The organism is Massilia sp. IC2-278, from assembly GCF_020708045.1.
Classification (GTDB): domain Bacteria; phylum Pseudomonadota; class Gammaproteobacteria; order Burkholderiales; family Burkholderiaceae_D; genus Telluria.
Map to the genome: position 1 here is coordinate 113202 of NZ_JAJFES010000001.1, position 115343 is coordinate 228544.

Sequence of the window (115343 nt, forward strand, 5' to 3'; positions counted from 1 at the left end):
AGCATCGGCGCCGACGCCATGCGCCGCGCCCTCGATTGCCTGGGGCGCTTTCGCGCGGTGCTGGCGCTGTGGGCGCCGCGTGCGGTGCGCGTGGTGGCCACCGCCGCGCTGCGCAGGGCGCGCAACGCAGCGGCCTTCGTGCCGGCGGCGGCGGCCGCGGTCGGCCATCCGGTCGACGTCATCGGCCCCGAGGAGGAAGGGCGCCTGGTCTACCTCGGCGTCGCGGCCGCGCTGGGGAACGGGCTGGAAGGCGCGCACGAAGATCCCGGCCAGCGGCGCCTGGTCCTCGACATCGGCAGCGGCTCGACCGAACTGGTGCTGGGGCAGGGCGAGCGCATCGAGCGCGTCTACTCGTTCGGCGTGGGCGCGCTGCGCCATGGCCTGACCTTTTTCGGCGACGGCATCGATCCCGGCGCCTTCGATGCGGCGCTGGAGTCCTCGCGCAGCCGCTTCGCCGATGCCGGCGCGGCGCCCGGCATGCGCGGCTGGCGACGCGCCCATGGCGCCTCGGGCAGCGTGCGTGCGCTGGCGGAACTGGCGGACGCCCTGCTGGGACAGGCGCCCAGCCTCGATGCCGGACGCCTGTACGCGCTGCGCCGGGCGGCGATCGAGGAGGGCGGCCTGGCGCGCGTGGCGGCGCAGTGGCCGCAGGGAGGACGGGCGGCGCAGGTGGCCGGCGCGCTGGCGATGCTGGTGGCGCTGGTCGAGGAACTCGGCATCGACGAAGTGGCGCCGGCGCAGGCCGGGCTGCGCGCGGGCGTGATCCGTACGCTGCACCGGCGCTGCGAAGAGCAGGAAGGGGAAGCAACCGGCAGGACGCCCTACCGGGAATGCGTGTGATCGACTATATTGTTTACCTTGTTAAGCAGTGGAATACCCAATGAGCAGAAAAACGGTTCCCGACGCGGCTGAATCCAGGCCGTCGGCACGAACAAAACAGGGCGCGGCAGCCAAGCCGGCGCCGAAAACCGCCAAGGCCCTGAAGGCGGCTGCGGCCGACGTGGCGGTGGCCAAGGCCGGCGCGAGAAAAACCAAAGGCGAAGCCAAGGGCGAAGGGAAGGCCGTACCGAAGGCCGCGGCCCCTGAGCCGGCAAAGCGCAGCACCAGGGCGGCGCCGAAAGCCGCCGACAAGGCACAGGCGAAAGCGGTCAAGCCGGCGCCAAAGGCTGGCAAGAGCGTGACGGCAAAGGCGCCCGCCAAGCCGGCCGACAAGCCGTCCGACAAGCCGTCCGCACCCGCCAAGGCAGGCACGAGGGCCGCCGCAAAACCAGCTGCAACGCCGGCCGCAAAGCCGGCCACCAGGGCGCCCGCCCGCAGTGCAGCCCGCAGTACTGCCGCTGCGCCCGCCACGGCGGCCAAGACCGCGGCCAAGGCCCTGGTCAAGGCAAGCGGCAAGGCCAGCGTACGCACCGTGCAGGCGCCGGCCGCCGAATCGGCGCGTCCTGCGCTGGTGCGCGACAGCTTCACCATGCCGGAGCAGGAATACGGGGTGCTGGCCGACGTCAAGCAGGCCTGCCTGAAGGCGGGCTTCGAGGTCAAGAAGAGCGAGCTGCTGCGCATCGGCGTGGCGCTGGTCGGCCGCCTCGACATGGCGACCCTGCGCCAGGTGCTCGACGGCCTGCCCCAGCTGAAGACCGGGCGCCCGCCCAGCCAGTAAGCATGCTTGAGCGGTAAGCCAGCTTATTGGCTGGCTTACTTGTTGGCTCCCTGGCTCGCTCCCTGACTCTTTCCCGCTAGTGGATCGAAGCGCTGGTCAGCTCCTTCAGTTCGCGGATCGGAATGTTCGACTTTTCGTGCATGCGCAGCAGGATCGTGGCGCCGACGTTCAGCTTGCGGTGGCGGATCTTGCTGATGATCGGGGGCTGGACTTCCAGCACCCGGCACAGTTCGGCGTCATTCTTCAGATGCAGCTTTTCGATGAGGGTGTCGAGCAGCTTGTTGGGGACGAAGCTCGACGGCTCGAGGGCGCGCGCGCGGTGCATCGCGGCCAGCATTTCCTGTTTTTTTTGGCGTACGTTCATGTACTCCTCCAAATACTGAATCTGGTTGAGGGGACAGGACCGTCTTGGATGCGCCCGATGTTGTGTTAGCTTATGCGTGCGGGTCGTTGTGATATTACTACGCCTCTGCGCAGTACGACGCACTTTTCGCACGTAACGTGCGGCATCATCGTTCTTTCTGCCAGGAACTTGCGATCAGAGGCTCAGGCGGCTTGCAGCCCGGAACGGGTCAGCAGCAAGACCTGGTCCGCCATCTCGGCGGCGGCATGCGAGTGGGTGACCATGATGGCGCCGGCGCCGGTCGCCTTGATTTCGCTGCGCAGCAGGCGCAGGATGCCTTCGGCCGTTTCCGGGTCGAGGTTCCCGGTCGGCTCGTCGGCCAGCAGCAGGGCGGGCCGGTGCACCAGGGCGCGCGCAATCGCCACCCGCTGCAGTTCGCCACCCGAGAGCTGGCGCGGGAAGTCGCTGCCGCGCCCTCCCAGTCCCACCGCCGCCAGCATGTCGTCCGCACGTGCGCCCGAATCGCGGTTTAAGAGCAGCGGCAGCGCCACGTTCTGGCGCAGCGTCAGGTGCGGCAGCACGTGAAAGGCCTGGAAGATGAAGCCCATGCGCGTGCGCCGCAGGCGGGTGGCGGCATCGTCGTCGAGCGCCGCCATCGGCTGGCCGTCGACCAGCACCTCGCCGCTGTCCGGCGCATCGAGTCCCGCGATCAGGTTCAGCAAGGTCGACTTGCCCACACCCGATTCGCCCATGATGGCAATGAACTGCCCGGATTCGAAACGGTGCGACAGCTTGGCCAGGACGGTGCGTCCGCCATAGGTCTTGGTGAGGTCGCGCAGTTCGAGCATGGTATTTACCGGGTAAGGGCGCGCCGCAGCGCGAAACTGATCCCATCGACCAGGGCCACCAGCAGCAGCATGGCAAGGATGACGGTGGCTGCGCTCGGCATCTGGAACAGCGACAGGTGGTACTTCAGCATCTGCCCCAGTCCGCCGGCGCCGACCACGCCTAGCACGGCGGCGGCGCGGATATTGTTCTCCCAGCGGTACAGGGTGTACGACAGCATCTGCGGCAGGGTCTGCGGCAGGGTCGCGTAGAAGAAGGCGGCCAGCGCGCCCGCGCCATTCGTGCGCAGCGTCGCTTCCGGCAGCGGCGCCGCGTTTTCCAGGGCGTCGGCGAACAGGCGCCCGAGCACGCCGGCGGTATGCGCCGCCAGCGCCAGGGTGCCAGCGAACGGCCCCAGGCCGGCGGCCACCAGCAGCAGTGCCGCCCACACCAGTTCCGGGATCGAGCGCAGCACGTTCAGCACCAGGCGCACGGCGCCGCGCGGGGCCGCGCCCCAGCGGCTTGATGCCGGCAGCGCCAGCACCAGGCCGGCGGCCACGGCCAGCAGGGTGCCGAGGGCCGACATCGACAGGGTTTCGATGGCCGCGTCCAGGGTTTTCATCAGGAAGGGCGTGGCCATTTCCGGCGGCGCGAAGCCGGCCAGGAATTCGGCCATGGTGCCGGCGGCGTCGGGCGTGAGGAAAGCGGCCAGGTCGAGCCGCAGCGTGGCGAAGCTGGCCACCACCAGCGCGGCCAGCGCCAGCAGCAGCAGCGGCGTGCCCCAGGAGCGGGGTGGCGGCGGTGGCATCTGGCGCGCTTCGCTCATCCCAGCCTCCGGCGCAGCAGCGTGGACACCAGGTCGGCGGCGGCCACCAGCAGCACGAACATCAGCAGCATGGTGGCGACTTCGCCGCCGGCCATCATCTTGGTCGATTCGTCCATGCGCTGGCCCAGGCCGCCGGCGCCGACAAAGCCCATGATGGCCGAGCCGCGGATCGCGCATTCCCAGCGGTAGACGGTATACGACACGAGTTCGGCCGCGGCTTCGGGCAGGGCGCCGTACAGCAGGGCCGCCAGGCGCCCGCTGCCGTTGGCGAGCAGGCTGTCGCTGGCATGGGCGTCGCTCGACTCGAGGATTTCGGCGTACACCTTGGCCAGCATGCCGCAATAGGTGAGGGCGATCGCCAGCACGCCGGCGGTCGGGCCCAGGCCCACCACGCGCACGAACAGCAGGGCCCAGACCAGTTCCGGCACGCTGCGCAGGAGCACCAGCACCCAGCGCACCGCCTGGCGCAGCAGCGCGCTGGCGCGGCGCATGCGGCCGGTGCCCAGCAGCGACACCGACAGGCGCTCGCTCACCAGCAGGGTGGCGGGAATCGCGCCGAGCAGAGCCAGGAACAGGCCGCAGGTGGCAATCGCCACCGTGATCCAGGTTTCACGCAGCACCATCGCCAGGAATTCGGCGGAGTGGGCGGGATGCAGGAAGTCCGACAGGAAGTTGCCGGCCGCGGCCAGGCTTTGCAGGTCGAACAAAATCCAGGGCTTGAATTCGCTGTAGACCAGCATCGGCCACAGCAGCACCAGTCCCAGGCCGCAGGCCATGAGGCGTCCACGCCAGGCCGGGTCGGGATGCAGAGGGGATGACGAAATCTGAGACGGCACGTATCGGATTCCAGGAATCAGAAGCAGGCGCCGACCGCGATGCGTTCAGGCGTCTCGTGCGGGTGGTGGTCGGGCGGCGCCGGCGTTTCGTTGGCGTACAGGGCGGCGATCATCTCGTCGCTCACCTGCTCGCGCGGCAAATCGAACACGATGCGTCCGGCGCGCAGGCCGACGATGCGCGCGAAATGGGCGCGCGCCATCTCCACCTGGTGCAGGCTGCACACCAGCGTGGCCTTGCGCGCCGCCGCCTCGCCCTGCAGGGTGGCGAGCGTGAGCTGGGCCAGCGCCGGGTCGAGCGCCGAGATCGGCTCGTCGACCAGGAAGGCTTCGGCGTTCGACAGCAGCAGGCGCGCCAGGCTGCAGCGCTGGCGCTCGCCGCCGGACAGGCGGTCGACGCGCGCGTAGAGCTTGTCGCCCAGGCCGAAGCGGCTGAGGGCGTCGTAGGCCGCGCCTGGATCGGCGGGCCTGAACAGCGAGGCCAGGGCCTGGCCCAGGCTCCACTGCGGCAGGCGCGCGGCCAGCACCGCGGTGACCACGCGCTGGCGCGGCGGCAGCGGCGGCGTCTGCGGCGCCAGGAACAGGCGCGCACGCAAGGCATGGCGCGCGCGCTGCGGCAAGGCCCACGGGTCCTGGCCAAAGAAGGAGAAGCCGCCCTCGGCCGGCTGGTGGGCCAGCGCCAGGGTGGACAGCAGGGTGGTCTTGCCGGCGCCCGACGGCCCGATCAGCGCCAGCTGCTCGCCCGGCGCGATCGCCAGGTCGAGCGCCTGCAGCGCGGGTGCGCGGCTGCCGGTCAGGTGGCGCACCGTGAGTTTCTCGAGCGTGAAGGACATCGGCAAAACCCCGTACGGCGTATTACTTCAGCAGGCCGGCGTTGCGCGCGGCCGCTTCGATCGCCTTGTAGTTCTCCGGCTTGGTGGCGATGAACTTGGTGGCGCGCTGCAGGTCCAGGATCTGCTTGCCTTCAGGCGTGGAATCGTCCAGGGCCAGGAAGGCGTCGCGGATCTTCTTTTGCAGCGCCGGGTTCATGTCCGAACGCACCGACCAGTTGTAGTCGTAGTAGCCAGGCGTGGTGTAGAACACGCGCACGACTTTCGGGTCGACCTTGTTCGATTCGACCAGCTTTTCCCAGACCGAGATGTTCAGCGCGCCCGCATCGACCTTGCCGCCGGCAACGGCCGCCACGGTGGCGTCGTGCGCACCCGAGAACGAGATGCGCTTCAGGTCGGTGTCCGGATTGATCTTGGCGCCGAGCAGGAAGGAACGCGGCATCAGGTGGCCCGAGGTCGAGGATTCCGAGCCGAACGACAGGGTCTTGCCCTTCAGGTCTTCCAGCTTGTTGATGCCGGGCTGGGTGGTGACGAAGACCGAGCGGAATTTCTCGTCTTCGGCACGCTGCACCAGCGGCGTGATCTGGCCCTTGCTGCGCACGTTGGCCTGCACGAAGGTGAAGCCGCCGAACCAGACCATGTCGAGCTTCTTGTTGACCAGGCCCTCGACCGAGGCGGCGTAGTCGGTCACCGGGGTGAACTCGACCTTCAGGCCGGTGGCCTTGGCCAGGTAGTCGCCCAGCGGCTTGAACTTGCGCTGCAGTTCGGTTGGCGCTTCGTCGGGAATGGCCGATACTTTCAGCACGCCGGGCGTGTTCTGGGCCGACGCGCCTGGCGCGGCGAACGCGAAGGAAACGGCGACGGAGGCTGCGAGCAGCGATTTGATGGCAGAGATGGGCGACATGGACATGGCTTTCTTATTGGTTGGGTACGGATGACGGCCGCCGCACGCTTGCGCGGCAGGCGGACGCGGAGATTCGGCGCTTCGGGCTATGATAGCAAAAACGGCAACATCCCCAGGCCAGGGCGCATCCGGCGCTTCGGCGGCACGAATGATAAACCCTATGATGACTTCCTGCATAACCGACACGCCCGAAACCCTGGCCAATGCCCACGTTCCCGCCGAGCTGTACGACGGCCTGGGCGCCCGGCATGCCACGATTTCGCCGAAATTCCTGTACGACGCGCTCGGCTCCAAGCTGTTCGAGGCCATCTGCGAACTGCCGGAATATTATCCGACCCGCACCGAAGCGGCGATCTTCGCACGCCAAGGCGCCGAGATGGCGCGCGTGGCCGGACTCGGCAGCACCCTGGTCGACCTCGGCGCCGGCAACTGCGCCAAGGCGGCCTCGCTGTTCCCGCTTCTGCGCCCGAGCCAGTACGTGGCGATCGACATTTCCACCGAATTCCTGCACGACGCCCTGAACCGGCTGCGCCAGCGCTTCCCGCACATCGCAATGGAGGCGCTGGGCCTGGACTTTTCCAGCGGCCTCGAACTCCCGAGCAATGTGCGCGCCGAGAAGCGCCTGTTCTTCTATCCCGGCTCGTCGCTGGGCAACTTCACGCCGCCGGAAGCGCGCGCTTTCCTGCGCCGCCTGCGCCGCAACTGCGGGCCCGACGGTGGCCTGCTGATCGGCATCGACCTGGTCAAGGACAAGGCCGTCATGGACGCCGCCTACGACGACGCCCTGGGCGTGACCGCCGCCTTCAACCTGAACGTGCTGCGCCACGTGAACACCCTGCTCGGGGCCGACTTCGACATCCGCGGCTGGCGCCACGTCGGCTTCTACAACGAGGCCATGGGCCGGGTCGAGATGCACCTCGAAGCGAAGACGGCGCAGCGCGTGCGCTGGCCGGGCGGCGGGCGCGACTTCGCGGCGGGCGAGCGCATCCATACCGAGAACAGCTACAAGTACCGCCAGGCCGATGCCATCAGCCTGCTGGAAACGGCCGGCTTCGAGGCAACCCGGGTGTGGACCGATCCCCACTGTCCGTTCGCCGTGATCCACGCGCAGGCGGCCGGCTGAAAGTTCGTATGTCGCACCATCGCATGCCGCAAGATTTTCATACCGTCCGCCAGCGCTCGCTGCACCTGGCCGAGCCGCTCTCGAGCGAGGATTGCTGCGCCCAGTCCATGCCCGACGCCAGCCCCATCAAATGGCACCTGGCGCACACCACCTGGTTCTTCGAGACCTTCATCCTGGAGCCGATGGAAGAGGGCTTCGCGCCTTTCCACCCCGCCTTCCGGGTGCTCTTCAATTCCTACTACAACGGCGTCGGCGCCAAGCATCCGCGCCCGCACCGCGGCCTGCTCACGCGGCCGTCGCTGGACGAGGTGCGCGCCTACCGCCGCGACGTCGATGCGCGCATGGCGCGCCTGCTCGGCCAACGGGCCGGCGATGCCCGCCTGGCCGAACTGGTCGAGCTCGGCCTGCAGCACGAGCAGCAGCACCAGGAGCTGATGCTCACCGACCTCAAGCACCTGCTGGCCCAGAACCCGCTCTATCCGGCGTATGCCGCCGACCCGCTCGGCGCCGAGGCCCCGCCCGCGCCCATGGAATGGATCGCCTGCGCCGGCGGGCTGGCCGAGTTCGGCTTCGACGGCCGCGGTTTCTGCTTCGACAACGAGCTGCCGCGCCACCGTGCCTACCTCGCGCCCTTCGAACTCGCCTCGCGCCTGGTGACCAACGGCGAATACCTGGCCTTCATCGAGGCCGGCGGCTACCGCGACCCCAGCCTGTGGCTGGCCGAGGGCTGGGACAAGGTCGCGGGCGGTGAACTGGCGCAACCCTTCTACTGGCGCCAGGACGAGGAGGGCCGCTGGCACGAGTTCACCTTGCACGGCCTGCTGCCGCTCGACCCGGCGCGCCCGGCCACGCATTTGTCGCTGTACGAGGCCGATGCCTATGCGCGCTGGTGCGGGGCGCGCCTGCCGACCGAGTTCGAATGGGAATTCGCGGCGCGCCAGGCCAGCATCGAGGCGGGGCGCTTCCATCCTGGCGCCGCCGCAAACAGAGGGCCGGATGCGGGCCTCAGCCAGATGTTCGGCGCTTGCTGGCAATGGACCAGCAGCAGCTACGCGCCCTATCCCGGCTATGCGCCGGCGCCGGGCGCCATCGGCGAATACAACGGCAAGTTCATGGTCAACCAGTACGTGCTGCGCGGCTCGTCCTGCGCCACACCAAGCGGCCATGCGCGCGCCAGCTACCGTAACTTCTTCCCGGCCGGCGCGCGCTGGCAATTTACTGGAATCAGGCTGGCGCGATGATACGGCTGCGCTGGCAGTCGGTGCGCCGCGCGCGCATCCGCATCCTGAACCGGCGCGCGAATGCCTATATCCTTTCCCATCCGCTGGCCTTTACCCTGAGCTGCCTGCGCGGCTTCCGCGCCAACCAGGGCTTGCTGCTGGCCGGCGCCGTGGCCTATTACGCACTGCTCTCGATCGTGCCCTTCCTGATGCTGGTGGTGGTGGCGCTATCGCACTTCATCGACCAGGCCGAACTGCTGGAAACCCTGCGCCGCTACCTGGAACTGCTGGTGCCGGGCCAGTCGCGCTCCATCGTGGCCGAGGTCGCCAACTTCCTCGACAACCGCGACCTGATCACCTGGGTGCTGGGCGTGACCATGCTGTTCTTCAGTTCCTTCGCCTTCACGGTGCTGGAAAACGCGATGAGCGTGATTTTCGTGCACCGCGTCGCGATCCGGCGCCGCCACTTCCTGGTGTCGGCGGTGCTGCCTTACTGCTACATCCTGGCGCTGGGATTCGGCGTGATGCTGGTGACCCTGGTGGCCGGCACCCTGCAGGTGATGGGGCGGGAACACGTCGACCTGCTCGGCTATAGCTGGTCGCTGGGCGGGGTGTCGGGGGCGCTGCTGTATCTGCTGGGCCTGGGCGGTGAGATCCTGGTGCTGACCTCGATCTACCTGGTGATGCCGGTGGGCCGGCTGTCGCTGTCGCATGCGCTGGTCGGCGGGGTCACGGCGGCGCTGCTGTGGGAACTGGCGCGCCACGTCCTGGTCTGGTACTTCTCGACCCTGTCCCAGGTGAACGTGGTGTATGGCTCGATGACCACCGCCATCGTGGTCATGTTCAGCCTCGAGATCGGCGCCACGCTGCTGCTGTTCGGGGCCCAGGTGATCGCCGAGTACGAGCGGGTCGGCAAGGGCAAGCCCGAGCGGGCACAGCCGCTGTCGACGGCAGCGTGATCCGGGGCGGGGCTTTGCGGTAGCTCAATTTCCAGTAGGAATAGAAATGGCACATTCGTTCTTGCGCCCGGCTAACAGCGGGCGATGTTCAACGGAACGGGAGATGTCATGGATCAGGGCGTATTCCTCGGTTTGCCGGCGCCGGTCGTCTTGGCTTTCGCCGCATTGCTGTTGCTGCTGGTGCTGGTTGCGCATGCCTTGCACGGCCTGCGCAAGCCGGCGCCGGTGCGCCGTCCTGTGGCGCACGAGCGGCGCCACCGGCAGGACGCTGGCGGCTGATTTTAAGATAGCAAAAAAAAAGCCCGGGTGTTTCCACCCCGGCTTTTTTTTGCAAGCACGGGCGCCATAGCGCCTGTGCCCTGTACTTATTTATTGCTTCTGCGCCACCACTGCTTCGCCCAGCCCGCCGTCGGCCGTCGTCAGGCCGAAGGTGAGGAAGGTCTTGGCGGTGTTCAGCTTGGCGATGCCGCTCAGCTGGGTGGTGCTGCCGGTGCAGGTTTCGGTCAGGGTGACGTCGAACACGGCCACGCTGCCGTGCGGCGCCACGCTGCCGTTGTAGCTGCAGCCCAGGGTGCTGGTGCCCGACAGCACGCCGTTGGCGTCGACGGTCCAGTTGGCCACGATGGTGCCGCCGGCCTTGGTGAAGCGCCAGTTGCCGGTGGCGTCGGCACGGGTCACGGCGGTGCTGTAGCGGGTGTCCGCCGTCAGCGCCAGCGAGCTGGTGCCGGCGTTGCCGCGCACCGATACTGCGAACGCGTTGCCGCTCGGTGCGCCACCCGAGACGGTGACCGTCTCGGCGCGGGCGCCCGACACCGGGTAGCGGGCGCCGTTGGCCGAGAAGGTCTGGCCCGACACGGCCAGCTTGGCGGTGGACAGGCCGACCAGGTTGTCCTGCGCATCGTGCAGGAACAGCCAGGCCGCGCCGTCGCTCAGGACCACGCTGCGCACGACGCTGGCGCCGCCGAAGCTGGCGCCGGTGACCGGGCCGTTCCAAAAGCCTTGCAGTTGGCCCAGGGTGATTGCCGGAGGGGTTACCACCGGCGGGGTGGTCGTGCCGCCACCGCCGCCACCGCCGCCGCCGCAGGCGGCCAGGCTCAAGACACTCGATGCAGCCAAGAATTTAATCAGTTTCATCTTCATTCCTTTAATCATGTATTTTCGGTGCTTAGTCGAACGCGTTGCCTGGGCCTTGCTCGTCCGGCGTGTCGATCACGTAGCCGATCAGGCTCAGCGATGCATGCGCCGCCACGCCGTTGCTGACGATGTTCGAATCGCCGGCCACGCCCACGTCGAACTGGCTGCCTTCGGTGATGTGGAAGTCGAGGCGGATCTTGTCGCCTTCGGTCACCATCTGACCGCCGTAGGCCGCGCTGGCCAGGTTGACCAGCACGCCGCTGGCATCCTTCGCCCAGTAGCCGTTCACACCCGAGCTCGCATCGACGTACAGGCTGAAGTTCTCGGTCGCGCCCGGTGCATTGACCTTGGCGGTGAACGAGATGCCGTCCATCGGGGCTTGCGCCCAGCTTGGCAGGTTGATCGCGTCGTGCACGCTGTGGACGTCGGTCAGCGGATTCGCGTCCGCCACCGGCTTGCCGTTCACCGCGCCTGCCACCAGCGTGACATAGGAGCTGCCATTCGCGGCGCTCGGTACGGCCATCGAGACCACCGAAGGCTGCAGGGCGTCGAGGATGCCGTCGCCGTTGCCGTCGCCGAGCAGGCCGCCGTTGCCAAGCGCCGGCGCCAGGGCTTCCACCGAAGGCGCCACGCCGTTGCCGTCACGCACCGCCTCGGTGGCCGCGCTACCCACCGCTTCCGCCGCGCCGAAGCCGTCGGTGTAACGGGCCACCACGCCGATCGTCTTGCCGATCAGCGCCGCGTCCAGGGTCAGGCTGCCGCCGGTGGCGCCGGCGATGTCGGCGCCGTTGGCTTGCCACTGGTAGCTCACCGTGCCCATGCCGTCCTGGTCCGCCAGGGTGTTCGAGGCGGTCAGGGTCTGGCCCAGGGTGGCGTTGCCGGCGATCAGCACCGCGCCGGTCGGCGCGTCGTTGACGTTGGCCACGCGCCCGGTGGCGCTGCTGCTCACGGTTTCCACCGTGCCTTCGGCGTCGGTGTAGCTGGCGACCACGGTGATCGCCTTGCCCACCTGGGCCTGGGTCAGCACATAGCTGCTGCCCACCGCCACCAGGGCGCCATCGGCCAGCCAGCGGTAGCTGACGTTGCCCATGCCGTCGGTGTCGCCCAGCGTGTTGCTGGCCGTTAGGGTCTGGTGCTGGGTGGCCGATCCGGAGATCGTCACCTGGCCGCTCGGTGCATCGTTGACACGGGTCAGCACGACGTCGTTGCCGGTGCCGCCCACGTAGCTGATGCTGAACAGCTTGCCACCCACCAGGATCGCCGCGCCTTCCGCCAGGCCGGCGAAGGTGCCGACCACGGCATCGCTGCCGTCGTTGTCGAGCAGGGTGATGGTGTCGCCCAGGTGCGCCGCGTAGTCCGGGTCCAGCGTCAGGTTCAGCGGGGTGCCGTCCAGCGAGACGGTGCCGGCCACGGTCAGGGCCGTGGTGGCGTCGCCGCCGAGCTTGATGCTCATCGCATCGCCGCTGTCGAGCTGCAGGTCGCCGATCACGTCGATCGTGCCCTTGCCGTTATTCGCCAGCTGCACGTTGCTGTTGCCCGAGGTATCGACCTGCACGTGTTCACCCTGTGCCAGGTTCGATTCCACCACCACCGGACCGGTGCCCTGCAGGACCAGGGTCGAGCCGGCCGGCAGGTGCTGCACCGTGACCGGGCCGCTATCGTCGTTGTCCAGCGTGAAGCCGCCCACCGGGTGGTCGATCAGCGCCGGGCCGGTGCCGGTCTTGGTCACCGTGCTGCCGTCGGCCGGCTGCTCGATGATCATGGTGCCGGTGCCGGCGTTATGGACATGCACGTCGCCGGCCGGGGCCAGGATCGTGATGTCGCCCGCGCCCAGGCTGTCGATCTGCGCGCCGGCTGGTGCATGCAGCACCTGCACGTCGGCGCCGTCGACGTTGTTCAGGCCGATGTGGCCATTGGCCGGGAAGCCTGCCAGGTCGACCGCGAACGGACCGCTGCCGGTGAAGTCCAGCTGGCTGTCCGGCGCCGGGCCGGTCACCGTCAGGACGCCGCTGCCGCCGTTGTGCAGGGTCGCGTCGCCTTGCGGGTTGCTGACCGTGGTCGGGCCGTTGCCGGTCACGTTCACGGTTTCGCCGTCGTTCAGGCCGATGACCGTCACGGTGCCAGGGCCACCGTTGTTCAGGTTGACGCTGCCTTCAGGCTGGTCGACGTTGACGTTGCCGGTGCCCGAGGTGGTGACCGTTGCATCGTCATCCAGGCCGGTGACCGTGGCAGTGCCCGGGCCGCCGTTGTTGACGGTGAGGTCGCCTTCAGGGTCGGCGATCGTAGTCGGGCCGTTGCCATTCACGTCCACGGTTTCGCCGTCGTTCAGGCCGATGACCGTCACGGTGCCTGGGCCGCCGTTGTTCAGGTTGACGCTGCCTTCCGGCTGGTCGACGTCCACGTCGCCATTGCCCGAGGTGGTGAGCGTCGCATCGTCGTCCAGGCCGGTAACCGTGGCGGTGCCCGGGCCGCCGTTGTTGACGGTCAGGTCGCCTTCAGGGTCGGCGATCGTGGTCGGGCCGTTGCCGTTCACGTCCACGGTTTCGCCGTCGTTCAGGCCGATGACCGTCACGGTGCCGGGGCCGCCGTTGTTCAGGTTGACGCTGCCTTCTGGCTGGTCGACATTCACGTTGCCATCACCCGAAGTGGTGACGGTGGCGTCGTCGTCGAGACCGGTCACGGTCGTGGTGCCCGGGCCGCCGTTGTTGACGGTCAGGTCGCCTTCCGGATCGGCCACGGTGGTCGGGCCGGCGCCGTTGACGTCGACAGTGCCGCCGTCGTCCAGGCCGCGCACGGTGACCGTGCCAGGACCGCCGTTGTTGACGTTGACGTCGCCTTGCGGCTGGTCGATATCGACGTTGCCGTCGCCCGAAGTGGTGACGGTGGCGTCATCATCGAGGCCGGTCACGGTCGTGGTACCCGGGCCGCCGTTGTTGACGGTCAGGTCGCCTTCCGGATCGGCCACGGTGGTCGGGCCGTTGCCGTTGACGTCGACGGTGCCGCCGTCGTCGAGGCCGCGCACGGTGACGGTGCCAGGACCGCCGTTGTTGACGTTGACGTCGCCCTGCGGATTGTTGACGTTCACGTCGCCGTCGCCCGAGGTGGTGACGGTGGCGTCGTCTTCGAGTTCCTCGACCGTCACGGTGCCCGGGCCGCCATTGTTGACGGTCAGGTCGCCTTCCGGAGCGTCCACGGTGGTCGGGCCGGCGCCGTTGACGTCGACGGTGCCGCCGTCGTCCAGGCCGCGCACGGTGACGGTGCCAGGACCGCCGTTGTTGACGTTGACGTCGCCCTGCGGATTGTTGACGTTCACGTCGCCGTCGCCCGAGGTGGTGACGGTGGCGTCGTCTTCGAGTTCCTCGACCGTCACGGTGCCCGGGCCGCCATTGTTGACGGTCAGGTCGCCTTCCGGAGCGTCCACGGTGGTCGGGCCGGCGCCGTTGACGTCGACGGTGCCGCCGTCGTCTAGGCCGCGCACGGTGACGGTGCCAGGACCGCCGTTGTTGACGTTGACGTCGCCCTGCGGATTGTTGACGTTCACGTCGCCGTCGCCCGAGGTGTTGACGGTGGCATCGTCTTCGAGTTCCTCGATGGTCACGGTGCCCGGGCCGTCGGTAACGACGTTGACGTCGCCGCGTGGATCGTGCAGCACGACCGGGCCGCCGCCTTCGTAGGTCAGGGTGCCGCCGTGCGGCATGCCGCCCACGGTCACCGGACCGTCGCCGCCGTTGCGCACGTTGATGTCGGCGATCGGATTGAGGAGCACCACCGGTTCGTCGGTATCGATGTCGAGCACGATATCGCCGTTCACGTCGGCCACGACGGCCGGCGCATCGGCACGCGCCGAGTCGAACACCGGCACCGACTGGGTCGCCAGGTCGTCTGCGTAGGTGACGACGACGCGCACTTCGCGGTTCGCTTCGGCCGCGGTCAGCAGGTAGGTGCTGGCGGTGGCGCCGGCAATCGCGGTCCAGGCGCCGCCCGGCACTTCACGCGACTGCCACTGGTAGAAGGTGGCAGCGGCGATCTCCAGGGCGCTGCGGTCGACGTCGGCGATGTCGACGTTGGCCGTCAGGACCTGGCCGTCGCGCAGTTCGCCGCTCACCGTCACGCTTGGCACGCCGGTGCCGTCCGAACCGGTCGGCAGGTCGTTGACCGGCACGACGTTCAGCGTCAGCGTGTTCGGGGTGGCGTCGAGGTCGGCGCCGCCGTTGGCGGTGCCGCCGGCGTCGCGAACCTGGAAGGTCAGCGTCGGGGCAGGCGGATTCTGGCCGTCGTTGGCGTTCGCCACAGGGCGGTACACCAGCTTACCGGCGGCAATGTCGGCCGCGCTCACTTCCTGGCCCGCGGTCAGCGCAACGCCGTCCAGGGTCAGGCTACCGGTGGCCGGCAGGGTAGCGATCTTCACGCCGGCCAGCGCATGGCCTTCGGCGTCGGTATAGCCGAAGTCCTGCAGGCGCAGCGTGTAGGCGCTGTCCTCATCCAGGCTCACCGCGCCGTCGAGGCCCACCGGGGCGTCGTTGACCGGGGTGATGTGGATGACGGTCGAGGCGCCGACACCGGTGTTGTCCTGCATGTCGACCGATTCGACGCGGATCACGCGGTCTTCCGGCGACGGATTGGCCGAGCTGTTCACGTACTGGATCGCACGCAGCGCCAGCTGGAACACCGAGCCGTCCTTGTTGCCGGTGACGGTGATCGCATGCGAGTTGTTGCCGGTGATGGTCAGGCCGATGGCGCCGAACTGGGCGATCAGGGCATCGGACACGAACAGCTTCTCGCTGGCGCCGTCCGGATGGTTGCCCAGGGTGACGACCAGGCGCTTGATGTTGCCGTCCTGGTCGACGATGCTGGCGTCGGAGGCGGCAATCGCCACGCCGGCGCTGCGTTCGACGTAGGTGGCCTCGTTGTTGCGGCCCGCGGCGCGGTCGCCGTTCATGTCGACCACCGGGGTCCATGGGACCTGGATGGTGGTGGTGACGATGGCCGAATCCAGGCCGTTGGCGGCGTCGCCGGTGCTGACCGAAGCGTCGCGCACCACGATCTGCACGGTGCGGTCGCCCGAGTAGGCGTTCGGGTTGCTGTTGTTGTACAGGACCGTCTTCAGCGCGTCCTGGTAGTCGGCGTGGGTGCCGGCGCCGCTGAAGTTCAGCTGCGTCGCGCCAACCAGGCCGTGCTCGCCCGTGCCGTTGCCGCTGATCGCGATCGCGCCCAGCGAACCGGCGAAGCTGGCGCCGGCGCTCGAGTACAGCGTTTCGTAGGTGGTGCCGAACAGGTTGTCCAGTGCGCCGCCGGTGAGGGTGACGCGGGCCGAGACCAGGGTGTCGGCCACGCCGCCGGCCAGGTGGTCGGCGTCGGTGATGACGATGTCGCCCACCACCGCCACGGCGTCGCCGCGCGGACGGAAGATGGTCGCCAGGTTGTTGCCGGCGCCGCCGCCGTTCAGGTCGACCACAGGGGCGTCGTTCGCGTGGGTGACCGTGATGCTCGAGGTATCCGAGCCGGTCGAGAAGGCGCTGGTGCCGCCGCGTACCGAGGCGTCGGCCTTGGCGCCGGCGCTGCCGCTGGCGCCATCCCACAGGTAGTAGGAGAAGCTCGCTTGCGTGCCGTTCAGGCCGTCAGGCTTGAAGCGGATCAGGTCGCTGCTGCGCAGCAGCAGGGCGTTGCCGCTGTCGACCGCGCCGACCGCCAGCCAGGTGCTGCCGCCGTCGAGCGAGTATTCCCAGACGCCGCCGTCGGCCGGGCCGTCGTTGGCCAGGGCGTGGATCGCGATGCCGTGGCCGGTGCCTTCCGGCGCGTAGCCGGCGCCGTTGTTGTTGAGGGCGTCGACGTCGGCCACGCCGGTCTGGCCCGGTGCGTTGCCGACCAGGGTCGAGACAGCCTGTCCGCCGTTGTTCAGCGCGTTTTCGCCGATCGTGAGCATGACTGGCGCAGCCGCGGTCATCACTGGCGCATCGTTCACCGGGGTGACGTCGATGCTCAGGGTGCGTGCGACCGGGTCGAGGTCGACGCCGCCATTGGCGGTGCCGCCGTTGTCCTGCACCTGGAAGCCGAAGCTGGCCAGGGCCGGGCCGCTGCGGTCGGGAGCCGGGGTGTAGACCAGCTTGCCGGCGGCGATGTCGGCCGCCGACACGAACTGGCCGGCCTCGACGGCAACGCCGTCCAGGCTCAGGCTGCCCGTTTGCGGCAGGCTCGAGATCTTCACGGCGACCAGGGTGTTGGCGTCGACGTCGGTGAAGCCGAAGTCGGCCACGTTCAGCACCAGCGCCGTGTCTTCCAGGGCGGTGACGGTGGTATCGGTGCCATGCGGCGCATCGTTCACGCCGACCAGGTTGATGGTGGTGCTGGCGCCGACGCCGGTGTTGCCGTCGACGTCGGTGCTGGTGACCGACACCACGCGCGGGGTCAGGTTCGGCAGGTCGGCGGCGTTCACGTACTGCACTGCGCGCAGGCCGATCTGGAAGTAGGCCGCGTCGACGCCGTTCGGGCGCGCTGCCGCGTCGTAGCCGAGGGTGATGGCAGTGCTGTTGTTGCCGCTCACGGTCACGCCGAAGACGGCCAGCTGGGCCACCAGGGCGTCCGAGATGAACAGCTTCTCGGCGGCGCCGTTCTGCGGGTTGGTCAGGGTCACGACCACGCTGGCGATGTTGCCGTCCTGGTCGGTGATGCTGGCGTCGGAAGTCGCCAGCGCCACGCCGCTCTGGCCTTCGGTGTAGGTGACGCTGTGGTCACGGCCTTCGAGGCCGTCGCCGTTCATGTCGATGACCGGGGTCCATGGCACCAGCACGGTGGTGGTGGCCACGACCGGGCCGCTCTGGACGGCGCTGGTGACCAGGCTGCCGGCGCCGTAGAACTGCAGGTTGGCGCCCGGCGCCAGGCCAGCCAGCGGGCCGGAAGCGACGAAGTGCTGGCTGTCGATGACCTGGCCGACGGTGAAGCCGGTGTCGACGCCGTTCATGAAGATACGCTGGCCGACCGCGATCAGGTTGTTCGCGCTGGCGGTGGCAAACGAACCGGTGTTCGAGGCCGAACCTTCGTCGTCGGTCACCGAGATGGTGATGGTGCGCTCGCCCGAGAAGGCGTTCGGGTTGCTGTTGTTGTAGACGACGGTCTTGAGCGCGTTCTCGTAGTCGGCGCGGGTGCCGTCGCCGGTCAGGACCAGCGAGGTGGCGCCGGTCAGGCCGTGTTCGCCCGTGCCGTTGCCGTTGATCGCGATCGCGCCCAGCGAACCGGCGTAGCTGCTGCCGGCGGTCGAGCGCAGGGTCTCGAAGATGGTGCCGAAGACGTTGTCGAAGGCGCCGGTCGCCAGGGCCACGGTGGCCGAGACGATGGTGTCCTGGACGTCGATGTCGGTGATGCGCACGTCGTCGGCGACGACCGCCACTTCGCCGCCGCGTGGGCGGAAGGTGGCGGTGAAGTCGTTGCCGGCGGTGGCGGCGCCGCCGACGTCGACGATCGGCGGGTTGTTCGCGTGGGTGACGTCGAGGAAGGTGGTGCCGGCGTTCATGAACGAGCCGTTACCGTCGCGCACCGCATAGGTCAGGGTGTCGTTCAGGTTGCCGTTCTGGTTAGGACCACTGGTGTACAGCAGCTGGCTGGCGGCCAGCCAGTTCTGCACGTCGCCCATGCTGTTGCCGGCGATGATCAGGACACTCGTGTCGGTACCGGTAACGGTCAGGCCGGCCGGGCGGATGTAGGCCGCCGGCTCTTCGCCGCGCAGGAAGCCCTGGTTGACGCTCAGGCGCAGCGCGAAGCTGGCGCCGCCGTCCGGATCGACGATCGAGAAGCTGGTACGGATCGCCGCCGCCACGTCTTCGGTGAACACGGCCGTTGGCGGCACGTCGTTCAGGGTCGGCGCGTCGTTGGCGCCGTTGATGGTGATGTTCAGCACGGCCGTGTCGAACAGGCCGGTGTCGTCGCCGATGGTGTAGTTGAAGCTGTCCTGCAGCGACTGGCCCGGGGCCAGCGCATCCACGGTGCTGTTGCTCTGGTCGACAACATACGACCAGGCGCCGGTGGCACGGTTCAGCGACAGGGTGCCGTACAGGCCGGTTACGGTGTAGACATCGCCGCTCAGCTGGCCGGCGTCGCCCAGGCCTTCGGCGTTGCCGCTGCGGACCGAGGCGATCGGGTTGACCGCGTTCAGGTTGTTGTTGATGTCGAAGTCGTTTTCCAGCACGTTGCCGGTCGGGTTCACGCCCGGGATGCTGTTGCCGACGCCGCTGGCTTCGACGGCGATGCCGCTGTCGTTGACCGCGGTCGGCTTGACGGCGCCCAACTGCACGGTGGCGGTCGAGCCCGAGCTGATGTTGCTCTCGAGGGTGCCGTGGTCGTCGGTGTAGCTGACGCGCACGCTCATGCGGTGGCCGCCGTCGGCGTTGGTCAGGGTGTAGGCGGCGTAGGTGGCGCCGTTGATCGCCACGCCGTCGCGGAACCACTGGTAGCTCGGCTCGGCCAGCAGCAGGCCGTCGCCGTCGGCGATGGTCGCGGTCAGGGTTTCGCCCGGGGTCAGGGCGCCCGAGACGGTGACGCTGCCCGGGGTCTGCAGATTCTGGATGGCGAGGGCGCTGGAGACTGGCGACTCGGCAACGCCGCCGTTGTCGTTGTAGAAGGCCTGCACGCGCACCAGCTTGGTCGATTCGCTTTCGGCCAGCACCAGGGTGCTGTCCTGGCCGCGCACGGCGCCGTTCGCGGCCGGGGCCACGTCCTGCCAGGTCTGGCCGTTGTCGCTCGAGACTTGCCACTGGTAGCGGGCCGGACCCGACACGCCGTCGGCGTCGGTCGGGGCGTTGGCGGTCAGGATCTGGCCTTCGAGCGGATTGCCCGAAATGGTCACGGCGCCGGGGTTGTTGGCGTCCAGCGCTTCCGGGCCGCCCTGCTGCGCACTGCCGTTGTTCAGGTTCAGCGTGAAGCTGGTGCTGGCCTGGCTGCCGCCCTGCTGTTCGATGCCGGTGACGAGGATGTTCAGGTAAGGCTCGGCTGCCGACGGGTTGCCGCCGAAGACCAGGCCGCCGTCGGCCTGGACGGTGACGGTCAGGCCGAAGTCGGACAGCGGCCGGCCGTTCGCGGTGACGATGTAGCTGATGCCGTTGGTCTGGGCGGTGCCGTCGTTGGTGCCGTCCGGGTTGGTGAACGGGGCCGGGACGGTCAGGCCGAATTCGTTGCCGGCGCCGACGATCTGGTCGGCGATCGGCGCGCTCAGCACGATGCCGTCGTTCGGGTTGGCGACCTGCAGGGTGAACGGCGCGCTGCTGGCGGTGAGGCCGTTGCTGCCGTGGGCGGTCACGACCACGCGTACGTCGCCGGCCAGGTAGGTCGGGTTGCCGAAGAAGGTGCCGGTATGGCCGTCGAAGTGCAGCCAGGCCGGGAAGGCGATCGGGTTGCCGTCGGCATCGACCGCGGCGACCGTGTAGGTCAGCGGCGTGCCGTCGTTCGCGACGTAATCGAAGGCGGTGGCCGGCAGGGTGTAGCTGCCGGTGCCGGCGCCGCTGGAGAAGCTGGTGTCGCTTGGTGCGATGTTGGCGCTCAGGCTGGCGACGGTGACGCCGCGGGTGACGGCCAGCTGGAACTGGCTGGTCGCGTACTGGCCCGAGGCGGTGTCGGTGGCGCGCACCTCGATCAGGGTGTTGCCTGCTGCCACGCCGTTGCCGCTGAAGGTGCCGGTGGCCGGGTTGAAGCTCAGGGCCGCGCTGTCGACCAGCGGGCTGGCGACGCCGGTGGACGGATCGAGGGTATACGCGGTGTAGACCAGGGCGTTGTTCTCGGCGTCGACGAAGGTGCCGGCCGGAATGGCGTAGGTCCAGCCGGCGCCGTCGCTGTGGCCTGCCACGGTGGTGGCGCCGCTGTGGTTGCCGCCGAAGTCGGCGTCGGTCAGGTCGGCCTGGTTGCCCGGTTCGTTGGCGACGACGCGGATGCTGCCGTTGCCATTGTCGACGATGTCGTGGTTGGCATAGGTGGCGCCGGCCAGGGCGGCGGCGGTGGCGGCCGCGGACACGGCGCTGCCCGCCGCGGCGCTCACGCCGGCGATGGTGATCTGAGCGCCGCCGTAGCTGCCGTCGAAGGTGATGTCGACCTGTTCGCGCACGGCGTTGGCGCCGTCGGAGGACTGGTTCACGACCGGGGCCAGGTCGCCGAAGCTGCCTGCGCTCAAGCCAGCCACGGGGCCCGGCTGGGCGACGAAGTGCACCGTGTCGGTATTCACGCTGTCGACGCTGGCGGTCCAGGTGCCGTTGCCGGCGTTCAGCTGCAGCACGATGGCGGCGGCGATGTCCTCGACGCTCAGCGGGCCGTTCAGCGTGATCGCGACGCCGTCGATGCTGAAGCTGGTCTGGGTGTCCGATGCAAGCGGGGTGCCGAACTGGATGTCGCTCGTTGCGCTGACGGCGTCGCGGCCCTCGGTGCGGACGTTGACGGTGTAGCTGCCGCCGTCGACGTTGTAGGTGCCGTTGATGAAGTCGCTGCGGGCGCCGGCGCTGTCGGCGCGCAGGGTAATGCGGTTGCCGAAGGCCGGGTCGATCGGGGTGTAGCCGTTGCCGGTGGCGGCGCTGAAGGCCTGCTCGACGGCGATGGCCACTTCGTCGCCGGTGGCGGCCGTGCCCAGGTTGACGGTCTGGCCGTCGAAGGTGATGGTGGTGCCGCCCAGGTTGGCGCTGAGGGTGACGTCGGTGGTCTCGAAGGTGGCGGCGACCGACTGCCATTTCAGCGGCGCGCCCACGGTCGGGCCCTGGTTGGCGGTGCCGGACAGGTTCAGGGCAAAGGTGTCGGTGGCGGCGGCGCCTTCGGCGTCGGTGGCGGTCACGCGCAGGGTCAGGCCGGCGTCGTTCCAGGCGGCGCTCGGGTTGCCGGTGAAGGTGCGGGTGCCTTCGTCAAAGCTCAGCCACGACGAGGCCTTGGCCGGGTCGCTGCCGTTGGCGGCGCCGATGGTGTCGACCACGACGCCCTGGGCGTCGAGCACGTCGACGGTGTAGGTCAGGCCGCGGCCTTCGGCGTCGGTGAAGCTGTCGGCAGGGATCTGGAATTTCCAGGTACCGGCGCCGGCGAAGGACTGGTCGGCGATGGCGTGCGCCAGGACCGGCACGTCGTTGGTGCCGGTGATGCTGACGTCGATGGTCTGGTTGCTCGAGGCGCCGCCCGAGTCGGTGACCTTGAATTCGAACACGTCGTGGCCGGTCTGGCCGGCGGCCAGCGCGTTGACCGCGGCGGCCTTGTTCGGGGTGTAGCTCCAGGCGTGGGTGGTGGCGTCCAGGCTCAGGGTGCCGTACAGGCCGACCTTGGTCCAGGTATTGCCGGACAGGGTGCCGCCGCGGATGCTGAAGGCGAGCGAACCGATCGGGCTGTCGACGTCGGTGCCGGTGAGGGTGCCGGTGATGGTGTTGTCGGTGGCGAAAGCGGCGCCGTCGTAGGCGACGGTCTCGGCGATGACCGGGGTGGCGGCGACGCTGTCGAAGGTCGGCGCGTCGTTGACGGCGATGACGTTGGTGGCGATCGCGCGCGGCGCGTTCGACACGCCCGAGGTGGCGGCGTCGTTCGTGGTGTCGAAGGTGGCGCGGTTGGCGCCGTTCGTGAAGGCGCCGGCGAAGTTGTTGTCGGCCGCGTGCACGCTCAGGCTGCCCGGGGTGCCGTTGTAATTCAGGGCCGGCACGAAGTGCAGGCGCGCGCCGGCGCCGAGCACCAGGCCATTCGCGGCGTCGACATTGCCGACGTCGAACCAGGTGACGCCGTCGGTCGAGTACTGCCAGGTACCTTGGGCGGCGGTCGCGGCGTTGCCGACGATGACGATGCCGCCCAGGCTGCTGCCGGCGTCGATATCGGAGAACACGCCGCCGGCCAGCTGCGAGACGGTGCGGCCAGGGTTCTCGCCGGTGGTGGCGCCGGCGTCTTCCAGCACCGGTGCCAGGTTCATGTCGGTGTTCAGGACCGGCGCGTCGTTGGCGCCGACCACGTTCACGGTGACGGTCTTGTAGCTGCTCAGGGCGCCGTCGCTGACGCTGACGGTGAAGGTGTCGGTGCGGGTCTGGCCGGCGGCCAGGGCGTTGATCGCGTACGCGTCCGGGGTATAGCTGAAGCTGCCGTCGCTGCCCACGGCCAGGGTGCCGAAGGCGCCCACGCCGCCGCCGCCGAAGCGCATCGTGCTGGTCGGGGTCGAGTCGGTGGCGGTGAAGGTGCCGGTGGCGGCGCCGAAACCGTCGGTGGCGCCGCTGTCGTTATAGGTCTGCAGCAGGTTGTGGCTGTCGGTGAAGACAGGCGCGGTCGGCGGCGGCGGCACAGGCGCCGGCGCGTTGCCGATGTCGGTACCCGAAGCAACCTGGCCGTTGGAGGTGCCGATGTACAGCGAGTAGCTGCCGCGGTAGCCCGGCGAGAAGGTGGTGGCGCGGATCACGTCGCCCGGCTGGTAGATCCAGGTGACAAACGCGTCGTAGCTACGCTCGCCGTCGCCGCCGTCGTCGTTCTGGGTGATGATGGTGCCGTTGCGGTCGATCTGCAGGTAGTCGTCGACCACATCCGAGTTACCCATGTACACGTAGACGCGGGTGCCGGCGGCGACGCCTTCGAGGATGTAGCGGTCCCACTTGTTACCGGCGCGCAGCGGGTTTTCCGGGTCGCTGTCGGTGATGGCGCCATCGAGGCGGGTCTGGAAGGTGTAGCCGCCCCAGGTGTAGGGGCCGTTGCCGCGCAGGCCGCCCGGCAGCTGGCCGTCGGGGCCGAGGGTCGCGTCGTAGTCGTCGAAGGCGAGCGCGGTGGTCTCGATGCTGCCGGTCTGCGCTTCCAGGACCCAGTTGCCGCCCAGGCGCGCGGCGCCGGTGACGTCGGTCGAGGCGGCCACGTCGGCGCCGGTGGCGGCGGCCAGGGCTTGCGTGAAGGCGGCGCCGCTGTCGCCGGCGGCGACGTCGCAGCCATACAGCAGCAGGTCGGCGCCGTCGCCCAGGGCGGCGCGGATGGTCGCCAGTTCGGCGCCGTGGGTGGCCAGGGCGGCTTCGTCGATCGTGACGCCGCCCAGCACCAGCGCGCCCGGCGCGCCGTGCGAGACGATGTGGAGGGCGCCGATGTCGGTGCGGCCGTCGAGGGCGCGCGCGATTTGCGCCAGCCCGTCTTCGTTGGCGCTCAGCTGCACCACTTCGATCGACGAATCCACCGATGCCAGCAGGGCCGCGACGTCGGTCACGGCGGCATCGATGAACAGGATTTGCGTAGCTTGGTTCGTGCTCATGGTAGGTATCTTGTCAAAAAAATACTGTGATGGAAGTGGTGTGTTACTGATTTGCTAACCAGCGAACAGCAGACAGCAGCGTTCCCGCGTCGATGCGGGAACGGGAAAAACGGGAGACTGCGGGAATGGCAGGCGGGAAATGCGGAATGTCGAGCAAGGCAGGAATCAACATGTTGTTCACGTAATGATGGTAACAGAGTCCGTTGGCTTGTGGAAACATCAGTTACACCCAGCAATACCAAGATTCTCAGAGGCACCGGAAAACAACACTTTCCGGTAGCGATTTAACAATTCAAGGTTGCTGCGCCCCAGGGGGCGACACATTTCCTTTGGCCAGGCCGACCGCGAAGAAACGGTCGATCCGGTCGAGCTGGGCGGTATCGAAGGCGCCGGCCAGCACCGCCAGGCGCACGCCGGCGATCAGGTACAGGTAGCGCGCCTGGGCCAGGTCGCGCTCGGCGGTGGTGCGCTGCTGCTCGGCGTTCAGGATGTCGACCGTGGTGCGGCTGCCGGCGGCGAACGACTTGCGGTTCGACAGCACCACCTGTTCGCTCGAACGCACCGCCTGCTGCAGGGCGCGGATGCGCAGCGCACCTTCGGCGACGCTGGAGAATTCGCGGTAGACGCGCACCTCGAGGTCGCGCCCCAGGGCTTCCAGCGCGGCTTCGGCCCGGGTGCGCTCGGCCACCGCCTGGCGCGCCGCCGAATTCACGGCGCCGCCGGCATACAGCGGCACGTTCAGCTGCAGGCCGACCGATTTGTTGTTGTAGCGCGAGCCGATGCGGTCGATGCTGTCGCTCTCGTTGCGCGAGTAGTTGGCGACCAGGTCGAGGGTCGGCAGGTGCTGGGCACGGGCCTTGGTCACTTCCAGCCCGGCTGCTTTTACTTGCGCCTGCAGGGCCTTGATCTCGGGGCTGTTGGCGGCGGCGCGCGCGGTCCAGGCATCGAGCTCGGCGGCGGCCGGCGCGTTCGGCTCGAAGCGGGCGGCGTCGAGCGGCGCCACGGCGTCGAAGGGGACGGTGACCATGGTGCGCAGCTGTTTCAGGGCGACCAGGCGGTGCTGGCGCGCCTGCAGTTCGTCGGCGGTGTTCAGGTCGAGGCGGGCGCGCACTTCGTCGATGTCGGTGCGGGTGCCGGAGCCGGCTGCGAAGCCGCGTTCGGCCGCCGCCAGCTGGGTGGTGTAGGCCGCCCGCTGGCTGGATACCAGGGCGATCTGCTCGTCGGCCAGCAGCAGCTCGAAATAGGCTTCGCAAACGCGCACCGCCAGGTTCTGGGTGTCGCGTTCGAGGTTCGCTTCGGATTCGTCGACGCGGGCATAGGCCTGCTTCAGGTTGACGACGTCGCCGGCACGAATCAGCGGCTGGCGCAGCGACAGCACCTTGCTCGACGCGAAATACTCGCGCTCGCTCCTGACCGGCTGGGCGCCGAGGCTGGTGCTGTCGAGTTCTTCCTTGCTGCGCGCGAGGTTCATCGAGACGTTCGGCAGCAGGCGGGCGCGGGCCTGGGGCACGGCTTCGCGGCCGGCCTCGGCCTGGGCGCGCGCGGCCTGCAGGGTGGCGTCCTGCTGGCGCGCGGCGGCGTACACCTGCTGCAGGGTCAGGGTCTGGGCCGCAGCCGTGACGCTCGCACAGGCGAGCACGGACGCAACCAGGTTGGAAAGCAGACGGCGCTTCATTACTCTTCCTTCATCGACGCGGCCACGCGCTTGACCAGCGGGTGCAGCATGTAGGTCAGCAGCGAGCGTTCGCCGGTCTTGAAGACCAGTTCCGCCGGCATGCCCGGCTGCAGCTGGCGCGCGCCGAGTGTGTGCATGCCTTCCGGCGTGACGGTCACGCGCGCCAGGTAGTAGCTGACATTGGTCTGCGGGTCGGTCAGCAGGTCGGCCGACACGGTCAGCACCTTGCCGCTGACGACCAGCTGCGGCGAGTGCGCGAACGAGGAGAAGCGGATGTCGACTTCCTGGCCGTTGCGGACGCGGTCGACCAGCTGCGGCGGCACGTGGGCCTCGACGGTCAGGGCCGCGCCTTCGGGCACGATGTCCATCAGCTTCTGGGCCGGCTGGATCACGGCGCCGGGCGACTGCAGGGCCAGGCCGACCACGTGGCCGGCGGCCGGCGAGCGGATTTCCATGCGCGCCAGTTCCTCGCCGGCGGCGCGGAATTTTTCCTGGTCGGCCTGGACGTCGCGCAGCACTTCGGTCAGCTGGCGCGCGCTGTCCTGACGGTATTCGCTGCGGCGCTGGGTGGCGCGCTGGCTCGCTTCGGCGATGGCGGCGCGGGCACGCGCGATGTTGCCGAGCAGGTCGGCCGAGGCGCCGCGCGCGTCGGCCACCATGCGCTCGAGTTCGAGCTGGCGGTTGCGCGGCGCATAGCCTTCCTTCACCAGGTCGCGCGTGGCGTTCAGTTCCTCGGTCAGCAGGGCGAGCTGGGCGCGGCGGCTCTCCAGCAGGCCCTGGTAGCCGTCGATGGCGCTGCGCTGGCCGCGGATGCCGTCTTCGATGGCTTGCAGGTCGGCCTGCAGCGCCGCCTTGCGCGACACGAACAGCTGCTGCTGGGCCTCGATCTGCAGGCTCACGCCCGGGTCCTGGCGCGCTGCCTCGACGTCGGGGTGCAGGGCGATGGCGGCGGCGCCGTTCTGTTCAGCCAGCAGGCGCGACTCGGCCGCGCGTTCGTTCAGGTAGCGCAGGCGCACCGCCGTGAAGTTGGCGCGCGCCACGGCGCTGTCGAGTTCGACGAGCGGCTGGCCCTGCTTCACGAGGTCGCCCTCGCGCACCAGTACCTGCTTGATCAGGCCGCCGGTCAGGTGCTGCACCGGCTGGCGCTTGGTGTCGACCATCACGGTGCCGGGCGCAGGCACGCCTTCGTCGAGCGGGGCAAAGGCAACCCAGGCCAGCAAACCGGCCAGGCCCAGGGCCAGGGCCAGCTTGCCCAGGCGCAGGCTGCGCCGTGCGCGGCCGGCGGCGGCAGGCGCATCGCCCGCAGGCGGTTCATCGTTGGCGGCCGGGCCGCTGCCCGGCCACAGGTCGGCGCCGGCCTGCGGCAGGCCGGGCTGGACAGGATCGATCTCGCGTTGAGCAGTGTTGAATTGAGGTTTCATGGCGTTTGCGGAAGAGGTTGGGAAGCGGCGCGGCGCACTTCTGCGAGCACCTGCTCGGGCGTGCCGTCGCGTTCTACTTTGCCGTCGCGCAGCATGACCAGGCGGTCGGCGGCGGCCAGGATGGCCGGGCGGTGGGTAATCAGGAGCACGGTCTTGCCTTCGACTTTCAGCTGGCGCACCAGGGCGGTGAGCGCGGCTTCGCCGGCTTCGTCGAGGTTCGCGTTCGGCTCGTCGAGCACCACCAGGGCGGGCGAACCGTAGACCGCGCGCGCCAGGGCGATGCGCTGGCGCAGGCCGCCGGGCAGCTGCACGCCGTCGTTGTCGACCGGGGTGTCGTAGCCGCGCGGCAGGCGCAGGATGATGTCGTGCAGGCCGGTCTTCAGGGCCGCGCCGATCACCTGCTGCGAATCGATCTCGCCGAAGCGGGCGATGTTCTCGGCGATGCTGCCGTCGAACAGGCCGACGTCCTGCGGCAGGTAGCCGAGCTGGGCGCCGAACTGGCGGCGCGGGTAATCCTGCAGCGGGCGGCCGTCGAGCAGGGCTTCGCCGCTGATGTGCGGCCAGGCGCCGACCACCACGCGCGCCAGCGTCGACTTGCCCGAGCCCGAAGGGCCGACCACCACGGTGACGCTGCCGGCAGCCAGCGCCAGGTCGATGCCGTCGAGGATGGTGCGCGCGCCGCCCTGGGTGTGGGCGCTCAGGGCGCGCAGCTGCACGTTGCCGCGCAGGCGTTCCTGGGGCAGCTCATTCGCCATCGCGACGGGCGCGTTGCCCTGTTCCTGCAGCAGCGCGCGCAGGCGGCCGTAGGCCAGGCGGGCGTTGATCAGGCCGCGCCAGAGGCCGACCAGGCTGTCGATCGGGGCCAGTGCGCGCGTCATCAGCACGTTGGCGGCGAGCATGGCGCCGACCGAGAGCTGGCCGTCGATCACGAGCAGGCTGCCCAGGCCCAGCACCAGCGACTGCTGGGCATAGCGCACGAACTTGCTGACCGCGGTCACGCGGGCCGTGAAGCCCTGGAGTTCCAGGCCGCGCTGCAGCTGCTGGCCGTGCAGGCGGTTCCAGCGCTGCCACAGGTTGCCGAGCATGCCCATCGCTTCCAGCGCTTCGGCGCCGCGCAGCTTGGCGCGCAGCCAGCCCATCTCGGCGCCGGACGCTTTCGATGCCGCATCGGCCGGGGCCACGCTGCGGCCGTGGCCCTGCCAGGCCAGCAGGCACTGGATGGCGGCGAACACCAGGGCCAGCGCGCCCAGCGCCGGATGCAGCACGAACAGCACGGCGATGTAGATCGGCGCCCAGGGCGCGTCGAAGAAGGCCAGGATGCCGGGGCCGGTGAGGAACTGGCGCACCTGGATCAAGTCGGCCAGCGGACGGGTAGCGGTCGTGCCCTTGCCCTGCAGCGAGGCGGTGAAATCGGCGTCCATCAGCGGGCCGGCGAGGGCGGCGTCGAGGCGCTGCCCGGCCTGCACCAGCACCCGGGTGCGCCACCATTCGGCCAGCGCCACGCAGGCAAACATCGCCAGCGCGATCAGCGACACGGCGAGCAGGGTCAGCTCGCTGCGGCTGAGCAGCACGCGGTCATAGACCTGCAGCATGTAGATCGTGGGCGTGAGCATCAGCACATTGGTGAGCACGCTCAAGAGGCCGGCGTGGCCGAATTCGCGGCGCAGGGACGCAAGGGCCCCGCGCAGGCCGTTCTGGCCTGTCGTTTTGGTGGTCATGGGGATCAGCCTTTCGCGGTGGCGAGGGGAGGAGTGCTGCGCTGGACAGGTGCAGATGCCGGTGCAGCCGCGTCGGGAGCGTTCGCCCGGCGCAGCGCGGCCAGCACCTCCTCGCGCGGCCCGAAGCCGGCCTGCTGGCCTTCGCGCAGCAGCAGGATCTTGTCGGCCACCGCCAGCACGTTGGCGCGGTGGCTCATCACGACGAAGGTGCAGCCGCGTTCCTTGTGTTCGAGGATGGCGTGGACCAGGGCGGCGTCGCCGGCATCGTCCAGGCTGGAATTCGGTTCGTCGAGCACGACCAGCGCCGGGTTGCCGTACAGCGCGCGCGCCAGGGCGATGCGCTGGCGCTGGCCGCCGGAGAGCGCATTGCCGTTCGGGCCGACCGGTGTGTCGTAGCCCTGTGGCAGGGTGGCGATCAGCGGCTCCAGGTTGGCGCTGCGTGCGGCGGCTTCGACGGCGGTGCGGTCGACCGCGCCGAAGCGGCAGATGTTCTCGGCGACCGTGCCTTCGACCAGGTCGACCGCCTGCGGCAGGTAGCCCAGGTGCGGGCCGAGTTCGGCGCGCGGCCAGGCAAACACGTCGACGCCGTCGAGGCGCACCTTGCCCGAGGCGGCCGGCCACATGCCCAGCAGCAGGCGCGCCAGGCTCGACTTGCCGGCGCCCGACGGGCCCATGACCACCGCCACTTCGCCCGGCTGCAGGCCGAAGGCCAGGCCTTTCAGGATCGGGGCGCTGCTGCCTGGCGCAGTGGCGACCAGCTGCTCGACCGTCAGCGTGCCTTGTGGCGCCGGCAGCGGCATGCCCGGGGCGGCGCTCGGGACTGCCTTCAGCAGGGCTTCCAGGCGCTGGAACGATTCGAGTGCCGAGGCCACGCCCTGCCACTGGGTGACGATCTGAATGAAGGGCGCCAGCACGCGGCCGCCCAGGATGCCGGCGATGACCAGCATGGCGCTGCCGCCGTTCAGGGAATCGTGCAGCAGCAGCCAGCACGACAGGCCGAGCAGGGCCGAGTTGACCAGGTTCTGCAGCAGCTTCGACAGGGCCTGGTAGCCGCCGCCGCGCTTCGAGGCCTCGGCCTGGAGCGCGGTCGCTTCCATCTGCTTGCCGAACCAGCGCGTGCGCAGGGCGCCATACATGCCGAGCACGTCGATCACGGTGGCCTGCGACTGCAGGCGGTCGGCCTGCTGCTGGGCGGCGTAGCTGTTGCGGTTGGCCGCCAGCAGCGGCTCGCGCGTGCCGCGGCTGTTCAGCCAGCCGATCAGCACCTGCACCAGGGCCACGCCCAGGGCCACCACGCCCAGCAGCGGGCTGATGGCGAAGATCAGGGCCAGGAACAGCACCGCCAGCGGCGCGTCCATGGCGGCGGTGACGACCGGCGAATGGATGAAGTCGCGCACGGTACGCAGATCGTTCATGGCCTGTGCGCCGCCGCCCGGCAGCGATTTGCGGCTGGACTCGAAGGCGGCGTGGAAGACGCGGCGCGTCAGGCGCTCGTCGAGGTGGCAGGCGGCCGCATGCATCTGGTCGGCGCGCGCCCATTCCAGCACCTCCATCAGCAGGTAGGCGCCGAGCACGGCCAGGGTGAGCATGGCCAGGGTGGTGCCGTTCGCGCTGTTGACCACGCGGTCATAGACTTCGAGCATGTACCAGGACGGCGCCAGCACCAGCACGCCGCAGGCCAGGCTGAACCAGAGGGCCCTGCCCACGTAGGGCGACAGTTCGCGCAGTGCGGCGCGCAGTTCGGAGAGAGAAGACGATCGTGCCGGCGAATTCATCGATAGGATGCTTGGAAAATGATTGCTGGGGTGGGGAGCACGCGGCCGGGCATCGAGCGCTGCGGACGACTACCTGTTTCCGACCGCCCGACGCTGTCTTTCGCCTGCCGCTTTTGTTGCCAGTTGCTCTAAAACGGATGGAAAGTCCTGGTCACAGCCAAAATGGTAGCAGAGCACATTGATGTGCGGAAACAGTAATATCCGCAAACAATGATCTGGATCGCGTCGGGAACGCGAAAAACAACACTCCATGGCGATTCTGTCAGCACGCCCCGTGACAGAGCGTTAACGAGGCGTGCAAGGGAAATAACGCATTGTTCCTGTAGGAAACATCCTACATGACAACTTGTCATTCGTCCAGAGGGCTTGCGGGCTTTTCCGGTTTGGTGGGGTTGCTGCGGGCAGGCTGCGCCAGGCCGGAAGGTCCGGCCGCTGGCGCACGCGTTCAGGGTAGGAAGGAGAAGGGCGTCAGAGCACGACGCTGCGGTTGCGTCCCGCCGACTTGGCGGCGTACAGGGCGCGGTCGGCGCGTTCGATGGCCTGGTCGATGGGCTCGCCGTCTTCGTAGCGGGCGAAACCGGCCGAGAAGCGCACGCGCAGATCAGGCAGGGTGGGACTGGCCGGCATCACGGCCAGGGTGTCGCGCAGGCGCGCCACGCCCAGGGTCGGTTCGCCCGGCGGGGTTTCCGGCAGCAGCAGCAGGAATTCCTCGCCGCCCCAGCGCCCGATCATGTCGGTGCCGCGCAGTACCTGCTGGGCCTGGTTGGCAAAGGCGCGCAGCACGGCGTCGCCGGCGGCGTGGCCGAAGGTATCGTTGATGCTCTTGAAGTGATCCAGGTCGATGATGCAGACGTAGAAGCGCGGGCCGCCGCGCGCATGGCGCGTCGCGTGTTCCTGCAGCAGGGTCATCATGCGGCGCCGGTTCGGCAGGCCGGTCAGTTCGTCGCGCGCCGCCATCTCGTTGATGTGGGTAAGCGCCTGCTCAAGGGCGATCTTCTGGGTCTTGACGCGGGTGCGCATGTCCATCAACTGGCCGGACAGCTGCGACATGGCCAGCATCACCACCGCCGTCAGCGCGAAATTGAAGAGTTCGAGGCGCGCCGGGTAGAGTTCGGGCTGGTGGCGCACGCACCAGTACATCACTGCGCCCATCACCGCCACCGTGTACAGGCTGGCCACGCGCAGGGCGGCGGGGCGCAGGCTGAACATGCCGAACACCATCACCAGCGACAGCATGATGACGGTGGCGCCATGCACCGGGCCGGTCATGGCGTAGCCGGTAGCGATCAGGCTCTGGGCCGAGATCACCTGGGGCAGGGCCAGGGTGGGATCGCTGAAGCGGCGGTTCAGGCCGCTGCGGATGGTGGTGTAGAAGCCGACCATGAACAGGCCGAACAGGCCGGCCAGCCAGGCAATATGCTTCGCCTGCGCGACGCCGATCATGGTGGCATAGGCGAGCAGCACCACGACGGTCGCGGTGACGAGGGCGGCCAGCAGCAGCAGGCTGAGCGTGCGGCGCTGGCGGCTGTCGGTCGTCAGGATCGCATCGCCCAGCCGGGTCAGCCAGCTGGGGAGGCGCTCGAGCTCAGGGTCAGGATCGGGGGGCGCGGATGCGGCCACGGGCGTCGGCATGTGTCTCAAGAAGTCGTCGTGGGTATCGAAGTCCGGTCTGCGCCGGCGCAGCGATTATACAACCGACAATTCTCAAGAAGATAACTTGTTGCCGTGGGGATGCAAAATAATTGCTTAGACAAGTGTTGAAAGTATGTCAGCCGCAACAATTCGCAGAGCGCGGCTGACATTGCCTCCCACGGAATCAGGCCTGCACGACGACGCGCGCGCTGCCCGCTTCCATGCGGCCGACGACGCGGGCCTCACCGAAACCTTCGCGTGCGAACAGGGCCAGCACGGCGTCGGCCGCTTCCGGCGCGCACGACACCAGCAGGCCGCCCGAGGTTTGCGGGTCGGTCAGCAGCGCGCGCTGGGCAGCGGTGATGCCGTCGGCCAGGGCCACGTCCTTGCCGTAGGCATCCCAGTTGCGGCCGGATGCGCCGGTAAAGTAGCCGTCGTGGGCCAGCTGCAGCACCCCGGGCAGCAGGGGAATCGCCTCCATGTCGAGCCGCGCTTCGAGCCCGGCGCCGCGCGCCAGTTCCAGCAGGTGGCCGAGCAGGCCGAAGCCGGTGACATCGGTCAGGGCGTGGACGCCGTCCATCTCGGCCAGCAGCTTGCCCGGCTTGTTCAGTTTGGTGGTGTTGGCGATCATCGCGGCATAGCCATCCTCGCCCAGCGCGTCCTTCTTCAATGCGGCCGAAAGCACGCCCACGCCCAGCGGTTTGCCGAGGATCAGCACGTCGCCGGCGCGGGCGTCGGCATTGCGCTTCACGCGGTCCGGGTGCACCAGGCCCATCACCACCAGGCCGTAGATCGGCTCCACCGAGTCGATGGTGTGGCCGCCGGCGATCGGGATGCCGGCTTCGGCGCACACCGATTCGCCGCCGCGGATGATGTCGCCGATGGTTTCCAGAGGCAGCTTGTTGATCGGCATGCCGACCAGGGCCAGGGCCATGATCGGGGTGCCGCCCATGGCGTACACGTCGGAGATGGCATTGGTGGCCGCTATGCGGCCGAAGTCGAAGGGATCGTCGACGATCGGCATGAAGAAGTCGGTGGTGGCGATCAGCGCCTGCTCGTCGTTGAGTTTATAGACGGCGGCGTCGTCGGCCGTCTCGATGCCGACCATCAATTGCGGCGGCACGGGGAAGCCGCTCGACTTCTTCAGGATCTCGGCCAGCACGCCGGGGGCGATCTTGCAGCCGCAGCCGCCGCCGTGGGAGAAGGAAGTCAGTTTGATGGGTTGGTCGCTCATGTTCGGTTCCAGGGTTGTTGACGTATTCAGGACGCGCTCGCGCGCAGCAGATTATCCACCAAGTCGCACAAGGCTGCTTGCTCGGCGGCCGGGGCGAACAGCGGGGCGCGCGCGGCGCACTGGCGGCACAGCAGGGAATCGAATGCCGGGTCGCTTGCGATACGGTCGAGCAGCTGGGCCAGGGCGGCGGCGTCGCCGGGCGGGAAATAGCCGGCGTAGTCGTTCCCGAGCATGCCGCGGTTGCCGTCGATGTTCGAAGCCAGCACCGGCACGCCGCTGGTGACGGCTTCGATGATGACGTTGGCGCCGCCTTCCATGTGGGAGGCGATGACCATGGCCGCGCAGCGTTTCAGGCGCTGGCGCGTGGCGGCGTGGGACATCGGGCCGAGCCAGCGGTAGCGTGGGCATGCCTGTTCCGTGTCGCCTGCCGCCTCGGCCAGGGCCGGATCGAGGGCGCTGCCGATGTGCAGCAGGCGCAGGCGCGGGTGCGTCACCAGTTGCGCGGCGCGCATGAAGGTCTGCGGGTCTTTCTCAAGGCGCAGGTGGCCGATCATGCAGACATCGAATTGGCGCCGGTTCGTTTCTGGTGGCGGGCGCAGGGTGGGCGCGGACTGGTAGATCACGCGGGCCCTGGCGCGCAGCGGTGGCGGCAGGCGTTCCAGGCCGGCTTCCTGCAGCACGACCAGGGCGCTGGCGTGCTCGAGCGAAGCGCGGGCTTCAAGCGAGGTGTCGATGTCGCGGTACAGGTCGGTGCCGGTCAGGACCAGGATGCTGGGCCGGTGCGGATGGCGTTCGCAGAAGGCAGCCAGTGCGGCGGCCGAGCGCCGCGCGTGCAGGGCGATCAGGAGGTCGGGCTCGGGCTGGCCAGCATCCGGCCAGCTTCCGGCAACGCGCACGCGGTAGTCCATGCCGAGGAAACGCGCCCAGCGGCTGGCCGTTTGCCAATTGCCATTGTTGTCGCTGGCGGCGGCCGGGCTAACGATGGTAATGCGGGAGCGGGTGGTCACGTTGCAGAAGGCAATGGAAGAGGGCGCGATTATACGGCGGGTGGCGCCGGCGCGGTCTTACGCGACGAAAAGTGCTTTGAGAACAGGAAACCGGCGATCAGTGGGATTGGGACAGCATCGTCCTACGCCCGTGGCCGCTATGGGACTATGTTTGCGCAGTAGGCGCAGGATTATCATGGGACCACATTTCATGAGGAGGAGGTCAGCATGTCGATGCAAAGCGAAGTCGAGGACACCAAAGGACGGGATGCTCACGGAAGCACAGGTAGCGACGCGGGCAGTGCCGAGAGCGTCAACACCAGCGGCACGGCCGATAGCGGCGCCCAAGGGAAGCCGGGCGCAGGGAACGGCAACCAGCAGTCCGGCCAGCACACTGGCCAGCAAGACGCGATGCCCCCGAGCCAGACCGACGATGACCAGTACGACCAGGGCACCGTGCAGCGCGAGTCCTGACCGCCCCGGCTGGTCGACGCTGGCTGGCCGAGGGTCATACTGCTGACTGGCCAGCAATTGCAGCTGTCGTGCGCGACTTGGGATGAATAATCGGACCGGCCGCGTGTCCGCGCTGGGGAAATTTTGCCTACCGGCGTCTACTGTACGGTATAGCGTAGTTCGTCAAACTCGGCACTTCGTAAGCGCACCTGGTCGCCCGATGCAAATTGAATGCCTTCAAGATAGCCAATTTCGACTGTTTTGCCAGGAGCGACTTGGAAGGATCGTTGGTTTACAGCTCCAGTTGTCGGATTGCGTGTTGCCATCAACACTGGCAGTTGCATGGCTGATATGTTCGTGAACATCGCTACTAAACCACGGCCCATTGCAGAGCGGCGCATTTCGATTCGCACTGGTACAGCGGGCAGGCGAGACTTTTCCTGCTCAAGCGCGGCTTGCACGGACTCTGTCCTAGCTTTCTCCAATGCTAGGGCTTGCTCTTTGCTTTCCACTTCAGACGAAAGTTGAGCCGACTTACTGGCTAATGTTTGTGCGTCGGTACGAGCAGCATTCAGGTCTGTCTTTAGCTCAGCCGCACGGGCGACTTCTTTGGCAATCTCTAACTGTAAGGTTGCAACGGTTGCCTTCTGGGCGTCGAGGTCGCGGGTAGCTTGATAGTAGAGTGCTGCCAGGGCTACGGACGCGGCTGCAAGAGTAGCGACAGCAACCTTCAAGGTGAGGGACGAATTTGGTTGCCGGGAAACCGGTGAAGACAATTGGGCGCTCATGGATTCTTTCCGTACTCAGGTCAAGGGCTCGCGCGATAGGGAATGAGTTTAACCATTAGTAGGATAAGTGTCCATTGAGCAATACTAGCTTGCCAGGATAAGCGCTTGAGCATAAGTCGGCAGTAAATGCGAGGTTAAGCTCATCCGATTTGGATCAACAGCCACTGTAGTTCTTGCGGCCACTAGCAGTAAGGGTGTATGTACCGCCTCGGGGGCCTGTATAACAAGTTGACCCTGTGGGTCGATTATTTTGAAGCCGCTGCGCCTGCGACGGAGTTACTAGTTGCTGGGATTCGCGCTTTCTGCTGGGTTCATTCGCAACGGATTGGCTCGGTCTCGGTGCAGACACTTGCGGAGCTCGGTGGCAGTGGTAATCGCCTGTCTTGCGGTTGTTATGGCATCCCTGCGCATTCAGCCCACCGCCGTGGGCAAGCGCTTCCGAACCTGTCACTAAACCCAGAGCGAGAAATAGCAGGGAAAGTTGTTGTTTTCGCTTTCTATTCTCTGAGTACTCGGCTATGCCTCCCATAAAGATTCCTTGTTTTGTTGTTAGAAACTCATGCTACTACAAAATTTAATGGGTGAAACTATTCAAATACCACTACCCAGCTGCATTGCCACTGTACTACCGTGTAACGACCAAATCGTATTATCTTGTTAAAACGAAACAATCAATTTAAACTAAGATTGCAGAACTTATAAGAATTGAGGGGAATGATGAAGCACATGATTGGTCTAGCAGTTGTCGCGTTAGCATTGGTGGGATGCGGTAACAAAGCGCCTGAAATCGCAGCCGACAGTGGCAGCAATAGTGGAGACAATGTCGCTAGGTGCACCGAGCGCGGCGTCGCATACTTCAAAGAAATTGGTTCGTACCCGACGCTGACGAGCGCTCCAAATGCTGGCCGTGCGGCGGAGGATGTGGCAATGGAACGTTGCCAGCGCACGTTGACCGCTTTTTGACGATAAAAATCGTCCTTTTTAACTAGAGAAGTTAAGCATGCTTAATGTGGAAACTCCCTCTGTCCAATAGTCATATCAGCCTAGGACACGGCATGCGTTGACATCTGTTTTTGGCCGATAGCGGACAGTCGGAATGCTTAAGTGTACGAGTTCGTTTATCAATGCAAACGCGAGTTTTGCCAGGCATTCCCGATATGAATTTATAGGCGCGTCATAACGTAAGCCCCAGGCAGCAGGGTGTATGTCGTGCGACGACATACAGGGACGAAAAAAAACGGCTGCCATAGCAGCCGTTCTTTATTCAGATCACGTCAGCGATCAGTTGTCGCCGAAAGTGCGGCGCGCGCCTTCGAACGAACGCGGATGCGCGTTGCCGCTGCGGAAGCCGCCTTCACGGCGCTGGCCGCCTTCGCGCGGCGCTGCGTCGCGGTTGTAGCCGCGGTCACGGTTGTAGCCGCCTTCACGCGGTGCCGCGTCGCGGTTATAACCACCTTCACGCGGTGCCGAGTTATGACCACCTTCGCGCGGTCCGGCGTCCCGGTTGTAACCGCCACCCTGCGGTGCGCCATCACGCTGGCCGTAAGGCTTGCTGAAGCTGCGCTGGCCCGGCTTGGCGGCGCTGCGGCCGTCGCCTGGTTTCCAGCCGGGACGGGCGCCGCCGCGCGATGCCGGTGCGGCACGCTTCGGCTCGAAACCTTCCACCACGTTGACCGGAATCAGCTGCTTGGTGAAACGCTCGATGCGCTTGACGTTGATGCCTTCGGCGTGGTTCACCAGCGAGATGGCGAGACCGTTGCGGCCTGCACGGCCGGTACGGCCGATACGGTGCACGTAGTCCTCAGGGAACTTCGGCAGGTCGTAGTTCACCACGTGGGTGATGGTCGGCACGTCGATGCCGCGGGCGGCAACGTCAGTGGCCACCAGCACGCGCACCTGGCCGCGGCGCATGCTGTCCAGGGTGCGGTTGCGCGCGCCCTGGTGCATGTCGCCGTGCAGCGCGGCGGCTGCGAAGCCGGCGATGTTCAGGCGGTCGGCGATCATGTCGGCGTCGCGCTTGGTGGCGGTGAAGACCACGGCCTGGTCCATCGTGTCGTCGCGCAGCAGGTGGTCGAGCAGGCGGTTCTTGTGCGACAGGTCGTCGACGAAGTGCACGCGCTGGACGATGTTTTCATGGCGGTTGGCCGCGCTCATGATCTGGATCGTCTGCGGATTCTTGGTGATGCGGCGCGCCATGTTGCCGACCACGCCGTCGAGCGTTGCCGAGAACAGCATGGTCTGGCGGGTTTCCGGCGTCGCGGCGACGATTTTCTCGATGTCGTCGATGAAGCCCATGTCCAGCATGCGGTCGGCTTCGTCCAGCACCAGGATTTCCAGTTGCGAGAAGTCGATCTTGCCCGATTCCATGTGGTCGATCAGGCGGCCTGGGGTTGCGACCAGGATTTCAGGATTCTTGGCCAGCAGTTGCATCTGCTTCGGGTAAGGCATGCCGCCCAGGATCGAGACGGCGCGGATGCGGCGCATCGAGGTGGTGTACTGCTCGGTCGCGGTGGTCACTTGCAGGGCCAATTCGCGGGTCGGGGTCAGGACCAGCATCTTCGGCTTGGCGGCGGTAAAGCGAACGCGCTCGCCGCGCGAGCGGGCCGACTGCGCTTCTTGCGCAGGGGTGCGGCCGGCAGGTGCAGGCTCGGCGCTGGCCAGCTTGTGCAGGGCCGGCAGCATGAATGCCGCGGTCTTGCCCGAACCGGTTTGCGACGAGACCAGCAGGTCGCGGCCGCCGATGGCGGCAGGGATGGCCTGTTCCTGGACTGGCGTCGGCTTGGTGTAACCGGCTGCGGCGACTGCCTGGACGAGGGACGCGTGGAGACCTAGTGCTTCAAAACTCATTGTTTAATTTTCTTTCGGTAGAAATCAGCGCTCATGGATGATTTCGGAGCGCAAAATAGCAACGCGAACCAACACAACGAAATGACTCAAAAATGAAAGAAATTTCGGCACAAAAGCTTTGCGCCGGGACGGTGTCAAGGTGCGACACGCAGGGCGGGAGGGCTTTATGGGAGGGTATCTGATTGATACGCCTGGCTTGCGAAGCTGCTAGTAAATCGGTACTGACGCTGCCACGGCCATGAGTCTGGCGACTCAGGAATCACGTTCATTTTGCAGCGCACAAACGACACTATACAGCAGAATCGATCTGCTTGCACAGCGCCGTCCATTTGATGTTGCGCAAACAGCGGACTTGATAAAAGTCCGCTGCCTGGCGAGGAGGGCAGGAAAGCGGGTGCTTGGCCCGCCTGGGGGCGTCTCAGCGGTGCTTGCGCTTGCTGGACACGGCCACCGACTTGCTCTTGTAGCGTTGGGTGCGCGCGCCGCTGCGTTTCTCGCCGCGGTCGGCTTCCAGGGCCATCACGGCGTTCTCGACGATGTTGTCGGCGATGTCGCTGTGCATGCTGGCCGAGGTCTTCGGCACCAGGATGGTCGAGCCGGCCTTCAGGCGGGTTTGCGCCGGAATATTGTTGGCCTGGCGGATGATTTCCGGGGTGGTGCCGAACTTCGATGCCAGCGAGGTGATGCTTTCCTTGGCGCCGGTGATCTTGTGCGTGGTCCAGCTCGACAGCGCCTGGCCCCATTGCGCCAGGTTCAGGTGGAACTTTTCCGCGTTTTCCTTCGGCAGCAGGATCTTGGTCTTTTCGTCGCCGGTGATGACCGGGCGCTTGAACTGCGGGTTCAGGGCCTTGAATTCGGCGAGCGACATTTCGGCCAGCTGGGCGGCCACGGCGATGTCGATGTCGCTGGTCTTGTCGACCGCGGTGAAATAAGGCTGGTTGTCGATCACCGGCAAATTGACGCCGTACTGGCCCGGGTTGGCGACGATGTTCTTCACGGCCTGCAGCTTCGGCACGTAATTGCGGGTCTCGGCCGGCATCAGGTCGGCCAGGCTTTCGAAGTCGGTCGGCTTGCCGGCTTCCTGGTTACGCTTGATGGCTTTCTGCACGTTGCCTTCGCCCCAGTTGTAGGCGGCCAGGGCCAACTGCCAGTCGCCGAACATGGTGTACAGGCGCTGCAGGTAAGTCAGGGCAGCGTCGGTCGAGGCCAGCACGCCGCGGCGCTCGTCCTTGAACATGTTCTGCTTCAGGTTGAAGTCTTTACCTGTACCCGGCACGAACTGCCAGATGCCGGCGGCGTCGGCGCTCGACAGGGCTTGCGGGTTGAAGGCGGATTCGATGATCGGCAGCAGGGCCAGTTCGGTCGGCATGCCGCGCTTTTCCAGCTCCTGCACCACGTGGTACATGTAGAGCGAGGCGCGGCCGGAAATGCGGGCCATGTACTCCGGCTTGGCGCTGTACGACTTGGCGTGGCGCTCGACCAGGTTGTTGTTGATGTCGGGAATGGCGTAACCGCTGCGGATACGGCCCCAGACGTCGGTTTCCTTGTATTCGTCGACCTTCAGCGAGGCGGCGGTGGCCGGACCTGCGGTGCGGGAGAGGGTGGCGCTTACGGTGGCATTCGCCGGCGCGGCATCGATGGCCATGGCGAGCGGTGCGGAACACAGCAGCACGATCGCAGCGGCAAGGGAAGTGTAGCGGGTCATGTCGTTGTTGGCTTTCCAGTGTTGCGTCCAGGAACGGCGGGACTGACGATAAGGGGGCAGTGTAAGGAGGGGCTGTTGAGACAGTCAAGCAATAAGTCCCCTCGGTTACAAATTTTTCTGTCTACTCAATATGCTAACAGGCAATACTTTATGGAACTTTTTGACGGGGTATCGCATCTTTATTTGGTATCGACGCAGGAGAGTATCGGTTTCCTGCCAAGGTACTCCCGCCGGGTATGCGAAAAATTGCCGTGCGGAAGATATTCCTTGAAGCAATAAACTGAAGTGTGGCTGCCTTTCCGGAACGTCAATCGACCTGGCGATCCGGCCTGCCTGCTGACGTTTCCAACTTACCCGGCGCGCATTGCCGGTCTATGAGCGCACGCAAACTCTGCGTACAATCGCGCTTTCGCCCCAGGCGTTTCTTCTTATCGAAAGCACTACATGAGCAAGCCCAACCTGAACGCCGACGACGACGCGATCGTCGCCGCCACCCGCCGCTGGCTGGAGAAAGCCGTCATCGGCCTGAACCTGTGTCCGTTCGCCAAGTCGGTGTATGTGAAGGAGCAGGTGCGCTACGTCGTGTCGCCGGCGCGCACGCCCGAAGAGCTGCTCGAACAATTGATGGACGAGCTGCAGCTGCTGTCCGATACCCCGGCCGAGAAAACCGACACCACGCTGCTGATCCACCCTTTCGTGCTCGATGATTTCCTCGACTACAACGAATTCCTCGACGTGGCCGACGCCGCGGTCGAGGACATGCACCTCGACGGCGAGCTGCAGGTGGCCAGCTTCCATCCGGAGTACCAGTTCGCCGACACCGACAAGAACGACATCGAGAACTTCACCAACCGCGCGCCGTATCCGATCCTGCAGCTGCTGCGCGAAGACAGCATCGAGCGCGCCGTCGAGGCCTTCCCGGACGCCGCCGAGATCTTCGAACGCAATATCGAGACTATGGAAAAACTGGGCCACGAAGGCTGGGACAAGCTCGATGTCGGACCAGCACGCTAAGCCGCCGGCGCCGGTTCCGCAGCGTCCCGACACACCTTGCGTCGCGGTATGCTCGACCACCTTCGACGAAATCTGCCGCGGCTGCGGCCGTACCGTGGCCGAAGTCGCGAACTGGGTCTCGATGGATGCCGCGCAGAAGGAAGTCGTGTGGCAGCGCATCCTGGCCCAGGGCTATCCGCGCCGGAATACCTGATCGTTTCGACAATACCTGAGCACGGTTGAAGCCCGGCTGTAGTATTGACGCGCCGTGTGCGATCATGGAGCCGACACCGGCAGTCGCCATGCGTGCAGCGACTAGCGGTGTCAGGTGGTTGTGCCGCTCCAACGCATGGTGACTGGTGGCAATTAACTGTGCATAATCGTGGGCTTTCGCACACCCGACAGCCGGCCGAGCCGGCCCACATTACCGCGGCCCGATGATGTCCCCGATTGACTTGCGCGCACTTCCGTCCAGACTGAGCCGTTTATACGGCAGCTCGGTCTACGGCGCGCTCATCATCGTGGTGGTCTGCGGCCTGGTGATCCCGGCCCTGGCTGCCGGCTACCTGTTGCTGGCGGTGCAGGAACGGCGCGCCACCGTGGCCGAACTCGACGCCACCCTGCAGCGCAATGCCGAAATTCTCGCCCTCGGCATCCAGGAATCGCTCTGGAACATGAACACCGATGCCGCCCGCTCGCTGGTCGATTCGGTGATGCGCGACCCCTCGGTGGTGCGGATCGAGGTGCGCGGCGTGGCCGGCAGCGCCGGCGCCGGCCTGATCGACGCCCGCGCGCCGGCACGTCCGCTGGGCCGGGTGCTGCGCGCCGAGCGCCGGATCGTGGTGCGCGGCCAGCCGATCGGCCAGGTGATCATCGAGATGGACGACCTGCAAAGCGAGCAGGGGCTGCGCCACAAGCAGCGCAACTACGCGCTGGTGCTGGCGCTGCAGGTGGTGCTGTCGCTGGCGCTCATCGTGACCTTCCTGCGGCGCCGCCTGCACCGCCCGATGCGCGCGCTGTCCGCCTTTTCCGACCGCCTCTCGCGCGGCGACTTCGATACTCCGCTCGAACTCGAGGCCAAGGGCGAACTGGCGCGGCTCGGGCGCCAGATGGAGCGCATGCGCACCGCGATCCGCACCCTGTTCGTCGACATCGCGCGCCGCGAGGAGCAGTTCCGCACCATCGTCAACCAGGTGCCGGGCGCCGTGTTCCGCGCCCACCCCGGCGGCGCCATCGAGTTCGTCAGCGACGCCATTGAGGACATCTCGGGCTACCCGGCCGCGAAGCTGATGCGCGGCACCACCGAGGACTGGTCGAACATCGTCTGTCCCGAAGACCGGCGCCTGCAGCGCCGCATCACGCGCGAGGCGATCAATACCGGGCGCAGCTACGAAATCGAATACCGCATCGTCGACGCCCATGGCCTGGAGCGCTGGGTGATGGAAAGCGGCCAGCCGCAGGGCCGGCCGGGCGACCCCGATTTCCGCGTCGACGGCATCATCTCCGACATCAGCGAGCGCAAGCACAACGAAATGCGCATCGAGGCGCTGCTGGTCGAGCAGGGCGCGATCCTCGACAACGTGATGTTCGGCGTGGTGTTTACGCGCGAACGGCGCATCGTCTCGACCAACCGCCGCGCCGAAGACCTGTTCGGCTACCCCGACGGCAGCCTGGTCGGCCAGCCGGCATCGAGGCTGTTCGCCAGCCAGGACGAGCATGCGCGCGCCGAGGATGTGTTTTTCCCGATTCTGGCACGTGGAGCGGACGCGCGCCACGAGCGCCAAATGCGGCGCCGCGACGGCAGCCTGCTATGGTGCCTGGTGAGCGGCAGCTCGCTCGTGCCCGGCCACCCGGAGGCGGGGAACGTTTGGGTCTTCGCCGACATCTCCGAGCGCAAGGAAGCGGAAGAAGAGCTGGCCCTGTCGGCCACCGTGATCGCCCACATCGCCGACGGCGTGATGGTGACCGACACCGACGGCATCGTCGTCGCGGTGAACCCGGCCTTCACGACGATCACCGGCTATACCGAAGCCGAGGCGATCGGCCAGCCCTGGGACATGACCCGTTCGAGCCGCCATGACGATGCGTTCTACACGAACCTGGCGCAGGAACTGCAGACCGGCGGCTTCTGGCGCGGGGAAGTCTGGTCCTGCCGCAAGGACGGCGAGGTCTTTCTCGAGTGGCTGACGGTATCGGCGGTGCGCAACAACGAGGGCGTGCTGACCCATTACGTGGGCGTGTTCAGCGACATCACGCGCCTGAAGGAATCGCAGGAGCAGCTCGACTTCCTGGCCCACCACGATCCGCTCACCGGCCTGCCGAACCGCCTGCTGTTCCAGGACCGCCTGCTGCATGCGATCGGCCGCGCGGCGCGCGAGAGCCAGCAGCTGGCCGTGATGTTCATCGACCTCGACCGCTTCAAGAACGTCAACGACACGCTCGGGCACCAGACCGGCGACCGGCTGTTGAAAGAGGTCGCAAGCGCCCTGAGCGGGCGATTGCGCGAGGGCGACACCCTGGCGCGCCTGGGCGGCGACGAATTCGTCGTCCTGCTCGAACACGTGGATGGCCAGTACGGCGCGACCCAGGTGGCGCAGAAGATGGTGGCGCTGTTCGAGCAGCCTTTCCTGGTCTCCGGCCACGAGCTGTTCGTCACCGGCAGCATCGGCGTGGCCCTGTATCCGCAGGACGCGCTCGATGCGAACCTCCTGATCCGCCATGCCGACGTGGCCATGTACCAGGCCAAGGCGCGCGGGCGCAACGGCTACCAGTTCTATTCGCCGGCCATGGACGGCGAGGGCGTGGAGCGCCTGCGCATGGAAGCGCTGCTGCGCCGCGCCATCGAGCGCCAGGAGATTTTTCTTCAATATCAGCCGCAGGTGGAAATCGACAGCGGCCGCCTGATCGGGGTCGAGGCGCTGGTGCGCTGGCGCCATCCCGAGCTGGGGCTGGTGAGTCCGGCGCGCTTCATCCCGATGGCCGAGGACACCGGCTTCATCAACCAGCTGGGCGAATGGGTGCTGATCGAGGCCTGCCACCAGATGGCGCGCTGGGACGCGGCCGGCCTGCAGGTGCCGAAGATGGCGGTGAACCTGTCGGTGCGCCAGGTCGAGCGCGGCGCGATGACGCCGCTGGTTGCGCGCGCGCTGGCGGCGACCGGCCTGGCGCCGCGCCGGCTGCAGCTGGAGGTGACCGAATCGGTCATCATGAACACCGGCGACGCCGCCGCCTTCATCGGCGAGCTGCACGGTCTGGGCGTGGGGCTGGCGATCGACGACTTCGGCACCGGCTACTCGTCGCTGGCCTACCTGAAGCAGCTGCCGGTGGACGTGCTGAAGATCGACCGCAGCTTCATCAAGGACATCCCGGCCGATGCCGACGACGAGGCGATCGCGATCGCCATCATCCAGCTGGGCAAGAGCATGAACCTCTCGGTGATCGCCGAGGGGGTGGAAAACGAACAACAGGCAGCCTTCCTGCTGCGCCACGGATGCAACCGGGCGCAGGGGTTCCTGTACGGACGGCCGCTGGGGCCGGAAGCGCTGCTGGCAGACTGGGGACAGGACACGCATGAGAGACAATCCGAGCAACACGAGCATCGATCCAGCTCCTGAGCCTGCGCAGCATGGGGCGCCGCGCCGTTCGCGCCGACGCTTCTTGCTGGGCGGCCTGCTGGGGAGCGGCGCGCTGCTGGTCGGCTGGGGCATGCAGGCGCCGCGCCAGCGCCTGCATACTTCGGTGCCGCTGCCGGTCGAGAAGGGTGTGGTGGCGTTGAACGGCTGGGTCGCGCTGCATCCCGACGGCACGGTGTCGGTGGTGGTGCCGCGCAGCGAAATGGGACAGGGCGTGCACACGGCCCTGCCGATGCTGGTAGCCGAGGAGCTCGACATGCCGCTGGCGCGGGTAGACATCGCGCCGGCGCCGATCGACAAGATCTTCGGCAACCTGGCGGTGCTGCGCGAGAACCTGCCCTTCCACCCCGACGAGCGCGGCAACGTGAAGGACGGCGTGCAGTGGATGCTGTCGAAGGTCGGGCGCGAACTCGGCATCATGTTCACCGGCGGTTCGACCAGCGTCAAGGATGCCTGGGCGCCGATGCGCGAAGCCGGCGCCGTGGCGCGCGCCATGCTGGTGAAGGCCGCGGCCGAGGACTGGAAATCGCCGGTCGCGCATTGCCGCACCGAGGACGGCTACGTGATCCACCGCGATGGCCGCCGCGCGGCGTACGCCAGCCTGGCGGCACGTGCGGCCGAGGTGGGCGCCGGTATCGATGCGTCGGATGTGAAGCTGAAGGAGCCGCGCGCATTCCGCCTGATCGGCAAGCCGGTGCCGCGCCGCGATACGCCCGGCAAGGTCGATGGCAGCGCGCGCTTCGGTATCGATGCGCGGCCTGAAGGCATGCTGTACGCGGCGGTGAAGATGTCGCCGGTGATCGGCGGCACCGTCGCCTCGTTCGACGCCGCGGCCGTGACAGGCATGGCGGGCGTGACCGGCGTGGTCGACTTTTCGTCGTCGCTGGGCGCGTTCTCGGGCGCCGGCGCCGGCGTGGCCGTGGTGGCGCGCAGCTGGTGGCAGGCGAAGCAGGCCGCCGCCGGGCTGCCCGTCACCTGGAACGAGGGCGCGCATGCCAGGCTGTCGTCGGAAGCGATCTACCGGGGCCTTGCCGAGTCGCTCGACAACGAGTCGGGCTACGCCTATTTCGAATCCGGCACCCAGGACGTGCGCGGCGTGGCCCGCACCGTGAGCGCCGAATACCGCGCGCCTTTCCTGGCCCACGCCACCATGGAACCGGTGAACTGCACCGCGCAGGTGGCGAACGGCAAGGTGCGCCTGTGGGCCTCGACCCAGGTGCCGAGCATCGCGGTCGACGTGGCCGCCAAGGTAGCCGGCGTGGCGCGCGAGGACGTCGCCATCGAGGTGATGCTGCTGGGCGGTGGCTTCGGGCGCCGGCTGGAAGGCGACATGGTGGCGCAGGCAGTCGCGGTGGCCATGGCCAGCCATGGCAAGCCGGTGCAGCTGATCTGGACCCGCGAGGACGACACCAGCCACGACGTCTACCGCCCGGCGGCGCTGGCGCGCTTCACGGCGCGGCTCGATGCGCAAGGGCGTATCCTCGCCTGGAACAACAAGTCGGCCAGCGGCGCCATCGGCCACCAGTACTTCCCGCGCAACCTGGGCCTGCCCGGCATGGGGCCGGACAAGACCACGGCCGAGGGCGAGTACGACATGCAGTACGAGATCGAGAACCAGCGCATCGCCCACGTGATCGTCGACAGTGCCGTACCGCTCGGCTACTGGCGTTCGGTGGGGCACTCGCACAATGCCTTTTTCAAGGAGGCTTTTCTCGACGAAGTGGCGCATGCGGCGGGGCAGGACGGCGTGGCTTACCGGCGCGCGCTGCTGGCCCGGCACCCGCGCCACCTGGCGGTGCTGGAAGCTGCCGTGCGCGCTGCCGGCGAGGCGCCGAGCGGGCGCGCGCATGGCGTGGCGCTGCACCAGTCCTTCGGCAGCATCGTGGCGCAGGTGGCCGAGGTGTCGGTGGAGGGGACGGACATCCGCGTGCACCGCGTGGTGTGCGCGATCGATTGCGGTATCGTGGTGAACCCGAACATCGTGGCCCAGCAGATGGAGTCGGCGGTGGTGTTCGGTCTGTCGGCGGCGCTGGCCGGCGAGATCACCATCCAGGACGGGCGCGTGCAGCAGTCGAACTTCGGCGACTACCCGGTGCTGCGCATGGACCGCACGCCCGTGGTCGAGACCATCATCGTGCCGAGCGCCGAGCCGCCCGAGGGCGTGGGCGAGCCGGGCGTGCCGCCGCTGGCGCCGGCCGTGGCGGCGGCGGTGTTCGCATTGACGGGGAAACGCCTGCGCAGCTTGCCGCTGCGCCTGGCCTGAGGGTGCTCAGCGCGGGTTCGGATTCTCTTGCGCCGACCAGACCACGGCGGCGATCTTCCAGCCGGCGTCGGTGCGCAACAGCTGCCAGCTTTCCTTGCCCCAGGCGCTCTTGTAGTCGCCGGTCATGAAGGCGAAATCGAACCAGACCTGGGCGATCTCGCCGTCGGTATCGATGCGCACGTTGGAGATGACCTCGGAGCGCGCCTGTTTCGACCTGGCGATGCTGTCGATGAAGGTCCTGGGGCTGCCGCCCTGGACCCGGGTCGCCAGGGGAATGTTCGGGTCTTTCAGGCTGGCGTTGTAGCGTTTGACGCTGTCGTCGGTGTAGACGACGTTCCAGGTGATATCTTCGCGCAGGAAGAGCTGCATGAAGGCGGCCGGGTCCTTGTCGGTGATCGCGGTGCGGAAGCGCTCGACCACCTGTTCGATCTGCCGTTTGCTGGCATCGGTATCCTGGGCGAACGCCGGCAGAGGAGGCAAGGAAAAGAGTCCAACGGCGAGTACGACGGCGGAAAGCGCGGTTCTCATCTGGTATATCTCCTTGTTCAGCGGCACTGCGGCTGCTTATTATGGAATAAAATATTGCTAAATACTAGCATTGGATTATTCCTTTTTGTGGAAATATTCGGCAGTGTCAGACCGCCGGCAGATCCAGTGCGCCGCCACGCCAACCACCAGCCCCAGCCCGACATTCCACAGGGCCGCCGCCGCCGTCAGCGCCACCGGCAGCAGCACACGCCAGTCGCGCGTGCGCGGCGCGTTGCCGATTGCCAGCCGCGCGCCGGTGAGGAACAGGATCGCGCCCAGCACTGCTGCCGGTACGGCCTGCAGCAGGAAACCGATGGCGCCGCTGAAGCACAAGGCGAGCACCACCAGCGTGGCGCCGAAGATGACCGGTGCGCCGCCGCTGCGGGCGCCGAAGGCGGCGTAGGCCGCCATGCCGCCGGCGCCGTGGCACATCGGCACGCCGCCGATGGCGCCGCCGGCCAGGTTCATCACGCCGGTCGACACCGACACCTTGCGCACGCTGGTGGCGCGGTCCGGGAACAGGCGGTTGTTTTCCTCAGTGACGCCGATGACGGCATTCCCCAACGTCAGCGGCAGCTGGGGCAGGGCCAGCAGCAGGGTGCCGGTGACGAAATCCGTCCAGTGCAGGTCCATCACGGCCAGCGCGGGCAGGCGCAGGTGCAAGCCGAACGACGCGCCCTCCCACAGCGCCGGCTGGCGCAGCACGCCATAGGCCAGGCCGCCGATGAGCAGGACCAGCATCGCCGGGAACAGCCGGCTGTTCCTCAGTATCACGGCCAGCGCCAGCGCCGCCACGGCCGCCAGCCAGTCGCTGCCCATCATGCGCAGGCCCTGCAGCATGAAGGAGATGCCCAGGCCCAGCATCACGCCCAGCACCGCTTCGCGCGGGATCATGCGCGCCAGGCGGCTGGCGGCGCCGCTCAGTCCCAACAATAGCCACAGCACCCCGGTGACCAGGCTGGCCGCGACGATTGCGCCGACGGAAATCGTGGCTGCCTGTGCCAGCGCGACCGCGCCGACCGCCTTCATCGGCTGCACCGGCAGCGGCGTGCGGTAGAGCAAGCCGCAGGCGACCAGGGCCAGGCCGAAGGCGAGCAGGATGCCGACCGGGTCCATTCCGAGCACGCTCACGTAGGCGACCACGTAGGGAATGAAGGTGCCGAGGTCGGCCAAGGCGGCGGCCCACTCGGCGCGGTCGAAGCGCAGCGGCGCCCGGGCCATGTCCGCTTGCACGGCTTGCGGCAGCTCTTCATTCATACCGGCTCGTCACTTGGGTTTGCGGAAGGAATACCAGGGCAGGGCGCGGCTCAGCGACACGACCTGGCCGGCGCCGGTGGTGTCGTAGCCGGGCAGGTCCGCCGTCAGGCTTTGCCACTCGCTGCGCGCCAGCAGTTCGCGCAATGCCGCGATCGGCGCGGCGTCGACGGCTTCCTTCAGGCAGACAAAATAATACTGCTCGCGCATCACTGGAATGAAATCCAGCCCGAACTCGACGGCGGCGGCCTGGATGCCGAAGCCGGCATCGGCCAGGCCCGAGGCCACCGCCGCGGCCACCGACAGATGGGTCGGCTCGGCGGTATCGAAGCCGCGCACGCTGGTGGTGGCAATCGCCGCCTGGCGCAGCAGCTGTTCCACCAGCAGCCGGGTGCCGGAATTGACTTGCCGGTTCACGAAGCGCACGTCCGGGCGCGCCAGGTCCGGCACGGCGTGGATGGCTTTCGGGTTGCCGCGCGCGACCATCAATCCCTGCTGGCGGCCGACGAAGTTGATCAGTTTGTGGCGCCCCGGTTTCAGCAGCGACTTGAAGGCCTTCTGGGTCATGCTGCCGGGCGCGCGGTCTTCGCTGACGTGGAAGCCCGCCAGCTGGCATTCGCCGCGTTCCAGTGCTTCCAGGCATTCGACGCTGCCGCGAAACTGCAGGTCCAGGTGCAGCTTGGCGCTGCGGCCCATGAATTCCTTCAGGCGCGGCAGGGCCAGGTCGTGGCTGGCGTACATTGGGATCACGTGGGCGCCCGGGTCGAAGGCGAGCGCGAACTCGCGTTCCATCTCGGCCACCAGGTTCTCGATCTGCGGCAGCACGCGCATGCGCGCACGGCGCTCGGCAAACAGCAGCTTTTCGCCGAACGGCGACAGGCGCGCGCGCTTGCCGCGTTCCCAGACGATGAGTTCCGAGGCCAGCGCGGATTCCCACTTTTTCAGCTCGCCCCACACGTGGCGGTAGGACAGGCCGAGCGTGATTGCCGCCTGGCCGACCGAACCCGCACCGTGGATCGCCGTCAGGATGTCGAACAAGGGATTGTCGAGCTGGGAGCGCAGGGCGGCCGAATCGGCGAAGGTGTAGGCAAGCTTAACGTGCAACATATGCAATCATGTTCATATTGAAAGTTTCTGAGGGCGGCTTACCATAGCACATCGATAGGACACCGAGGGATGCCATGGGGCGGGATAGTAGCAAGCGCACGAGGCGAGCATGAAGCGTGCAGGCGGCGCGCTGGCGCTGGCCGCGCTGTTGCCATCGCTGCTGCCCTCGGCGGCGCTGGCGCAGGAAAGCGAACCGGCACAGCCTGCGTCCGCGAGCGCACCCGTGCTGCTCGCCGCCGGCAGCCTGCGCCAGGCCTTTGGCGACCTCCTGGCCGCCTATCGCGCCTCGGGCGGCGCCACCTTCGACGCCCGGTACGGCCCTTCCGGCAAGCTGCGCAAGGAAATCGAGGGCGGACGCCAGGCCGATGTGTTCGCCTCGGCGGCCAGCGAACACACCGAAGCACTGGCGAAAAGCGGCCTGCTGGGCGAATCGGCGGTGTTCACCCATAACGACCTGTGCGTGGTCTCGACGCCGCAGGCCGGCCTGCGCGCCGAGAACCTGCTCGACACCCTGCGCTCTCCGGCGCTGCGCCTGGCGACATCGACCCCGGTCAGCGACCCGATGGGCGACTACACCTGGCAGTTCTTCCGCAAGGCCGACGCGCAGCAGCCCGGCCTGTACGCCGTGCTCGATGCCAAGGCCCTGAAGCTGTCGGGCGCCGCCAATCTCGACCCGAATAGCACGCTGCCCTACATCACGGCCTTCGAGCAGGACCGCGCCGACGCCTACATCATGTACTGCACGAATGCCGTGCTGGTGACGCAGGCCTTGCCGCGCCTGGCGACGCTGCGCATTCCCGACAGCCTGAACGTGCGCAGCAGCTATGGCATCGCGGCGCGCAAAGGGTCGGGCGAGGGCGAGCGCCTGCTGCGCTTCGTACTGGGCCGGCAGGGCCAGGACATCCTGCGCAAATACGGATTCCATTGAACACACTTAAGCACGTCAACCTAGAGAGAGAAGCATGACCCACCTGAAGAAACACCTTGCCGTACTCGGCTTCCTGCTGGCTGCGGCCGTACCGGCGTTCGCGCAGCAAGTCATCAAGCTGTCGACCACCACCAGCACCGAGAACTCGGGCCTGCTGCAATACCTGCTGCCGAAGTTCGAGGCCAAGACCAATTCCAAGGTCAACGTAATCTCGGTCGGCACCGGCAAGGCGCTGGAACTGGCGAAGAACGGCGACGTCGACGTGACCCTGGTGCACGCGCGCTCCAGCGAAGACAAGTTCGTGGCCGAGGGCCATGGCGTGAACCGGCGCGACGTGATGTACAACGACTTCATCATCGTCGGTCCGGAAAGCGACCCGGCGAAGATCAAGGGCAGCAAGGACGTGCTCGACGCGATGAAGAAGATCACCGCCAGCCGCGCCAAGTTCATCTCGCGCGGCGACAATTCCGGCACCGACCAGATGGAGCGTGCCTACTGGAAGCAGGTGGGCAGCCAGCCGCAGGGCGCCAACTACGTGTCGGCCGGCCTCGGCATGGGCGAAGTGCTGACCATGGCCGCCGAACTGCGCGCCTATACGCTCACCGACCGCGCCACCTACATCGCCTACCGCGCCAAGACCGGCCTGCAGATCGCGGTCGAGGGCGACACCAAGATGTTCAACCCCTACGGCATCATCGCCGTGAATCCGAAGAACTTCCCGCAGGCGAACTACAAGGGCGCGATGCAGCTGGTCGAGTGGATCACCTCGCCGGAAGGCCAGGGCCTGATCGCCGCGTTCAAGGTCGAAGGCCAGCAGGTCTTCTTCCCATCGTACAAAGGCGGTAAGTAAGATGGCGCGCGCCGGCGGTCCTGGATGGCGTGTCGGGTTCTTCCTTCCGCTGCTGCTGGCGGCCGGCCTCGCGTTTGCGCAGGACAGTGGCGTCGAGGTGAAGATCGGTGAATCGGCGGCGCGCCGCTTCACCCAGGCCGAGATCGCCGCGCTGCCGCAGACCGAACTGGTCGAGACCCGCAGCATCGGCGCCGGCGCCAAGGCCGAGCAGGCCGAGGTGCGCTACCGTGGCGTGCTGCTGCGCGACCTGCTCGACGCGGCCGGCGTGCAAAAGCTCGACCGCTACGCGCTGCGCCATTCCGGCGTGGCCGTGCGCGCGACCGACAACTACGCGGTGCTGTTTTCCTGGGGTGAGCTCTACAACGGCCGCGCCGGCGACAGCGTGCTGGTCATCACCAGCATGAACGGCAAGCCGCTGCCGCCCGCCGAAGGACCGTACGCGCTGCGTTCGCTGTCCGACACGAAGCCGGGACCGCGCCACGTGAAATGGCTGAACCGGATCGAGTTCTTCACGCTGCCGAAACAGGCTTTGCCGCAAGGCTAGGTGACGCCGTGTGACGCCGGGCTGTGCCAGACTGGCGTCATCGAACATCCCGCAAGGAGCGTCACATGAGCACCAATAATCAGCCTACCGACATCCAGCCTGCCGAAGACCGCAACCCCGAAGACGCGGCGCAAGGGGCACGGGCCGAAGCCGGGGCCATCCAGCCCTCCCATCCATCGTCCGACGCGGTCGACGGCCTGAAGGACAAGAAGCCCGAGGAACTCACGCCGGAGGAATTGCGCCTGATGGCCGACACCATGCCGGGCGAAGGGCCGGGCGACTGAATCTTTCCGGCTTGTTCGACGCAGGCCTCAGCTGGCGTCCTGCAGCAGGGTGCGCAAGTTGCAGTCGCGCTGCCACGTGCGCCGCTCGGCGCTGGACTGGGCCAGGCGCGCCAGTTCGGCGGGCGCCAGCTCGGCCTGGGCCTTGACCAGGCGCTCGGCCACGGCGGGATCGGGCAGCATGGTGCCGAAGAAGGCGACCGTGTCGTCGCGCTGGACCAGCAGGGTAGGGAAGTTCTCGACGTCGAGGTCGCCCACCACGTCGGCCTGGTCCTCGATGTCGATCCAGACGAAGACCTTGTCCGGGTGGCGCGCGGCGATGCCTTCGAAGGCGGCGCGGTAGCCGCTGCAGGTGCCGCACCAGGCGGCGCACAGGCAGGCGACGACCCAGCGCTCGCCGGCAATGGCGTCGGCGACGGCGTCGCGGTTGTCGTTGTCGAGTGTCAGGCTATGCATGGGCGAATTCTACATCGCGCGGACGAATCCGGCAGCATCGGTATCGGGCGGCAGCCGTGGCCGGTCCTTGGTCGCCATCCCGCGGCGCGGTAAAATACCGCATGCCTATCATCCTTGCCATCGAAACCTCGTCGGAACTCGCCTCGTGCGCGCTGCTTATTGACACCCATCGCGGTTCCCAAGTCCTGTCGCGCGAATCCGGCGGCGTGCGCACCCATTCCCAGTCCGTGCTGCCGATGGTGCAGGAACTCCTGGTTGAGGCCGGCATCAAGCTGGCCGATTGCGAGGCGGTCGCCTTTGGCGCCGGCCCCGGTTCGTTCACCGGCGTGCGCACCGCCTGCGGCGTGGCCCAGGGCCTCGCCTTTGGCGCCGAATTGCCGGTGATTCCGCTGGTGACGCTGGCCGCCATGGCCGAAGCCTGCCGCGCCCGTACTGGCGCCGCCGAGGTGCTGGCGGTGCTCGACGCGCGCATGAACGAGGTTTATTGGGCGCAGTACCGTTACGATGGCGCTCGCTGGACCACGGTCGCCGAGCCGGCCTTGTGCGCGCCGGAAGCGGTGCAGCCGCTGGCGACCGATGGCCTGGCCGCCTGCGGCAACGGTTTCGCGGCCTATCCGCAAGCCTTCGAGGGCAAGGACTTTGCCATCGGCGCCCATGCCGATATCGTGCCGCATGCGCGCGACCTGGCCGTGCTGGCCGCGCCGGCGCTGGCCACGGGCCAGGCCCTGCCGGCCGCCGAAGCCCAGCCGCTCTACCTGCGCAACAAGGTCGCCTACACCAGCGCCGAGCGCCAGGCGATCAACGCTGCCAAGGCCGGCGCATGACGGGCATGCAGCACGCCAGCCTGGCCCTGGCCCCGATGGAGGCCGGCGACGTCGACGAGGTGTACGCGCTCGAATGCAGCGTGTTCCCGCATCCCTGGACGCGCGGGAACTTCGTCGACTGCATCGCCAGCGGCTACGACGCCTGGGTCGCGCGCGACGCCGGCGGCAAGCTGGCCGGCTACTTCCTGCTGATGTACGCGCTCGACGAGGCCCACCTGCTCGACGTGGCGGTGGCCGGCGAGCGCCATGGCACGGGCCTCGGGCGCTGGTTGCTCGACACCCTCGGCGCCCGCGCCTGCGCCTGCGGCGCCGAATCGGTACTGCTCGAAGTGCGGCCCTCGAACGAACGGGCCCTGCACGTGTACACGCGCTACGGTTTCAGGGAGATCGGCCGGCGCAAGGGGTATTATCCGGCGCATGAGGGCAAGCGCGAGGATGCGATCGTGATGAGGCTGGACTTATGAACATGAGCGAACGCGACGAGGTCTTCCTGCAGGAGATGGGCATTGCGCCGCTGTGGCGCCTGCGCCGCCAGCCGCAGGAAGACGCGCAGCCGGTAGCGGCGCAGGGTGCGGATGCTGCGCCGGAAGGCAACGCGGCGGCGGCCGAAGCCCCGGTGGCTGCACCGGCGCCTGCACCTGCGCCGGCGCCGGCCCCTGCACCTGCGCCGGCGCCGGCCCCTGCACCTGCACCTGCGCCGGCCCCTGCACCTGCACCTGCGCCGGCCCCCGTAGCGGCGGCCCCCGCATCCGCTCCGGCACCGGCCCCGGGCTTCATCCCGCCGCCGCCGCGCGATCCGGCCTGGGGCGAGGTACCGATGACCTCGGCTCCACCGCCCCCCGCCTGGGCGCCGCCGCCACCGCCCGCGCCGATCGAGGAAGACACCGGTCCCTCGGTCGAGGAGATCGCGCGTATGGACTGGGACGAATTGCGCACCGCGATCGCCACCTGCAAGCGCTGCGGCGCCTGCAAGGGCGGCGACGGCGCCCGCAAGCCGGTGTACGGCGCCGGCGCGCGCCAGGCACGCTGGTTCGTGGCCGCCGGCGCCACCTCGAGCGCCGACGAAAAGGCCGGCCAGCCGCTGTCGGGCGAGGCCGGCAAGCTGCTGGACAACATGCTGGCCGCGGTCGACCTCTCGCGCCCGGACACGGTCTACGTGACCAGCCTGGTCAAGTGCCGTCCGGCCAGCGCCAATGGCGGCGACCGCGCGCCCACCTTCGAGGAAGCGGCGGCCTGCCGTCCCTTCCTGGAGCGCGAGCTGGCGCTTACCGGGGCATCGACCGTGCTGACCCTCGGCCAGATCGCCGCCAACGGCCTGCTCGGCAAACCCCTGCAGGAGCCGCTGGCCGGTTCGCGCGGCGCCGTGCACGCGCTGGGCGAGGCCGACCTGGTGGCGACCCTGCATCCGGGCGAGCTGCTGCGCCGCGGGGCCGACAAGGCCCTGGCCTGGACCGACTTGTGCCGCGCGCGGGCTGCGCATGCGCGACGGGGCCGATAGTTACCAGTCGAGCTTCCACCGCCGCTGGTCCCACCTGCGGCGCGCACGGGTGCGGGCGCTGGCCTGGCTGCTCGACTCTCCCGACCTGCTCGACGGCGCCGCTCCGCACTGGCAGGGCCGCATCGCCTCGCTCGGGCCGGTAACGGAGGAGGCGGCGCGCTGGCTAGTCGGCCTCGACCACGATCCTTCCGCGCTCGACGCCGCGCTCGGCCCGCGCGTCTACACCCGCCTCGGGCTGTACGCGGAAAAGCTGATGGCCTTTTATTTCCAGCACCAGGGCCGCCTGGTCGAACACGGCCTGCAGGTGCGCGCCAGCCGCAACGACACCGTCGGCGAGTTCGACTTCCTGCTCGATGCCGGGCGGGATGCGCTGGAACACATCGAGTTCGCCACCAAGTTCTATCTGCTGCAGGGCGGGCAGGGGCAGGAATTCGACGCCCTGGTCGGTCCGAACCTGGCCGACAGCCTGGGCGCCAAGATGCGCAAGATCTTCGAGCGCCAGCTGGAGCTGGGCGCGCATCCGGCGGCCCAGGCCCTGCTGCCACGCCCGGTCACGGTGGCGCGGGCGCTGGTGAAGGGCTGGCTGTTCTATCCGGCCGGCAGCTGGGCGGCGATGAGCGGCATCACGGCCGGCCACTGCCGCGGCTTCTGGTGCGCGCTGAACGAACTCGACGCGACCGGAGCCGATGCCTTCCTGATCCTGCCCAAGCTGCAATGGCTGGCGCCGTTCCGCGCCACGCAGGCTGCCGGGCTATTGAATCGTGCGCAGCTGCATGCGGAGCTGGAGGCGCAGTTCGAGGAATCGGGATCGCCGGTGCTGGTGGCGGTAGTGCGTGAAACACCGGGCTACGTGGAAGAGATCGAGCGCGGGTTCATCGTACCGAACGATTGGCGCGAGCGGGCGGCGCTGCGTTATCCGGCGAATGTGAGTCGAAATATTGTTTGGTAATATTGCAATATTAGCAAATATTATTTGCAGCTGCGCATTATTTGCCGTCTTATGGCGGGTGATGCGTGGTGATGTCGTTATGACGAATGGCCTCGACCGTAGGGTGGGCACTCCGTGCCCACGCGGTACGTGCGTTTGCAGGTATTGTTGGCCGCACCGTCATCGCTCGCTACCGTCCGCAGTACTGCTGACGTCAGCGGGCGAAGTTTTGATGCACGTATCCGAGAGATAGACACGTAACCGCGTGGGCACAGAGTGCCCACCGTACGGGAGACGTCGCGGGCCGATCAGTGCTTATGCTCGCCAATCAACGCCAGCGAATCATGCTGCTTCTGGTTCAGCTGATGCCGCCGCAGGATCAGGTAAGTGATGCCCGCAATCGACAGCCCGAAGATCACGATAATCACGTTCAGGTTGAGGTTCAGGGTGATCATGATCGCGTACATCGCCAGCATGGTCAGGATCGACAGGTTCTCGTTGAAGTTCTGCACCGCGATCGAGTGCCCCGCGCTCATCAACACGTGGCCGCGGTGCTGCAGCAGCGCGTTCATCGGCACCACGAAGAAGCCCGACAGGAAGCCGATCATGGCCAGCAGCGGGTAGGCGATGATCACGTCGTGCACGAACACCATCACGGTCACGATCAGGCCCATGAAGATCCCCATCGGGATCACGGTCAGCGATTTCTTCAGCGGGATCATCTTCGCGGCCAGCGCCGCGCCCACCGCCACGCCGATCGCAACAACGCCGATCAGGCTGGTGGCTTTATCCAGCGGCATGTGCAGCGAGCGCTCGGCCCACTTCAGCACGATGAACTGCAAGGTCGCGCCCGCGCCCCAGAACAGGGTGGTCACGGCCAGCGAAATCTGGCCCAGCTTGTCTTTCCACAGCGTGGCCGAGCAGTTGGCGAAGTCGGCGATCAGCTTCATCGGATTGCGCTCCTGGTGCTCGTAGCGCGCGCCGGTGTCGGGGATGCGCAGGTTGAAGAGCGCAGCCAATATATAGATGAACACCACCACGGCCATCGCCGCTTCGCTGGTGCTGTCGATGCCGGGAATGCCGAAGCCGAGCAGCAGGCGTGAGCCGGCGTCGCTGACCAGGGCGCCGCCGAGCACGGTGCCGAAGATGATCGACATCACGGTCAGGCCCTCGATCCAGCCGTTGGCGGCGACGAGTTTTTCCGGTGGCAGGAGTTCGGTCAGGATGCCGTACTTGGCCGGCGAATACACGGCCGCGCCGAAGCCGACCACGGCGTAGGAGAGCAGGGGATGGACGGTCAGGAACATCAGGCCGCAGCCGAAGATCTTGATCAGGTTCGCGATGAACATCACGCGGCCCTTGAGCAGCGAATCGGCAAAGGCGCCGACGAAGGCGGCCAGCAGCACATAGAACAGCACGAACGACAGCTTCAGCAACGGCGTCAGCGATGCCGGGGCGTTCATCGTCACCAGGATGTCAATGGCTACGAACAGCAGCGCATTGTCTGCCAGCGACGAGAAGAACTGCGCCGCCATGATGGTGTAGAAACCACGGTTCATCGAAAGTATCTGAAAACAAGTCTGGGTTGCTTTATACCATGAAAGGGTGGCTCGCCAAAGAATTCACCCCGGCAGAAAGGGGGGCTGTCCGGTAAAATAGAGCCTTTCACCTAATACCGTTTCTCTTCTTTTTCCGGTCTCTTTCCCCATATAGTTGCCATGCCACGCCCCCTCTGCGCCACCATTCACCTCGATTCGATGCAGCATAACCTGGCCCGCGCCCGTGCCTGCGCCCCGCAGTCCAAGGCCTGGGCCGTGGTGAAGGCGAACGCCTATGGCCACGGCCTGGAACGCGGCATGAAGGGCTTCGCCCAGGCCGACGGCCTGGCCCTGATCGAAACCGAGAATGCCCTGCGCCTGCGCGAACTCGGCTGGACCAAGCCGATCCTGCTGCTGGAAGGGATCTTCGATGCCTCCGACGTGCCGCTGCTGGCCGAGCACGACATCAACAGCACCGTGCACTCGCTCGAGCAGATCAAGATGCTGGAATACACCCAGCTGTACCGCCCGATCGACGTGCACCTGAAGATGAACACCGGGATGAACCGTCTCGGTTTCCGCCCCGACGAATACGCCGCCGCCTACAAGCGCCTGCGCGCGATCCCGGGCGTGCGCAACATCACCCACATGACCCACTTCGCGAACGCCGACGAACTGGAACACCCGCGCCTGACGATTTCCGAGCAGGTGCGGCGCTTCCGCACCGGCGTCGAGGGCCTGGGCGGCGAGCGCAGCCTGTCGAATTCGGCCGGCGTGCTGCACCAGGAAGTGCTGGCCCAGGAACTGCAGAACGACTGGGTCCGTCCCGGCATCATGCTGTACGGCGGCACCCCGGGCGGTGGGCGTACGGCGCACGACTTCGGCCTGCGCCCGACCATGACATTGAGCAGCGAGATCATCGCGATCCAGCAGCTGGAAGCCGGCGACACCGTCGGCTACGGCAGCCGCTTCGAGGCGACCGGCGCCATGCAGGTGGGCGTGGTGGCCTGCGGCTATGCCGACGGCTACCCGCGCCACGCGCCGCACGGCACCCCGGTGATCGTCGACGGCATGCGCACCAGCGTGGTGGGGCGGGTGTCGATGGACATGATGACGGTGGACCTGACGCCGGTCGCCAACGCCCGCGTCGGCAGCAAGGTCACCCTGTGGGGCGACGGCTTGCCGATCGACGAGGTGGCAGCAGCTTCCGGCACCATCGGCTATGAATTGATGTGCGCACTCGCGCCGCGCGTGCGCGTGAGCGAAGGACGGATGGGAACCCATGGCTAAGGCAAAGACCCAGTTTGTGTGCAGCGAATGCGGCAGCGTCAGCAGCCGCTGGATGGGCCAGTGCCCGGACTGCAAGGCCTGGAACACGCTGGTCGAGTCGGCGGTGGAAACCGCGGGCGTGAACCGCATGTCGCAGACCAGTCACCACAAGGCGCTGGCGCAGACGGCGCCGGTGCTGTCGCTGGCCGACATCGAAGCCATCGACGTGCCGCGCTTCGGCACCGGCATCGAGGAATTCGACCGCGTGCTCGGCGGCGGCCTGGTGGCGGGTGGCGTGGTGCTGATCGGCGGCGACCCCGGCATCGGCAAGTCGACCCTGCTGCTGCAGGCGCTGGCGAACCTGGCCGCGGTGCGCAGTACTTTATATGTAAGCGGCGAGGAATCCGGCGCCCAGATCGCCCTGCGCGCCAAGCGCCTGGCGGTCGACGCCAAGGAGCTCAAGCTGCAGGCCGAGATCCAGCTCGAGAAAATCCTCGGCACCCTGGCCGATTTGAAGCCGGAAGTGGCGGTGATCGACTCGATCCAGACCCTGTATTCGGACGCGCTGACCGCCGCCCCCGGCTCGGTGTCGCAGGTGCGCGAATGCGCGGCCCAGCTGACCCGCGTGGCGAAGCAGACCGGCGTCACCATCATCCTGGTTGGCCACGTGACGAAAGAGGGCGCGCTGGCCGGGCCGCGCGTGCTGGAACACATCGTCGACACCGTGCTGTACTTCGAGGGCGATACCCAGTCGAGCTTCCGCCTGGTGCGGGCGATTAAAAACCGTTTCGGCGCGGTGAACGAGCTGGGCGTGTTCGCCATGACCGAAAAGGGCCTGAAGGGCGTGTCGAATCCGTCGGCGCTGTTCCTGTCGCAGCACGACAGCCAGGTGCCGGGTTCCTGCGTGATGGTTACGCAAGAGGGCACGCGCCCGCTGCTGGTGGAAATCCAGGCCCTGGTCGACGCCAGCCACCTGCCGAATGCGCGCCGGCTGTCGGTGGGCCTGGAACAGAACCGCCTGGCGATGCTGCTGGCGGTGCTGCACCGCCATGCCGGTATCGCCGCCTTCGACCAGGACGTGTTCATCAACGCGGTGGGCGGCGTGAAGATCGCCGAGCCGGCGGCCGACCTGGCCGTGCTGCTGGCGATTAACTCGTCGATGCGCAACAAGCCGCTACCGCGCGGGTTGGTCGTCTTCGGCGAAGTCGGCCTGGCCGGCGAAATCCGCCCGGCGCCGCGCGGCCAGGAGCGCCTGAAGGAAGCGGCCAAGCTGGGCTTCTCGGTGGCGATCATCCCGAAGGCCAACGTGCCGAAGCAAAAGATCGAGGGCATGAACATCATTGCCGTCGAGCGCATCGACCAGGCCTTCAGCAAGCTGCGCGAGCTGGACTGAGCTCCATCCTCCCAAGATTGCGCGCGTGCCGCGCCCGCGCGCGGCCCCGTATTGACCCACGGCGGCGGCCCGTATTGACTGACGGGTCCGCCGCTTTTTACCTATAATGGGTATCGTTCCATAGGCAAGTTGGTGAATTCGTGACAGAACAAAGGCAGTCCCCCCGTAAAGTATTCAAGACCCGCGCCATGCTCGCCGTCGAAGGCAGCGCTCCGGTGCTGGGCCGTACCACCGACATCAGCGCCCAGGGCGTCAGTATCAACCTGCCGAACCCGGTGCCGGCAGGGCAAACGGCGCAATTGCGATTCGACCTGCTGGTCGATGGCAACATCGTTCCCATCAACACCCGCGTCAAGGTCACGCACTGCATCCTCAGCCACGGCGAATTCAAGGCCGGCTTCCAGTTCCTGAACCTGGACCTGGGCGCGATGACCTCGCTGGCGCGCTTTTTACGCTAAGCTGCGCTGCGCTAAGCTTACGTCGAGACACATCGCGCAGCATGCGCCTTGCATGGCCGGTTCCAAAGCGAAGCGGCGAGCGCCCGTGGGCCTCGCCGCTTTTTGTCGTCTTGACGTCTGGCCCCGTGATGGGCCATGCACTATTCGTGATAGTGATCGCGCAGGGCTTCCGAACTGCCGCCGACTTCCTGGAAGATTTCGTAGGCAATCAGGCCAACCATGCCGCTGATGATAGCAAACACAAACATGTTAAACATATAACAAAAACGCTCTTCAGCATTCCCTCCATCGAGTTGATATGCCTTGAGCATAGCAGTCGCCGGTGTATTTACAAGAGCGCGGCAGGCCGATTTTTTGCACCCGGGGCCGCTTGACAAGTCGCCTGCCGGGGCCGCTTGCCAGGGGAGTCAGGATAGGTGTCATCAATTGTGTGACGGCCATTCCTGTAACACGGCACTATGGCGCGGACCGCGTTTCGCGGGGCGTGGATGTGGCCGCTGTTCAGCTGTAGTTCAGCTGTCACACGAATGAAACGCGGCTGAAATACGCGTATGACACGCCCAAAACCCCATGTCATGGATTTGATGACATGGATTTTTGCGATGTCATTAACTTGTCATATTCAATCAGTAGACTGCGCTGCAATGAAGCCGGACGTCCGGAAATGCAGTGTCGCACTACACCCTGAAAGGATATCGATATGCGTATGAAGCACCTGTTCCTCACCGTCGCGCTTGCCGCCGCCACCCTGGCGACGACTGCCCAGGCAGCGAACATCACCGGCGCCGGCGCAACCTTCCCTTATCCGATCTACGCGAAGTGGGCGGAAATGTACAAGGCGTCCAGCGGCACCGGCCTGAACTACCAGTCGGTGGGTTCGGGCGCCGGCATCAAGCAGATCAAGGCGAAAACCGTCGACTTCGGCGCATCGGACATGCCGCTGCCGGCCAAGGATCTGAACGACGCCGGCCTGTTCCAGTTCCCGGCCGTGATGGGCGGCGTGGTCCCGATTGTCAACCTGCCGGGCGTCGGCCCAGGCCAGGTGAAGCTCACCGGCGCCGTGCTGGCCGATATCTTCATGGGCAAGATCACCAAGTGGAACGCCCAGCCGATCGCGGCCCTGAACCCTGGCGTCAAGCTGCCAGCCGACGACATTACCGTCGTCCACCGCGCCGACAGCTCGGGCACCTCCTTCCTGTTCACCGACTACCTGTCGAAGACCAACCCGGACTGGAAGCTGAAGATCGGCGCCGGCACCTCGGTCAAGTGGGCCGTCGGCGTGGGCGGCAAGGGCAACGAAGGCGTGGCCGCCAACGTCCAGCGCATCAAGGGCTCGATCGGCTACGTCGAGTGGGCCTATGCCAAGAAGAACAAGATGTCGCACACCCAGCTGCAGAACCGCGAAGGCGCCTTCCTCCAGCCTGACGACGAAGCCTTCAAGGCCGCTGCCGCCAGCGCCGACTGGGCCAAGGCCCCGGGCTTCGCCGTGGTCCTGACCGACCAGCCGGGCAAGGCCAGCTGGCCGATCACCGGCGCCTCCTACATCCTGGTGCACAAGTCGCAGGCCGACGCCGCCAAGGGCAAGGAAGTCCTGAAGTTCTTCGACTGGGCCTACAAGAACGGTAGCGCCGCTGCCGCCGACCTGGACTACGTGCCGATGCCGGCCGCCGTCACCAAGCTGGTCCAGGACGCCTGGAAAGCCAACCTGAAGGACGCTTCGGGCAAGGCGGTCTGGTAAGGCAGTCACCCCGCCGCCGGCACCTGATCAGGCCGGCGGCGCCTGTTTGTCCCTGAAAGCAGTACATCCATATAAGAACATCACATGAGCGCACACCCATCAGTCGCCCTCGACAAGCCAGCCGGCGCGGCCATCGCCGACAAGCAGCAGGCCGCCCTCAGCAAGACTATGCGCAACCAGCGCATCCAGGACTTCTTCTTCCACAAGATTACCTTCCTGTTCGCCGCCAGCGTGCTGCTCGCACTGGTGGGCATCATCATTTCGCTGGCCATCGGTGCGGCGCCGGCCTTCAAGGAATTCGGCGCCTCCTTCATCAGCACCGTCGAGTGGGACCCGGTCGAGGATAAATTCGGCGCCCTGATCGCGATCTGGGGCACGCTCGCCACCTCGCTGATCGCGCTGGCCGTCGCCTTCCCGATCAGCTTCGGCATCGCGCTCTTCCTGACCGAAATCTGCCCGGTCTGGCTGCGCCGCCCGATGGGCACCGCGGTCGAGCTGCTGGCGGGCGTGCCGTCGATCATCTACGGCATGTGGGGCCTGTTCGTGTTCGCGCCGCTGTTCGCCGACCATGTGCAGCCGCTGCTGAAATCCACCCTCGGCCAGCTGCCGGTCATCGGCCAGCTGTTCCAGGGCCCGACCATGGGCATCGGCATCCTGACCGCCGGCCTGATCCTGGCCGTGATGATCATCCCCTTCATTTCCTCGGTGATGCGCGACGTGTTCGAGATCGTCCCGACCGTGCTGAAGGAATCGGCTTACGGCCTGGGCTGCACCAAGTGGGAAGTGGTGCGCAAGGTGGTGCTGCCTTATACCCGCAACGGCGTGGTCGGCGGCGTGATGCTGGGCCTGGGCCGCGCGCTCGGCGAAACCATGGCGGTCACCTTCGTGATCGGTAACGCGCATGAACTGAGCTGGTCGCTGTTCTCGGCCGGTAACTCGATTTCCTCGACCCTGGCGAACGAATTCGCCGAAGCGGCCTCGCCGCTGCACGTGTCCTCGCTGTTCGCGCTGGCACTGATCCTGTTCGCCATCACCTTTGTCGTGCTGTCGGCTGCAAAACTGATGTTGGCGGGGATGTCCCGCAAGGAAGGCACGAAATGAACGTTACCAATCCTGTCTACCGCAAGCGCCTGTTGGCGCACCGCGTCGGCATCGCCCTGTCGGTGCTGGCGATGGCGATCGGCCTGGCGATGCTGGCCTGGATTCTCTGGACCCTGCTGGCCAACGGCTTCGGCGCGCTGTCGACCACGATGTTCTCCGGCGACACCCCGGCGCCGGGCAGCGAAGGCGGCGGCTTGCGCAATGCGATCGTCGGCAGCCTGATGATGGTCGGTTTGTCGACCCTGGTCAGCACCCCGATCGGCATCCTGGCCGGCATCTACCTGGCAGAGTACGGCGAGACCAACCGCTTCGGCCAGATCACGCGCTTTGTCACCGACATCATGCTGTCGGCGCCGTCGATCGTGATCGGTTTGTTCGTCTACGCCCTGTACGTGGCGAACGTGAAGCACTTCTCGGGCTACGCCGGCACCATCGCACTGTCGCTGATCGCCATTCCCGTGGTCGTGCGCACCACCGACAACATGCTGCGCCTCGTACCGAATAGTTTGCTGGAGGCGGCGTTCGCCCTCGGCGCGCCGCGCTGGAAGGTGGCGATGCTGGTGCGCCTGCGCGCCGTGAAAGCCGGCGTGATCACCGGCGTGCTGCTGGCCCTGGCCCGTATCTCGGGCGAGACCGCGCCGCTCCTGTTCACGGCCCTGAACAACCAGTTCTTCAGCACCGACATGAATGCACCGATGGCGAACCTGCCGGTGGTGATCTACCAGTTCGCGATGAGCCCTTACGATGACTGGCGCTCGCTGGCCTGGGGCGGCGCATTGCTGGTGACCTTCACCGTGCTGTTCCTGAACATTTTGTCGCGCACCGTCTTCACCCAGAAGACTCCACGTTAATTTATCCTGACGAACCATGACCCTTGCTATGGCAACCCCGACCGCAGCTCCAAGCGCAAAAACCAAGACCATCGAGATTGCGGGCCTGAATTTCTTCTACGGTAAAACGCAGAGCCTGAAAAACGTTTCGCTCGACATCCACGACAAGCAGGTGACCGCTTTCATCGGCCCTTCGGGCTGCGGCAAGTCGACCCTGCTGCGCACCCTGAACCGCATGTACGATCTGTACCCAGGGCAGCGCGCCGAAGGCCAGATCAACTACCGCGGCCGCAACATCCTGGAGCCGGGCGTCGACGTGAACGCCCTGCGCGCGAAAATCGGCATGGTGTTCCAGAAGCCGACCCCGTTCCCGATGTCGATCTACGACAACATCGCCTTCGGCGTGCGCCTGTACGAAAACCTGTCGAAAGGCGAGATGGACGAGCGTGTCGAATGGGCCCTGAAAAAGGCGGCGCTGTGGGAAGAAGCGAAAGACAAGCTGAACAAGAGCGGTTTGTCGCTGTCGGGTGGCCAGCAGCAGCGCCTGTGCATCGCGCGCGGCGTGGCGGTGAAGCCGGACGTGCTGTTGTTAGATGAGCCGACTTCGGCGCTGGACCCGATCTCGACCGCGAAGATCGAGGAGCTGATCAGCGAACTGAAGCAGGACTACACGATCACCATCGTGACCCACAACATGCAGCAGGCGGCACGCTGCTCGGATTACACTGCGTACATGTACCTCGGGGAACTGGTTGAATTCGGCGAGACCGACCAGCTGTTCATGAACCCGGCACGAAAAGAAACGCAGGATTACATCACCGGCCGCTTTGGCTAATCGCCGCCCGGTACGATAACAATATTCAAGAATAGGGAGAAGCATATGATCGGCGAACACTCATCCAAACAGTACGACCAGGAACTGGAATCGATCCGCTCCAAGGTCTTGCTGATGGGCGGCATGGTGGAAACCCAGTTCGAGGAAGCGCTGAACTGCTTCCGCGTCGACGACGCCGCCCGTGCCGACAAGGTCATGGCCGATGACCACGCGGTGAACCAGCTCGAAGTGCAGCTCGACGACGCCTGCAGCCACCTGATCGTCAAGCGCCAGCCGACCGCCAACGATTTGCGCACCGTGATGGCCACCATCAAAGTCATCACCGACCTGGAACGCATCGGCGACGAATCGACCAAGATCGCGCGCACCGCGAAAAGCCTGCATGCGCGCGGCGTGGGCAGCTTCGCCCACTACGACATGATCCGCACCATCGGCAAGGCGACCTCGGACCTGCTGCACGACGCCCTCGACGCGTTCGCGCGCCTGGACGGCAAGCAGGCCTTGCAGATCATCGCGGCCGACGAAATCGTCGACCACGAGTTCCGCACCATCCTGCGCAACCTGATCACCTTCATGATGGAAGACCCGCGCACGATCTCGTCGGCACTGGACACGCTGTGGGTAGCCAAGGCCATCGAGCGCATCGGCGACCACGCCAAGAACATCGCCGAATACGTGATCTACGTGGTCGAAGGGCGCGACATCCGCCACAGCAAACCAGCCGTGCAAGAGGGCTGATCCACAATGCAGAACACGAGCGTACTGGTAGTGGAGGACGAGCCGGCGATTGTCGAGCTGGTGAGCTATTCGCTGCGCGAAGCCGGCTGGACCATCCGCTCGGTCGGCACCACGGCCGCGGCCTGGGACAGCATCGCGCATGGCAAGCCGGACCTGCTGCTGCTCGACTGGATGCTGCCCGACCAGAGTGGCCTGCGCCTGCTGGCGCGGCTGCGCGGCGACCGCGACTTCCAGGACATCCCGGTCATCATGCTGACCGCGAAAAGCATGGAAGAAGACAAGCTGGCCGGCCTGAACACGGGCGCCGACGATTACGTCACCAAGCCATTTTCGCCGCGCGAGCTGCTGGCCCGTTCGCGCGCGCTGCTGCGCCGCAAAAGCCCGCACCTGGCCGAGGCGCCACTGCGTGCAGGCAGCGTGGTGCTCGATCCGGCCAGCTGCACCGTCAGCATCGAGGGCAGCCAGATCGACATCGGCAATGCCGAATACAAGCTGCTGAAATTCCTGCTGGCGCACCGCGAGCGCGTGTTTTCGCGCGCCCAGCTGCTCGATAAAGTGTGGGGCGACCACGCCGTGATCGAGGAGCGCACGGTGGACGTCCACGTGCTGCGGCTGAGGAAAGCGCTGAAGGGCGCCGAAGGGCTGATCCGCACGGTGCGCAGCGTCGGGTATATGCTCTCGGAAAAATAACGCATTCGAAGGTCCGATGAATCCCACATTGCTGTTCTGGGTGCCGGCGCTGTTGCGCATGGCGTCCCTCTTCGTTGCCGCCGGCGTGATCTGGTGGATGGGCGGTCTGGTGGCAGGCTTGACCGCCGCGCTGCTGGGCATGATCGTGGTGCTGGTATCGCAGCTGCGCTACCTGCAGCAGCTGGGACACTGGCTGGACGACCCGCAGTCCGGCAAGCTGCCCGACGGCTGGGGCGCCTGGACCGACGTCTTCGCCCGCCTGTACCGCCTGCGCCGTGAGGACGAGCGCCACCAGAGCGAACTGGCCGAATGGCTGGCGCGCTTCCGCCAGGCCATGAGCCTGCTGCCGGAAGGCGTGGCGATCATGGACGACGTGCTGTTCCTCGAGTGGTGCAACCCGGCGGCCGAGCGCCACCTCGGCCTGACGCTGGAGCGCGACAAGGGCCTGCGCGTGACCAACCTGGTGCGCCATCCCGACTTCATCGACTACATCATCCTGGGGCGCTACGAGCAGCCACTGACCTTGTCTTTCCGGGGCCGCAAGATCGAGTGCCGCATCATCCCGTTCGAGAACCGGCGCCAGATCCTGGTCACCCACGACGCCACGGACACCGAACGGATCGAGGCGATGCGGCGCGACTTCATCGCGAATGCCTCGCACGAACTGCGCACGCCGCTGACGGTGATCGTCGGTTTCCTGGAAATCGCGATGTCCGATCCATGCATGGACGCGGCCACCCGTTCGGCGCACCTGAAGCTGATGACCGAGCAGGGCGGGCGCATGCAGCGGCTGATCGAGGACATGCTGACGTTATCGCGTCTGGAGTCGGACGAATTCCCGCTACGCCGCGAGCGGGTCGATATCGCGGCGCTGGTGGATTCGGTGGCGGCCGAGGCGCGCGCCTTGTCGGGCGGGCGGCACGAGATCACGGTATCGGTCGACGGGCCGGACGTGATGGGCAACATGGAGGAGCTGCGCAGCGCGTTTGCGAACCTGGCGTCGAACGCGGTGCGTTATTCGCCCGAAGGCGGACGGATCGAGCTGTCGTGGAAGCGCGGCGATGGCGATTTGCAGTTCTCGGTGAAGGACAGCGGGATCGGGATCGACCCGCAGCATATATCGCGTTTGACCGAACGGTTCTACCGCGTCGACAAGAGCCGCTCGCGCGAGACCCAGGGGACCGGGCTGGGGCTGGCGATCGTCAAGCACGTGCTGCTGCGGCATGGCGGGCGGGTGAAGATTTGCTCGAAGCCGGGGGAGGGGAGTACCTTCACGGCGTCGTTGCCCAACACCTCGTTGCCGGGATAAATCGGACGCTTTTTTGATTGGCGCAATACCGTAGGGTGGGCACTCGTGCCCACGCGGTACGGCGGTTGCAACCACGCCACGCGTGACGATGGTCCGCGACCGTGGCGATCTCTGGTCGCTTTGCGTGACGCATCGGTACGACCGCGTGGGCTCAAGAGCCCACCCTACAAAAAGCGGTATTCCGCCGTCCGCATCCGATTCACGCCCCCCTAAGTTCAGCCTCATCCACCGCCCCACATTGCGCGGTACAATCGAGAATTGTCCTTCTCGACCCGCACATGTTCTCTCGACGCACTTCCCTCATTGCGCTCGGCGCACTCGCCCTGGCCGGCTGCGGCAGCACCCCGCCACCCGTCGCTCCCACTCCCGCCGTGGTTGCCACCCCGGCGCCCCCGAAGAAAATCCGCATCGGCCTGGCCCTCGGCGGCGGCGCGGCGCGCGGCTTCGCCCACATCGGCGTGATCAAGGCCCTCGAAGCGCAAGGCATCATCCCCGAAATCGTGGTCGGCACCAGCGCCGGCTCGGTGGTCGGCGCCCTGTACGCGTCGGGCTACGACGGCTTCACCCTGCAGCGCACCGCGATGAGCATGGACGAAGCAACCATCTCCGACTGGGCGCTGCCGCTGTTCTCCAAATCTCCCGGCGTGCTGAAAGGCGAGGCCCTGCAGAACTACGTCAACAAGGCCGTCAACAACGTGCCGATGGAACGCCTGAAAAAGCGCTTCGGCGCCGTCGCCACCGACCTCAAGACCGGCGAATCCATCCTCTTCAACAAGGGTAATACCGGCCTGGCCGTGCGCGCCTCGTCGTCGGTGCCGAGCGTGTTCCAGCCGGTGACCATCGGTAAGAAAACCTATGTCGACGGCGGCCTGGTGGCGCCGGTGCCGGTGAAGTACACGCGCGACATGGGCGCCGATTTCATCATCGCGGTCAACATCTCGACCCAGGCCGATTCGCAAGCCACGGCCAGCTCGGTCGATGTGCTGCTGCAGACCTTCTCGATCATGGGCCAGCGCATCAATTCCTACGAGCTGAAGGAGGCCGACATCGTCATCACCCCGGCCCTGGGCAAGATGGGCAGCGCCGACTTTGCCGGCCGCAACCTGGCAATCCTGGCGGGCGAGCAGGCCGCCGCCGCCGTGATGCCGCAACTGAAGGCCAAGCTGAAGGCCAAACAACAGCAGCCATAACAATCAAAACAGTTTAAATAAGGAAACGATATGAAGACCAAGCCATTCCTGACCCTGGAAGACGTGAAAATCATCGCCGCCGCGGCCGAAGCCGAAGCGCTGGCAAACAACTGGGCCGTCACCTTCTCGATCGTCGACGACGGCGGCCACCTGCTGTGGCTGCAGCGCCTGGATGGCGCACCGCCGGTGTCGTCGCATATCTCGCCAGCCAAGGCCAAGACCGCCGCGCTCGGCCGCCGCGAGTCGAAGATCTATGAAGACGTGATCAATGGCGGGCGCGTGTCGTTTTTGTCGGCGCCGGAGATCGAAGGCATGCTCGAAGGCGGCGTGCCGGTGATCGTCGATGGCCATGTGATCGGCGCGGTGGGCGTGTCGGGCGTGAAGTCGGAGCAGGATGCGCAGATTGCCAAGGCCGGCATCGCCGCGCTGGTCGGTACGCCGTAACCGGGACGATGGCTGGGCACCGGGCGGCTGCGTGTGCGCATGCCGGTGCTGTCGGCCACGTCACAAGGTTAACGCCCGGAAAACTCCCGCTCATCGGTAAGTAAAAACACGCATTTCCCTCGAAAACCGTCTGTCGGTACATTGCCGCCACCCTCGAAGCGCGCTATAATTGAGGGGTTTAACCATTCTACTTACTTGCCGTAGCGCCTACCTTCCATTCCTCATTCCAAACGACCTCCATACTCGGATTGCACCCGTGCATCCGTGGTTCTTGGGTGTCGGTCTGACGTGGCGCCGCTACGGTAACTTTATTGGGAGTTACCCTTGCCGCCATTTTTTTCTGGCCCAGCCGTCCCGGCCATCCTGGCTCTCGCAGACGGAACGATTTTCAAAGGTGTTTCCATTGGCGCCGCCGGCCATACGACCGGTGAAGTGGTCTTCAATACCGCGATCACTGGCTACCAGGAAATCCTGACCGACCCCAGCTACTCGCGTCAGATCGTCACCCTGACGTACCCGCACATCGGCAACTACGGCGTCAACACCGCCGACGTCGAAGCCGGTAAAGTCCACGCCGCAGGCCTGATCATCCGCGACCTGCCGCTCTTGGCATCGAACTTCCGTTCTACCCAATCGCTGTCGGATTACCTGAAGGCCGAGAACGTCGTGGCCATCTCCGGCATCGACACCCGCAAGCTGACCCGCCTGCTGCGCGAAAAAGGCGCCCAGGCCGGCGCCATCCTCACCGGCACCCAGGGCAACCAGCCATCCGAAGCGCAAGCGCTCGAGCTGGCCCGTTCCTTCCCCGGCCTGGCCGGCATGGACCTGGCGAAGGTCGTGTCCGTGAAAGAGCCGTATGTGTTCACCGAAACCGAGTGGAAACTCGGCCAGGGCTTCGGCAAGCAGGAAAACCCGGAATACCACGTTGTCGCTTTCGACTACGGCGTCAAGCGCAACATCCTGCGCATGCTGGCTGAACGCGGCTGCAAGGTCACCGTGCTGCCGGCCGAATCCACCGCCGCCGATGCGCTGGCGCTGAACCCGGACGGCATCTTCCTCGCCAACGGCCCCGGCGACCCGGAACCATGCGACTACGCCATCAAGGCCACCGCGGAACTGATCGAGAAGGGCATCCCGACCTTCGGCATCTGCCTCGGCCACCAGATCATGGCGCTCGCCTCGGGTGCGAAGACCATGAAGATGAAGTTCGGCCACCACGGCGCGAACCACCCGGTGCAGGACCTGGATTCGAAGAAGGTCCTGATCACCTCGCAGAACCACGGCTTCGCAGTCGACCCGGACACGCTGCCGCAGAACTGCCGCGTGACCCACGTGTCGCTGTTCGACGGTTCGCTGCAGGGCTTTGCCCGCACCGACAAGCCGGCCTTCTGCTTCCAGGGCCACCCGGAAGCATCGCCAGGCCCGACCGACGTCGCCTATCTGTTCGACCGCTTCATCAAGCTGATGCAAGCCCAGGAAAAAAAAGCAAATGCAGGAGAAGTGAATGCCTAAGCGTAGTGACATCAAAAGCATCCTGATCATCGGCGCCGGCCCGATCGTCATCGGCCAGGCCGCGGAGTTCGACTATTCCGGCGCCCAGGCCTGCAAGGCCCTGCGCGACGAAGGCTACAAGGTCATCCTGGTCAACAGCAACCCGGCGACCATCATGACCGACCCGGAGATGGCCGACGTCACCTACATCGAGCCGATCACCTGGAAGGTCGTCGAGCGCATCATCGCCAAGGAAAAGCCGGACGCGATCCTGCCGACCATGGGCGGCCAGACCGCGCTCAACTGCGCGCTCGATTTGCACCGCCACGGCATCCTGGACAAGTACAACGTCGAACTGATCGGCGCTTCGCCGGAAGCCATCGACAAGGCCGAGGACCGCTCCAAGTTCAAGGATGCGATGACCAAGATCGGCCTGGGTTCGGCACGCTCGGGCGTGGCGCACTCGATGGACGAAGCGCGCGCCGTGCAGCGCGAACTGGGCTTCCCGACCATCATCCGTCCATCGTTCACGATGGGTGGTTCGGGCGGCGGCATCGCCTACAACGAAGAAGAATTCGAATCGATCTGCAAGCGCGGCCTGGAAGCCTCGCCGACCTCGGAACTGCTGATCGAGGAATCGCTGCTGGGCTGGAAAGAGTACGAGATGGAAGTCGTGCGCGACAAGGCCGACAACTGCATCATCATCTGCTCGATCGAAAACCTGGACCCGATGGGCGTGCACACCGGCGACTCGATCACGGTCGCGCCGGCGCAGACGCTGACGGACAAGGAATACCAGATCATGCGCAACGCGTCGATCAACGTCCTGCGCGAGATCGGCGTCGACACCGGCGGCTCGAACGTGCAGTTCGCGATCAACCCGCAAGACGGCCGCATGATCGTCATCGAGATGAATCCGCGCGTCTCGCGTTCGTCGGCACTGGCTTCGAAAGCCACCGGCTTCCCGATCGCGAAAGTGGCGGCCAAGCTGGCAGTCGGCTTCACGCTCGATGAACTGCGCAACGAGATCACCGGCGGCGCGACCCCGGCCAGTTTTGAACCGTCGATCGACTACGTCGTCACCAAGATCCCGCGCTTCGCCTTCGAAAAATTCCCGGCGGCCGACAAGCACCTGACCACGCAGATGAAATCCGTCGGCGAAGTCATGGCCATGGGCCGCACCTTCCAGGAATCCTTCCAGAAAGCCCTGCGCGGCCTGGAAGTGGGCGTCGACGGCCTGAACGAAATGACGCGCGACCGCGAAGTCATCGAAGAGGAACTCGGCGAGCCTGGCCCGGAACGCATCTGGTACGTGGGCGACGCCTTTGCCCAGGGCTTCACGCTCGAAGAAGTCCATCAGCTGACCAAGATCGACCCATGGTTCCTCATCCAGATCAAGGAAATCGTCGACATCGAACTCTGGCTCGACCACCAGAAGCTGGAGTCGCTCGACAAGCCGACCCTGTACAAGCTGAAGCAAAAGGGCTTCTCGGACGCGCGCATGGCCTTCCTGATGCACACCACGCAGGCCGCGGTGCGCGAGCGCCGTCACGCGCTGGGCATCCGCCCGGTGTACAAGCGCGTCGACACCTGCGCCGCCGAATTCTCGACCGACACCGCCTACATGTACTCGACCTATGACGAGGAATGCGAAGCGGCGCCGACCGACAAGAAGAAGATCATGGTGCTGGGCGGTGGCCCGAACCGCATCGGCCAGGGCATCGAGTTCGACTACTGCTGCGTCCATGCCGCCCTCGCCATGCGCGAAGACGGCTACGAGACCATCATGGTCAACTGCAACCCGGAGACCGTGTCGACCGACTACGATACCTCGGACCGCCTCTACTTCGAATCGCTGACCCTGGAAGACGTGCTGGAAATCGTCGAGCTGGAAAAGCCGGTGGGCGTGATCGTGCAGTACGGCGGTCAAACGCCTCTGAAGCTCGCGCTCGATCTCGAAGCGAACGGTGTGCCGATCGTCGGCACCTCGCCGGACATGATCGACGCCGCCGAAGACCGCGAGCGCTTCCAGAAGCTGCTGCAGGACCTCGGCCTGCGCCAGCCGCCGAACCGCACCGCGCGTACCGAAACCGAAGCCCTGGCACTGGCCCAGGAAATCGGCTACCCGCTGGTCGTGCGTCCTTCCTACGTGCTGGGCGGCCGCGCCATGGAAATCGTCCACGAGCAGCGCGACCTCGAGCGCTACATGCGCGAAGCGGTGAAGGTGTCGAACGATTCGCCGGTGCTGCTGGACCGCTTCCTGAACGACGCCATCGAAGTCGACGTCGACTGCATCTCGGACGGCGAAACCACTTTCATCGGCGGCGTGATGGAGCACATCGAACAGGCCGGCGTGCACTCGGGCGACTCGGCCTGCTCGCTGCCGCCGTACTCGCTGAGCGCGGAGACCATCGATGAACTGAAGCGCCAGACCGCGCTGATGGCCAAGGGCCTGAACGTGGTCGGCCTGATGAACGTGCAGTTCGCGATCCAGCAGTCGGAAGTCGACGGCAAGACGGTGGATACCGTGTTCGTGCTGGAAGTGAATCCGCGTGCTTCGCGTACCGTCCCATTCGTGTCGAAAGCCACCGGCATCCAGTTAGCGAAAGTCGCTGCGCGCTGCATGGTCGGCCAGAAGCTGGCAGAGCAGGGCATCACGAAGGAAGTGACGCCGCCGTTCTACAGCGTCAAGGAAGCCGTGTTCCCGTTCGTGAAATTCCCGGGCGTCGACACCATCCTCGGACCGGAGATGAAATCGACCGGCGAAGTGATGGGCGTGGGCGAGACCTTCGGCGAAGCCTTCGTGAAATCGCAGCTGGGCGCCGGCATCAAGCTGCCGGAGTCGGGCAAGGTCTTCCTGTCGGTGAAGGGCTCGGACAAGCCGCGCGCCGTGAAAGTGGCGCGCGACCTGGTGTCGCTCGGCTTCTCGCTGGTGGCGACCAAGGGCACCGCTGCCGTGATCGCGGCGGCCGGCCTGCCGGTGACCGCCGTGAACAAGGTGATCGAAGGCCGTCCGCACGTGGTCGACATGATCAAGAACCACGAGATCGAGATGGTCATCAACACGGTCGAAGAAAAGCGCAGCGCGATTTCCGACTCGCGCACCATCCGCACCTCGGCGCTGGCGGCGCGCGCGGTGACCTACACCACGATCGCTGGCGCGGAAGCGGCGATCCAGGGCATGCGTCACCTGAGCGAACTGAAGGTCTACGATTTACAAGGCCTGCATAACACCTTAAACTAGTAGGCAAGTAGTACCCGTCAAACCACAGAGTTCGCGCGGCTCCCGTCGCGCGCCTCTGTGGTTTTCACTTGTACGTCCTACAAACATCAGCAGAAGCGACATTTGAAATGAACACTACCGTACCGCTCACCAAATACGGCGCCGAACTTCTGAAGGAAGAACTGCATCAGCTCAAGACCAAGGAGCGCCGCATTGTCATCGACGCGATCGCCGAAGCGCGTTCGCACGGCGACCTGTCGGAAAACGCGGAATACGACGCCGCCAAGGAGCGCCAGGCTTTCGTCGAAGGCCGCATCGCCGAACTCGAAGGCAAGCTGAGCGCCGCCCAGATCATCGACCCGGCCACGCTGGACGCCGAAGGCCGCGTGGTCTTCGCTTCCACCGTCGACCTGGAAGACCTGGAAAACGGCCAGAAGGTGAGCTACCAGATCGTCGGCATCGACGAAGCCGACATCAAGCTGAATAAAGTCTCGGTCACCTCGCCGATCGCGCGCGCCCTGATCGGCAAGTTCGCCGGCGACGTGGTCGAAGTGCAGGCGCCGTCCGGCCCGCGCGAATACGAAATCCTGGAAGTGCGTTACGTCTGATGACGGCCATGTCGGCGCGCGCAGTTTCCCGTATCGCCGGAGCACGGCTGCTGGTTGCGGCCTTCTGGGCTGGCGCCCTCTGGGTGCTGGGCTATGTGGCGGCGCCGGCGGTGTTCTCGACGGCGTCGGGGACAATGGCAGGCGACATCGTGGGTTCGTTCCTGCACCGGCTGGCCTGGATCAGTTTCGTTTGCGCGGCGCTGATGCTGGGGCTGGTGCGTGCTTCGGGCGACCTCGATGCGGCGCGCAAGCGCTTCCTGAACCTGCTGGTGCTGGCGATGCTGGCGTGTGCACTGGTCATGTACGTGGGCTTGCAGCCGGCGATGGCGGCGATGCGCGAGGCGGCAGGACCGGCCGGCATCCGCGCTTCGCCCGAGTGGACCAAGTTTGCGGTCATGCATGGGGTGTCGCAGTTGTTCCACCTGATCGAAAGCGTGCTGGCGGCGGTGCTGCTGTTGAAAAGCCGCTGACCTGCTCACCGCTACCGACGAAAAAAAACCGGGGAATCCCCGGTTTCTTTTTTACTTGTTCAGCGAGGTTTTCTTGCTGCTGGTCTGGCGCGGTTTGGCGCGCTTGATGTTGCCGCCGGCGGTGACTCGCTCGTTACCCTTGAGCATAACCTTGGTCACGCTCGGCTTCTTGGTGCCGCTGGCGCTGGCCTTGACGATGGTGACTTCGCGCATGCCCTTGCCGGCCTTGCTGCTGCGTTCTTTCACCGCTTCTTTTTTCGGACGGTAGAGCACCAGCAGCTTGCCGATGTGCTGGACCGGGGCAGCGTCGAGCTCGGCGCTGATCTGTTCGTACATGGCAACGCGGGCTTCGCGGTCGTCGCCGAAGACGCGGACCTTGATCAGGCCGTGCGCGTCGAGACTGGCGGCGATTTCCTTCATGACGGACTCGGTCAGGCCGGCTTCGCCGATCATGACAACTGGATTGAGCCCATGGGCTTCCGCACGCAGCGCGCTGCGCTCGGCCGGAGTGAGTTTAAGCATAATAATTTTTGGATGTACCTATAAAAGCAGTATTCTACGCGAATGGCCAAGAACAAATTAAACAAAAACTGGTTGCACGACCATATTAACGACCCGTACGTCAAGCTGGCGCAGAAAGAAGGCTACCGTGCCCGCGCCGCTTTCAAGCTCAAGGAAATCGACGAAAGCGAAAAACTCATCAAGTCCGGGCAGGTCATTGTCGACCTCGGCTGCACGCCTGGCAGCTGGGCGCAATACACCCGGCGCAAGCTGGCGGGCAAGGAAGGCGGCGGCATCAACGGCACCATCATCGGCCTCGATATCCTGCCGATGGAGCCGATTGCCGACGTCCATTACATCCAGGGCGACTTCCGCGAAGATGTTGTATTAGACCAACTCGCCGAGGTGCTGGAAGGCCGCAAGACCGACCTCGTGCTGTCCGACATGGCCCCGAACCTGTCGGGGATTCCCACGGCCGACGCGGCGCGCATGGAACATTTGATCGATCTCGCGATTGAGTTTTCTCAAATGCATTTGAAGCCGGGCGGCGCATTGTTGGTGAAGTGCTTCAAGGACATGGGCTTCACCCAGATCGTCGAGAAGTTCCGCACCGAGTTCAAGACCGTCAAGCAGATCAAGCCGAAAGCAAGTCGCGACAAGTCTTCGGAAATCTTCCTGCTCGGACGTGGTCTGAAGAATCCAGTGGAATATAAATCCGGCGTAAACGACGATCCGGCCCTTGATATTTGAGATCGCAGCCACACATGCACGCCGTGATGCTCCGTTCGGTACGCCTGATAATTGAGTCGTGCCGCACGGAACTGAAAAAAGTGGCAATATGGCATGTTGAGGCCCCGCGTGGAGCGTGGTCTCGTAGCACAGCATGTCTAATGCGGGTAAAATCGGCAATCTCACTGGTAATGGTGCGGATCGCATCGGAGGAGTTTTCGTGAATAATATGTTTTCCAAATCCGCCATCTGGGTGGTCGTCGCACTGCTGTTGTTCATGCTGTTCAAGCAGTTCGACAATCACAGCCCGGCCGGTGGCAGCAAGACCATCGCTTATTCCGAGCTGCTCGACGATGTGAAGGCGCGCCGCGTGAAGGACGTCGTGATCGAAGGCGCGAACATCACCGCCACCCGGACCGACGACACCAAGGTACGCGCCACCGCCACCATGCTCGACCGCGGCCTGATCGGCGACCTGCGCGAGAACGGCGTGCGCTTCGACGTCAAGCCGCCAGAAGAGCCATCGTTCCTGCAGCAGGTCTTCATCTCCTGGTTCCCGATGCTGCTCCTGATCGGCGTCTGGGTCTTCTTCATGCGCCAGATGCAGGGCGGCGGCAAGGGCGGGGCTTTCTCGTTCGGCAAGTCGAAGGCGCGCATGCTCGATGAAACGAACAACAGCGTCACCTTCGCCGACGTCGCCGGTTGCGACGAAGCGAAAGAAGAAGTCAGCGAAATCGTCGACTTCCTGAAAGACCCGACGAAATTCCAGAAACTCGGCGGCCGCATCCCGCGCGGCGTGCTGATGGTTGGTCCTCCGGGTACCGGTAAGACGCTGCTGGCGCGCGCCATCGCCGGCGAAGCGAAAGTGCCGTTCTTCTCGATCTCGGGTTCCGACTTCGTCGAGATGTTCGTCGGCGTGGGTGCGTCCCGCGTGCGTGACATGTTCGAGAACGCGAAAAAGCATTCGCCTTGCATCATCTTCATCGACGAGATCGACGCGGTCGGCCGTCACCGTGGCGCCGGCATGGGCGGCGGCAACGACGAACGCGAGCAGACCCTGAACCAGCTGCTGGTCGAAATGGACGGCTTCGAAGCCACTTCGGGCGTGATCGTCATCGCCGCCACCAACCGCGCCGACGTGCTCGACAAGGCGCTGCTGCGTCCGGGCCGTTTCGACCGCCAGGTGATGGTGGGCTTGCCGGACATCCGCGGCCGCGAACAGATCCTGAATGTGCACATGCGCAAGGTGCCGATCGGCGCCGACGTGAAAGCCGACATCCTGGCACGCGGCACCCCGGGCTTCTCGGGCGCCGACCTGGCCAACCTGGTCAACGAAGCCGCACTGTTCGCCGCGCGCCGCAACAAGCGCCTGGTCGAGATGCTCGACTTCGAAGACGCCAAGGACAAGATCTACATGGGTCCGGAGCGCAAGTCGATGGTCATGCGCGAAGAGGAACGCCGCAACACGGCGTACCACGAGTCTGGCCACGCTGTCATCGCCAAGCTGTTGCCAAAGGCCGACCCCGTGCACAAGGTCACGATCATGCCGCGCGGCTATGCCCTGGGCCTGACCTGGCAGCTGCCTGAGCACGATGCGCTGTCCGGCTACAAGGACAAGATGCTGGAAGAAATCTCGATCCTGTTCGGCGGCCGTATCGCCGAAGAGATCTTCGTTGGCCAGATGTCGACCGGCGCCTCGAACGACTTCTCGCGTGCGACCAAGCTGGCGCGTTCGATGGTCACCCGTTTCGGCATGTCGGAAAGCATGGGCGTGATGGTCTACGAAGACAGCGAGAACGAAGGCTTCTTCGGTGGCGCCACCAAGACGATTTCGGAGGCGACCCAGCAAAAGGTCGACGCCGAGATCCGCGCCATCCTCGACACCCAGTACGCCCTGGCACGCCGCCTGCTGGAAGAAAACCGCGACAAGGTCGAAATGATGACCAAGGCGCTGCTCGACTGGGAAACCATCGACGCCGAGCAGATCAACGACATCATGGCCGGCCGCGAGCCGCATCCGCCGAAGTCCAGCATCCTGACCAAGCGTACGCCTCCTGGCGACAGCGGTTCGGGCGGCGTGGCCACCAACGCACCGGCACCGGCTTGATCGGCCTGTAATACCCCTGCAAAAGGCATCCGTGGATGCCTTTTGCTCGTTAACACTCTGTATTTCTCCTTATGCGTCAATTCCTGCAGTGCGGCCGCTTCCGTTTCGAGCTGGGGCGGCGTCCCCTCGTCATGGGCGTCCTGAACGTCACCCCCGATTCGTTTTCCGATGGCGGCCATTACCGCTCCCTCGAGTTCGCGGTCTCGCGCGCCGAGGAGATGGTGGCCAGCGGCGTCGACATCATCGACATCGGCGGTGAATCCACCCGGCCCGGTTCGCCCAGCGTCCCGGTCGCCGAGGAACTGGCACGCGTGATGCCGGCCCTGTACGCGCTGCAGGAAGCCGGCAAGGCCTTGTCGGTCGATACCTGCAAGCCCGAGGTGATGCGCGAAGCCATCATCGCCGGCGCCGACATGATCAACGACATCAACGGTTTCCGCGCACCCGGCGCCATCGAGGCGGTCGTCAACAGTGACTGCGGCCTGTGCGTGATGCACATGCAGGGCACGCCGCAGGACATGCAGGCCCAGCCGGTCTACAGCGACGTGGTGGCGGAGGTCATCGCCTTCCTGCGCGAACGCATCGCTGCACTGGAGGCAGCCGGCGTCGACCGCGAACGTATTTGCGTCGACCCGGGCCTGGGCTTTGGCAAGACGGTCGAACACAACTACGCCTTGCTGAAGAACACGGGGCGCATTGCCGACGAACTCGGCCTGCCGGTGCTGATCGGCCTGTCGCGCAAGTCGATGATCGGCGCCATCACCGGCCGCCCGGTCGAGGAACGCCTGGCCGGCAGCCTGGCCGGTGCGTTGGCTGCGGTGGCGCAGGGCGCTAAAATTATTCGAGTACATGATGTCGCAGAGACGGTCGACGCGCTGAAGGTCTGGCGCGCGGCGACCATTGATTGACCCTCACAAGAAAGAGAAGAAGCATGGCACGCAAATATTTCGGTACCGATGGCATTCGCGGCGAGGTTGGCGTTGCGCCGATCACCCCCGACTTCGTGATGCGTCTCGGCTATGCGGCCGGCAAGGTGCTGGCCAAGGACAATGCCACGGCCACCCGCCCGACCGTGTTGATCGGCAAGGACACCCGTATTTCCGGCTACATGCTGGAAGCGGCCCTCGAGGCAGGCTTCTCGGCCGCCGGCGTCGACGTGATGCTGGCCGGCCCGATGCCGACCCCGGCGATCGCCTACCTTACGCGCGCGCTGCGCCTGCAGGCCGGCGTCGTGATCTCGGCCTCGCACAATCCCTTCCAGGACAACGGCATCAAGTTCTTCTCGGAACACGGCACCAAGCTGCCGGACAGCGTCGAACTCTCCATCGAGGAAGCGATCGACCAGCCGATGGACTGCGTGCCGTCGGATAAGCTCGGCCGCGCCACCCGCCTGCGCGACGCCCAGGGCCGCTACATCGAATTCTGCAAGAGCACCTTCCCCAACGAACTCGATTTGCGCGGCCTGAAGATCGTGGTCGACAGCGCCCACGGCGCCGCCTACAACATCGCCCCGCACGTGTTCCACGAACTGGGGGCGGAAGTGGTGTCGATCGGCGCCACGCCGGACGGCTTCAACATCAATGCCGGCTTCGGCGCCACCGCACCGAAGGCCCTGGCGCAGGCCGTGGTCGACAACAAGGCCGACCTCGGCATCGCGCTGGACGGCGACGCCGACCGCCTGATCATGGTCGACGCCACCGGCCGCGTCTACAACGGCGACGAACTGCTGTACCTGATGGTGCGTGACCGCATGGCCACCGGCCCGGTGGCGGGCGCCGTCGGCACCCTGATGACCAACATGGCGCTCGAAGTCGCGTTCAAGGAAATGGGCATCGGCTTCGCGCGCGCCAAGGTCGGCGACCGCTACGTGCTGGAAGTGATGCAGGAGCGCGGCTGGATCCTCGGCGGCGAAGGCTCGGGCCACCTGCTGGCGCTCGACAAGCACACCACCGGCGATGGCATCGTCTCCGCCCTGCAGGTGCTGTCGGCCCTGAAGCGCAGCGGCAAGTCGCTGCAGGAATGCTGCAGCGAACTGAAGCTGTATCCGCAGACCCTGATCAACAAAAAAGTGCCGGCTGGCTTCGACTGGACCCAGGATGCCGCCATGGTCGCCGAAAAGGAAGCCGTCGAGCGCGAACTGGGCGATGCCGGCCGCGTGCTGATCCGCGCCTCGGGCACCGAGCCGCTGATCCGCGTGATGGTCGAGGCGAAGGAAGCGGAACAGGCCGAAAGCATGGCGCGCAGGATCGCTGACAAGCTGGCCGCCTGAGCCGGAACCCGGTTCGAGCAGGGCGCACATTGACGCCGCGCCTTGCGGCGAGTATGATGTGCGTATTCGGAGTGTAGCGCAGCCCGGTAGCGCACCTGGTTTGGGACCAGGGGGTCCAAGGTTCGAATCCTTGTACTCCGACCAAAGCTTCATAACGGGCCGTCTTCTGACGGCCCGTTTTCATTTCTTCCGGCCGTTCCGCCGGACACTGACTGCCCATAGCTCAGTTGGATAGAGCATCAGCCTTCTAAGCTGAGGGTCGCTGGTTCGAACCCAGCTGGGCAGGCCAAGCAGTTTTTCCCTATCGAATCCTGCCCGACGCGTTGCCCGCGAGCCTGACGCACGACCGGACCGTATCGCGTCCGGCCGTGCATTTCCACCAATCAGCGGCGTCCTTCCTGGACACCCAGGTACTTGGCTGCCTTCGGATTACTCTTGCTCCACTTCGGCGCCTCGCTGCCGTTGGCGATGTTCCAGATCGCCAGCGCGACCGTACGGTCGACCGCCGCCATGTTCTCGTAATCGATCTTGTCCCAGTGGTCGCCCGCGCCGTGGTAATCCGGGAAGGCATAGGCGACGCTGACCGTGTGCGCTGGGATGCCCTGGTCGGCCAGCGCCTGGTTGTCGCTGTGCGCGAAATACTTGTCGCTGTTCACCGGATGCTTCCAGACCTTGATGCCGGTCTGGTCGCCTGCCTTTTTCAGGATCTCGCCGACGTCCGAGAAGTCATAACCAGTGACGGCAAAGGCGCGCTGCTGCGGGCCTTCGTTGTCGTCGGTGCGGCCAACCTGTTCGATGTTGATGCCGGCCACGGTCTTTTCGATCGGCACCAGCGGATTGGCGCCGTAGTAGCGCGAGCCGACCAGACCGTGTTCTTCGCCGAACACCGTCATGAAGACGATGCTGCGCTTCGGGCGTTCCTTGTTGGCGGCAAAGGCCTTGGCCAGTTCGATCACCGACACCGTGCCGCTGCCGTCGTCGTTGGCGCCGTTGAAGATGCCGTCGCCTTCGCCCGGCTTCATACCGACGTGGTCGTAGTGGGCCGTCACCAGGATGTAGGTGTCTTTCAGTACCGGGTCCGAGCCGCGCAGGATGCCGACCACGTTGCGCACCTTGGCGGGCGCCGCCGGTGCGGCGTTCTTGTCGCGGCGCGGGTTGATCTTGTTCCAGTCGGCAGTCTGGAAGTAGGGCTCGTCGCCCAGCGGCTCCAGGCCGGCGGCGCGGAATTGCGAGGCGATGAATTCGGCCGCGATGTCGAGCCCGCGCGAGGGCGTGCCGCGTCCTTCCAGCGCATCCGAGGCCAGGAAGGCCAGGTTGCCGCGCATGGCTGTGGCCGAGATGCGGTCCAGGATCGGCATGGCCGCCGCCGGTGCTGCGGCGGTCGGCGCCGAGGGGGCGGCTGGGGTGGCTGCCGGGGCTGCGGAAGCGAGCGACGCGGCGCTGGCCAGGGTGGCGAGCATGACTGCGCGGGAAAGGAGACGTCGGGTCATAGGCATAGGAAGTCCGTGAATGTCCGGGCAAGCGGTGAAGGTTGATGAAGTAACAAACTTGCGCAGTATAGCGCCGCAGGGGCGCCGAAGCACAGGGGCGGCAGGCTGGCAAGCCGAAGGCCTGCCGGTATGATACTTATCTGTTTGCAAACAAGCGCCGTCCTGCTGGGCTTCATGATAGCGTTCCGACATCGCGCGCCCATGCCGGGCCGGCCATTACGGAGTGGGTATGTCTTTTTGTCGTCTGTTCGGAAGCACCGTCTTGTTTCTTGTCCTAGGCTGCGGCCTAGCTGGCGGCGTGTCTGCCCAGGAGGCGCCAACCGCCGACACCTATACGCTGAAGCTGCCGGCGGGCGACCCGGCTGCCGCCAGCGAGCAGAACGGCAACGTGCAGTTCATCGGCACCGCCACGGTCCTGATCCGCTACCGCGGCCTGACCATCATGACCGACCCGAATTTCCTGCACAAGGGCGAGCACGTGCATCTTGGTTACGGCCTGACTTCGCAGCGGCGCACGAATCCCGCCATCGACTTCGACAAGCTGCCCCCGATCGACCTGGTGATCCTGTCGCACATGCACGACGACCATTTCGACAAGCTGGTCCAGGAAAAGCTGCCGCGCAATACGCCGATCGTCACCAACAAGGAGGCCAGCGAAGCGCTCAAGCGCCTCGGTTTCACCCAGCGCTTTGCCCTGAGCGTCTGGGACCGGCTCGAGGTGACCAAGGGCGAGGCGCGCGTGCGCATCACCGCCGCCCCCGGGCGCCACGGCGCGGCCGGCGTCTCGGTGCTGCTGCCGAAGGTGATGGGCAGCGTGCTCGATTTCGGCGCCAATGCCGACGCGCCAGACTACCGCATGTACATCAGCGGCGATACCCTGGTCTACGACGACATCCAGACCATCCCGCAGCGCTTCCCGGGCATCGACCTGGCGCTGCTGCACCTGGGCGGCACCCGCATCCTGGGCGTGTTCAAGGTGACCATGGACGGCAAGGACGGCGTGCAGATGCTGCAGATCATCCGTCCGAAAAAGGCGATCCCGATCCACTACGACGACTACGACGTGTTCAAGTCGCCGCTGGCCGATTTCGCGCGCGAAGTAAAGGCGGCCGGGCTGGAGGAGGGCGTCGTCTACCTGAAGCACGGCGAAAGCTATACCTTCACACCGCGCCAGCGCTGAGCGCCGGGCCGGTCACTGGCCCAGCAGGCTGCCGCCGACCGGCGATTGCGGGTCGATGGTCGACAGTTCGGTGTCGTATTCATGCGGCATCACCACCGGCACCTGCAGGCAGATGCTTTTCGTCGGCAGCACGGTTTCCCAGGCCCGCACGAGTTCGCGATAGGCCACGCCCACGGGCCGGATCTTGCGGTCGAGGTCGAACAGGCCGAGGGCGTTCACATTACCGTTGTCTTCGCGCAGGGCAGTGTCCCAGTCGACCTGGTCGGTCAGCGAATACCAGGTGAAGCCGATCAGCGGGACGCCGTTGTTGCGCACCCGCAGCACGTTGGCCCATTCCTTCTTCAGCCAGTACACGGCTTCGTCGCCAGCCGGACCCTGGCACAGGTTGGTTTCCGTATGCATCACAGGCAGGCGGTAGCGGTTGTAGTACTGGTGGGTAATGACCGCATAGCCGAAGATCTCGCCGGCCGCGCGTGTCATGCCGTCGGCCGAGACATAGTGCTCGTTGGTCTGGTAATAGTCGTTCCCCATGATGCAGTGGTGCTTCAGGTTGTGCTGGAGGAAGAAATGATATTCCTCGCGCGACATCCCGTTATCCAGCAGGTACTCGTACATCTCGGAGTCGACGCGCCGCCCATAGTTCAGGTCGAGCGCGAGGAAGCGGCGCGCATTGTTGAGCTCGGCCGGACCGATGGCATCCGGCGCCTCGGCGTGGAAGTATTCGGTAGACTCGCTCTGGATGAACAGGGCGTCCGGGCGCACCTTCAGGATCGCGTGCATGGCCAGGATGTTCGCCTTCACCACGTGCTTGATGGCGGTCACGAAGGCGGCGTCGGTGCGCATCTGCTCGTTCCACCAGCCGTACAGGGTCGAGAACACGGCGCAGATCCACATCTCGTTGATCGGCGTGTACATCTGCACCCAGGGATAGCGGCGTGCAAAGGCGCTGGCATAGGCCGCGAACAGTTCCGGGAAGTCGGGGTTCTGGAAGTTGCCGATCCAGTCGGGCACGCCGAAGTGGCACAGGTCGACGATCGGCGCAATGTTCCGGCGCCGCAGGTTGTTGAAGGTGAGGTCGGCGAATTCCCAGTCGTAGCGCTCGGGGCCGAGATAGCAGCGGTGCAGCGGCGGACCGTAGCGCAGCACGCGCAGGCCGAGTTCCTGCACCAGGTCGAAGTCGAGCTTCCAGTGCTTGTAGTGGCCGCATTTCTCGAGTTCGTCCATCCGGGTGCGGCCACCGTTGATGGTGGGATTGCTGTTCTCGATGCCTGTCGCGAAAATGAAACCTGGGTGCATGCAGCTCCTCCTTCGTCGCCAATCTGCTTCCAGTATTGTCCACGCAGCCATGGAATGCTAGCGTGCGCAGTGTTCCTTAAGTAAACGTTAAGCTGTGAGCTCATCCATACCGCCGCCGCGCATGACCCACTCCGCCACTGCACCCCGCGCTTCGGATCGCGCCAACCGCCGCATGCTGGCCGGCCTCGGGCTGTCGCTGCTCGTGCATGGCTTGATCCTGGCTATCCAGTTCGGCGTGCCGGGCATGGAGGCGGGAAGTGCGGGGCCGATCATGGTCACGCTGGCGCCCCCGGCGCCGCTGCCTGCCGCCGAGGACTTGCCGGCGCCCGTGTCCACGTCTCCTGTCACTCCGGCGCCTGAATCTCCGGTTGTTCCTGCGCTGGCATCTCCCGTCGATATGACGCCGCTGCCGGTGCCGCCGCTTGCCGCGGTACAGGCGCCGCGGCCGCCGTCTTCCGGTTTCCAGCTGCGCGATCCGGTACCGCTGGCGCCGCCGCCGGCGCCGGCCAAGCCGGTACGGCAAGCGGCAAAGCGGCGCCGTCCCCGTCCTGGTCCGCCGCCCTTGCAGCCGGGCCTGGAGACGCCGGTCATCGCCCAACTCGACGACGCCGATTCCGTATTCAGGCTGCCGCCTCCCGAGCTGGTCCCGGACGATCCGCCCGATCCGGCGCTTGATTCGGCACCTGAGCTGGCCCAGGCCGAGCCCGACACGGAGGCGACCGCCCAGGACGACCCGCCTGCCATCGATACGCATGCTGTGGACGAGGCCCTGGCGCGCGAGGGGGAGGCAGAGCGCATGGCCGCCGAGGAAGCGCAGCGCCTGGCGCGTGAAGAGGAGGAACGACTTGCCGCGGCGCGCCTGGCGGCCGAGCAGGAGACACGGCTTGCCGACGAGCGCAGGATCGAAGAGGAGCGCCGTCAGGATCGCCTGCGGGCGGAGCAGGAGGCACAGCGCCAGCGCGCCGACGAAGAACGCCGCCTGGCGCAGGCGCGCGCGGCCGAGGACAGCGCACGTGCCGCCGCCGAGCAAAGCCTGGCGCAGGCGCAGCGCGAGCGGGAAGTGATCGAGGCACGCGAGCGCCAGTTGGCTGCGCAGCGCGAGCAGGAGGCCGCGTCGCGCGCGCTTGCCGAACAGCAGGCGCTGGCCGAGCGGCAGCGCGCGGAAGCACTGCAACGCGAGCGTGCACTCGCGCAGCAACGCGAGGAAGAACAGCAACGTCAGCGTGCGCTGACGCAGCAGCGTGAGGCAGAACAGCAGCGCGAGCGTGCATTGGCCCAGCAGCGCGAGGAAGCACAGCAGCGCGAGCTGGCCCGGCAACACCTCGACGACGAGCGGCGCGCACGCGAGGCCGCGCTTGCCAGCGCGCGCCGTGCCGCCGAGCAGGAAGCCGAGCGCCTGGCGCTGGAACGCCGCCAGCAAGCCGACGCCACGCGCCGCCTGGCCGAACAGCAGGCGCGGCAGCGGGAAGAAGAGGCGGCACACCGCGCCGAGCAGCTTGCCCAGCAACGAATGCAGGAACAGATGCAGGCGCAGCAGGCGGAACAGGCCGAGCGCCAGCGTGCCCTCGAGGATGCGCGCCGCGAAGCCGGACGGACGGCACTGGCAGGCCGCGCCGGCCAGCCCGGCGCCGGCAGCGCCTTCGATCCCGGCCCGGACGCCGGCCCCGGGCGCGGCAATGGCGCCGGCGGTGCCGGCAATTCCGGCGCCGTCCCGCGCGGCATGCTCGGCAGCGATCTCGCCCTGCGTGCGCGCGAGATGATGCGCGGTATCGATATCCCGGCCAATCCGCCGGCAGCCCTGCGCGCGGCGCGCGAGGCTGCGCGCCGTGTCGCCGTCGCCGCAGACGAACGGGACGTTCCGGTGCGCATGTATGTCGACAGCTTCCGCCAGAAAATCGAACGCACCGCCGCGCAGATCCAGATGCGCGTGGCGGCGGCGCCGGCGCGCTACGACCCGCTGGTCAGCGTGGCGGTGCGCAGCGACGGCAGCGTCGACGAGGTCGTCATCCTGCGCTCGAGCGGACGCCCCGATATCGACGAGGCGATACGCCGCATCGTGCACCTGAATGCGCGCTACGCCGCGTTTCCGCCGAACGTGGCGGCGCGCTTCGATGTCATCGAGATCCGCCGCATCTGGACCTTCGCCGAGACCCTGAAGCTGCTCGAAGAGGTGCGCTGAGGCGCCGAAGCCCGTATGCGCAGCGCATTCGGGCGCCGGCGCACGGCCCCGCGCGCTACCTGAGCCTGCCGTTTGATTTGCAGCAAAGCTGCCTGTGGTGGACGCCTTACGCTGACTTGGTCAGCCAGACAAGGCGCTTCATTTTCATAGGCAAGCTCATGAATTTACCAACAGAAATTTTGCGTCTGCGCATTTTTGGCGCAGGCCGTACGTGCACGTTTGCGCGCGTCCCCGCGTTCGCTTCCGCGTCTGTCCCTGCGCGCGCGCTGGCCCTCGCACTGGTCCTGGCGCTGAGCGGCTGCACCGGAGGGCCACGCTTCCACTCCGAAGCCGGCGGCGCCGAAGCGGCGCCGCCAACCGAACTGATTACCGAGCAGCTGATCGCCGCCGAGCAGCAGGCCTACGCCGCGCGCGGCAACCAGGACCTGTCGAAGCTGCTGGTGGCGCACCCGCCGCCCTATACCATCGGCCGCGGCGACATTCTCTCGATCGTGGTCTGGGACCATCCCGAACTGGCCGCCGGCGGCATGACCGCCGCCACGGCTTCTGCGGACGCCGCGGTGGCCGTCGCCGGCGCCACCGCCAACGCGCAGCAGCCCGGCTTCGTGGTCGATCACCAGGGCCGCATCCAGTTTCCCTTCGCCGGCCTGCTGCCGGTCGAGGGCCTGACCGAGGAGCAGGCGCGCGCGCTACTGACGCAGAAGATCGCCAAGTACATCGCCAATCCCAATATCACGCTGCGCGTGCAGGCCTACCGCAGCAAGCGCGTCTACATCGACGGCGAGGTCAAGTCGCCCGGCCTGCAGGCCATCAACGACATTCCCATGACCCTGGTGGAAGCACTGAACCGTGCCGGCGGCCTGCTGCCCACGGCCGACCAGAGCCGCATCGCCCTCGAACGCGGCGACCTGCGCTACAGCATCAACCTGCGCGAACTGGTGCAGAAGGGCATCAATCCCGGCAACGTCATGCTGGCGCCGGGCGACGTGGTGCGCGTGCATTCGCGCGACGAAAGCAAGGTCTTCGTGTCGGGCGAGGTCGTCACCCCGCGCGCGCTCACCATGCACAACGGCCGCCTCACGCTCAACGAGGCGCTCGGCGAGACCGGCGGGGTGAGTCCCCTGAGCGGCGACGCGCGCCAGATCTACGTGGTGCGCAAGACGCCCGAGCGCACCCGCGTGTTCCAGCTCGACGCGCGCGTCACCGGCTCGCTGGCGATGGCCGAATCCTTCGAACTGCGGCCGAAGGACGTGGTGTACGTGGCCGCTTCGCCGCTGGCCAACTGGAACCGCCACCTGAGCCTGCTCTTCCCGGGCGCGCTGACGAATGCGGTCGGCGTCAGCACCCGGCCCTGACGGCAGTCGGCGCCTTATCGGGGAACACTCGACGCATACGGAGAACACCATGACCAAACCCGCCGACAACCATTCGCTGGCCCACGTCACCCACAGCCCGCCGATCCTGAGCGTGCCCTTCGATCCGCGGCCGACGGTGAGCGCGACCGACGAGCCGACCGTCGACTTGAAAGGGCACTTCAACACCCTGTACGACAGCCGCTGGCTGATCGGCGGCATCACCGCCCTGATCACGCTGCTGGCCGTGCTGTACGCGCTGGTCGCCAAGCCGGTGTACGAAGCCAACCTGATGATCCACGTCGAGGAAGAAAGCCCGAACGCCTCGAAGAACATCCTGAGCGAAGCCTCGTCGCTGTTCGAGACCAAGAAGGCGGCGATCGCCGAAATGGAGCTGCTGCGGTCGCGCATGGTCGTGTCGCAGGCGGTCGACAATCTCCAGCTCTACATCGAGGTGCAGCCGAAGTATTTCCCGGTGGTCGGCTACTGGTTCGCCACCCAGAACAATGGCGCGCTGGCCACGCCCGGCCTGTTCGGCTATGGCGGCTATGTCTGGGGCGGCGAAAAGGCCGAGGTCTCGGTGTTCGACGTGCCCGAATCCTGGCTCAACCGCGAATTCACCCTGACCGCGCGCGGCGTCAACCGCTATCACTTTTCCGGCGGCGGCCAGCGCGTCGCTTTCGAAGGCACGGTCGGCCAGCGCTACCGCGTGCCCACGCCCGACGGCACCGTCGAGATCAAGGTCGACCGCATGAATGCCAACCCCGGCGCGCGCTTCCGCCTGAAGCGCAAGTCGCGCCTCGGCACCATCCAGGCGATCCAGACCGCGATGGTGATCACCGAGCAGGGCAAGCAGTCCGGCGTGATCGAGGTCAAGCTGCAGGGGGAGAATGCCAAGCGCATCAATGCCTTGCTGAGCGAGATCGGGCGCGAATACATGCGCCAGAACCTGGCGCGCAAGACCGAGGAAGCCGAGAAGTCGCTCGCTTTCCTGAACAAGCAATTGCCCATCCTGAAGCGCCAGCTCGAGCAGTCCGAAGACCGCTACAACCAGTTCCGCAATTCGCACGGCACCGTCGACCTGCGCGAGGAAGCGCGCGTCAGCCTGGCCCAGGCCACCGCGGCGCGCGCGCGGCGCATCGAGCTGACGCAGAAGAAGACCGAGCTGCTGGCGCGCTTCACCGAAGACCATCCGATCGTCGCCGCCGTCAACCGCCAGCGCAAGGAAGTCGACGCCGAAATCGAGGCGATCGCCGCGCGCATCCGCACGCTGCCCGTGCTCGAGCAGGACGAGGCGCGCCTGACGCGCGACATCAAGGTGAACACCGACCTGTACACGGCCCTGTCGAACACGGCCCAGCAGCTGCGCCTGATTTCCGTTGGCCGCGTCAGCAACGTGCGCCTGGTCGACGCGCCGATCGCACCCGAGCGTCCGCTCAAGCCGAACCGTCCGCTGATCGTGGCCCTGGCCGTGATCACCGGGCTGTTCCTCGGCACGCTGCTCGCCTTTGCGCGCAAGGCCATGAAGGGCGGCATCGACGACCCGCAGAAGATCGAGCAGCTGCTCAATGCCCGGGTCGTCTACGCCACCATCCCGCACAGCGGCAACCAGGACAAGCTGCTGCGCAAGGCGCGCGGCGATGGCGGCGCCCTGCCGCTGCTGGCCCAGATCCTGCCGGAAGATCCGGCTGTCGAGAGCCTGCGCAGCTTCCGCGCCGCGCTGCTATTCGCCATGCCCCACTTCAAGAACAACATCGTGATGTTTGCCGGGCCGACGCGCGACATCGGCAAGTCCTTCGTCGCGGCCAACTTCGCCGCCGTGATGGCCGCCAGCGGCAAGCGCGTGCTGCTGATCGACGCCGACCTGCGCAATGGCCACCTGCACCGCTACTTCGGCGTTGCCCGCGAGCGCGGCCTGTCGCGCTCGATCATCGGCTCGATGCCGGTCGAGGACATCATCCACCACGACGTCATGGAAAACCTCGACTTCATTCCGACCGGAGAATTGCCGCCGAACCGTTCGGAATTCCTGCTGCACCTGAACTTCGGTGCCTTGCTCGAGTCCGTCAGCAAGCAATACGACCTGGTGCTGCTCGACCCGCCGCCGCTGCTGGCCGTGGCCGACGCCCTGATCATCGGCGCGCATGCCGGCGCCGTCTTTATCGTGGCGCGCGCCGGCATCACCACCGAAGGGCAGATCAACGAGTCGGTCAAGCGCCTCAATCACGCCGGGATTGCACCGCAAGGGGTGCTGTTCAACGACATGGCCCTGCGCCTCGGCGCCAGCGCTGCCCAGTACGGCGCGGCGACGGCGCAGATCGGCTACGTGGCCTGATCCGGAGGGGCGCAGCGCCTGCGCCCCGCGTGGGCGCGCTTGGCGCCGCATCGCGGCTTTCCGAGCGTTTCGATTACTGCTCCCATGCGGCGCTTGCCGCCGTCGCCGTGCCTTGTCGCGGTTCTCTGCAGCCAGGACGGCGCTGCGGCGCATTGTCCGTCCGAGCCATCCGGTGCGATCCGGCGCCATGCGGCGCCTTTCTGTGCCAGTCAGATACTAGATGCCAGGTGCCGGAGCGACGGGTAGCCACAGGCCGCTCTTCATGTGCCCCAGGCTGCGACGGCGCGATCCATCTCTTCGTACTAAACGAATCCTTGCTGTGGCCTACGCGTACTGTGGCGCGGTTCATGCGCCCGGTTCGCGGCATCGCGTTGAGCGGCAGGTTTGCGGACCCCGTCTGGCACACCGGCGCTTGCTTGCCGGATAAGGGACTTCAAGGAGAAGAGGAGCGAAAGGCGCCGGCCGGATAGACAGGGGCCGGCCGGATAAGCAGGGGCGTGGGAGGAGCTGGCGCTGCTGGCTGATGCAGCCAGCCGCGCCGGGCCGGCTGACTGGTGTAACCAGCCACGCCAACCGGACTAGCGGTGGCACCAGACATGCCAACCCGGCTAGCCGTGGCACCAGCCATGCCAAACCGGCTAGCCGTGGCACCAGTCACGCCGGCCCGGCTGGCCGATGTGACCAGCCGGGCCGACCCCAGCCGGGAGATGCGAAAACCAGTGCGCCTGCCCGGGGACAAGGCGCACCGGCCAACCGATGTTTATTTAGGGAAGAGCATGGGCTTGGCCACCGGCTTGCCTTGCGGCTGCAGCAGCAGGCGCTTGACCAGGCGGCGTACCCGGTAGGTATTGCGCTCGAACACCAGGTAGGAGAGCCAGGCCGACAGCATCAGGATGCCGAGTACACCGAAGTAGATCGCGAAATCGGCGGCGCTGCCGGGGTCGAGTTTTTCGCGGCCGAACTGCGTCAGGCCGATGTGCTGAACCAGGTCGATCACCGGCACGTGCAGCACGTACAGGGTGAAGGAGAATTCGGACAATTGCTTGCCGATGGTGCCGAGGCGGCGCAGGAAGGCCGAGTTGCGGTCGATCGGTGCGTGCATCGAGGCCAGTAGGAGCACGATCGGGATCGTGCAGATCAGGTCCTGGCCGAAGGACTCGGGCAGGATGTCGTCGTTGACACCGGTGAGCCGGTAGTACACCGACACGGCCATGGCCACCGCGAGCACGGCGATGCGGGTCCAGAAGCCGCAGTCGATGCGGATGCGCGAGAAGGCGGCGCCCAGCAGCCAGATGCCGAAGTAGAGCGTCATCACGTAGGGCAGGAAGGCCACGGTCAGCGCCAGCGCGGCGGCAGCGGCAAGCGGACGCAGGATGCCGCGGCCGGTGAACACCAGCACCAGCAGCGGAAACTGGATGTAGTACCAGGTTTCGTTGGCCAGGCTCCAGAGCGGATAATTGCCGCCGAACTTGTCCACCAAAATGGTCTGCAGGCCGAGCAGGTTGCCGACGAAGGCGGCGGCCGAGAATTCGTCGGACGCGCCCAGCCCGGCCGGCTCGGGCGCGATGGTGCCGATCACCAGGCCGATGCCGAGCATCATGACCAGCATCGGCAGCAGCACGGTCCAGAGCCGGGTCACGCGGTCGATCGCGTAGGAGCGCAGGGCCTGGGGCTTGCCGATCTTGTCGAGCAGGCTGCCGCCCACCAGCCAGCCGCTGATCAGGAAGAAGACCATCACCGCCTGGTGCGCGAAGCCGGTGAAGAAGGCCAGGGCCATGTAGGCCAGGCCGGGCTCTTCCAGCCCGCGCAGGCCGGGGTAGATTTCGGCGCGCAGGTGGGCTGCCGCAACCTGTAGCGAGGCGAGGCCGCGCAGCAGGTTCATCAACAGCGACTGCATGGCGTTTTCGTTCAGCTGGCTCTGTCGCAGACAGTGGAAGCTTGCAATGGACATGATAATTCTCCTCGATAGAAGTGCGGCTTAAAGGTGCGGCGCAAGACGGGGGCGGCTCAGCTGCAGCTGTCCCAGGGAAATGGGCGCGCATTGCCCGACAGGGCGAGGGCGACCTTGATCATCCAGTACCCGACCTGCGCCCTTTGCATGGCCCAGGCCACGCCGGCAAAGGCGAGCAGCGCGCAAACGAGTCCCGCAGCCGGGCGCGCGGCCGGCGCCGGCCCGGCGAGCTGGATGGCGGCCAGGCTGGCGCCGCAGCCGACCAGCCAGCCGGCCCAGGCTTCCGACGGGCTGTGCTCGCCGGCGAGCACCAGCAGGTACGCCGCTGCCGCGCCAAGCGCGATGCCGGCCGCGGCGCCGGCACGGCGCAGCCGCACGCCCGCGTGCCGCAGCAGCAGGTAGAACAGGGTTGGGAACACCACGCTGACGCCGGCCGCATGGCCGCTCGGCGCCTTGAAATCCAGGGCCGGCACGCCGGTGCCCCAGCCGAGGAAGGCCAGCTTGGCGGCGCCGACCGTGCCCAGCGCCAGCGCGAACAGGCAGGCCCAGGCGGCGCCGGCGCGCCAGTCGCGTGCGCCGAGCAGCCCGGCCGCCATCGCGGCGGCGAGCGGCAGCGTCAGCGTCAGGTCGCCGAGTTCGAAAATGGGGGGCCAGGACATTGCGCACCCGTCAATGTGCAAGCGCGCCCAGCGTACGGAAGATGATGCGCACGTCGCCCCAGAAGCTGCGTTCGCGGACGTAGCGGGCGTAATACTCGAGCTTGGTCGGCAGGATGGTCTCGATGTAGGCGCGCTCGGGGTCGGCCGCCTGGCCGAGGATGCTGCTTTCGTCCTTGTACAGGATGGCGGCGAGGTCGGTCACGCCGGGTTGGACCGACAGGACCAGGTCACGCAGGTCGGGCGGATAGCAGGCGACGTAGCGCGGCACTTCCGGACGCGGCCCGACCAGGCTCATCGAGCCGCCGACGACGTTGAACAGTTGCGGCAGTTCGTCGAGCTTGTACTTGCGCAGCACGTGGCCGGCGCGCGTGATGCGTGGATCGCGCCCGACGGTCAGCTGGCGCCGCGGGTCGGTTGCGGCGGCCATGGTGCGGAACTTCAGGATCTCGAACAGCTGGCCGCCACGCCCGACGCGCAACTGCCGGAACAGTACCGGCCCGGGCGAATCGAACTTTACCCACAGCGCGATCGCGGCCAGTAGCGGCAGCAGGAGCAGCACGCCCAGCGCTGCGGCCGTCAGGTCGAAGGCGCGCTTCATCATGACAGCAGCTTCTGCAGCGCCGCGATGACGCGGTCCTGGTCGGCGTCGAGCATGCGCGTGTACAGCGGCAGGGTCAGCATGGCGCCATAGGCGGCCTCGGCGGCCGGGAAGCGGGCCGGGTCCGAGGCGCAGTTGTCGCGCCAGTAAGGCTGGCGGTGCAGCGGAATGAAGTGCACGCTGGTGCCGATGCCCATTTGCGACAGGCGCAGGATGAGTTCGTCGCGGCCCAGCGGCGCCCCGGCGCGCAGGCGCACGACGTACAGGTGCCAGGCATGGGTGCTGTCGCCGGAAGGGCGCGGCGGCAGGAGCAGGGGCAGGCCGGCCAGGGCCGCGTCGTAGCGCGCTGCCAGGTGCTCGCGCCGCGCCAGGAAGCGGTCGATCTTGCGCAGCTGTTCCAGGCCGATCGCCGAGGCGATGTCGGTCAGGTTGTACTTGAAGCCGGCGGCCACGACTTCGTAGAACCAGGCCGGCGTCTTGGAGACATAGCGGTCGAAGGCATCCTGGCTGATGCCGTGCAGGCGCATCAGGCGGATGCGGCGCGCCAGGTCGGGGTCGCGCGCGATCACCATCCCGCCTTCGCCGGTGGTCATGGTCTTGTTGGCGTAGAAGCTGAAGACGGTGATGTCGCTGTCGAGGGTGCCGACCAGGCGGCCCCGGTAGCGGGTCGGGAAGGCGTGGGCCGCATCCTCGACCACGCGCAGGCCGTTGGCGCGCGCAATCGCCAGCAGTTCGTACATGGCGCAGGCCATGCCGGCATAGTGGACCGGGACGATGGCGCGCGTGCGCGGCGTGATCGCCGCCTCGACGGCCCGCGGGCACAGGTTCAGGGTGGCCGGATCGGCGTCGACCAGCACCGGTTGCGCACCCAGGTAGCGCACCACCTCGGCGGTGGCGGTGAAGGTGAGGGTGGGCACGATGACTTCGTCGCCGGGACCGATGCCGAGCGCTTCCAGCGCCAGGTGCAGGCCGGCGGTGGCCGAGTTGACGGAAATGGCCTGGACCCCGCCACCCAGGTAGGCGGCAAACGCCGCCTCGAAGCGACGGGTCGCCGGGCCGGTGGTGACCCAGCCGGAGCGCAGGCACTCGACCACGGCCGCGATTTCCTCTTCGCCGATGTCGGGTAGGGCAAACGGGAGGAAGGGCGCCGCAGTGGCGCTTCCGGCGTCGGGTGCGGCGCCGGCGGCCGATCCGGGCGAGGTAGAGGCGGCCTGCGCGGCCGGCGTCGCCGGCACCGTGGGCGCACCGGCTGCACCGGCCGAAGCGGGCGCCATGGACGCGGCGGGCATGGGGGGCGTAAGGGTGGCGATGGAAGCGGCGGGCGCATCGGTGCCGGCTCCGGCAAGCTGGTGATCATCCATGTTGTGGGTCTCCTGCGCAGGCGGTCAAGAAGCGTTGTCCGAGGACGGGATAGGTGAGGTGGGCGAGGGCGTGGCGCTGGCCGCGCAGGCCCATGGCTTCGCGCTCGGCCGGGGCGGTTTCCATCAGCGCCTCGATGGCGGCGGCCAGGGCTTGCGGGTCTTCGGGCGCGACAGTGAGGCCGCAGCCGGCCTCGGCCACTGGGTCGTTGCCGGCTTCGACCGCGTGCACCACCGGGCGCGCCGCCATCATGTAGTCGATCAGCTTGTTCGGCGCGATGCCGAAACGGTACAGGGGCTGGCGCTTCCAGCCGATGTAGGCAAGGTCGAAGCGGCGCAGCAGGGCCGGCACCTGCTGCTTCGGCACCGGGTCGAGGAAGTAAATGTTGTCGAGCGCCAGGGTGCGGGCGCGCAGGCGCAGGCGCTGCTTGTCGGGGCCGCCGCCGGCCAGTACGAAGGCGACGCGCCGGTGGCGCAGCAGCGAAGCGGCTTCGACCAGGGTGTCGAGGGCGTTCGCGATGCCGTGGGTGCCGGCGTAGCCGACGATGCAGTCGTTCGAGGCGCGCAGCGCCGCCAGCAGTTTATCGGTCGCGGGCGCCAGGGCCGCACTGTCCGCCAGCCATTCGGCCGGATCGGCGCCGTTCGGCACGATGTGCAGCTTGTGCGGCGCCATGCCGTGCGCTTCCAGGTGCTCGCGCACCTTGGGCAGGATCGAGACGATGGCGTCGGCATGGCGGCAGGCGTAGTTCTCGGCCGCCTGCAGCAGCATGATGAAGGGGTGCCAGCGCGAGTAGCCGCCCAGCTCCATCGGCGATAGCGGCCACAAATCGTGCAGCTCGAACAGCAGGCGCGCACCGGCCCGGCGGGCGATGCGGCGGGCCGGCCAGATGTCGAGCGGATAGGTGCTGGAAGCGATGACGATGTCCGGCTGCACCTCGCGTGCGAGGGCGCGTCCTTCGCGCAGCAGGCGCCAGACGAAACTGGCCATGTTGCGCACCCGCGCCGCGCCGTTGCCCTGGTAGGAAGGGGTGGCGAACCAGGTGTAGTCGACGCCCTCGATGGTCTGGTCGAGCCGTGCGCGCCCGTCCATTTCCGGCGCCTGGGCGCGGATGTGCGAGGTCGAGGACGCGACAATGCGCACGCGGTGCCCGAGCCGCACCCACTCGCGTGCCAGGTAGTAGGGGCGGTACTCCATGCCGTGGCGTACCGAGCCCGCGTAATGGTTGATCAGCAGGATATTCAGGCGCGCCATGCGATCTCCTCTGCCAGGCGGCGGACGTTGCAGCGGGTGTTCTCGATCCAGTTGGTTTCCCATTGCACCGGGTGGGTCAGGAAGCAGATGCGCTCATGCCGCTCGATGGCGTCGAAGGGCGACATCGGGTAGTAGAACTGCGGGTAGGAGCGGTCGCTGATGTACATATTGAAATGGCGCAGCAACTCGTTGTCGTAGGATTCGCACTCGATGCCGCAGCGGCGCCGCAGCTCGGGGTCGCGCAGCAGCTCGTGGTTGATGACATTCAGGCGGCGGTTGGCGAAATCGCCGTGGCTGGCGACGGTGACCATCTGCAGGCCGAGCCGTTCGCCGATGCTGTTGAAGTTGCGCACGAAGAGTTCACGGATTTCCGGAAAGCGCTGGCGGATCAGCTTGGCGCAGCGAATGCGGTGGCGCTTGGCGAAGTCCGCCACTTCCTCGTAGTGGTAGCTGGCTTCGCCGCCGGCGGCCTCGATTTCGCGCATGAAGCCGAAATCCAGGGTACTGAGCCGGAAGTAATAGCTGGCGCTGACGCCATGCCGGGTCTCCAGGTCGAACATCTTGCGCGCCGTGCGGACATCGCTGTCGATGTCGTGCCGGTGCACCAGGATCCTGGCCGGCGCCGACCCCGGCACCCCGCCGTCTGCCGCCACGAGCTGGCGGAAGAAGCTGCGCACGGTTATCTGTGCATAACCGCGGTCGCGCGCCTCGCGCAGCAGGGCGCCGTATTCGCCCAGCCTGGTCGGCATGAAATAGTCGGCATACAGCCGATTCAGGAGACTGATCATTGCAATGTGTACCTGGCGCGATAGGGGCGGAAACCGAGGATTTTTTTGAATGTCTGCAAACCTGGCTGGGCGCCGAAAAAGGTGTCGTACATCAGGTAGCGCGCGCGGCCCTGGGAAATTAATTGCTCGACGATATCGACCACCATCATGTGCATGATGCCGTCGTTGTTGCGGATGCCGATCAGCTGGGAAAACGAGGAGAAATTACCGTAATGGCCGAGATTCGCATAAGCGACCAGGCGATTGTCGGAATTGAAGACGCCGTAATAGCTGAAATGCGCAAGCGTATCGAATGCCGTGGATTTTTCGCGGTATTTCGCGTCCATCGGCCGGCCCTGGCGTTCCTCCAGCGAGGTATTGACCGCGTAGATGTCGTCGATATACGCATTGCGGTCGATGTGGCGCAGCTGGTAGCCGCGTGCGCGGGCGCGCCGTGCATGGTGGGCGCCGGCGTTTTTCCCCTTGATGGATTCCAGGTAGTGTTCCTGCGTGCCCAGGCTGCCGAGGTCGAGCAGGGCGGCGCCGATGGTTTTATTCCGGATGACTTTATAGCGCGGATGCGGTTTCGTGTAATAACGGTAGGTGGTGCGGATATCCGTAGGATGAATTGCCGAGTCGAAATGCAGATGGGCCACGGGGAGCCGGATAATATCGGACAGCAGGCGGTAATGGCGCAGGATGGAATTCATGGTGTCGGCTCGGCAGTTTAATAAGACAATAAATCCGGTCGGTAAATTGTTCTTTGAAGCTGATTAAATCTGCGTGTGGAATGCGCAATTAAAAAACACAATGATTTTCTGAATGGAAAATATCGCCGCCGCCGGAGATATGGCATGGCGATTCCATGGAGTTCCGGCGCGTCATGAGAAATCACACCGTTTCATAAAACGCGATCAGCTTTTCGGATTCGTGCAGCCAGTTGTAATGCTGCTCCACGGCGCGCCGGCCGTTCTCGCCCATGCGCGCTGCCAGTTCCGGGTGCTGGACCAGGTGGTCGATGGCGGCCGCGATCGCCGCCGGGTCGCCCGGGTCGACGCAGACGCCGCAACCGTGCCTGTCGATGATGCTGCGCCACAGGGGAAAGCGCGAGGCGATCACCGGGATACCCGAAGCCATGTATTCGAACATCTTCACCGGCAGCGCATCGAGGTAGTTCAGCACCGGATGCAGGGTCACCAGCCCGGCCATCGCGCCGCGCATCACGCGGTTCACGCCCACCCGCCCCAGGTGGCCGTGGGCGATGACCTTGTCCCAGCCCGGATAGCCGCGCACCTCGGCTTCGAGCTCGGCTTCGGCGAACTGCCCGGCCAGCGCCAGGCGTGCGTTCGAGCGCAGCAGCGCGCAGGCGCGCACCAGTTCGCGGATGCCGCGGATGGCCGAGATGCTGCCTACATAGCAGACCTGGGCCGGCTTGTTGCGCCAGTCGGCGGCGACATCGAATTCGCTCACCAGCGGATAGTTGTTGACGTCGACCGAACGCGGATTGATGGGCACGAACTTGTCGCGGATAGTCGGGGTGGCGGCGATCACGCCATCGAAGCGGCTGCAGGCGAAGCGCTGGTAGGCGCCGAAGGACTGCGACAGCAGGCGCGCCGACGTCTTGCCGAGATAGGGTTTCGCCAGCAGCTGCGATGGCACGTCTTCGTGCGAATCGAAGATCACTTTCTTGCCAAGGCGCTTCAGGCTGAGGCCGACGGGGATCAGTTCGGGATCGTGCAATTGATAGACGTCGGCGTCGAGGGCGAGCGCGGCGTCGCGCACGCGGCGGGTGGTGCGCAGCATGCGGTTCACGCGTCCGGGCAGGCGCCCGACGTCGACCACGCGCACGCCGTCGGCGCGTTCCGGACCGGCCCCGTCGGCCACCACGAGGCTCACGTCATGTCCATGCGCCGCCAGGCTACGACATTGCTTGATGAAGATGCGGGTGTCGTGGCGCGGGTGGGCGGAGGTCAGGTGTGCGATTTTTCGCATATTTCCTCTCGTAGAAGTAGCGGGAGCTGGCGCCCAGCGTGGCGCCGATCAGCATGTCGGTGAAGTAGTGCGAGGTAATGAGCAGCAGGACGGTGACGCAGGCCATGGAAAAGCCGAGCAGGAAGATGCCGCAGTGGCGTGGGGCAAAGTATTCGCGGATGAACATCGGGATGATGGGCACGATCGTCACCAGGCTGAGGTAGGCGATGCCGAAGAAACCGAGGTCAACCCAGGCCGAGAGCACGTTGTGCGAGTAGTAGCCGGGCTTGTAGCTGGCGTAGTCGCCGAGCAGGGGATGGGCCAGGATGGTCTGCACTGCGTGCACGGTCAGGTAGTGGCGCTTGTTGGCCGAGGTCGAGTGCGACAGGTCGAGCAGCTCGAGGATGCGGTTGTCGGGCAGTGCGGCCAGGATGCGGTCGAAGTACAGATGGATCACGAAGAACAGGATCAGGCCGCAGAGGATGAAGTGCAGCTTGTGGCGCGAGTAATAGAATTCGATGATGGGAATCACGAACATCAGGGCCGCGAACTCGCTGCGCGCGGTGTTCACGAACAGGGTGGCGGCGCCGCCCGCATGCAGCAGCAGGCGCAGCGGCAGCGAGCGGGTGAACGCGACGACCGGCAGGAAGGTGATCAGGTAGGAGCGCGCGAAACCCTGGTAGGTGGCGAGCGCGTCGGCATCCTTGGCGATGCCCATGGCGCCGAGGTAGAACACCCCGTCCACCGAATAGGAAAAGGCGACCGCCGACATACCAGCCAGGCTGAGCAGCCCGACGATGCGGAAGGGACGGCCGGCAAAGTCGAGGAAGCTGGCGATCACGAACATGTTGAAGATGAACAGGCAGCCCAGGATGTGGTTGCCGACGATGGTGCGGTTCGCGCCCGCGGCCGCGTTCACGATGATGACGGCGGCGAAGTAGAGCAGGAACAGGCCCAGGTGCAGGTCGACCAGGTGGAAGCGGCGCGGGTCGCGTCGCATGCGCTTGATGTAGATCAGGGTGAGCGGCAGCGCGAACAGCACCGAGATCGGGGCGAAATAGCCGCCGAGGAAGGCGCCGGTGGTGCCTGTGCCGAGCAGGGTGTGATAGAAGAAAAATCCCGGGAACAGCAGGAAGAATGCCGCCAGCAGGATGGCCTGCTCGCGCCGCGAGGAAAGCGGACGCAAGTCCGAACGCAGGCGCGGGTGCAAAGCCGGGATGGCGGCGCGGATGTTCATGCTGTGGCCAGCCGGTTCTGGGAACACTGCCACGACATATGCAGGTAGACGAAATACAGCGAGGAATAGCCGATCGCGTACCAGAGCACGTTGTCGTGCAGCGAGCCGGGGATGACAAAGGCGCTGACCGTCATGACGAACAGGGTCAGCTGCCACCACAAATCGACGTTCTGCTTGCCGGTGACGAAGAACACATAGCTGAGCGGGCTGGCGACGAAGTTCAGGAAGTAGAGCGGGGCCAGGATCTGGGCCAGTTCGCCGGCTTCGCGCCAGGCCGGGCCGAATACCCAGGAGAACAGGTGCGGAGAAAACAGCAGCAGCACCAGCGAGGGCGCCAGACCCAGCAGCATCAGCACCTTGAAGGTGTAGCGGTAGGCCTGCTTGCAGTTGCCGACGGTCTGGAACTCGTGCACCGACTGGCGCTTGAACACTTCCAGCACCGAGGCCGCCAGCAGCGAGATCGGTGCGGCCAGCACGCGCTGGGTCAGGGCGTACAGACCGGCCGCCATGGCGCCATGGCGCATGCCGATCAGGAACAGCGGCAACTGGCCGACCAGGTTGTTGAGCAGGTTCGAGGGCAGGGCGTAGCGCCAGAAGTTCCGGTGCCGTACCAGGTAGGCGCGCGCTTCCGGGCCGAGCGTCCAGCCGATGCGCGCCGGAGGCGGTTGCAGGAAGTGGCGCGCCATCATCAGGCCCGTGAATAGGCCGATCAGTTGCCCGGCCAGCAGGGCCACGCCGCCGACGCCGACGAACAGCAAAATCAATTGCGACACGGCGATGGTGCCGGCGCCCCAGACCTTGGCGCGCGCCGCCTTGCCGAAGGCATTGTGCGAGGTGGCATAGGCGAGCGTGGTCTGCATGTTGGCGGTCAGCCAGGTGCCGACGCCGACGGTGAGCAGGGCCGGCCAGGTGAGCTGGTGGATCGCCGGCACGTCGACCAGGTGGGCGCCGACGGTGAGCGCGGTGACGATCACCGCGGTGATGGTGGCCGCGTACAGCACCACGCCGAAGCAGGTGCGCTGCTGCTCGGTGTCGTGGTCGAGGATCATCGCCGTTTCCATGCGCAGCGTGGCGCCGATGGCCGTGACCGCCACGATCGCCAGCCACAGGCTGAAGGCGCCCATGTCGGCCGGCGTGCACAGGCGCGTGATCAGCGGCGCCGCCAGCAGGGGCAGGGCCTGGGCGCCGAGCGCGCCGCCCAGCACCGTCATCACGTGCTTCCAGAAGGTCGGCGGATGCAGCTTCATGCTGTGGCGGCGCTCGCTGTGACGGTGGATGCCGCGGGGGCCGCGTCAGAAGCCGCAGCGGACGTCGGAACCGGAATGCGCAGCGACTGCAGCAGGGTCTGGGCCACGCGGCGCGTGCCGGCGTCGTCGAGGTAGGGGCCCATCGGCAGGCTGAGCACGCGTGCGGCCATGCCGCTGGCGACCGGGCAGGCGTCGGCGCTGGACAGGTGGGCATAGGCCGGCTGCAGGTGCATCGGCACCGGGTAGTGGACGGCGGTGGGAATCCCGGCCGCCTGCAGCTGGGCCTGGACGCGCTCGCGTTCCTCGACCACCACCGTGTACTGGGCATGCGCGCTGCTGCGGTCGCGCGCCTGGCCCACCAGCTGCACGCGGCCCGAGAGCAGGGCCTCGTAGCCGTCGGCCACGCGCTGGCGCTGGGCCAGCTCCCAGTCGAAGCGATCGAGCTTGGCCAGCACGATCGCGCATTGCAGGGTGTCCATGCGCCCGCCGACGCCGACGCGGGTGTGCACGTAGCGGCGCGACTGGCCGTGCACGCGGATTTCGCGCGCGGCGGCGGCGATCGCGTCGTCGCTGGTGAACAGGGCGCCGCCGTCGCCGTAGCAGCCCAGCGGCTTGCTCGGGAAGAAACTGGTGCAGCCGACCGTCGACAGATTGCAGCTCTGGCGCCCGCGGTAGGTGGCGCCGAAGCTTTGGGCGGCGTCCTCGATCACGGCCAGGCCGTGGCGGGTGGCGATGGCGTTGATTTCGTCCATGTCGGCCGGCTGGCCATACAGCGACACCGGCATGATGGCGCGCGTGCGCGGCGTGATCCGTTCTTCGATCAGGCCGGGGGCGATGTTGCAGGTGGCCGGATCGATGTCGACGAACACCGGCGTGGCGCCGAGCAGCACGATGACCTCGGCGGTGGCGATGAAGGAGAAGGGCGTGGTGATGACTTCGTCGCCGGGACGGATGCCGAGCGCCATCAGCGCGATCAGCAAGGCCTCGGTGCCGGACGCCACCGTGATGCAGTGGCGTGCGCCGGTGTAGTCGGCCAGGCGCGCCTCGAGTTCGGCCACTTCAGGGCCGAGGATGTACTGGCCGTGGTCGAGCACGGCCTGGATGCGTGCGTTGATCGTTTCGCGCGAGGCGGCGTACTGAGCTTTCAGGTCGATGAATTCCATGGTGGTTCCGTTCTCGGTGTCGGGCTCGGTGTCGGGCTTGGTATGTAGGCTCGGTATCAGGCGAAGGATCGGGCGCGGTGGCGACCATTCAAGCCTGTGCTTCGGGGACCAGCATGCAGACGCCGTCCTGGAGCAGGTACAGGTCGCCGGTATGCGGGCACAGGGCTTCGCCGTTGCCGCCCAGGCGCAGCGGCAGGCGCTCGCCGTGGCGGCTCATCCAGCCGATCTGGCGCGCGGGAACGCCGGCCATCAGGGCGAAATCGGGTACGTCGCGCGTGACCACGGCGCCGGCGCCGATGAAGGCGAATTCGCCGACCGTGACGCCGCAGACGATGGTGGCGTTGGCCCCGATCGTGGCGCCGCGTTTTACGCGCGTGCGGCGGTACTCGTGCTTGCGCTCGACGGCGGCGCGCGGATTGTGCACGTTGGTGAACACCATGCTCGGGCCGCAGAACACGTCGTCTTCCAGGGTGACGGCGTCGTAGACCGAGACGTTGTTCTGGATCTTGACGCGGTCGCCGATGACGACGTCGTTGGCGACGAACACGTTTTGCCCGAGCGAGCAGCCGGCGCCGACGCGGGCGCCGGCGCAGACGTGGGCAAAGTGCCAGACCCGGGTGCCGGGGCCGAGCGTGGCGCCGTCGTCGACGATGGCACTGGAATGGATGCCGGCGTCCATCTCAATACTCCAGCGGCAGGGCGACGCGCTTGCCGTCGCGCGCCGACATGTAGGCGGCCACCAGCACCTCGAGCGACTTCAGTCCCTCGCGGCCGTCGGTCTCGGGTTCGGCTTCGCCGCGCAGCACCTTGATGACGTTGTCGTAGTAGAGCGGGTGGCCGAAGCCGTAGACCGAGGTGGTCTGGTAGCTGGCGTCGCGCACCTTGTCGTCGTCGGCGTCAGGGGTGGCGAATTCCCATTGCTGCACTTCGTTGACGGCGACGCCGCCGATGCGCACCGTGCCGTGTTCACCCAGCACCGTGATCGAGCCTTCCATGTTGCGCGGGTAGGTGAGCATGGTCACGTTCATCGAGCCGAGCGCGCCGTTGCGCCAGCGCAGGCTGATGACGCCGGTGTCCTCGACCTCGATGTTGCGCGCCAGGGTGGCGGTGTAGGCCTGCAGGCTCTCGACCGGGCCGATGATCCAGTCGATCAGGTCGACGTAGTGGCTGGCCTGGTTCATGAAGGCGCCGCCGTCGAATTCCCAGGTGCCGCGCCACTTTGCGCTGTTGTAGTACTCGTCGGGCCGGGTCCAGAACACGTTCAGGTTGACCATGTAGATGCGGCCGAAGCGCTTCTTGTCGACCGCGCTCTTCAGCAATTGCAGGGTGGCGTTGCGGCGGTTCTGCTTGACGACGAACAGGCGCACGCCGGCGGCGTCGGCGGCATTCACCATGCGCTTGCCGTCTTCCCAGCGCGTGGCCATCGGCTTTTCGGTGATCACGTGGCGCCCGGCGCGCGCGATGCGCACCGCCTGCTCGGGGTGCAGGCCCGAGGGCGTGGTGACGATGAAGGCGTCGGCGTCGCAGCGCGCCAGCATGTCGTCCAGGCTGGCATAGGCTTCGGCGCCGGTCTTGTCGGCTGCCTCGCGCAGGGCGCGCGGGTCGATGTCGCAGACGCCGACCAGTTCGCAGCGTTCGCGGTGTTCGGCGATGGCGCCGAAATGGTTCTTGGCGATGCGGCCGCAGCCTACCAGGGCAAAGCGGATCTTGCGGTCGACGATGGCAGGGGGATAGTTGCGCATGACGTTCTCCGGTGGACGCTGGGTGGCCTCAGGCCTTGACGACGTGGGGCAGGCGTTCCAGGTAGACGCCGCGGGTGTCGACGATCAGGTTGGCATAGCGCCGGATCATGTCGTAGTCGAAGGCGCTGTGGCTGGTGGCCAGCAGCACCAGGTCGTAGGACGCCAGGGCGTCGGGCGTGAGCGCCACGCTCGACAGCTCGAAGCGGTGCTCGCGCATGCGCGGGAACACGGGCACGTGCGGGTCGGAATAATCGACGTGGGCGCCCTTGTCGCGCAGCAGTTCCATCAGTTCGACCGAGGGCGACTCGCGCATGTCCTCGACGTCTTTCTTGTAGGCGATGCCCAGCACCAGCACGCGGCTGCCCATCACCGAGCGCCCGCGCTGGTTGAGCGCATCGGTGACCTTGCCGATCACCCAGTGCGGCATGTCGCTGTTGATTTCGCCGGCCAGTTCGATGAAGCGGGTGTGCACGCCATACTGGCGCGCCTTCCAGGTGAGGTAGAAGGGGTCGATCGGGATGCAGTGCCCGCCCAGGCCCGGACCGGGGTAATAGGGCGTGAAGCCGAAAGGCTTGGTGGCGGCGGCGCGGATCACCTCGTGGATGTCGATGTCCATCTTGTCGGCGATGATCTTCATTTCGTTGACCAGGCCGATGTTCACCGCGCGGTGGATATTTTCCAGCAGCTTGGTCAGCTCCGCGGCGCGGGTCGAGCTGACCGGCACCACGCGGTCGATCGCGGCGCTGTACAGGGCGACGCCGGCTTCCAGGCAGGCCGCGGTGCTGCCGCCGCAGACCTTTGGAATGGTGCGGGTTTCGAAGTGGGCGTTGCCCGGGTCTTCGCGCTCTGGCGAGAACACGAGGAAGACATCGCGCCCGACTTCCAGGCCGCGCGACTCCAGGCGTGGACGCAGTTCTTCCTCGGTGGTGCCGGGGTAGGTGGTGCTTTCCAGCGAGAGCAGCTGGCCGGGGCGGATGAAGGGCAGCAGGGAGTCGACGGTGTCGAGCACAAAGGAGAGGTCGGGTTCGCGGTAGGCATTCAGGGGCGTGGGCACGCAGATGACCAGGGCGTCCGCTTCGTGAGCGCGGGTGAAATCGGTGGTGGCTTCGAAACCGGCCTCGCGCGCAGCGGCGATGTCGTCGGCTGCGATGTGGCGGATATAGCTCTCGCCGCGGTTCAGCTTCTCGACTTTCGCGCTGTCGATGTCGATGCCAAGCACGCGGAAACCCGCTTCGGCATAGCGCAGGGTCAGCGGCAGGCCGACGTAGCCGAGCCCGATGATGCCGACGACGGCTGTGCGGTCGCGCAGTTTTGCGGTGAGCTGTTGCAGGTGGGCCGATTGGTGTTCGTCGCGCATGGGTATCCTCGCCAATTCAAGGTAAAAGAATCAAAAACGGAAGCCGTGCCGCTAGATGCGGAAGGGCACGAACTTGTTGATCAGACTGAGACGGGCCGGCTCGGGCAGCGGCACCGGTGCGGCTGCCGGCAGTTGCGGCGTGTATTCGCTGACGATGGCCTTGACCATCGATTCGATCATGGCGCGCTCGTGGGTCTCGCAGGCCATCATCAGGCAGGTGATGCAGGTTTCCAGCACGCTGGGACGCAGCGCGTTTTCCTTCATGCGCATGATGCGCGGATGCTCGCTGGGGAAGACGGTGCCGTCGGTGAGCAGTTCCTCGTGCAGCTTTTCGCCCGCGAACAAGCCGACGAACTTGATCTCGATGTCGCCGTTCGGGTTCTGCGGCGATTTTTCGGTGAGGCCGGACATGGCGATCATGGTGCGCGCCAGGTCGACGATGCGCACCGGCTCGCCCATGTCGAGCACGAAGACGTCGCCGCCTTTGGCCATGGCGCCGGCCTGGATGACCAGCTGCGCGGCCTCGGGAATGAGCATGAAGTAGCGCGACACCTCGGGGTGGGTGATGGTGAGCGGGCCGCCCTTGGCGATCTGGCGCTGGAACAGCGGGATCACGGAACCCGAGGATCCGAGCACGTTGCCGAAGCGGACCATGCAGAAGGTGGTCTGGCTGCCGCGCGCGGCGGCCGCCTGGAAGATCAGTTCGGCGATGCGCTTGCTGGCGCCCATGATGTTGGTCGGGCGCACCGCCTTGTCGCTGGAGATCAGCACGCAGGTTTCGACGTTGTGGCGGGCGCAGGCGCTGGCCACGACCTGGGCGCCGAGCACGTTGTTGCGCAAGCCCTCGACGATGTTGGCCTCGACCAGGGGCACGTGTTTATAGGCGGCGGCGTGGTAGACGGTGTCGACGTGGCTGCCGCCGAGGATGCGTTCGACCAGGTCGGCATTGCAGACCGAGCCGAGGTGGGCGTCGATGCGCAGGTCGGGGAAACGGGTGCTGAGTTCCTGGCGCACGGTGTAGAGCGCGTATTCGGAGTGGTCGAGCAGGTGCAGGCGCGCCGGGCCGAGCGTGACGATCTGGCGGCACAGTTCCCCGCCGATGGAGCCGCCGGCGCCGGTGACGAGCACGGTCTTGCCGCGCACGCAGCGGGCAAAGAGGTCAAGGCGCGGCGGCACCGGCGGGCGGCCGAGCAGGTCTTCGAACTTCAGTTCGCGGATCGAGTCGCGTGGACGCACCCGGTCGTCGGCCAGGTCGACTAGGCGGCTGAGGATCTTGGTGGTGACGCCGGCTTGCGCCAGGCGCTGCATGATGTCGCGCAGGCGCTCGGCCGGCATGGCGGGCACGGCGATGACGACGGTGCGGATGCCGTGGGCGGCGACCAGGTCGGCCAGGCGGTCGGTGTGGAAGACGCGCAGGCCGGCGATGGTGCGGTCGACCAGGGCGCGCTTGTCGTCGAAGAAGCAGACCGGGCGGTGTTCGTCGCTGTTGCGCATGGTTTGCGCGAGGCGCGCGCCGGGTTCGCCGGCGCCGTAGATGGCGACGGCGTCCGAGGTCTGGCGGCCTTCCGTATGATTGCGCAGGAAATTGCGCATGCCGATACGCGAGGTGACGACATACGAGAAAACGATAAACCAGTAAATGGCCAATGCACTGCGGGGAAATACCGCGTCATTAATGGCAAACAGCACGACATAAGCACATAATACGGCGATGCCGAGGGCCAGGCCGGTGGCGCCCAATAAGCGCTGGTCGATGAAGCGGATAACGGCCCGATAAAGATCGGACATCGAAAAGGCGGCAATCGTGACCAGCGCCACTAATATATAAGAGGCCGGGCCGTAATTGGCGGCGAGCCGCATGTCGCCGCGCAGCAGCAGGGCGATCAGGAAGCAAAGGGGCAGCGCAAGCAGGTCGATCGCGACCATCAGGGCGATTTTCGTGGTCCGACCGAGCGACACCATGCGGGCACAGAACTGGTTCAGGATATTCGTGGACTGGGTCGACATGGTAATCGCGGTCAAATGGTTGCGGGAATGCGGATTATCCAGGCTGGTAAAAACAAGGAATTAACGTGCTCAGCAATATTTCCGCGATTAATTAAATCAATGAGCGAGAATTAGACTAATCATCGCTGAGTAAGTTTATTATCCGGCCGCCTTGGCATGCGGCGTTTGACCCTGCTCAACCGCGAATTGCGAATTAAAATGAAAAACGGCTGTCGTTAAATATAAGAAATGGAAATAGGAAATATATCGACGTAATTTACGTGATAGATTTCTTTATGGAACTATCTTTAGAGGTAAAGGCGTTACTGCCCAGGTGAACTGCAGGGAAATAGCGGGGAGGCCGAGAACGTGAGGGGGCGCCGGAAAGGCGGAGAACGGCGGAGGCAGGAAGCTGACGGAAAGCGGGGATGAAGAGCGGCGGTGGAGAACGGCCGTGAAGCGCGGGCAATCCGCCAGCGCCCGCCGTCCGGCATCGGGCGGCAGGCAAGGGCGGGCGGGGGAAGACCGCTCCGTCAGGCTCCCGGACGCGGCTGCGGCGCCATCGGCGGCACCACGATGTTGTCGTTCAGGCGCAGGAACTTGAAGCCGGCCAGGCGCTGGCCGTTCTTGCCCTCGCGCGCATTCTTCGCTTCGCGCTCGGCGGCGCGGGCGATGTAGGACTCGAAGGTCTCTTCGCGCACCCGCGGTTCCGACGAATGCAGGAAGTGGCGTTCGCCGTTCGGCCCCAACACCACCAGCCCGACGTGCGAGGCCCAGTGCTCGCCGTCGCGGGTCGAGATCACGTTCACGAAATCGCCTTCCTGCAGCTGCGCCGCGATCGCGGCCACGCTCTCCTTCGGCACATAGGCCTGGCGGCTGGTCTCGACCGGGATCTCGCGCACCGTGTTGTGGCGCGTCTTGAGGAAGCGTGCGCGGTCGACGCGCATGTCGTAGCCCGGAGCGCCAGCGCCGGCTAGTTCGGCGCTGATGTCGGTGACCAGCCAGCGGTTCGACACGTTCCAGTCCAGTTCCGTGTAGTGGTTGCGCGTGGCCACCCCAATCACGCCGTCCTTGTAGCGGATACGTTGCAGCATCCAGAAGAACTCTTCCCACGATTTCGAGAGCGCCATCGCGTAAGTGTGTTCCGCAAATACCACGCAGTCGCTGTGGTCCAGGCTGAACAGCGGCAGGTTGTCGTGCACCTCAAACGGGAATTCGCCCAGCAGATTCAGGATGTAGGGCTGGCCGATGTTCTTGCGGCCGATGGCCGCGATGCGCTTGCGCAGGTCGGGCTCGGCCGCATGCTGCCAGGCCACGTAGCGCCCGGCTTCCACCGGACTCATCTGATAAAGCGGTTTCTGCAGGATGGTCTCGATGGGGGCCGGGGCGGCCGGCGCCTGGGCGGTCTTCGGCGCGGGCGGGGTGGCGCAGCCGGCCAGCACGGCGCCGGCGAGGAGCAGGGAGAGTGAGCGCATGGGCAATGAATTCCGAGAATCGAAACGCCAACGCTAACGCGCGCCGAGTCAATTTGACAATGATTATTCGTGGCCCGGCCATAACCGGCGGTTGCAGGCGATATGTACATTCCTCCAAGTTATGACAGGAGGATGACAAGTGATTGTGCAAGTTATTTGCTTATAGCTAATACTTTCAGTATGGCAGAAAAGTCATGCTGCCGCAGGACGCCAATACTTATATCAGGAGAGAGAACATGTTCAAGCAGAAGCCGCTCGCAGCGGCCGTATCGACCGCGCTGTTAGGCCTGGCCGCACTGCCGGCCCTGGCCCAGGACAGCGAGGCGCAAGCGCCGATGCAGACCGTCGAGGTCACCGGCATCCGCGCCTCGATGGCCAAGTCGCTCGCCGTCAAGAAGAATGCCACCGGCAACGTCGAGGTCATTACGGCGGAAGACGTGGGCAAGATGCCCGACCGCAACCTGGCCGACTCGCTGCAGCGCCTGGCCGGCGTGGCCGTGCGTACCGACTATGACGAAGCGGAAAAGGTGTCGATGCGCGGCACCAACCCCGACATGTCCCTCATCCTGTTCAACGGCCATACCGTTTCCGGCGGCGACTGGTACGTCGGCGACCAGGGCTCGAGCTCGCGCTCGACCAGCCTGTCGCTGATGCCGTCCTCGGTCCTGAACCAGGCCCTGGTTTACAAGACCTCGTATGCCAACATCGTCGACGGCGGCCTGGCCGGCACCATCAACGTCACCACGCGTAAGCCACTGGCACAGAAGGAACGCCTGTCGGGCGTGGCCAGCATCGGCGCCAGCTATGCCCAGTTGCCGGACAAGACTGCGCCCGACGCCGACGTCTCGGTCAACTGGAAGAACGAAGCGAACACCTTCGGCATCATCGCCCAGGGCTTTGCCCAGAAGCGCTACGTGCGCCGCGATTCGGTGTCGCGCTTTGCCTACGGCACCAGCAGCGGCTGGGGCGAGATCAATACCGCCACCATGCTCGGCATCACCGACGCCTCGCTGGCCGGCACCGGCTATACCGCCGCCGACCTGAACGGCGTGCGCCTGCCGGGTTCGATGAGCTCGGAATTCGTCGAGTCCGTACGCGACCGCAAGGGCGGCATGCTGTCGATGCAGTTCAAGCCGAACGCCGACCTCGACGTGACCCTGACCGGCTTCCATTCGCAGATGAACGCGAACAACAATGGCCGCCTGACCTCGGGCGCCATCTACTCCATGCTGATGGGTAAGGGCGAAGCGCTGGGTGGCACCACCGGCACCTCGCCGAACACCTCGTCGAACGGCCAGCGCGTGTATGCCCAGATCCGCAACCCGGTGATCACCACCGAACGCACCCTGTACGGCCACGAACTGAAGGTCCTGAAGTCGGCCGACATCGTCTTCCCGGACGGCACCACGCCCCAGTACGTGGGCAACTCGGAAGGCTTCTACCGCGACGGCGCCAAGGCCACCAGTTCCTTCATCGACCTCGACGCGAAATACCGCGTGACCCCGGACCTGACCGTGAAGGGCCTGTTCGCGACCACGCGCGGCGTCGGCCAGACCGAGCTCGACCAGGGCACCACCTTCGCCCGCTACGGCACCGGCGTGTCCTACGCGCTGCGCGGCCTGCACGAAGCGCCGTATGTCCAGTACCAGGGCGCCGGCAGCAACCAGCCGGGCATCAACCCGGACGGCAGTGGCTACATGATCGTCGGCCGCACCGCCTCGGGCGTGAAGACCACCGACAAGGAATCGAGCGGCCAGGTCGACGCCGAGTACAAGCTGAACAACGCCTGGGTGCAGTCGCTGGAAATGGGCCTGCGCCACGCCGACCACAAGCGCGACAGCCGCCGCTGGGGCCCGGCCTTCCGCACGCCGCTGACCGTCACCTATGACGCCACCGGCAAGATCATCCAGTCGACCGTGACCCCGACCGAGGGCTGGCAGCCTTACCCGGGCAACTTCGGCTCCGGCCTGGGCGGCTCGGGCTGGGACAACACCGGCTTCACCTATTCGCCGGAAGCGCTGAAGGCCTATATCGCGGCCAACACTAAGGAAACCAGCGAAGCCTTCGAGCGCCGCGTCAGCACCGAAATCGACATGCGCGAGCGCCAGAGCTCGGCCTACCTGATGGCCAACCTGGAGAACGGTCCGTGGTCGGGCAACGTCGGCCTGCGCTACGTGCGCACCGTGGTCGACGCCCAGATCGCCACCCCGATCCCGAACCCGCGCACCTGCCTGCGCAGCGCGCCGGGCCAGGCGCCGACCGTCTGCGCGGCCTATCCAGGCGCGATCACGGATGCCGGCGATGCCGTGGCCTTCTACGACGGCACGACCTTCAACCAGCTGTCGGGCACGATGTACTACAAGACGCCGACCCACAAGGTGTTCAAGAACTTCCTGCCGAGCCTGAACCTGCGCTACGAGATCACGCCGGACATGATCGCCCGCTTCGGCGCCAGCCGTACCATCGGCCGCCAGAACTACAACGTGCTGGGGAGCGGCTTCGGCACTCCGGGCTGCGACGTCAACGGCTGCCGCGTGACGGGTCCGAACCCGGACCTGCATCCGCTCACCTCGGACAACGTCGACATCTCCTGGTCCTGGTTCTTCGCGCGCCGCTCGAACGTGACGGCCAGCGTGTTCCACTCGAAGATCGACGGCTACGTGAAGACCGGCACCGTCGGCACCTCGACCATCGAACTGACCGATCCGCGCGACCAGGTGGTGAAGACCTTCTTCATCAACACCTCGTCGCAGCAGGGCGCGAAGATCACCGGCATCGAGCTGGCCTACGAGCAGCCGTTCGGCAGCAGCCCGTTCGGCTTCACCTCGAACGTCAGCCGCGCCAAGACCAAGGTCGACGACGGCCGCCCGATGGTGGGCGCCTCGGAATGGGCCGGCAACCTGGGCCTGTACTTCGAGAACGACAAGGCCTCGGCGCGCCTGGTGGCGAACTACCGCGGCGAATACGTGAACAGCACCACGGCGCCGTCGCCGACCGCCAACAGCCAGGGCAACTCGGTCATCAACGGGATCGTGATGCCGACCGCGCCGACCATGGCGGCGCCGGTGACCACGCTTGCCCTGAACGCCAGCTACAACCTCACGCAGCAGCTGTCGCTGTCGTTCAGCGCGACCAACCTCACCAATGTGAAGCGCGCCTATTACCGCTACAGCGAGGAAGAGCAGCAGAAGCTGGACGTGAGCGGGCGCCAGTTCTACCTGAACCTGCGCTACAAGTTCTGACCGCGCGGTTCGCGCGAACAGGCGAGGGGAGCTGTGGCTCCCCTTTTTCACGCCTGGGCGTAGCAGCCGCGCAGACACTTAAGCCTGCCTTAATTGCCGAGTTCTTCCGCGCAGTGTGCGGCAGCTAACGGTGAACCGGCGACGCCTTCGCTATGATGAACCTGTGTGAGTGAGGCGCCTGCGATTCGATTCGGCGGGCAGCCAAATACCTCAACAGGTTAGCCGGTCGCCTCGAGGATCGGCACCAGATTCCACGCCGTCGCCATGTGGCGCCGGCATGCAGTGCAAGCGGAGGCGCCATGTCTGCAACGACCACGAATCCACCGAAGCATGTTGTGCGCGAATACCTCGAACGGCGTTCGCGCGACCCGAAACCGCCGCCGGCACCGGAAGAAATCCGCCGCCAGCTCGGTTGGGAAATGCTGATGCCGGCGGACGTGCGAGTGTCGCAGCACCGCTCCTGACCACTGCCTTGTATACCGTTTCAACAGAGGAGAAGGTCATGACCAAGAAAATCGGCAACAAGCACGAAGCCCAACACCGCGGCAAGCAGGAACGCCTGGAAATCCGCCGCACCAACATCGCACGCGAAGCCGTCAAGAAGGCCGAAGCCAGCGCCAAGTACCGCAACCAGGTCAAGAACCAGCCGGCGATGAACCTGTCCGCTGCAGCCTGACGCGCGGCAGCGTAGCATCACGCCATCCGGCCCGCCTTTCGAGGCGGGCTTTTTTTCGTCCCCGCGGTTTGTTTCCGCATTCCGTCTCCAGCGCCCCGGCCACGCCGCCCACCGCCAGGCGGCGCAGCCCGCCGATTCCTCCGTCATTCACCGATCCGGCGCCGCCGTTCGCCGAATGGCGCTTTCCCGCGCTCCCACACCCGGCTATCGTACAGACATCACAACACGGAGGACGGCATGGGCACCGAACACAATGGTTACAGGCAGCGCAAGCAGATGATGTGGGGACTGGTCCTGATCGCGGTCGGCGTCGCCTTCCTGCTCGACCGCGTGGACGTTCTCGACATCGCGACGCTGTGGCATTATTGGCCGCTGCTGCTGGTGGTGGCGGGCATCAACCAGACCATCGGCTACCCGAGCGCCAGGGAGTTCACGAGCGGGCTGTGGACGGTGTTTATCGGCCTGTGGCTGTTCGCGGTCTTCGAGGGCTTGCTGGGCCTGACCTTCCGCAACAGCTGGCCGCTGTTCATCCTGATGTGGGGGCTGCAACTGGTACTCGCGCCTGTGTTCGCGCGCCGCTTCGCATCGAACAAGGAGAAGGAAAATGTATAAGGACGGCATCGAAGAGGGCGGCATGAAGGGGCGTGATGTCAAGCGCCAGGAACGCCGGGCGCGCCGCGCCGCGCGCCGTGCCGAACGCGGCATGACGGGGCAGGTGGTGCTGGGGCTGATGGTCATCGTGGTCGGCCTGCTGTTCCTGCTCGATAACCTCGACATCCTCGACCTGCACGACGCGGTGGCCTTCTGGCCGCTGGTCTTCATCTTCGCCGGCGTCGCCAAGCTGCTCGACACCTCGACCCCGAGCGGCTACCTGATCGGCCTGGCCGGCATCGGCATCGGCACGGTCATGATCCTGAACCGGCTCGGCGTCATCTACATCACCTGGCGCATGGCCTGGCCGCTGTTCCTGATCGGCGCCGGCGCCGTGCTGGTCTACCGCGCCATGACCGGACAGCGCTTGGTTGGACACGGCATGGTCGACGACAGGCCGGGCGAGGGCCTGGCGCCGGCCGGCGACACGCAGAAGATCGACGTCACCGCCATCCTCGGCGGCTTCGACCGCCGCGTGCACAGCCAGGACTTCCGCGGCGGCGAAATCACCGCGGTGATGGGCGGCTGCGTGCTCGACATGCGCGGCGCCTCGATCGCGACCGGTGAAGCCGTGATCAACGTGTTCGCCTTCTGGGGCGGCGTCACCATCAAGTGCCCGCCCGACTGGACGGTGGTGTTGCAGGGTACGCCGATCATGGGCGGCTTCGATGAGAAGACGGTTGCGCCGCCCGACGGCAACAAGCGCCTGGTGATCCGCGGCTACGCGATCATGGGCGGCGTCGAGGTCCGCAACTGATGGTGACCGGCTGATGCATGCGCGGCGCAGCATCGCGCTCTACCTGGCGGCCTGGCTGCTATTCGGGCTGCTGCTCGCCGGCCTGATCGTGGCCGCCACCGGCGCGCGCATCGGCGCCAGCCTGCTGTTCGCCTTGCCGCTGGCGCTGGTGTATGGCTGCGCCAGCGGCTTTTCGTCGTATTACCTGTGCCGCGCCTACCCGCTGGCGAGCAGGCCCCTTTACTCGGTGCTGCTGGTGTTCGCGGGCACCGCAGTCTGCGCCAGCCTGCTATGGACGGCGGCCGGCAGCGGCTGGAGCGAACTGCTGCGC

95 protein-coding genes and 2 tRNA genes (2 of these 97 cut by a window edge) are annotated in these 115343 nt (G+C 66.3%); 52 read left to right on the forward strand and 45 right to left on the reverse strand.

Annotated features, from left to right (window positions below):
• A protein-coding gene (locus LK540_RS00540; protein ID WP_229434974.1) for a hypothetical protein crosses the window boundary here: on the forward strand, positions 1–840 show its 3' portion. Its footprint begins 159 nt before the window's first position; 840 of the gene's 999 nt are visible here — the last part of the coding sequence; the start codon falls outside the window, past its left edge; it ends in the stop codon at positions 838–840.
• Between the two features lie 40 nt (positions 841–880).
• Positions 881–1657, forward strand: coding sequence for a hypothetical protein (locus LK540_RS00545; protein ID WP_229434976.1), 777 nt, complete (start codon positions 881–883; stop codon positions 1655–1657).
• Between the two features lie 76 nt (positions 1658–1733).
• Here the strand turns inward: LK540_RS00545 and LK540_RS00550 are convergent, their stop codons facing one another.
• The 6 genes from LK540_RS00550 to LK540_RS00575 form a co-directional block, all read right to left on the reverse strand.
• Positions 1734–2021: a hypothetical protein gene (locus LK540_RS00550; protein ID WP_229434978.1), complete on the reverse strand. Its 288-nt coding sequence runs from the start codon at positions 2019–2021 to the stop codon at positions 1734–1736.
• Between the two features lie 182 nt (positions 2022–2203).
• Positions 2204–2848, reverse strand: coding sequence for an ABC transporter ATP-binding protein (locus tag LK540_RS00555; protein WP_229434979.1), 645 nt, complete (start codon positions 2846–2848; stop codon positions 2204–2206).
• A 5-nt stretch (positions 2849–2853) separates the two neighbouring features.
• On the reverse strand, positions 2854–3651 hold the full coding sequence (gene phnE / locus LK540_RS00560) for a phosphonate ABC transporter, permease protein PhnE (protein WP_229434981.1): 798 nt from the start codon (positions 3649–3651) through the stop codon (positions 2854–2856).
• Positions 3648–4427 carry an ABC transporter permease gene (locus tag LK540_RS00565; RefSeq protein ID WP_229434983.1) on the reverse strand — a complete coding sequence of 260 codons (780 nt, stop codon included), beginning with the start codon at positions 4425–4427 and terminating at the stop codon, positions 3648–3650. The genes phnE and LK540_RS00565 overlap by 4 nt, the downstream gene beginning before the upstream one ends.
• Positions 4428–4504: 77 nt before the next feature.
• Positions 4505–5317 (reverse strand): phosphonate ABC transporter ATP-binding protein, encoded by an 813-nt coding sequence (locus LK540_RS00570; protein ID WP_229434985.1) that lies wholly within the window; start codon positions 5315–5317, stop codon positions 4505–4507.
• A gap of 22 nt (positions 5318–5339) precedes the next feature.
• Entirely contained in the window at positions 5340–6224 is an 885-nt protein-coding gene (locus LK540_RS00575) for a putative selenate ABC transporter substrate-binding protein (RefSeq protein ID WP_229434987.1), read from the reverse strand.
• A 154-nt stretch (positions 6225–6378) separates the two neighbouring features.
• On the opposite strand from LK540_RS00575, the gene egtD reads away from it, so the two are divergent.
• From egtD to LK540_RS00595, 4 genes are all read left to right on the forward strand, one after another.
• On the forward strand, positions 6379–7341 hold the full coding sequence (gene egtD / locus LK540_RS00580; RefSeq protein ID WP_229434988.1) for an L-histidine N(alpha)-methyltransferase: 963 nt from the start codon (positions 6379–6381) through the stop codon (positions 7339–7341).
• Between the two features lie 8 nt (positions 7342–7349).
• Positions 7350–8582 (forward strand): ergothioneine biosynthesis protein EgtB, encoded by a 1233-nt coding sequence (gene egtB / locus LK540_RS00585; protein WP_374041302.1) that lies wholly within the window; start codon positions 7350–7352, stop codon positions 8580–8582.
• Entirely contained in the window at positions 8579–9520 is a 942-nt protein-coding gene (locus LK540_RS00590; protein ID WP_229434992.1) for a YihY/virulence factor BrkB family protein, read from the forward strand. The genes egtB and LK540_RS00590 overlap by 4 nt, the downstream gene beginning before the upstream one ends.
• 108 nt (positions 9521–9628) lie before the next feature.
• Positions 9629–9799: a hypothetical protein gene (locus LK540_RS00595; protein WP_229434994.1), complete on the forward strand. Its 171-nt coding sequence runs from the start codon at positions 9629–9631 to the stop codon at positions 9797–9799.
• Positions 9800–9889: 90 nt separating this feature from the next.
• On the opposite strand, the gene LK540_RS00600 is transcribed toward LK540_RS00595, so the two are convergent.
• From LK540_RS00600 to senB, 10 genes are all read right to left on the reverse strand, one after another.
• Positions 9890–10654, reverse strand: coding sequence for a hypothetical protein (locus LK540_RS00600; RefSeq protein ID WP_229434996.1), 765 nt, complete (start codon positions 10652–10654; stop codon positions 9890–9892).
• Positions 10655–10685: 31 nt separating this feature from the next.
• Positions 10686–23861: a DUF4347 domain-containing protein gene (locus LK540_RS00605; protein WP_267498622.1), complete on the reverse strand. Its 13176-nt coding sequence runs from the start codon at positions 23859–23861 to the stop codon at positions 10686–10688.
• 43 nt (positions 23862–23904) lie between these two features.
• A complete protein-coding gene (locus LK540_RS25215) occupies positions 23905–24033 on the reverse strand; it encodes a hypothetical protein (protein WP_267498623.1) in 129 nt (42 codons plus the stop codon).
• A 120-nt stretch (positions 24034–24153) separates the two neighbouring features.
• Positions 24154–25536 (reverse strand): TolC family outer membrane protein, encoded by a 1383-nt coding sequence (locus tag LK540_RS00615; RefSeq protein ID WP_229434998.1) that lies wholly within the window; start codon positions 25534–25536, stop codon positions 24154–24156.
• A complete protein-coding gene (locus tag LK540_RS00620) occupies positions 25536–26957 on the reverse strand; it encodes an HlyD family type I secretion periplasmic adaptor subunit (protein WP_229435000.1) in 1422 nt (473 codons plus the stop codon). Before LK540_RS00620 ends, LK540_RS00615 begins: the two co-directional genes overlap by 1 nt.
• Positions 26954–28675 (reverse strand): type I secretion system permease/ATPase, encoded by a 1722-nt coding sequence (locus LK540_RS00625; protein WP_229435001.1) that lies wholly within the window; start codon positions 28673–28675, stop codon positions 26954–26956. Before LK540_RS00625 ends, LK540_RS00620 begins: the two co-directional genes overlap by 4 nt.
• Positions 28676–28680: 5 nt before the next feature.
• Positions 28681–30450: a type I secretion system permease/ATPase gene (locus LK540_RS00630; protein ID WP_229435003.1), complete on the reverse strand. Its 1770-nt coding sequence runs from the start codon at positions 30448–30450 to the stop codon at positions 28681–28683.
• A 468-nt stretch (positions 30451–30918) separates the two neighbouring features.
• Positions 30919–32082 (reverse strand): GGDEF domain-containing protein, encoded by a 1164-nt coding sequence (locus tag LK540_RS00635; protein WP_229435005.1) that lies wholly within the window; start codon positions 32080–32082, stop codon positions 30919–30921.
• A gap of 184 nt (positions 32083–32266) precedes the next feature.
• The gene (selD, locus tag LK540_RS00640) at positions 32267–33316 is read right to left on the reverse strand and encodes a selenide, water dikinase SelD (protein ID WP_229435007.1); all 1050 of its coding nucleotides are present in this window, start codon (positions 33314–33316) and stop codon (positions 32267–32269) included.
• A gap of 26 nt (positions 33317–33342) precedes the next feature.
• On the reverse strand, positions 33343–34323 hold the full coding sequence (gene senB, locus LK540_RS00645; protein WP_229435009.1) for a selenoneine biosynthesis selenosugar synthase SenB: 981 nt from the start codon (positions 34321–34323) through the stop codon (positions 33343–33345).
• Between the two features lie 207 nt (positions 34324–34530).
• Here senB and LK540_RS00650 point away from each other — a divergent pair, with 207 nt between their 5' ends.
• A complete protein-coding gene (locus LK540_RS00650) occupies positions 34531–34776 on the forward strand; it encodes a hypothetical protein (protein ID WP_229435010.1) in 246 nt (81 codons plus the stop codon).
• Positions 34777–34913: 137 nt separating this feature from the next.
• On the opposite strand, the gene LK540_RS00655 is transcribed toward LK540_RS00650, so the two are convergent.
• A complete protein-coding gene (locus tag LK540_RS00655; RefSeq protein WP_229435012.1) occupies positions 34914–35543 on the reverse strand; it encodes a hypothetical protein in 630 nt (209 codons plus the stop codon).
• A gap of 154 nt (positions 35544–35697) precedes the next feature.
• Positions 35698–36072 (reverse strand): YHYH domain-containing protein, encoded by a 375-nt coding sequence (locus tag LK540_RS25375; RefSeq protein WP_374041303.1) that lies wholly within the window; start codon positions 36070–36072, stop codon positions 35698–35700.
• A gap of 185 nt (positions 36073–36257) precedes the next feature.
• On the opposite strand from LK540_RS25375, the gene LK540_RS00660 reads away from it, so the two are divergent.
• Positions 36258–36506, forward strand: a complete 249-nt coding sequence (locus tag LK540_RS00660; RefSeq protein WP_229435014.1) for a hypothetical protein — start codon at positions 36258–36260, stop codon at positions 36504–36506.
• A gap of 318 nt (positions 36507–36824) precedes the next feature.
• Here the strand turns inward: LK540_RS00660 and LK540_RS00665 are convergent, their stop codons facing one another.
• Together LK540_RS00665 and LK540_RS00670 are read right to left on the reverse strand one after the other, a co-directional pair.
• Positions 36825–38390, reverse strand: coding sequence for a DEAD/DEAH box helicase (locus LK540_RS00665; RefSeq protein ID WP_229435016.1), 1566 nt, complete (start codon positions 38388–38390; stop codon positions 36825–36827).
• A gap of 418 nt (positions 38391–38808) precedes the next feature.
• Positions 38809–40095 carry a transglycosylase SLT domain-containing protein gene (locus LK540_RS00670; protein ID WP_374041304.1) on the reverse strand — a complete coding sequence of 429 codons (1287 nt, stop codon included), beginning with the start codon at positions 40093–40095 and terminating at the stop codon, positions 38809–38811.
• A 444-nt stretch (positions 40096–40539) separates the two neighbouring features.
• Here LK540_RS00670 and LK540_RS00675 point away from each other — a divergent pair, with 444 nt between their 5' ends.
• The 4 genes from LK540_RS00675 to LK540_RS00690 all read left to right on the forward strand — a co-directional run bounded on the left by LK540_RS00675 (position 40540) and on the right by LK540_RS00690 (position 46983).
• Positions 40540–41109, forward strand: a complete 570-nt coding sequence (locus LK540_RS00675) for a DUF1415 domain-containing protein (RefSeq protein WP_229435018.1) — start codon at positions 40540–40542, stop codon at positions 41107–41109.
• The gene (locus LK540_RS00680) at positions 41090–41302 is read left to right on the forward strand and encodes a DUF1289 domain-containing protein (protein ID WP_229435020.1); all 213 of its coding nucleotides are present in this window, start codon (positions 41090–41092) and stop codon (positions 41300–41302) included. Before LK540_RS00675 ends, LK540_RS00680 begins: the two co-directional genes overlap by 20 nt.
• 223 nt (positions 41303–41525) lie before the next feature.
• Positions 41526–44702, forward strand: a complete 3177-nt coding sequence (locus tag LK540_RS00685; protein WP_229435021.1) for an EAL domain-containing protein — start codon at positions 41526–41528, stop codon at positions 44700–44702.
• On the forward strand, positions 44659–46983 hold the full coding sequence (locus LK540_RS00690) for a molybdopterin cofactor-binding domain-containing protein (RefSeq protein ID WP_229435023.1): 2325 nt from the start codon (positions 44659–44661) through the stop codon (positions 46981–46983). The genes LK540_RS00685 and LK540_RS00690 overlap by 44 nt, the downstream gene beginning before the upstream one ends.
• A gap of 6 nt (positions 46984–46989) precedes the next feature.
• Here the strand turns inward: LK540_RS00690 and LK540_RS00695 are convergent, their stop codons facing one another.
• From LK540_RS00695 to LK540_RS00705, 3 genes are all read right to left on the reverse strand, one after another.
• Positions 46990–47511, reverse strand: coding sequence for a nuclear transport factor 2 family protein (locus tag LK540_RS00695; RefSeq protein WP_229435025.1), 522 nt, complete (start codon positions 47509–47511; stop codon positions 46990–46992).
• 75 nt (positions 47512–47586) lie between these two features.
• Complete coding sequence (locus tag LK540_RS00700) at positions 47587–48768, reverse strand: putative sulfate/molybdate transporter (protein ID WP_229435027.1); 1182 nt, start codon at positions 48766–48768, stop codon at positions 47587–47589.
• Positions 48769–48777: 9 nt separating this feature from the next.
• Positions 48778–49872, reverse strand: coding sequence for a substrate-binding domain-containing protein (locus LK540_RS00705; RefSeq protein ID WP_229435029.1), 1095 nt, complete (start codon positions 49870–49872; stop codon positions 48778–48780).
• A gap of 109 nt (positions 49873–49981) precedes the next feature.
• Between LK540_RS00705 and LK540_RS00710 the strand changes: the two genes are divergently transcribed.
• The 4 genes from LK540_RS00710 (at position 49982) to LK540_RS00725 (ending at position 52478) form a co-directional block, all read left to right on the forward strand.
• The gene (locus tag LK540_RS00710; RefSeq protein ID WP_229435031.1) at positions 49982–50800 is read left to right on the forward strand and encodes a substrate-binding domain-containing protein; all 819 of its coding nucleotides are present in this window, start codon (positions 49982–49984) and stop codon (positions 50798–50800) included.
• 34 nt (positions 50801–50834) lie between these two features.
• Positions 50835–51650, forward strand: coding sequence for a substrate-binding domain-containing protein (locus LK540_RS00715; protein ID WP_229435033.1), 816 nt, complete (start codon positions 50835–50837; stop codon positions 51648–51650).
• A gap of 1 nt (position 51651) precedes the next feature.
• Positions 51652–52194, forward strand: coding sequence for a molybdopterin-dependent oxidoreductase (locus LK540_RS00720; RefSeq protein WP_229435035.1), 543 nt, complete (start codon positions 51652–51654; stop codon positions 52192–52194).
• 65 nt (positions 52195–52259) lie between these two features.
• The gene (locus LK540_RS00725; RefSeq protein ID WP_229435037.1) at positions 52260–52478 is read left to right on the forward strand and encodes a hypothetical protein; all 219 of its coding nucleotides are present in this window, start codon (positions 52260–52262) and stop codon (positions 52476–52478) included.
• A 27-nt stretch (positions 52479–52505) separates the two neighbouring features.
• Here LK540_RS00725 and LK540_RS00730 read toward each other — a convergent pair whose 3' ends face one another.
• The gene (locus LK540_RS00730) at positions 52506–52931 is read right to left on the reverse strand and encodes a thioredoxin family protein (protein WP_229435039.1); all 426 of its coding nucleotides are present in this window, start codon (positions 52929–52931) and stop codon (positions 52506–52508) included.
• Between the two features lie 101 nt (positions 52932–53032).
• Here LK540_RS00730 and tsaB point away from each other — a divergent pair, with 101 nt between their 5' ends.
• The 4 genes from tsaB to LK540_RS00750 are packed head-to-tail and all read left to right on the forward strand — an operon-like array spanning position 53033 to position 56202.
• On the forward strand, positions 53033–53755 hold the full coding sequence (tsaB, locus tag LK540_RS00735; RefSeq protein ID WP_229435041.1) for a tRNA (adenosine(37)-N6)-threonylcarbamoyltransferase complex dimerization subunit type 1 TsaB: 723 nt from the start codon (positions 53033–53035) through the stop codon (positions 53753–53755).
• On the forward strand, positions 53752–54219 hold the full coding sequence (gene rimI, locus LK540_RS00740; protein ID WP_229435043.1) for a ribosomal protein S18-alanine N-acetyltransferase: 468 nt from the start codon (positions 53752–53754) through the stop codon (positions 54217–54219). Before tsaB ends, rimI begins: the two co-directional genes overlap by 4 nt.
• A 2-nt stretch (positions 54220–54221) precedes the next feature.
• Positions 54222–55253, forward strand: a complete 1032-nt coding sequence (locus LK540_RS00745; protein ID WP_229435045.1) for a uracil-DNA glycosylase — start codon at positions 54222–54224, stop codon at positions 55251–55253.
• Entirely contained in the window at positions 55234–56202 is a 969-nt protein-coding gene (locus LK540_RS00750; RefSeq protein WP_229435047.1) for a DUF1853 family protein, read from the forward strand. Before LK540_RS00745 ends, LK540_RS00750 begins: the two co-directional genes overlap by 20 nt.
• Positions 56203–56489: 287 nt before the next feature.
• Here the strand turns inward: LK540_RS00750 and lplT are convergent, their stop codons facing one another.
• On the reverse strand, positions 56490–57740 hold the full coding sequence (lplT, locus tag LK540_RS00755; protein WP_229435049.1) for a lysophospholipid transporter LplT: 1251 nt from the start codon (positions 57738–57740) through the stop codon (positions 56490–56492).
• A gap of 159 nt (positions 57741–57899) precedes the next feature.
• On the opposite strand from lplT, the gene alr reads away from it, so the two are divergent.
• The 3 genes from alr (at position 57900) to LK540_RS00770 (ending at position 60839) form a co-directional block, all read left to right on the forward strand.
• Entirely contained in the window at positions 57900–59009 is a 1110-nt protein-coding gene (gene alr / locus LK540_RS00760; RefSeq protein ID WP_229435051.1) for an alanine racemase, read from the forward strand.
• On the forward strand, positions 59002–60381 hold the full coding sequence (gene radA, locus LK540_RS00765; protein WP_229435053.1) for a DNA repair protein RadA: 1380 nt from the start codon (positions 59002–59004) through the stop codon (positions 60379–60381). The genes alr and radA overlap by 8 nt, the downstream gene beginning before the upstream one ends.
• 140 nt (positions 60382–60521) lie before the next feature.
• On the forward strand, positions 60522–60839 hold the full coding sequence (locus tag LK540_RS00770; RefSeq protein WP_374041305.1) for a PilZ domain-containing protein: 318 nt from the start codon (positions 60522–60524) through the stop codon (positions 60837–60839).
• Positions 60840–60979: 140 nt separating this feature from the next.
• On the opposite strand, the gene LK540_RS00775 is transcribed toward LK540_RS00770, so the two are convergent.
• Positions 60980–61150 carry a hypothetical protein gene (locus LK540_RS00775; RefSeq protein WP_229435057.1) on the reverse strand — a complete coding sequence of 57 codons (171 nt, stop codon included), beginning with the start codon at positions 61148–61150 and terminating at the stop codon, positions 60980–60982.
• Positions 61151–61539: 389 nt separating this feature from the next.
• On the opposite strand from LK540_RS00775, the gene pstS reads away from it, so the two are divergent.
• From pstS to LK540_RS00840, 13 genes are all read left to right on the forward strand, one after another.
• Positions 61540–62577 (forward strand): phosphate ABC transporter substrate-binding protein PstS, encoded by a 1038-nt coding sequence (gene pstS / locus LK540_RS00780; protein ID WP_229435059.1) that lies wholly within the window; start codon positions 61540–61542, stop codon positions 62575–62577.
• An 84-nt stretch (positions 62578–62661) separates the two neighbouring features.
• A complete protein-coding gene (pstC, locus tag LK540_RS00785; protein WP_229435061.1) occupies positions 62662–63678 on the forward strand; it encodes a phosphate ABC transporter permease subunit PstC in 1017 nt (338 codons plus the stop codon).
• On the forward strand, positions 63675–64529 hold the full coding sequence (gene pstA / locus LK540_RS00790) for a phosphate ABC transporter permease PstA (protein ID WP_229435063.1): 855 nt from the start codon (positions 63675–63677) through the stop codon (positions 64527–64529). Before pstC ends, pstA begins: the two co-directional genes overlap by 4 nt.
• Before the next feature lie 28 nt (positions 64530–64557).
• Positions 64558–65343, forward strand: a complete 786-nt coding sequence (gene pstB, locus LK540_RS00795) for a phosphate ABC transporter ATP-binding protein PstB (protein WP_229435065.1) — start codon at positions 64558–64560, stop codon at positions 65341–65343.
• 45 nt (positions 65344–65388) lie between these two features.
• The gene (gene phoU, locus LK540_RS00800) at positions 65389–66081 is read left to right on the forward strand and encodes a phosphate signaling complex protein PhoU (protein ID WP_229435067.1); all 693 of its coding nucleotides are present in this window, start codon (positions 65389–65391) and stop codon (positions 66079–66081) included.
• 6 nt (positions 66082–66087) lie between these two features.
• Positions 66088–66771 (forward strand): response regulator, encoded by a 684-nt coding sequence (locus LK540_RS00805; RefSeq protein ID WP_229435070.1) that lies wholly within the window; start codon positions 66088–66090, stop codon positions 66769–66771.
• Positions 66772–66787: 16 nt separating this feature from the next.
• The gene (gene phoR / locus LK540_RS00810; RefSeq protein WP_229435072.1) at positions 66788–68080 is read left to right on the forward strand and encodes a phosphate regulon sensor histidine kinase PhoR; all 1293 of its coding nucleotides are present in this window, start codon (positions 66788–66790) and stop codon (positions 68078–68080) included.
• Positions 68081–68358: 278 nt separating this feature from the next.
• A complete protein-coding gene (locus LK540_RS00815) occupies positions 68359–69270 on the forward strand; it encodes a patatin-like phospholipase family protein (protein WP_229435074.1) in 912 nt (303 codons plus the stop codon).
• Positions 69271–69300: 30 nt separating this feature from the next.
• On the forward strand, positions 69301–69714 hold the full coding sequence (locus LK540_RS00820; RefSeq protein WP_229435076.1) for a heme-binding protein: 414 nt from the start codon (positions 69301–69303) through the stop codon (positions 69712–69714).
• Between the two features lie 324 nt (positions 69715–70038).
• Positions 70039–71226 (forward strand): glutamine-hydrolyzing carbamoyl-phosphate synthase small subunit, encoded by a 1188-nt coding sequence (gene carA / locus LK540_RS00825; RefSeq protein WP_229435078.1) that lies wholly within the window; start codon positions 70039–70041, stop codon positions 71224–71226.
• Complete coding sequence (gene carB, locus LK540_RS00830; protein WP_229435079.1) at positions 71219–74449, forward strand: carbamoyl-phosphate synthase large subunit; 3231 nt, start codon at positions 71219–71221, stop codon at positions 74447–74449. Before carA ends, carB begins: the two co-directional genes overlap by 8 nt.
• A gap of 107 nt (positions 74450–74556) precedes the next feature.
• A complete protein-coding gene (greA, locus tag LK540_RS00835; protein WP_229435081.1) occupies positions 74557–75036 on the forward strand; it encodes a transcription elongation factor GreA in 480 nt (159 codons plus the stop codon).
• 8 nt (positions 75037–75044) lie between these two features.
• The gene (locus LK540_RS00840; protein WP_229435083.1) at positions 75045–75506 is read left to right on the forward strand and encodes a DUF4149 domain-containing protein; all 462 of its coding nucleotides are present in this window, start codon (positions 75045–75047) and stop codon (positions 75504–75506) included.
• Between the two features lie 51 nt (positions 75507–75557).
• On the opposite strand, the gene yhbY is transcribed toward LK540_RS00840, so the two are convergent.
• Positions 75558–76028 carry a ribosome assembly RNA-binding protein YhbY gene (yhbY, locus tag LK540_RS00845; protein ID WP_229435085.1) on the reverse strand — a complete coding sequence of 157 codons (471 nt, stop codon included), beginning with the start codon at positions 76026–76028 and terminating at the stop codon, positions 75558–75560.
• Positions 76029–76070: 42 nt separating this feature from the next.
• Between yhbY and LK540_RS00850 the strand changes: the two genes are divergently transcribed.
• From LK540_RS00850 to LK540_RS00875, 6 genes are all read left to right on the forward strand, one after another.
• Positions 76071–76757 (forward strand): RlmE family RNA methyltransferase, encoded by a 687-nt coding sequence (locus tag LK540_RS00850; protein ID WP_229435087.1) that lies wholly within the window; start codon positions 76071–76073, stop codon positions 76755–76757.
• A gap of 199 nt (positions 76758–76956) precedes the next feature.
• Positions 76957–78843: an ATP-dependent zinc metalloprotease FtsH gene (ftsH, locus tag LK540_RS00855; protein WP_229435089.1), complete on the forward strand. Its 1887-nt coding sequence runs from the start codon at positions 76957–76959 to the stop codon at positions 78841–78843.
• Positions 78844–78914: 71 nt separating this feature from the next.
• A complete protein-coding gene (gene folP / locus LK540_RS00860) occupies positions 78915–79751 on the forward strand; it encodes a dihydropteroate synthase (protein ID WP_229435091.1) in 837 nt (278 codons plus the stop codon).
• Positions 79752–79774: 23 nt separating this feature from the next.
• Complete coding sequence (gene glmM / locus LK540_RS00865) at positions 79775–81112, forward strand: phosphoglucosamine mutase (RefSeq protein ID WP_229435093.1); 1338 nt, start codon at positions 79775–79777, stop codon at positions 81110–81112.
• Between the two features lie 67 nt (positions 81113–81179).
• Positions 81180–81256: transfer RNA gene (locus tag LK540_RS00870), tRNA-Pro, on the forward strand.
• 68 nt (positions 81257–81324) lie between these two features.
• A tRNA-Arg gene (locus LK540_RS00875) sits at positions 81325–81401 on the forward strand.
• Positions 81402–81495: 94 nt separating this feature from the next.
• On the opposite strand, the gene LK540_RS00880 is transcribed toward LK540_RS00875, so the two are convergent.
• A complete protein-coding gene (locus tag LK540_RS00880; RefSeq protein ID WP_229435095.1) occupies positions 81496–82572 on the reverse strand; it encodes a M28 family peptidase in 1077 nt (358 codons plus the stop codon).
• Between the two features lie 328 nt (positions 82573–82900).
• Here LK540_RS00880 and LK540_RS00885 point away from each other — a divergent pair, with 328 nt between their 5' ends.
• A complete protein-coding gene (locus tag LK540_RS00885) occupies positions 82901–83782 on the forward strand; it encodes an MBL fold metallo-hydrolase (RefSeq protein WP_229435097.1) in 882 nt (293 codons plus the stop codon).
• Positions 83783–83794: 12 nt separating this feature from the next.
• On the opposite strand, the gene LK540_RS00890 is transcribed toward LK540_RS00885, so the two are convergent.
• On the reverse strand, positions 83795–85078 hold the full coding sequence (locus LK540_RS00890) for a family 1 glycosylhydrolase (protein WP_229435099.1): 1284 nt from the start codon (positions 85076–85078) through the stop codon (positions 83795–83797).
• 121 nt (positions 85079–85199) lie between these two features.
• On the opposite strand from LK540_RS00890, the gene LK540_RS00895 reads away from it, so the two are divergent.
• The 3 genes from LK540_RS00895 to LK540_RS00905 all read left to right on the forward strand — a co-directional run bounded on the left by LK540_RS00895 (position 85200) and on the right by LK540_RS00905 (position 90944).
• Positions 85200–87257, forward strand: a complete 2058-nt coding sequence (locus tag LK540_RS00895) for an energy transducer TonB (protein ID WP_229435101.1) — start codon at positions 85200–85202, stop codon at positions 87255–87257.
• Between the two features lie 158 nt (positions 87258–87415).
• Positions 87416–88612, forward strand: a complete 1197-nt coding sequence (locus LK540_RS00900) for a polysaccharide biosynthesis/export family protein (protein ID WP_229435103.1) — start codon at positions 87416–87418, stop codon at positions 88610–88612.
• 49 nt (positions 88613–88661) lie between these two features.
• Positions 88662–90944 (forward strand): polysaccharide biosynthesis tyrosine autokinase, encoded by a 2283-nt coding sequence (locus LK540_RS00905; RefSeq protein WP_229435105.1) that lies wholly within the window; start codon positions 88662–88664, stop codon positions 90942–90944.
• Between the two features lie 760 nt (positions 90945–91704).
• On the opposite strand, the gene LK540_RS00910 is transcribed toward LK540_RS00905, so the two are convergent.
• The 16 genes from LK540_RS00910 to LK540_RS00985 form a co-directional block, all read right to left on the reverse strand.
• The gene (locus LK540_RS00910; RefSeq protein WP_229435107.1) at positions 91705–92895 is read right to left on the reverse strand and encodes an acyltransferase; all 1191 of its coding nucleotides are present in this window, start codon (positions 92893–92895) and stop codon (positions 91705–91707) included.
• A gap of 56 nt (positions 92896–92951) precedes the next feature.
• Complete coding sequence (locus LK540_RS00915) at positions 92952–93554, reverse strand: phosphoesterase (protein ID WP_229435109.1); 603 nt, start codon at positions 93552–93554, stop codon at positions 92952–92954.
• A 10-nt stretch (positions 93555–93564) separates the two neighbouring features.
• Positions 93565–94155 (reverse strand): sugar transferase, encoded by a 591-nt coding sequence (locus LK540_RS00920; protein WP_229435110.1) that lies wholly within the window; start codon positions 94153–94155, stop codon positions 93565–93567.
• On the reverse strand, positions 94152–95513 hold the full coding sequence (locus LK540_RS00925; protein ID WP_229435111.1) for a DegT/DnrJ/EryC1/StrS aminotransferase family protein: 1362 nt from the start codon (positions 95511–95513) through the stop codon (positions 94152–94154). Before LK540_RS00925 ends, LK540_RS00920 begins: the two co-directional genes overlap by 4 nt.
• A complete protein-coding gene (locus LK540_RS00930; protein ID WP_307729141.1) occupies positions 95506–96762 on the reverse strand; it encodes a glycosyltransferase family 4 protein in 1257 nt (418 codons plus the stop codon). Before LK540_RS00930 ends, LK540_RS00925 begins: the two co-directional genes overlap by 8 nt.
• A complete protein-coding gene (locus LK540_RS00935; RefSeq protein WP_229435112.1) occupies positions 96750–97550 on the reverse strand; it encodes a hypothetical protein in 801 nt (266 codons plus the stop codon). Before LK540_RS00935 ends, LK540_RS00930 begins: the two co-directional genes overlap by 13 nt.
• On the reverse strand, positions 97547–98239 hold the full coding sequence (locus tag LK540_RS00940; protein ID WP_229435113.1) for a hypothetical protein: 693 nt from the start codon (positions 98237–98239) through the stop codon (positions 97547–97549). Before LK540_RS00940 ends, LK540_RS00935 begins: the two co-directional genes overlap by 4 nt.
• Positions 98240–98420: 181 nt before the next feature.
• The gene (locus LK540_RS00945) at positions 98421–99521 is read right to left on the reverse strand and encodes a glycosyltransferase family 4 protein (RefSeq protein ID WP_229435114.1); all 1101 of its coding nucleotides are present in this window, start codon (positions 99519–99521) and stop codon (positions 98421–98423) included.
• Positions 99448–100737, reverse strand: a complete 1290-nt coding sequence (locus tag LK540_RS00950; RefSeq protein ID WP_229435115.1) for a hypothetical protein — start codon at positions 100735–100737, stop codon at positions 99448–99450. The genes LK540_RS00945 and LK540_RS00950 overlap by 74 nt, the downstream gene beginning before the upstream one ends.
• Complete coding sequence (locus LK540_RS00955) at positions 100734–101984, reverse strand: lipopolysaccharide biosynthesis protein (protein WP_229435116.1); 1251 nt, start codon at positions 101982–101984, stop codon at positions 100734–100736. The genes LK540_RS00950 and LK540_RS00955 overlap by 4 nt, the downstream gene beginning before the upstream one ends.
• Positions 101981–103147 carry a DegT/DnrJ/EryC1/StrS aminotransferase family protein gene (locus LK540_RS00960; protein ID WP_229435117.1) on the reverse strand — a complete coding sequence of 389 codons (1167 nt, stop codon included), beginning with the start codon at positions 103145–103147 and terminating at the stop codon, positions 101981–101983. The genes LK540_RS00955 and LK540_RS00960 overlap by 4 nt, the downstream gene beginning before the upstream one ends.
• 88 nt (positions 103148–103235) lie before the next feature.
• A complete protein-coding gene (locus LK540_RS00965; RefSeq protein WP_229435118.1) occupies positions 103236–103826 on the reverse strand; it encodes an acyltransferase in 591 nt (196 codons plus the stop codon).
• A 1-nt stretch (position 103827) separates the two neighbouring features.
• The gene (locus LK540_RS00970; RefSeq protein ID WP_229435119.1) at positions 103828–104889 is read right to left on the reverse strand and encodes a Gfo/Idh/MocA family protein; all 1062 of its coding nucleotides are present in this window, start codon (positions 104887–104889) and stop codon (positions 103828–103830) included.
• A gap of 28 nt (positions 104890–104917) precedes the next feature.
• Positions 104918–106246, reverse strand: coding sequence for a nucleotide sugar dehydrogenase (locus LK540_RS00975; protein ID WP_229435120.1), 1329 nt, complete (start codon positions 106244–106246; stop codon positions 104918–104920).
• Positions 106247–106297: 51 nt separating this feature from the next.
• Positions 106298–108253: a nucleoside-diphosphate sugar epimerase/dehydratase gene (locus LK540_RS00980; RefSeq protein WP_229435121.1), complete on the reverse strand. Its 1956-nt coding sequence runs from the start codon at positions 108251–108253 to the stop codon at positions 106298–106300.
• 512 nt (positions 108254–108765) lie between these two features.
• Entirely contained in the window at positions 108766–109707 is a 942-nt protein-coding gene (locus tag LK540_RS00985) for an N-acetylmuramoyl-L-alanine amidase-like domain-containing protein (protein WP_229435122.1), read from the reverse strand.
• Between the two features lie 236 nt (positions 109708–109943).
• Between LK540_RS00985 and LK540_RS00990 the strand changes: the two genes are divergently transcribed.
• The 6 genes from LK540_RS00990 to LK540_RS01015 form a co-directional block, all read left to right on the forward strand.
• Positions 109944–112949: a TonB-dependent receptor gene (locus tag LK540_RS00990; protein WP_229435123.1), complete on the forward strand. Its 3006-nt coding sequence runs from the start codon at positions 109944–109946 to the stop codon at positions 112947–112949.
• 299 nt (positions 112950–113248) lie between these two features.
• On the forward strand, positions 113249–113413 hold the full coding sequence (locus LK540_RS00995; RefSeq protein ID WP_229435124.1) for a hypothetical protein: 165 nt from the start codon (positions 113249–113251) through the stop codon (positions 113411–113413).
• 38 nt (positions 113414–113451) lie between these two features.
• A complete protein-coding gene (locus LK540_RS01000) occupies positions 113452–113625 on the forward strand; it encodes a hypothetical protein (RefSeq protein WP_229435125.1) in 174 nt (57 codons plus the stop codon).
• Between the two features lie 237 nt (positions 113626–113862).
• Complete coding sequence (locus LK540_RS01005) at positions 113863–114237, forward strand: LiaI-LiaF-like domain-containing protein (RefSeq protein ID WP_229435126.1); 375 nt, start codon at positions 113863–113865, stop codon at positions 114235–114237.
• Positions 114230–115033 carry a LiaI-LiaF-like domain-containing protein gene (locus LK540_RS01010; RefSeq protein WP_229435127.1) on the forward strand — a complete coding sequence of 268 codons (804 nt, stop codon included), beginning with the start codon at positions 114230–114232 and terminating at the stop codon, positions 115031–115033. The genes LK540_RS01005 and LK540_RS01010 overlap by 8 nt, the downstream gene beginning before the upstream one ends.
• A 13-nt stretch (positions 115034–115046) precedes the next feature.
• Positions 115047–115343, forward strand: the beginning of a protein-coding gene (locus tag LK540_RS01015; protein WP_229435128.1) for a sensor histidine kinase. Its footprint extends 789 nt past the window's final position; the window shows 297 of its 1086 coding nt (coding positions 1–297); the start codon lies at positions 115047–115049; its stop codon lies off the right edge, out of view.

Coding starts and splice junctions, on each gene's coding strand:
- LK540_RS00690 (WP_229435023.1), top strand. CDS start 44,659: ATGAGAGACAATCCGAGCAACACGAGCATCGATCCAGCTCCTGAGCCT.
- LK540_RS00630 (WP_229435003.1), bottom strand. CDS start 30,450: ATGAATTCGCCGGCACGATCGTCTTCTCTCTCCGAACTGCGCGCCGCA.
- radA (WP_229435053.1), top strand. CDS start 59,002: ATGGCTAAGGCAAAGACCCAGTTTGTGTGCAGCGAATGCGGCAGCGTC.
- LK540_RS00915 (WP_229435109.1), bottom strand. CDS start 93,554: ATGTCCTGGCCCCCCATTTTCGAACTCGGCGACCTGACGCTGACGCTG.
- pstB (WP_229435065.1), top strand. CDS start 64,558: ATGGCAACCCCGACCGCAGCTCCAAGCGCAAAAACCAAGACCATCGAG.
- LK540_RS00935 (WP_229435112.1), bottom strand. CDS start 97,550: ATGATCAGTCTCCTGAATCGGCTGTATGCCGACTATTTCATGCCGACC.
- LK540_RS00920 (WP_229435110.1), bottom strand. CDS start 94,155: ATGATGAAGCGCGCCTTCGACCTGACGGCCGCAGCGCTGGGCGTGCTG.
- LK540_RS00725 (WP_229435037.1), top strand. CDS start 52,260: ATGAGCACCAATAATCAGCCTACCGACATCCAGCCTGCCGAAGACCGC.
- LK540_RS00705 (WP_229435029.1), bottom strand. CDS start 49,872: ATGTTGCACGTTAAGCTTGCCTACACCTTCGCCGATTCGGCCGCCCTG.
- LK540_RS00595 (WP_229434994.1), top strand. CDS start 9,629: ATGGATCAGGGCGTATTCCTCGGTTTGCCGGCGCCGGTCGTCTTGGCT.
- LK540_RS00895 (WP_229435101.1), top strand. CDS start 85,200: ATGACCCACTCCGCCACTGCACCCCGCGCTTCGGATCGCGCCAACCGC.
- LK540_RS00890 (WP_229435099.1), bottom strand. CDS start 85,078: ATGCACCCAGGTTTCATTTTCGCGACAGGCATCGAGAACAGCAATCCC.
- LK540_RS00655 (WP_229435012.1), bottom strand. CDS start 35,543: ATGAGCGCCCAATTGTCTTCACCGGTTTCCCGGCAACCAAATTCGTCC.
- LK540_RS00710 (WP_229435031.1), top strand. CDS start 49,982: ATGAAGCGTGCAGGCGGCGCGCTGGCGCTGGCCGCGCTGTTGCCATCG.
- LK540_RS00925 (WP_229435111.1), bottom strand. CDS start 95,513: ATGGATGATCACCAGCTTGCCGGAGCCGGCACCGATGCGCCCGCCGCT.
- LK540_RS00605 (WP_267498622.1), bottom strand. CDS start 23,861: ATGAGCACGAACCAAGCTACGCAAATCCTGTTCATCGATGCCGCCGTG.
- glmM (WP_229435093.1), top strand. CDS start 79,775: ATGGCACGCAAATATTTCGGTACCGATGGCATTCGCGGCGAGGTTGGC.
- LK540_RS00975 (WP_229435120.1), bottom strand. CDS start 106,246: ATGCGCGACGAACACCAATCGGCCCACCTGCAACAGCTCACCGCAAAA.
- LK540_RS00730 (WP_229435039.1), bottom strand. CDS start 52,931: ATGCATAGCCTGACACTCGACAACGACAACCGCGACGCCGTCGCCGAC.
- LK540_RS00650 (WP_229435010.1), top strand. CDS start 34,531: ATGTCGATGCAAAGCGAAGTCGAGGACACCAAAGGACGGGATGCTCAC.
- phoU (WP_229435067.1), top strand. CDS start 65,389: ATGATCGGCGAACACTCATCCAAACAGTACGACCAGGAACTGGAATCG.
- selD (WP_229435007.1), bottom strand. CDS start 33,316: ATGAGCGACCAACCCATCAAACTGACTTCCTTCTCCCACGGCGGCGGC.
- LK540_RS00815 (WP_229435074.1), top strand. CDS start 68,359: ATGTTCTCTCGACGCACTTCCCTCATTGCGCTCGGCGCACTCGCCCTG.
- LK540_RS00615 (WP_229434998.1), bottom strand. CDS start 25,536: ATGAAGCGCCGTCTGCTTTCCAACCTGGTTGCGTCCGTGCTCGCCTGT.
- LK540_RS00590 (WP_229434992.1), top strand. CDS start 8,579: ATGATACGGCTGCGCTGGCAGTCGGTGCGCCGCGCGCGCATCCGCATC.
- LK540_RS00900 (WP_229435103.1), top strand. CDS start 87,416: ATGAATTTACCAACAGAAATTTTGCGTCTGCGCATTTTTGGCGCAGGC.
- LK540_RS00700 (WP_229435027.1), bottom strand. CDS start 48,768: ATGAATGAAGAGCTGCCGCAAGCCGTGCAAGCGGACATGGCCCGGGCG.
- LK540_RS00995 (WP_229435124.1), top strand. CDS start 113,249: ATGTCTGCAACGACCACGAATCCACCGAAGCATGTTGTGCGCGAATAC.
- LK540_RS00565 (WP_229434983.1), bottom strand. CDS start 4,427: ATGGCCTGCGGCCTGGGACTGGTGCTGCTGTGGCCGATGCTGGTCTAC.
- LK540_RS01010 (WP_229435127.1), top strand. CDS start 114,230: ATGTATAAGGACGGCATCGAAGAGGGCGGCATGAAGGGGCGTGATGTC.
- LK540_RS00550 (WP_229434978.1), bottom strand. CDS start 2,021: ATGAACGTACGCCAAAAAAAACAGGAAATGCTGGCCGCGATGCACCGC.
- LK540_RS00940 (WP_229435113.1), bottom strand. CDS start 98,239: ATGAATTCCATCCTGCGCCATTACCGCCTGCTGTCCGATATTATCCGG.
- LK540_RS00685 (WP_229435021.1), top strand. CDS start 41,526: ATGATGTCCCCGATTGACTTGCGCGCACTTCCGTCCAGACTGAGCCGT.
- LK540_RS00750 (WP_229435047.1), top strand. CDS start 55,234: ATGCGCGACGGGGCCGATAGTTACCAGTCGAGCTTCCACCGCCGCTGG.
- LK540_RS00840 (WP_229435083.1), top strand. CDS start 75,045: ATGTCGGCGCGCGCAGTTTCCCGTATCGCCGGAGCACGGCTGCTGGTT.
- pstS (WP_229435059.1), top strand. CDS start 61,540: ATGCGTATGAAGCACCTGTTCCTCACCGTCGCGCTTGCCGCCGCCACC.
- LK540_RS00805 (WP_229435070.1), top strand. CDS start 66,088: ATGCAGAACACGAGCGTACTGGTAGTGGAGGACGAGCCGGCGATTGTC.
- LK540_RS00945 (WP_229435114.1), bottom strand. CDS start 99,521: ATGCGAAAAATCGCACACCTGACCTCCGCCCACCCGCGCCACGACACC.
- LK540_RS00660 (WP_229435014.1), top strand. CDS start 36,258: ATGATGAAGCACATGATTGGTCTAGCAGTTGTCGCGTTAGCATTGGTG.
- LK540_RS00905 (WP_229435105.1), top strand. CDS start 88,662: ATGACCAAACCCGCCGACAACCATTCGCTGGCCCACGTCACCCACAGC.
- phnE (WP_229434981.1), bottom strand. CDS start 3,651: ATGAGCGAAGCGCGCCAGATGCCACCGCCGCCACCCCGCTCCTGGGGC.
- pstA (WP_229435063.1), top strand. CDS start 63,675: ATGAACGTTACCAATCCTGTCTACCGCAAGCGCCTGTTGGCGCACCGC.
- LK540_RS00820 (WP_229435076.1), top strand. CDS start 69,301: ATGAAGACCAAGCCATTCCTGACCCTGGAAGACGTGAAAATCATCGCC.
- egtB (WP_374041302.1), top strand. CDS start 7,350: ATGTCGCACCATCGCATGCCGCAAGATTTTCATACCGTCCGCCAGCGC.
- phoR (WP_229435072.1), top strand. CDS start 66,788: ATGAATCCCACATTGCTGTTCTGGGTGCCGGCGCTGTTGCGCATGGCG.
- rimI (WP_229435043.1), top strand. CDS start 53,752: ATGACGGGCATGCAGCACGCCAGCCTGGCCCTGGCCCCGATGGAGGCC.
- LK540_RS00985 (WP_229435122.1), bottom strand. CDS start 109,707: ATGCGCTCACTCTCCCTGCTCCTCGCCGGCGCCGTGCTGGCCGGCTGC.
- LK540_RS01000 (WP_229435125.1), top strand. CDS start 113,452: ATGACCAAGAAAATCGGCAACAAGCACGAAGCCCAACACCGCGGCAAG.
- LK540_RS00980 (WP_229435121.1), bottom strand. CDS start 108,253: ATGTCGACCCAGTCCACGAATATCCTGAACCAGTTCTGTGCCCGCATG.
- greA (WP_229435081.1), top strand. CDS start 74,557: ATGAACACTACCGTACCGCTCACCAAATACGGCGCCGAACTTCTGAAG.
- LK540_RS00965 (WP_229435118.1), bottom strand. CDS start 103,826: ATGGACGCCGGCATCCATTCCAGTGCCATCGTCGACGACGGCGCCACG.
- lplT (WP_229435049.1), bottom strand. CDS start 57,740: ATGAACCGTGGTTTCTACACCATCATGGCGGCGCAGTTCTTCTCGTCG.
- LK540_RS00955 (WP_229435116.1), bottom strand. CDS start 101,984: ATGAAGCTGCATCCGCCGACCTTCTGGAAGCACGTGATGACGGTGCTG.
- LK540_RS00930 (WP_307729141.1), bottom strand. CDS start 96,762: ATGGCGCGCCTGAATATCCTGCTGATCAACCATTACGCGGGCTCGGTA.
- yhbY (WP_229435085.1), bottom strand. CDS start 76,028: ATGCTTAAACTCACTCCGGCCGAGCGCAGCGCGCTGCGTGCGGAAGCC.
- LK540_RS25215 (WP_267498623.1), bottom strand. CDS start 24,033: ATGTTGATTCCTGCCTTGCTCGACATTCCGCATTTCCCGCCTGCCATT.
- LK540_RS00910 (WP_229435107.1), bottom strand. CDS start 92,895: ATGTCCATTGCAAGCTTCCACTGTCTGCGACAGAGCCAGCTGAACGAA.
- LK540_RS00970 (WP_229435119.1), bottom strand. CDS start 104,889: ATGCGCAACTATCCCCCTGCCATCGTCGACCGCAAGATCCGCTTTGCC.
- LK540_RS00680 (WP_229435020.1), top strand. CDS start 41,090: ATGTCGGACCAGCACGCTAAGCCGCCGGCGCCGGTTCCGCAGCGTCCC.
- LK540_RS00665 (WP_229435016.1), bottom strand. CDS start 38,390: ATGAGTTTTGAAGCACTAGGTCTCCACGCGTCCCTCGTCCAGGCAGTC.
- egtD (WP_229434988.1), top strand. CDS start 6,379: ATGATGACTTCCTGCATAACCGACACGCCCGAAACCCTGGCCAATGCC.
- folP (WP_229435091.1), top strand. CDS start 78,915: ATGCGTCAATTCCTGCAGTGCGGCCGCTTCCGTTTCGAGCTGGGGCGG.
- LK540_RS00720 (WP_229435035.1), top strand. CDS start 51,652: ATGGCGCGCGCCGGCGGTCCTGGATGGCGTGTCGGGTTCTTCCTTCCG.
- LK540_RS00570 (WP_229434985.1), bottom strand. CDS start 5,317: ATGTCCTTCACGCTCGAGAAACTCACGGTGCGCCACCTGACCGGCAGC.
- LK540_RS00575 (WP_229434987.1), bottom strand. CDS start 6,224: ATGTCCATGTCGCCCATCTCTGCCATCAAATCGCTGCTCGCAGCCTCC.
- LK540_RS00545 (WP_229434976.1), top strand. CDS start 881: ATGAGCAGAAAAACGGTTCCCGACGCGGCTGAATCCAGGCCGTCGGCA.
- pstC (WP_229435061.1), top strand. CDS start 62,662: ATGAGCGCACACCCATCAGTCGCCCTCGACAAGCCAGCCGGCGCGGCC.
- carB (WP_229435079.1), top strand. CDS start 71,219: ATGCCTAAGCGTAGTGACATCAAAAGCATCCTGATCATCGGCGCCGGC.
- LK540_RS00555 (WP_229434979.1), bottom strand. CDS start 2,848: ATGCTCGAACTGCGCGACCTCACCAAGACCTATGGCGGACGCACCGTC.
- LK540_RS00850 (WP_229435087.1), top strand. CDS start 76,071: ATGGCCAAGAACAAATTAAACAAAAACTGGTTGCACGACCATATTAAC.
- alr (WP_229435051.1), top strand. CDS start 57,900: ATGCCACGCCCCCTCTGCGCCACCATTCACCTCGATTCGATGCAGCAT.
- LK540_RS00880 (WP_229435095.1), bottom strand. CDS start 82,572: ATGCTCGCCACCCTGGCCAGCGCCGCGTCGCTCGCTTCCGCAGCCCCG.
- LK540_RS00950 (WP_229435115.1), bottom strand. CDS start 100,737: ATGAACATCCGCGCCGCCATCCCGGCTTTGCACCCGCGCCTGCGTTCG.
- LK540_RS00695 (WP_229435025.1), bottom strand. CDS start 47,511: ATGAGAACCGCGCTTTCCGCCGTCGTACTCGCCGTTGGACTCTTTTCC.
- LK540_RS00745 (WP_229435045.1), top strand. CDS start 54,222: ATGAGCGAACGCGACGAGGTCTTCCTGCAGGAGATGGGCATTGCGCCG.
- LK540_RS00670 (WP_374041304.1), bottom strand. CDS start 40,095: ATGACCCGCTACACTTCCCTTGCCGCTGCGATCGTGCTGCTGTGTTCC.
- LK540_RS00600 (WP_229434996.1), bottom strand. CDS start 10,654: ATGAAACTGATTAAATTCTTGGCTGCATCGAGTGTCTTGAGCCTGGCC.
- LK540_RS25375 (WP_374041303.1), bottom strand. CDS start 36,072: ATGGGAGGCATAGCCGAGTACTCAGAGAATAGAAAGCGAAAACAACAA.
- LK540_RS00635 (WP_229435005.1), bottom strand. CDS start 32,082: ATGCCGACGCCCGTGGCCGCATCCGCGCCCCCCGATCCTGACCCTGAG.
- tsaB (WP_229435041.1), top strand. CDS start 53,033: ATGCCTATCATCCTTGCCATCGAAACCTCGTCGGAACTCGCCTCGTGC.
- LK540_RS00625 (WP_229435001.1), bottom strand. CDS start 28,675: ATGACCACCAAAACGACAGGCCAGAACGGCCTGCGCGGGGCCCTTGCG.
- LK540_RS00990 (WP_229435123.1), top strand. CDS start 109,944: ATGTTCAAGCAGAAGCCGCTCGCAGCGGCCGTATCGACCGCGCTGTTA.
- LK540_RS00675 (WP_229435018.1), top strand. CDS start 40,540: ATGAGCAAGCCCAACCTGAACGCCGACGACGACGCGATCGTCGCCGCC.
- LK540_RS00620 (WP_229435000.1), bottom strand. CDS start 26,957: ATGAAACCTCAATTCAACACTGCTCAACGCGAGATCGATCCTGTCCAG.
- LK540_RS00960 (WP_229435117.1), bottom strand. CDS start 103,147: ATGGAATTCATCGACCTGAAAGCTCAGTACGCCGCCTCGCGCGAAACG.
- LK540_RS01005 (WP_229435126.1), top strand. CDS start 113,863: ATGGGCACCGAACACAATGGTTACAGGCAGCGCAAGCAGATGATGTGG.
- LK540_RS00775 (WP_229435057.1), bottom strand. CDS start 61,150: ATGCTCAAGGCATATCAACTCGATGGAGGGAATGCTGAAGAGCGTTTT.
- LK540_RS00715 (WP_229435033.1), top strand. CDS start 50,835: ATGACCCACCTGAAGAAACACCTTGCCGTACTCGGCTTCCTGCTGGCT.